The organism is Filimonas effusa, from assembly GCF_004118675.1.
Taxonomy (GTDB): Bacteria; Bacteroidota; Bacteroidia; order Chitinophagales; family Chitinophagaceae; genus Filimonas; species Filimonas effusa.
On the sequence record NZ_SDHZ01000004.1, the window covers coordinates 57,672 to 173,014 of the forward strand.

Genomic DNA, 115,343 nt, shown 5'->3' on the forward strand with positions numbered 1-115,343 from the left:
GGAAGTATTTTGTTGATAGATGATGATGCGGCTACTAATTTTATCAACGCACACTTATTGAAAAAAATCGATTGCGCCGAAGACATTACCGTCAAAGAAAATGGCCAGGAGGCTATTGACTATCTGAAACAAGCTTGTTTGGAAGGCAAGTCCACTGACCTTATCTTTCTCGATATTAATATGCCGCGTATGAATGGTTGGGAATTCCTGGAGGCCTATACCAACATAGAGCACCCGGAAGGCGAACAGACAGTGATTGTAATGTTGACCACCTCCCCTTTACTGGAAGATCAGTTGAAGGCCAATGCCATAAAAGTAGTGGCGGAGTTTCGTAACAAACCGTTGAACAAAGAAATGCTGCAAGGCGTATTGCAACGACATTTCCCTTCGCTGGCATGTGTGTAAAACAATAACTTAAAGCGCCGTTTCTATGGTGAAATAAAAACAGCTGCCTTCGCCTGTATTCGATTCTACCCATATGCGGCCGTTGTGTAAGGCTGCTATTTTGCTGCAATGGGCAAGGCCAATACCTGTACCTTCATATTTATTCCGGGAATGTAATCGCTGGAAAATGATAAAGATCTTTTCATGGTAGTCTTTCGGAATACCAATACCATTATCGCATACATAAAACTGCCAGCCCGTAGCTATCCGCTCCCATCCGATAGAGATAACAGGTGTATTGCCCGGTGGCTGAAATTTAATGCCGTTGGTAATAAGATTTTGAAAAAGCAGCTTTAATTCTACGGCATAGGCAGGTAACTGTGGCAATACTTCTACCTTTAATTCCACTTTATTTTCAGTCAGGAGAACATGGAGATCGTTGAGTGCCGACTGTAGCAATGTATTACAGTTCACTATCTCCAGTTGTTTGTTCTGGCCGATACGATTGTAATCGAGCAGGGCCGCTGTCAACTGCTGCATGCGGTTGTTGGCTTCCGACATGAAGTCCAGGTATTGTATGCCCTGTGCATCGAGCATGGGACCATACTCACTACGGAAAAGTTCAACAAGGCTGGCATTCGTACGCAGGGGCTCCTGCAAGTCATGACTGGCAACATAGGCCAGTTGCTCCAGCTCCTTGTTCTTCAGCTCTATTTCAATGATATGTTCCTGTAGTCTCGCTGCCATGGCATTATAGGCCGTTGCTACCATGCCTATTTCATCACGGGCATGTATCTTGGCACGGTGACCCCAGTCCCCTTTTGCAAAAGACTTCGCTGCATCGAGTATGCTGTGTAAGCCTATTTGTATGCGCCGGTTTACATACATCGCCAGTAGTATCCCCGATATCTCAACCGTAAGGGCTACGCCAAACAGGAGCTTCAGTACAAAATGTTCGAGCCAGCGCGAACCTTCTCCTAATGCGTAAGAAAAAGCATCTTCACGTACAGTGATGCTGCGATTGATGGGCTCTATCCGCCCCAGTAAATTCTGTATGGTGTCAGGCGAGGCATTGCCGATAGTTAGTTCCTCATGTAATCGCTCTCCGATATTGATGAGCTCCCAGAGCGAAGCTTCAGCCTCTGTCCAGGCTACTATGGCTTGATTGATATAATAATTGCTGTGAAAACGCCTGATGAGCTTTACCATGCCATCTATATCATCGGGATGAACACCACCTTCTATAAAACCCTGGCGTACCACTTCTATATTCATATCCGGTTTCGCCATCTCCTGACGCGCACGGCCATCACCCAATGGCACCTTCAGGTATTCCTTGAATTGAAGATAATCCTGCTCCTGGCGGCTTAAACCATATAAATGCAGTTGGTAAACAGCATTCTTCTGCGCCTTCGACCACAGCCCTTCTCCGCCTACAAAGCCACGGATAGCCGATAAAGTATTCAGTGAAAAAAACAGCGCAAATAGTTCTATTCCTATCAACAGCGCCATAATGCCTACCGTGAAGTAGAGCTTCTTGGCAATCGAAATATCTTTGAAACGTCGTATAATTGAAAGCATGCAGTATTATTATGCAGTTCAGTGATGCGTTTAAACACTATCAAAAAATTGCATAGAATACTGGATAATTAATAGTTCGGAATTTGCGAAGGATGGATTGGATCGGATTTGAAGAACTAATAGGATTCAAATATAGAGGATATATTTAATTTCACGTTTAATTTCATATATATATGCCGGATCAATCAAAAGCAAGATGGATGCGCCTGTTTTCCGCAGATTTGCTCGTCGCTGCCGTACTCTGCCTGTTTTCATTTTTAGTGTTCGCCTTCCTGGCCAATGAGGTGTTTGCCGGAAAAGCACCGGCTTTTGATGAAGCAGCCTTTCGCTTTTTTGATGCCTTTGAAACACCCGGCAATACCCGCCTTACCTTGATTATCACATTTTTTGGAAGCGGTTATTTCCTGTTTCCTTTCTATATAGTATTGATTATCTATCTGTTAACAAAAGGTAGAAAGAAATATGCAGCTATGATCGCTGCTATTGCGGCAGTGAGTTGGCTGCTGGGAGCCAGCCTTAAAAATATCTTCCAGCGCAGCAGGCCAGCACTACCGCACCTCGACCAGGTATCAGGTTATAGTTTCCCCAGCGGCCATTCGCTTGCAGCCTTCACCTTTTGTGGTATCATCATCACCGTCATATGGCGGCTGACCTTAGGGAAAGGCATGAAAATACTATTATCTGTATTGTTTTTCCTGTTCGCTTGCGCCATTGCCCTCAGCAGGATTTATCTGCACGTACACTATGCCAGCGATGTACTCGCGGGGTTCTCCGTTACCCTCATATGGCTTTCTGTATGTTTTATCTATTTCAGTTGGGACGGTAAGAAATGGTTGGTCTAGTATTAACCGGATGTTAAGCTACACAGTCCGCTAAAAAAATTAACTTGCAGGGTTCTGGCTAAACAGATTTAGTGGCCTTTATATTGAACGGGGATAATTTACATAACGAAGAGCTTATTTGGCGCCGCCTGGCAACGGGCGATGAAGCGGCTTTCCGTGCTTTATTCCATAGTTATAACCCTGGGCTCTACGCAGCCATCCTCAAAGTGGTTAAAACGGAAGAAATAGCAAGGGAAATGGTGCAGGATGTCTTCCTGCGCGTCTGGCAGCATCGCGAGGCGGTAGGGCTTATGGAAAAACCCGAAGGCTGGCTATTCCGCGTAGCATCCAATCTCTCCCTCAGTTACCTGCGCAGGCAGGCCGTAGAATACAAATGGCTGAATAGCGTCGCAGGGCAGGAGGGAAATACCGACGATACGCTGAACAAAGTCTCATTCCGCGAAGCGCAGCAACTCCTGCTCCAGGCCATTCATGCACTGCCCCCGAAACGACAGCTCATTTTCAGGCTTAGCCGGGAAGAACAGCTCTCTCATGCTGAAATAGCAGAAAAACTGAATATGTCTCAGAACACCGTTAAAAACCAGATTGTACTGGCCAGGCAGTCGATAGAAGACTTTTTAAAACAGCGCCTGGGTGTTTATATCCCCCTTTTTGTCCTGCTCGAATTATTTTTTTGATAAGAACGGTCCCTCTCGTTTTGTTGCGCGTTTTTATTGGTATGAGGAGTATTACCAGTGGAAAATAAGACGTACCTGAACCAATTGCTGCAAAAGTATCTGGATAACGAAGCTTCGGAAGCGGAGCTGCAGGTATTGTTTTCCGAACTGGAAGCGAATCGTAACGATGCGGAATGGGAAGAATTATTGCTGCCTGTTTTCCGGGAAAAACGCCCCGAAAGGGACTATAAACCCGGTGAATGGGAAGAAATTATAGAAGCAATTCTTCATCAGCAACCTGCACCCGCGGCTCCGGCCAGGGTGGTCCGCTTTCCGTTGCCACGTATGGTGGCGGCCGCAGCTGCCCTGCTGGCTATTGCTACAGGTGTTTTACTATGGCAAAACCACATGGCAGGCGAAAAAGCCACACAGGTTACGGCTAAACAGGATGTTGGACCTATCGGTAACAGGGCGGTACTAACCCTTGCCGATGGAACAACAGTATTATTGGATAGCGCAGCCAACGGGCTTCTTGCTCAACAGGGCGCTACTCAGATTACTAAAAATGCCGACGGCGCCGTTACTTATAACGAAGCAGCAGGCCACACTACCCGCGCAAATACCTATAACTCACTAAGTACGCCCCGTGGAGGGCAGTTTAAGCTCACCTTGCCCGATGGCACCCGTGTATGGCTCAATGCCGCTACTACACTCCGTTATCCCGTTGCTTTCAGCGGAAACGAACGTAGAGTCGAAATGACAGGCGAAGCCTATTTTGAAGTGGCATCCAATGCCAAAGCGCCTTTTGCAGTAGTTTCTGCGAACCAGGAAGTGAAAGTACTGGGAACCGCATTCAATATAAATGCCTATACCGATGAAGCACGCACCAAAACAACCCTTCTCCAGGGCAGTGTTCGCGTAGCAGCCTTACCGGCGTCTCCTGGGAGCAAATCAGCAGTTATTACCCTGCAGCCTGGTCAGCAGGCCCTGTTAAACAATAATGGGTTAGAGGTAGACAACGATCCTGATATGCAGGAGGTGCTGGCCTGGAAAAACGGACAACTGGATCTCAGGAATCTTGATGTGAAAGCGCTTATGCGGCAGCTCTCGCGATGGTACGATGTAGACGTCGTATTCCAGGGGCCTGTACCTACGGGTGCTTTCGGTGGTATTCTTGATCACAGGCTTTATTTGTCCAATATCCTGGAAGTGCTGGAAGCACGGGGTATTCACTGCAAACTGGAAGGAAAAAAGCTATACGTATCGTCGAGATAACAAGATATAAACCCTGTTTTTTGATTTTTAAACTCCCAAAGCGCATGACAAAGTAAGACTATGCGTTACCTGCAATAAAAAACCGGAAGCGCTCTGACCTGCTCCCGGTAGATTGTTGCGGCATTAACGCTAAACAAGGCATTTCGAGAAAAAAGACTGTTTAATTAAACCTCAACTAACAACAAAGCTATGAAACTGGCAGCGTTATGCAAACGCCTGTTTTGGAACGGGTATTTGTCTAGAAAAAACAATTATTCCGGGGATTCCGTACTTAGGGCCGCACAGGCAATAAACCCGGGTAAAATTTTACTGGTTATGAGAATTAGCGTGATTCTTCTTTTTGTTCTTGCCCAGCAGGTAAGCGCAAAAACCTTTTCACAAACCGTGACTTTAACGGCTAAAAGAGTGCCGTTGACGCAGGTATTTAGTACTATCAAACAACAAACAGGATACTCTTTTTTCTGGGACCAGCAATTGCTGGACAAAGCTCCTTTAATTAATATATCCGTTAAAGACGCGTCTATCGAAACCGCACTGGATAATTGCTTGAAAGGACTTAACCTTTCTTACGAGATCAAAGGCAATATCGTCCTCATCAAACAAAGAGTCGCTGCTGTAACTAAAGAAACAGTAGCTGCGCTGGCGGCGCCGCCGCAGGCTGAAAGGCATAAGATTGGTGGTGTAGTTACTGATGAGACGGGCAAACCGCTTGCAGGTGCTATTATTTTGCTGGAACCTTTCAGCTGGAAAACAGCCACCAATAACAAAGGTGAATACAGTTTTTCCGATGTGCCTAATGGCCGTTACCGTCTTGAGATCACTTATGTAGGCTATAGCGCCCGCAGCAGAACTTTGATCGTTGAAGGCGATGTGCTTAATACGAATGTGCAGATGGTGCCCGAAGTAGCAGAGCAGGAGGAAGTAGTGCTGAGCACCGGTTATCAGAAACTCAAGAAGAATACAGTTACAGGTTCTTTTTCCGTGATCAGTTCCAAAGAGATCAAGGAAACACCTTCTCCCAATATTATGGAGCGCCTGGAGGGTAAAGTACCTGGCGTTCGCTTTGATGTTCGTAACAATACGATCCAGGTTCGTGGTGTGAGTGTTTTTGGCGGCCGTTTGGCGAACCCTGTTGCTCCGCTTATCGTGATCGATGGTTTTCCTTATATTGATCAGCAGCTGACCAATATTTCTGCTACAGATCTGACAACGGGCGCCAATTCAGGGTCTGTAAACCCGCTGGATGTGATTCCTCCTTCTTATTCCGGTAATTCCATTCTCAGCTCTTTCAACCCCGACGACATTGAAAGCATTACCTTTCTGAAGGATGCGGCTGCTGCAGCGATCTGGGGTGCGAGCGCTGCGAATGGCGTAATTGTGATAGAGACCAAAAGAGGCAGGAAGAATACGCCTATGACGGTGAGCCTTAACGCTACCTATTCTACATCAAAACCTGCCAGCGTATCGAGCATCAATGCTATGAATTCTGCGCAGTATATAGACCTGGAGCAGGAATTATTCGATAAAGGTTTTTATCCCGATCCATATACAAGCTACAGGTATCCTAACAATACGGAAGCCATAGACTGGATGGTAAGGGCGAAAAGAGGGATGGTTACTGCTGCCCAGCGTGATTCTGCACTCAATGCGTTGAGCATGCTGAACAATGCAGGCCAGATGGAACAATACCTGTTGCAAAAAGTGAAGTCGCAGCAATACAGCCTCAACGTTTCCGGCGGCAGCGACAATATGACCTACAATATATCGGGAGGTTATATGAGGAACAATCCTGTGTTCAAAAGCAACCATGCCGAGAACTACTTCATCAATAGCAGTGTCAACAATGACTTTTTGAATAAGAGGCTGAGCCTGGCAACCATCGTCAATTATACCTATTCTAAAAGTAATATGAATGTTGCCGCTCTGCAGGGGCTGGGAACGGGCACTTTTGGATTGGCTCCTTACCAGATGCTGGCTGATGCGAATGGTAATCCTATCCGCAGGGCTATTCTTTTCAAGGAGAATATTGCCGACAGCCTTGAGCGTCTTGGTCATATGTCGTGGCGCTACAATCCGATCGACGAGTTAAACTATAACAATACAGTTCTCGAGAAATCTGCTATCAGGGTAAACGTAAACCTTACGGGCCGGATCACCAACTGGCTGAGTGCCCAGGTGTCGGGGCAGTTACAGCGTAATACAGAGCGCCAGGACAATATCCAGGATCTCAACAGCTATGCTACGCGTGAGTTGGTGAACATAGGATCTGTTTATTCTGCGGGCCGGATCACCAACAATTTCCCGAAGGGTGGTGTGTATAAGATGGCTAACCAGGATGGTGAAGACTATAGCCTGAGAGGCCAGCTTAACGGACAAAAAAGCTGGAATGAAGGTAAACATCAGCTGACTGCGCTTGCGGGCGCCGAGATCAGGCAAACGAAAGGGTTGGCCTACAAGCAAGCCCGTTATGGATATGATCCCACGCTTAACAGTTCTGTAGCGGTGAATCCTACGACACCTTATGCTACCATGTATGGTTATACGACTACCATTGGTTACATGGATGGTAATGTGTATAAGACACGTGTTCGCTATCTTTCTTATTATTCCAATGCCAGCTATACCTACCTGGGTAAATATTCGATTTCCGGCAGCGCCCGTTTCGACGATTATACCATGGTGGGAGTAAGACGAGACAAGCGTGCAGTGCCGCTTTGGTCGGCAGGTTTCCGCTGGGATGTTGCCAGGGAAAACTTTATGTCGGGTGTGAAGTGGATCAATAGTCTTGGTTTCAGAGGTTCATGGGGTACCGGCGGTAATATTTCAAAAAGCGCTCTTGCTTATCCTGTTGTTACCATTGGTTCTGACAGTTATACCCAGCGTCCTTTTGCGACTATCAACGGTTTTGCCAACCCTACGCTTACATGGTCTACTACAAGAACCGTTAACGCGGGAATAGACGCTGCCATGTTCAATAACAGGCTGAGTTTGCAGTTTGACATTTATGAAAAGCGTTCTACCAATATCATTGCGAGTTTCCCGTATAACCCCACCTATGGGTTCTCTACTATCGAGTATAACACGGGTACTATGTCGAACCATGGTTTAGAAGGCGTGATTTCCGGAGATGCGGTAAAAACCAAGAATTTCAAGTGGACCCCTTCCTTCAACATTTCTTATAATACCAATAAAGTAACCGACAATCGTTATCCGATCACTGAAACAACATCTGCTATTGGCAGGTCGCTTACTTCGGGATATGCTTTAGATGCGTTATGGGTGTTTCGCTGGGCAGGTCTTGATCCTACGAATGGCCAGGGCCGTATCTATGATTCGAAAGGCGCTATTATCAACAGCTGGGGATTCCCTTCGCTGTATGCCAAGGACCAGGTATATGCAGGGCGTCTTACCCCTCCTGTATTCGGTGCCATCAGCAATGATTTCGTTTATAAGAACTGGAAGCTTTCTACCCGTATTGTTTACAACGTGGGACATAAATTCCTGAAAACGGATCTTACCAGCGCCCAGTATCCATCAAGTACACAAATGAGTGGCAAACTGAGCTCTTCAAGAGTGCTGGTTAACCGCTGGCGCAAACCTGGTGATGAAGCGTTTACAAATGTGCCCGGTATCAGTACAAGTAATCCGAACACCAATTCCGTGTTCTTCTATGGCAACTCTGATATAGCGGTGAGAGATGCAAGCCATGCGCGTTTCCAGCAGCTTACGCTTGCTTACCAGTTCCCTAACGAGATGTTGCGTAAAACAGGATTCTTTAAATCTGCTGCTGCAGCGATCACAGCGAGCAACCTGGGTATTATCTGGAGAAAGAATAAAGATGGTATCGATCCCGATTATATCGTGACAGAGACTTATAACAACCTGCCTCCGGTAGTGAATTATTCATTAAACCTTCAGCTTACCTTTTAATGTTTAATAATATGAAACGTAAAATATTTATATACATAGGCATAGTACTGGCGGTGGCATCGGCCTCCTGTCGTAAATATGTTGAAATTCCTATTGAAGGAAGGCGTGTACTGGAAAATACGGAAGACTATGCGAGCCTGCTGTACAACCCGAACAACATGCTGAGAAGCTATTCTTATCCTATTTATGCGGGTGATGATGTGGGGTCTGATAACGATACCTGGCAAAACGGAATTGCGAACAACTCTAATGGCAGGGCTTATTCATGGGCATCGGAGATCATGCTCAATGCTGCCCAGGAAGACAATGACTGGACGAACCTGTATTACAGCATTTATGTGACCAACCTGGCCATTGTAAATGTAATGGACAGCAAGAATGGTACAGATGCCCAAAAACGCAAGGTGCTGGCACAGGCGCTGGTGAACAGGGCATTTTACTATCTCACACTTGTGAACATTTATGCGAAGCAATATGATGCTGCTACTGCAGCAACAGATCCGGGTGTGCCCATGCGGCTTGATGATCTTGTAACGGGCAGTCTTGACCGTAAATCTGTTCAGACGGTATATAACCAGATACTGGCCGACCTTAACCAGGCGCTGAGTATCTCTGAATTACCGAATGTGGGAGACTACACTACCGATGCGTCGAAAGCGGCTGGTTACGCGTTGCTTGCGCGTACTTACCTGAATATGCGCAATTTCACCGAGGCCAAGAAAGCGGCTGAAAGTGCATTAAGCCTTCAGTCTGGTTTACTTGATCTGAATAATTATATTTCGGGCTTCACCAACTATCCGCAGCGTCATGTAGATCCGGAAGTGATCTTGTGTAAGATTGCGGGTCCTATAGGTGCTATGCCTGTGAGTAATGCCCAGTTAACATTATTTGCCGATAGCGTTGACCTCAGGTATAAAGTGCTTATCAAGCCAGGTTCTTTTGCCGGCACTTACAACGCTTACCTGCCTTACATTTATGTGAAGGCAAATATTGCCAACCAAGGGTATATGTCAGGTCCTACTGTTCCTGAAATGTTCCTTATCAAGGCTGAGTGTGAAGCGAGAGCTAATGATGCCGGAGCTGCTGTTACTACGCTGAACACCCTGCGCAAGAAGCGTTTTACCGCTGCCGACTACCGCGATCTTACTGCGGCAAACGGAACGGCGGCGTTACAGCTGGCTTTACTTGAAAGAAGAAGAGAATTGATGGGTTCCGGTATGCGCTGGTTTGATCAGCGGCGTCTTACCAAAGATGGCTTAACACCTACCATTACCAGAGTGCTGAAGGGCACCACCTATACATTGGAACCAGGCAGCAACAGGTATACCTTCGCCATTGCTCAGAAATATATTGATCTTAACCCCGAGATCACTCAAAACCCCCGTTAAAAGAAATCCCCGTTTTATGAATAACAGCTGGAGTAGCCATTATGTGGCTACTCCCTGGCTGTTCTTTGTTTAAAATCAACGTTATGAACGAACCTATAGTAAGCGTTAAAAACCTGTCTCACCGCTACAGCGTTCAATGGGCTGTCCGTGATATAAGTTTTGAGCTCAATAAAAACGGCATTTATGGACTGCTTGGTGCCAATGGTGCGGGTAAGTCTACCATTATGAATGTGATGTGTGGTGTTATCAAACAAACGCAGGGTGATGTGTTCATCAGGGGAGTTGACCTTGGGCGCTATCCTGAGAAAGCCAAACGTTATATAGGGTTTCTGCCACAGCAGCCGCCTTTACAAAATGATCTCACCGTAGAAGAGTTTCTCACGCATGCGGCGAATCTCCGGCTTATGGATTCTTCCAAAGTAAAAAACGCCGTTACCGAAGTAATGGGCAAATGTGCCATCAGTCATTTCAGGAAGCGACTTATCCGCAATCTTTCCGGTGGTTACCAGCAGCGCGTTGGTATTGCCCAGGCCATTATACACAAGCCTGATTTCGTAGTACTCGATGAACCTACCAATGGTCTGGATCCCAACCAGATCCTTGAAGTGAGAGGTCTTATCCGTGAAATTGCGGAAGAGCGTACCGTTGTATTATCCACGCATATACTCCAGGAGGTGCAGGCGCTTTGCGACCATATTTGGATGATCAATGAAGGTTCCATGATCTTCTCCGGATCGATGGAAGAATTCGACAATTATATTGTTCCCAATACCCTTACCGTATCGCTTGTTGCCAGTCCTTCTGCGGAGGAGCTGATGAAAATTCCGGGGGTAGTAGGCGTAGAAGAACTTGGCGGGATCCGCTACAGGATCCGCTTTACCGACGCACAGGAGGCTATTGAAAGAATCGTTGAAACCAGTGTTCATAAAAACTGGAGACTCGTCGAAATAGCCGTTGAAAAGAATTCACTCGAAACGGTATTCGCTGAATTAAGCAGAAAAAAATCTAAATAATTGGGGACTGACCTTATACAATAAGACATGAAGACAATATACAAAATAGCAAAAACAGAACTACAGGTGATGTTCTATTCACCGGTGGCCTGGCTCATCCTCGTTATTTTTACTTTTCAGACCGGTATGATCTTCGCCGGCAATTTCGACGGATGGATACGACTGGGTATTATGAAAATACCTTTGAACGGCGCTACAATCCAGACTTTTGCAGGCTGGGCTGGTGTTTTCGTTAAAGTGCAATCTTATCTTTATTTGTATGTTCCCCTGTTAACCATGAGTATCATGAGCCGGGAATTGGGGAGTGGCTCCATCAAGTTATTATACTCTTCTCCTGTTACCAATAGCCAGATTATCCTGGGTAAATACCTTTCCCTGGTGATCTTTGGATTGGCTATAATTGGCATCCTGGCAGTATATGGCGTGTTTGCAATGTTCACCATTGTAAATGCCGAAATTCCTTATATTCTTACAGGTTTGCTGGGCCTCTTCCTGCTGTTCTGTGCCTATGCAGCAATTGGCTTGTTTATGTCTTCGCTTACCACCTATAATATTGTTGCCGCCCTCGGTACGCTTTGCATTTTTGCGTTACTCGCTTTTGTAAGAGGGGTAGGGCAGGATATCGCTTTTGTGCGTGATATCACTTATTGGCTGGCGATATCCGGGCGTAGCGATACATTTATTGCAGGTATGATCACCAGCGAAGATGTCATCTATTTCATTGTGGTGGTAGCGCTCTTCCTCGCTTTTACCATCATTAAATTGCAGGCCGGACGTCGTAAAACCTCAGCGCTGAAAGTAGTGGGTAGGTACGCGATCGCATTTATGGCAGCTTCATTTATTGGCTATTTTAGCTCCAAGCCTGCTTTGAAAAGCTATTACGACGCTACCCGCACCAAAGAAAATACACTTACACGCAGCAGCCAGGAGGTTATGTCTAAATTAACAGGCGGCTTTACCATTCATACCTATACCAATATGCTGGATCCTAACTATCATATTGCGCTGCCGGTGAATTATAAAGGCGATGTAGACAACTTCAAAAGATACATCCGCTTCAAACCGGATATCAAACTGGATTATACATATTACTATCAGCATGCACCTAACCCTATGCTGGAAAGAATGTATCCTAAATTAAACGATCTGCAACGTCTCGATACGTTGAAGAAACTGAATAAATGGAAATTCGATATTCAGCCTTATAGCGCTATCAATCCAAAATTGGACCTCTCAACCGAAGGTTTTCGCTTCGTAAGGGTTCTGGAACGCGACAATGGCCAGAAAACCTTCCTGCGTGTTTACAATGACATGAGGCGCTTACCCTCCGAATCGGAGATCACTGCCGCCATCAAACGACTGGTAATGAAATTGCCAGTAGTAGGCTTCGTTTCAGGTCATGGCGAACGTGAGAGCGACGGGGAACAGGATCGTGGTTATAACATGATTGCCAAGGAAAAAACTTTCCGCTATGCACTCATTAACCAGGGCTTCGACTTTACAAATGTATCACTGCAACAGCCGGTGGGCGATTCTATCCGTATCCTGGTAATAGCGGAACCTAAACTGGCTTATACGCCGCAGGAACAGGCCAATCTCGACCAGTACATTGCCAGGGGCGGTAACCTTATCATCGCCGGTGAACCCGGACGCCAGGCACAGATGAATGCGATAACGGCACAGCTGGGTGTGCAATTCCTGCCCGGACGTTTGGTAAAGCCTAACGCCAAGTTCCAGGCCGATCTTATGATTCAGAAGCCTACTGACGACGCCGTTGCCTTCTCCGATAATTTCCAGGTAATGCGTAAAAGGGAGGAAGTGATAACCATGCCCGCAACAGCAGGACTTGCCTACACGACCGATAAAGGTTTTGATGTGAAAACCCTGTTCCGCAGCGACTCCGCCGGTAGCTGGAATGAAGTGGAAACAACTGATTTCATCGACGATAGCGCCCGCCTCAATCCCGCAGCTGGAGAGGTAGAGCAATCTTATCCTACAGTACTGGCACTCTCGAGAAAGGTAAACAACAAAGAACAAAAGATCCTGGTAACAGGCGACGCCGACTGGATGAGTAATGGTGAACTGGGTATGAATAGGAACGATGTGCAGTCTGCCAATTTCACGCTGTTGGTAAGCAGCTTCTTCTGGTTATCCGATGGAGAAGTGCCTATCGATATGCGTCGCGATCCACCAACGGATACTTCATTGAGAATAGGTGAAGGTGCATGGGATTTCTGGGGTATATTTTTTAAATGGGGTTTCGCTGCCGCTCTGCTGGCAACCAGTATCATTATCTGGATCCGCAGAAGAGGTAGATAATTTTAAGAGGTATTATTATGAGTTTTTCTGTTGATAAACAAACGCTCGATGATCTGAACATCTTCACGAAGAAAGGTCGTGATTCTGTCTTCGGGTTATTTAACCGCACCAGGACACGCGGTGGTGCTGAATTGCTGGAACAAATGTTCCGTTACCCGCTTTCCGACGCCAATGCCATCAATCAGCGCATAAGCATCATCGGCAGCTTTGGCAAAGCACAACTGGCATTCCCCTTTAGGGAAGAATGGTTCGATATCATTGAGCAGTATCTCAACAACGCCGATGAGCGTAGTCAGCTGCCTCACGACGATAACAAACTGGGAAGAACCTTTAACAGTCTTATAGGCGCCGATGCCGCCTTCAAACAAATCGCCAAAGGCGTGGAAGCAGTACACCAGCTGCTCCATGCCTTTGCGGCATTTACGGCAGAGGTAAAGCACAAATTGCAGGGTACCGCTTACGCCGCTGAATTACCTGCAATAGAACTCTTGCTGCAAAGTGATGCACTTACGCAGTTCATTGCCGAAAAAGAGGCGCAGAAATTCACTTACGAGAAAACTGCATCGTACGATCGCCTGCTGCGTTTCCAGCAAAAGGAACGCCTGCATAAATTACTGTCACACGCCTACCTGATAGATGTGTACATAGCAGTAGCAGGTGTGGCAGTTGCACGCAAATTTGTATTTCCCGTTGCTGTTACAGGTGAACTGAACCTTGAACTGGAAGGTGTTTACCATCCGCTGCTTGAAAATGCAGTGGGAAATAATCTCAGGGTTACCGCCGATAATAACATGATCTTCCTTACAGGAGCGAACATGGCAGGTAAGTCTACTTTCATGAAAACGCTCGGCATTGCTATATTCCTGGCGCATGCAGGTTTTCCCGTACCTGCTGCCCGTATGCAGTTCCCGGTATTGGATGGAATGTTCTCAACCATCAACCTGCCCGATAACCTCAGCATGGGCTATAGTCATTTCTATGCCGAAGTATTGAGAGTGAAAAGAGTGGCCGAACAACTGGCAGCATCTAAAAAGCTCTTTGTCATCTTCGACGAACTGTTCCGCGGTACAAACGTAAAAGATGCCTACGAAGCTACAGTGGCATTGTCTGCCGCCTTTGCACGTAAAACCGACAGCATTTTCCTGATCTCTACACATATCATTGAAGCGGGAGAGGAACTGAAGCAGCGTTGTAACAATATTTACTTTACCTACCTGCCTACCCGTATGGAAGGTCAGAAACCGGTTTATACCTACACGCTGGAACAGGGGATCACGGAAGACCGGCATGGTATGGTCATCGTGAACAACGAAGGAATCATCGATATTTTGAAGATCAAAAACAGCAGCCGTTAACATGTCATTTGTAACAGATAAACAAACGCTTGACGACCTGAACCTGACAGGTAAATACCGGAATAACTCGGTCTTTAACCTGTTCAATCAAACGAAAACAGCAGGAGGGGAGCAGTTGCTGGAACAAATGTTCCGGCTGCCACTAACCGATGCCGCAGCGATCAACCATCGCAGTCATATTTTCCGTTACTTCCAGGGGAAAGTCTTGACATTCCCTTTTGATCTCGATAACCTGGCCGCCGCAGAAAACTACCTGAGTGGCGCAGCAGCGGCAGGTAAAGCAGGCGCTGCCGTACAGGCTTTACGCAGAAAATTCCTGTTCCTGCTCGGACTGAAACAGGAACACGACCTGGTGGCAACGGGTTTGGTAGCGGCTATTAAAGTGCTGAAGCAATTGCAGTCATTTGTAAATAGTTTACTGCAGCAGGACCCCGCCGGCCCTGTAGCCCCGGCATTGAAGAAAACACAGCAGTTCTTCGAATCCGGTAAAATGAAATGGCTACAAGCTATAGATGACAATAAGCCGTTATCCCTGGGTCAGACCATCAGTTACGATCATCTGCTACGCGCTGCTGTACGAGATGAAATAGAACAGGCGCTTCAGCTGATACACCAGCTCGATGTAAATATTGCCGTGGCAGCAGTGGCAGCAGGCAGGAGTTTCTGTTATGCCAATGCATTACCGGCAAATGAGAATAGGTTGGAAATAGAACAGGGTTTTCATCCGGCTATAGAAAAAGCTATACCTAACTCCGTATCATTGGACGCTGCCAGCAATATGATCTTTTTAACCGGTGCCAATATGGCCGGTAAATCAACCTTCATGAAATCATTTGGTATTGCCGTTTACCTGGCTCATATGGGATTCCCCGTTCCGGCAAAATCAATGATGTTTTCTGTGAAGGAGGGCTTATACACTTCCATCAATGTGCCCGATAACCTCAACATGGGGTATAGCCATTTCTACGCCGAAGTATTACGTGTAAAAAACATTGCAGAAGCAGTGAGCGCCCCAAAGAACCTCGTGGTCATCTTCGATGAATTGTTCAAAGGTACCAATGTGAAAGACGCTTACGATGCTACATTGGCCGTATCCAAAGCCTTCGGCGACCACCGCAACTGTTTCTTCATCATTTCTACACACATCGTGGAAGTGGGAGAGGAGCTCAAACAACAAACTAATAATACACAATACTGGTTGATGCCTACCGAAATGCAGGGCAGCAGGCCGGTATATACTTATAAAGCACAGCAGGGGATCAGCAGCGACCGACATGGTATGATGATCATCCGCAATGAAAAGATCCTCGAGATACTGGAATAGAAATAAATAGAAACATGCCGGAACGAGTACTTATAAATGTTTTTTTAAAAAGAAGATAACGATTATGTTCAGATCAAAAGTCGGCGCGCTGATTGGCGCATTAGCGCTTGCTGTGCTGGTGACAGCTTCCGCAGACGCGCAGAAGAAAAAGAAGACGCCACGTAATAGTAAAAAAGTAACGGTAGATACTACTGCCAGAAAATCTGCCGATTCAGCCCGCAAAAGCTCTTTGTCGCCTACCGCCATGAAGCCTTACAAAGAGGTTGTCACGGCCGACATGAAATCCGCTAAAGGTTATTTCACCGTTCATCGCAAAGACGATAAGTTCTTTTTCGAAATCCCCAAAAATATCTTCGGTAGAGATATCCTCATTGTAAGCCGTATCTCTAAAGCCTCTGCCGATATGCGTAATGGTTCTTCCGGTTATGCCGGCGACCAGATAGGTGAAACCGTTTATCGCTTCGAGAAAGGACCCGCCAATAAATTATTCCTTCGCAGGATATCTTTCTCTGAATACGCAGGTGACAGCACCACCGCTATGTTTGCCAGCGTTACCAAAAACAACGTTCAGGCAATAGCAATGTCTTTCCCCATCGCAGCAATAAGCCCCGATTCTTCGGCTGTAGTAATTGATGCCACAGACTTCCTGAACAGCGATAACGATATCCTCTACTTCGAGAATAAAAAACTCAAAGACAGGGCAGGTATGGGCGGTCAGCAAAACGACCGCAGTTATATCGATTATGTACATGCTTTCTCCGGCAATATAGAAGTACATGCGGTAAAGACATACAGTGCGGGTATGAACCCTACTGCTTCCAGCTATACTGTTGAGCTCAACTCTTCACTGGTATTGTTACCGGCGGTGCCTATGAAACCGCGGATCCAGGATTCCAGGGTAGGATACTTTGCTGTGGGCTTCAAAGATTTTGATGCAGATCCGCAGGGAGTACAGCCTACCATTTATGTGAAGCGCTGGAGGCTGGAACCTAAGCCCGAGGACATGGAGAAATACAAGCGTGGTGAATTGGTAGCGCCAAAGAAGCCTATCGTTTTCTATATCGATCCTGTAACGCCGAAGAAATGGGTTCCTTATCTTATGCAGGGTGTGAACGACTGGCAGAAAGCTTTTGAAAAGGCAGGTTTTAAGAATGCCATTTATGCCCGTGAAGCTCCAACCCGTGAAGAGGACAGTACCTGGAGCATTGATGATGCCAGTCATTCTGCAATCATCTACCGTCCTTCTGCCATCGCCAATGCTATGGGCCCCAGCGTAGCTGACCCGCGCAGTGGTGAGATTATAGAGAGCCATATTTTCTGGTATCACAATGTAATGTCTGTATTACATGACTGGTATATGATGCAGTGCGCTGCTGTTGATCCGCGTGCGCGGAAACTTGAGTTTGATGATACTTTGATGGGCAGTCTTATCCGTTTTGTATCTTCTCACGAAGTAGGGCATACCCTTGGCCTGCTTCATAACTTTGGTTCGAGCTCTACAGTGCCTGTTGAGAAACTTCGTGATAAAGCATGGGTAGAGGCACATGGTCATACGCCTTCGATCATGGACTATGCGCGTTTCAACTATGTAGCACAGCCTGAGGACCATATTAGTGAAGCCGGTTTATTTCCGCGTATCAATGATTACGACAAATGGGCGATCCAGTGGGGATATAGCCTGTATCCACAATACAAGACTCCCCAGGAAGAGAAAAGAGCACTGGCTAAAATTGTTACCGATAGTCTGAAAGCCAATCATCGCCTCTGGTTTGGTTCAGAAATGGAACCGGTTGATCCGCGTGCCCAAAACGAAGACCTTGGCGACGATGCTGTGCTTGCCGGTACTTACGGCATCAAAAACCTGAAAAGGATATTACCTCAGCTGGCTTCCTGGACAACAGTTGCAGATGGTGATTACGATAAGCTATTTCAGCATTATGCAGGTCTTTACAGCCAGTTCTCCCGCTACATTGGCCATGCGTTGAAATATGTTGGCGGTATGTACAGAACTGAAAAAGTAGGTGGTCAGCCTGGTCCTGTATTTGAGCTGGTGCCTTATACTGTTCAGAAGAAGGCGCTTGGTTTTATCAACGACCAGTTGTTTACAACGCCATTATGGTTGAAGAACGATGATATACTTTCGAAAGTAGAGCAAATGCGTATGCCAGTGATGTTTGGCGTAGAGCTGAACAAGTTGCAACAGGATGCTATCGATAACATCATTACCAGGAACAGGCTTAGCCGCATGTGGTGGAATGAGCAGGCAAATCCCGGCAAGAAAGTGTATACTGTTGCCGATTTGTTCAACGACATGAACAAAGGCATCTTTGCTGAATTATATGCGGGTAAAAGCGTTGACAGTTATCGCCGTAACCTGCAAAAGATCTATGTAGGCCGTCTTATCCAGCAGGTTTTTGTGGCTGGTGATCCTTTAAGTACTATACAGATGGGCGGCTATCATATTTCTCAAACAGATATCATGTATGTCATGAAAGATGTGATGCGTCAGCAGCAGCAGTTATGCAGGAAAGTGCTTCAAAGCGGTTCTGTTGACAAGCTAACCCGTATGCATCTGCAGGATATTATTTCCCGTATCGATGCTGGTTTTAAGATGGAGCAGCAGACGGTGAAATAGATTTTCTTTTGCGGACAATTGTTCCGGATTGCATGAGAGCGGCTGTACCTGTTAAGGTGCGGCCGCTTTGCTTTTGGTGGTTGGTCGTGAACCTTTTACGTGGGGAGCTGCGGACGTTATCAATGCCGGGGGATACAGGGCAACCTATTTGCATGCCCCCAGGGCTGCTGATAATGGAGATTATACACTTTTAATTCAATTTGCCAGAAGTTAGTTTTTGTTAGCAGTGACAAAGAAAAGCGGCTATATCGTAATGGAACAGCCGCTTTTCTTTTAGCAATAAATGTAAAGGATATTTATTCAATAATAATGCGCTGAGAGCCTTTGCCACTTGCTCCTTCTACATGAATGACATATTGTCCCTTGGGCAGGTCTGCCACACTAAAATTATATTCTTTTTCACCGGCTTTAGCCTTCCATGATTTCACCAGCGTAGTGGTGTTCATGTTATATAATTTGAAACTGATCTCTGAAGTAGCCGGCCTGGCAGTAGCGATGTTGTCCGCAGGCATTATAACACGAAGATTGCTGCTGACAGGGTTGGGGGATATGCTGAACGAAGTAGGACAAACGCCTCCCTGAATCCTTATTTTGGAGGTATAAATGCCACAGGCATTAGCTGCCTGTATATTAAATATGAACCCGTTTTTGGGAAGTGAAACAGGGCTGCCAGAAGTTATATATGTTCCGTCTTCTGCCCTATACCAGTCCAGGTATTCGAAGAAAGATGGGTTTTTAACCGATACAAGCACAGTATAGCTGTTACAGTCCCATGTATACGGATTCAGATAAATACTGGGCTTGCCAAATTGCAGGGGTCTTGTGGTTAGCGCAGTGGAAGTATTATTATCAAAATTGGCTTGTACCGATAATTCGCTGTGTCCTTTTGAGGTGGCATTGTATGCCAGATCGCAATAGGGTTCTGTTGTTGTAATGGTCGTAAGTCCGTTAGTGAAAGGTAAAAGGGCATTCTGAGATATAAATGTATAGCTGCTGGCTCCGCATACGGGAGTGGCGTTGTATCTTGTTTGTCCTGCCGAGCAAATTGTAATTTGAAAATCGGTAAATGCAGGTGCTGCAGGCATTGGGCGTGAAATACTTTTTGTTACCTGCATGCTATAACCACAATCCAGGGTTACGATTGCTGTGAGGTTTCCGCCTGTATATTTGTCTGGTATTACAACAATATTTTTATTGTTGTTTGTGCTGCTTTGTATGCTCCATCCGGCGGGGAGCTGCCACGAAACCGTATAAGGTACTCTTGGTGCTTCTGTTTTTATGCCTGCTACCACTTCGTTGAATTCCCGTGTATTAAGGTTTATGGGAGTAGTACAGCCATAAAACGCCTGGTTCTGAATATCTATACCTACTCCTACGCTATTACAGTTTACAGTGATCTCATTTGTTTTTCTTGTAACCGTAGCGCCACTGCTATTGGTGGTTATATAATTACAATAAACTGTATTTGCCCGACCTTCGTTTTGCATAGGCCAGGAAAAAGCAGTTTGATTAGCATTATAATTTGTTTCAACACGTGTATTGTTGTAATACCATTCTCTTTTTAAGAATGTTTCATTAGAAATAGGAACAAAAGGGCATTCAAAAAGTACTCTGTCGCAGGCCGACCAGTCACCCATGTGATAGGTGGTTGTTACCGGCTCATTGTTGCGATTTATGCCATACAAGGTTGGCGTTTGGGCCAGAACCATACTAACATGAAGGGATAGAATAAAGGTGTAAATGATCCTTTTCATTTTTATAGGTGTTTAATGGTGAAATGTTCATAGCTGAAGGAGGCAAACTGGAAGGCCTAAAAGGTGTTTACTCATTGATAGTGTTTTGAAAGCGGGATTTAAAAGCAAAGTATCGGTGTTTCAGTTTTGACCTGTGCAATATAATAAAAAAAGATCATTTGATTTGGGGAGTGATACTCCTTTATCAAATGATCATCAAACGGTAATGGAAGGCCTTTTGGTGGCCTTCCGTATATGGGGGCTGCTCTAATTATATATAATGTTTCCGTTGGCTCTCATGATTCTTTGAATTGCTTCGTGACGGTTTACGCCGCGTTCGGTAGCATAAGCCATTAAGAGCTGTGTGGTAATGCGTAAAAGGCATGAAAACAGGCTGCCGCGGTTTAAATCGAAGCCGGGGCAGGCTTTCCAGATCTCGACAAAGCTGTTTTTCAGTATACCTTCCGCCACCTGGCGGTCGTCTACAACACGGGTAATATAACCATATAAAGCGCCTGAATACCTACTGTATAAGTATTCAAAGCCGGCCTGGTTACGGGTCTGAAATAATTGTATCAATTGGTGGTTCTGCATTATTCCCTAATTCTGCTAAAATAATGCCCCGATCGGACATTTTTTTATTTGAACCTGTTTTTACTGTTTCTTAATAATGTTTCATATTGAAAACAAGCAGTTTTTAATAGAAATCTAATAAACTGTGGAAATTATGCCCCGCTTACTTTCGTCCCAATTGTTTCAGATTGGGAAGCATGTCTCTCTGTGGGAATGATAAAGCGTTAAATTGCATTTATGACATATCAACCTTCTAACGATCGCTACCAGCATATGCAATATCGCCGTTGCGGTAACAGCGGCCTTAAACTATCAGCCTTTTCTCTTGGTTTGTGGCATAACTTCGGTTATACCGACCTGTTTGAAAACAGCAGGGCCATTATTCATACGGCATTTGACCATGGCATTACTCATTTTGACCTGGCGAATAACTATGGGCCTCCACCGGGTGCTGCGGAGGAGCATTTTGGAAAAATCCTCAGCAATGATCTTGCTGCGTACCGTGATGAACTTATTATTTCCACCAAGGCGGGGTATACGATGTGGGAGGGGCCTTATGGCGACTGGGGATCAAAGAAATACCTGGTTGCAAGTCTCAACCAAAGTCTTGAGCGGCTGGGGCTGGAATATGTAGATATCTTTTATCATCACCGTCCTGACCCGGAAACGCCCCTTGAGGAAACGATGCAGGCACTGGATTTAATTGTGCGTCAGGGGAAAGCCTTATATGCTGGGATCTCCAATTACCGGCCGGAGCAGGCTGCCAAAGCCATTCAAATTCTGAGGGAACTAGGCACTCCCTGCGTGATACATCAGCCGAAATACTCCATGTTTGAAAGGTGGGTGGAGGATGGATTGCTGGACCTGCTTGGTAAGGAAGGCGTGGGATGCATTCCGTTTTCTCCGCTGGCACAGGGGCTGCTGACCGATAAATATCTTGATGGAATACCTACGGATTCAAGAGTTGCGCGCAGTGGTGTTTTTTTGAAGGAAAGCCATATTACCCCGGAAAAAGTAGCGAAAGTACGGCAGCTGAACGAGCTGGCGCAACGAAGAGGGCAGCGTCTGTCGCATATGGCGCTGGCATGGATCTTAAGAGACAGCCGGGTGACCTCTGTGTTAATCGGAGCCAGCAAACCTGCGCAGGTAACCGATTCCATAGCTGCTTTACAGCATACCTCCTTTACAGACGAAGAATTAGCGGCGATCAACCGCATCCTGGCCGGGTAGTTTACCCGGCTTCGTTTTCTTTTTTGTTTTGCCCAGGAAGGGCTGGAAATAAGAAGGCATTAACTGGCGTGCTTTAACAGTGCGTCTGTTAGTTAAAGGCTGCTGGAATTCGGTATAGTAGATACGTAGTAATAGCAGGAACCATGATATAAGCAGGGGGCCGAATATAAGTCCTGTAATACCGAAATATTTAAGTCCCATGATCACCCCAAGTACAGTGATGATGGGGTGAACATCGGCCATCCATCGTGCCAGCAGGAAGCGTACGACGTTGTCGGAAATACCAATCACGAGCACACCGTAGGCTACTACGAAGGCGCATTGCCAGTTATGGCCTGTTGCCAGGAGGTAGACCCCTATAGGAAACCATATAGCGGCGGCGCCCACGATAGGTATAATGGAGGCTGCGCCGGTAACCACACCCCAGAAACCCGGTTCCGGAACGCCTGTGATAATATAACAGAAGTAACCGAGGAAGCCCTGCACCACACATATCAGCGGTATACCTACTGAATTGCTGAAAGTTTGCGACACCAGTTCCTTTCCGAATAATTCGATTTTTGATCGTGGAAATGGCAGGTAAAAAATGATGGCGGCTTCCATGCGGTTGATGTTCTGCATCATAAAATAGAGCAGGAAATACATCATGAGGATCATTGAAAACATATTGATGCCCTGTCCTACGGCTGCTGTAAGGATACCGGTGGCGGAAGCCTGCATTTTTTCGAGCCGCTGGTCGGTGAACAGGCTTACATGAAAACGGCTTTGAATACTATTATCAAATCTTTTAAAAGCGTCGAGCAGGGGTTGAGGATTTTCGACCACACCGCTTACCTTGTTATATAAAAGTGTGGTAAGCAGTCCTATGGGTAATAAAATAATAAAAAACGATATTAATATAAGCAGGAGGGAAGCCACTGGTTTTCGCCAGTGGCGGCCTTTGATAAGCTTTTCCAGCGCGGGTTTGCTTAATACATAAATAATAACAGCCCCCAGGAAAGCTGAAAAGAACTGGATGAGGCTAGCAAACAGAAAAGCGCCAAAAATCAATATGATAGCCAGCAGGAAGTAGCGGTTAACTTTCATCGTCGGGTTGTTTTCCATGGTCCATTTTTCAACTGTGGTACAATGCTTGTACCAGTTTGGGAAAACATCTATTAATCACCTGTAAATCTAAGCACTATGACAAGCAATCAAAAATTACTTGCCGGCGTTATTATCGGAGCTGCAGCCGGCGTTCTGGCAACCCTTTTCCTGAAAAGTGAAAAAGGTCAGGAGTTGCTGGCCGATGCAAAAGACTTTGCTGACGACACGGCAGATAGCATTAAATCGAAAGTTGATAGCCTTGATGCTGAAGTAAAAGAACTGGTAAAGAAGGGAAAGAAATTTGTTCAGGACATGGGCGGACAGGTTAACGAAGCTATCTAAAAAATCACCATATGGAAAAAACACAAGAGACGTTCTTCAAGGACTCCGGCGACAGGATCGAGGCTTATGTAAAAGACCGGCTATTATTAATGAAACTACAAGGCGCCAGAAAATTATCGAAACTGGCAGCTATGATGTTTGCCGTGTTGGTTGTGGCGGTTCTTGTGTTTTTCATTATGTTGTTCCTGAGTGTGATGCTCGGCTATTATTTTGCAGAACTCACCGGCAGTCTTTACCTGGGATTTGGTATTTTGTCTGCTATTTATATCATCCTTGTTATAGTACTTATTAAACTCAGGTCGACCGTACTGGAAAAAATGGTTGCCAATACTGTGATCAGTATTTTATTTGATCCTAAGGATGATGAAGACGATAACGACGATGAAAGCGCTAACCTTTTAAATACAGGCAAATGATCAACCAACCACCACCTTCCCGTATCCGTACGCTGAATGAACTGGAGCGTGAAATAAAACTGGTAAAGCTGCGGCTTAAGGTGCATGAAGCCGACATGAAAGACAGATGGAAGCGTTTACCTGAAGAATCCATCAAAGCTACACTCGGTGCTGTGATCCCTTTTTTCCTTCGCCAGAAAGTTGCTTCCAATACCTGGTCGTTTATAAAAGTCATCTCCAATATGTTCTTCAGCAGTTCTAAAACTGCTACTGTAGCAGGTGGCGGATGGAAAGATATTCTGCTGGGCAATGCAAAAAAATGGGGCATTCTTGCAGGCGTTCAGGGGGTTCTGAAGATGATCAAAAACCGTAAAAAAGAAAATTAAACCGTATGAGGAGCATATTATACCTGATAGCCGTGATCCTTATCATTGGCTGGCTGCTGGGGTTTTTCGTGTACTCGGCAGGTAAACTGATACACATTTTACTTGTATTAGCCATCATTTCTCTTCTGTTACAATTGATACGCGGGCGTGAATGAAAAAAATCGTTCTTAAACTCTTAAAGATCTTAGCCTGGCTGGTAGGGAGTATTGTTATACTTCTGATACTGGTATTGATTTTAATCCAGGTGCCTGCTGTTCAGCAATTCGCCAAAAAGAAAATTGTGGTCTTCCTGGAAAAGAAGCTTCAGACGAAGGTTGCTATTGGAAGGCTGGACATCAATTTTCCGAAACGCATTGTGCTCGAAAATATTTATTTCGAAGACCAGCGTAAAGATACCCTGCTCTACGGCGATACTATCCGCGTAGATATTGCTTTATTAAAATTATTGAAGAACGAAGTAGAGCTAAACCATCTTGAGTTAAACGGTATCAGGGCCAACATTTATCGTTTGAGTCCCGATACCGTTTTTAATTTCGACTACATAGTCAAAGCTTTCGGTTCGGAGCAAAAAACGGAAAAGGTGTCGACTGATACCTCTTCCATGAAATTCAGCATTGGCGATATTGTTCTTAAGAATATAGGCGGCCGTTTTCATGATGATGTATCGGGTAACGACGCCCGTTTTCATCTTGCTTCGTTTCAAACCAGGATAAAAGAATTTGATCCGGCGCATATGGTGTTTTCGATTCCGGATATACAACTCCATGGCATTAACGCCAGTGTGAGGCAATACAAGCCACTCGTTATTTTAAATCCGCTGCCCGTAGTTTCGCCCGACACGGCGGCATCTTCTCCCATTTTTCTTACGCTGGGCAAAATAGATCTCAGTAAAATCGTCTTTGATTACGACAACGAGGTAAATGCATTATCGGCAGATCTCAATCTCGGCAACCTGGCGCTGGTTTCTGAGCGCATTGACCTTCAGAAGATGTGGATGCGTTTGCGGCAGTTTGAGCTCAATAATACCACGGCTTCGGTTCATATGGGTAAAGCAGCTCCTGTGATCAAAGGCAAACAAGCGCTTCAGCAACCGGGCGAAAAAGATACTGCGCAGGCGCTTCCCTGGCGTGTAGAGCTTGAGGAGCTTAGTCTTGCCAACAACAATATAAAATTCGATGACGATAATAGTGCTGCTATCAAAAAGGGGATGGACTATAGTCACCTTGCCATAGACCAGCTGAATATCAGTGCTAACCAGCTTTTGCTTTCATCCGATGCCTACCAGGGTAATATCCGCCAGGTATCGCTGCGGGAGAAAAGCGGTTTTGTTTTAAAGGAGCTTAAAGCGGCTTTTGCCTATAATGATAAAAAGGCCGAGATTAAAAATCTTGTGCTGAAGACAGAAGCTTCTGAAATCAACAATAACCTGCTGGCTACTTATGACAGCATTACCCAGTTCTCGAAACAGCCGGGTGAGGTGGAGATAAAACTGGACCTTCCCAATACACATATTGCAGTATCGGATGTAGTAACCCTGGTGCCTGCACTGGAACCACAGCTGCGCAGTTATAATGGCAGTGCGTTGAACCTGGATGCTGCCGCCGGCGGCCGACTGAACAACATTACCATTGCAAAGCTTAATGCGAGCGGTCTTGGTAAAACCGTTCTCCAGGCATCGGGAAATATCAAAGGGCTTCCTGATGCTGAGAAAGCCTTTTATGATCTTCGTTTGCAGCGTTTTGCTACTACTGCCCGTGACATTAATGCAGTTGCGCCACGTAATACCCTGCCTTCGAACATCCGGATTCCTGAAGCTATTGAGCTGAAAGGCGCCTTCAAGGGTACGATGAGCAACTTTAATGCAGCCCTCAATGGGAAGACCACCCGGGGCGGTATGAATGTTATGGCGGTGCTTAAAGGAAAGGGTAAGGCTTACGATATAAAGGCAGCTCTCGATAAAGTTGACCTTGGTTATATTCTGAAGCAGGAGAAGAATGTAGGCAGGATAAGCATTACGGCCGATGCTGCCGGTTCGGGGTTTGATTATAAGACCATGTCGGCAAATGCGAATGTGAAACTTGCAGAAGGCAATGTAAAGGGATATACCTACCGCAATCTTATACTTAATGCACAGGCGGAAAGAGGGTCCATGACCCTCAAGTCGTTTATGGAAGATCCTAATCTTTCGTTCCGCCTTGATGCTACCGCTGATGTGAAACCACAATATCCTGCGGTGCAACTGATGCTGCAGCTGGATACATTAGACCTTCACGCGCTTAAGCTCATGAAAGATACGTTGCAGGCGCATGGTATCATCAATGCTGATTTTGCAAGTACCCATCCTGATAGCCTTATTGGCAAGCTGGACATTTATGATCTTGCTGCAACGCATAATAAGCAACGTTATAAGTCGGACACCCTTTCTTTAAAAGCTGAGCAGCAGAATGGCACAGGCACCCTGGCGCTGAATTCTGAAATGGCCGACGTAAAACTCGAAGGCCGTTATAAGCTTACAGAAATGGCAACTGCCTTACAGCATACGATCAATAACTACTATAAGCTTCCATCTTATAAGGATACTGCATTTACGCCCCAGCAGTGGAGCCTTGACGTGCTGCTGCGGCCATCGCCATTAGTATTGCAGTTTGTTCCTGCGCTGAAAGGAACCGATACCGTTGGTGCGCGTATGACGTTTAACAGCGAGGCGAATGACCTGCAGCTGGCTCTGAATGCGCCCACAGTTAAATATGGTACCCAGGCTGTTACTGGTTTGAAACTGGCGGCCAATACCGAAGCGGAACAACTGAGGTATAGTGTAGGCGCCAAAAATGTGAATCTTGGATCTATGCAGCTGTACTCTCCATCGGTAAACGGTAAGCTGGCTGATAATAAACTGGCGGCTACGGTATTACTCAAAGATGTGCAGCAAAAAGATTTTTACCGCATAGGGGCTGTAGTGGAGCAGCTGCCGGACGGTATCAAGGCGAACCTGATGCCTGACAGCCTGCTGCTCAATTACCAGAAATGGGATGTTACGGCCGATAACTTTGTGCAATACGATTCTTCCGGCGTTATGGTCAACAACCTGCGCATTAGCAGGAACAACCAGTCGCTGTATGTGAACAGCACACAGCAAACGCCCAATGCACCTATTGAAGCGACTTTTGAAAACTTCCGTATTAAAACACTTACCGACTTTGTAAAAACAGATTCACTGGCCCTGGATGGCACTATCAATGGTAAGGCAGTGGCCCGTGATGTGACGACAAACCCGGTTTTCACTTCCGATATAGCCATACAGAACTTTACTTATAACAGGGATACGGTAGGCAATATCATTGTTAAGGTAGACAACGAAACCGCAAATGCTTTTAATGCGAATGTAAAAATTGAAGGAAACGGAAACGATGTGCAGTTGCAGGGTAAATACTTTACGGGTGAGAGCCGTATGGATCTGAAGCTGGATGTCAACAACCTGAACCTTGCTTCTATACGTCCGCTTACAGCCGGGCAATTGCTCGATGCCAAGGGCAGCCTGGTGGGTAATGCTACGGTATCGGGCACTATCGATCAACCTTCTGTCAATGGTGAATTGCGTTTCAGGCAGGCTGAGCTTACACCTGCTATCACCGGCGAACCGATACGTCTTAATAACGAAGTGATCTCACTTTCTAACCAGGGCATCAGGTTCAACAACTTTACTATCATAGATTCCGCGAATAACAAGGCCACTATTAACGGGGACATTCTCACGCAGAATTTCAAGGATTATAAGTTCCAGGTTGATTTGCGTGCCAATGATTTCAGGGTTGTAAATGCACCGCAGGCGCCGGACCGCCTGTTCTATGGCAAGCTGAACATCGATACCGATGTTGAACTGCGTGGCGATATGAATGCTCCTGTAGTAAACGGAAGCGTACGCGTTAACAAGGAAACAAACTTTTCGCTGGTATTGCCAACAGCAGATCCTGAAGTAGAAGACAGGCTGGGAGTGGTAAACTTCATAGATAAAGACCATCCGACCGACACCCTAGTAACTGCGTCGGCACTTGATTCATTATCGGATCAAACGCCTTTCCGCGGCATGGACGTGAACATGAATATTGAAACAGACAGCGCTGCGGTGTTTACAATGGTGGTGGATGAAAGGAACGGTGACGCCTTAACAGTACAAGGCCGCGCCGATTTAGCCGCCAGTATCGATCAGAGCGGTAAGATAAGTCTTACCGGTAATTATGAACTGGAGCGTGGTGCTTACCAGCTTTCGTTGAGCGTATTGAAACGTAAGTTTGAGATAGAGAAGGGGAGCACTATTACGTGGACCGGCGATCCTACTTCAGCCCAGGTTAATATCACGGCTGTTTATATTTCGAACACACCTTCTATTGACCTGGTTGCGCCGCAGCTGGTAGGCCGTGAGCCTGTAGAGGTGAACCGGTTTAAAGAGAAGCTGCCTTTCCGTATTCTGCTCATGATGAAAGGCGAGCTGTTGAAACCGGAGATCTCTTTCGATATACAGTTGCCACAGGAGGAGCTTTCGCAATGGCCTGAAGTGGAATCGAGGCTGCAGCAGGTGCGTAATGACGCTTCCGAGTTAAACAAGCAGGTGTTTGCTGTATTGCTGCTGAACCGCTTTGTACAGGAAGATCCGCTGAAGAGCGATGCAGCGGGGACCAATATTGGGCTCATGGCAAAACAAAGTGCCGGCAAGATCCTTTCCGACCAGCTGAACCAGATCACGAACAATCTTGTGAAGGGAGTAGAGCTTAATTTCGATCTCAACTCCGAACAAGATTTCACCACCGGGACGCAGCAGGAACGTACGGAGTTGAATGTTGGCGTTTCGAAGAAACTGCTTAACGACCGCCTGCGTGTAAATGTTGGCAGCAACTTTGAGCTGGAGAATACCGATCCCAATACCAACAGGGAGACCACGAATATTGCCGGCGACGTTTCGGTAGACTACCAGCTGAGTAAAGACGGCAGGTACATGCTCCGTGCTTACCGTACCAATAAGTATGAGGCTGTAGTGGAAGGCCAGGTAATAGAAACCGGTTTGAGCTTTATACTTACCTACGACTATAACCGGTTCAAGGAGTTATTCAAAGGCAAGCGCACGCGCGATGGCCGTCGCAGGGCTCCACGCAAGAACACAGCGCCGCGTAACGAAGGCAACAATAATAACAACCAGGCGCCGGCTAATAAACAGGCTGCCGATAGTACTTCCGGTAATAAACCTTCGGCTACGCCTGCCGACAGTACTTCCGGTAACAATAAGCCTTCTGCCGTGAACTTCGCTCCAATAACGGATAAGCCTGTTGCGGAGGATAAGGCAGCTTTCATGAATGATGCAGCCAAGAACGATACACCCGCATTAAATAACGAACCCGCTGCTATAAGTGCAGCCCCAACAAACGTTAAGGATGAAAAGAACAGGTAGACTTATATATACTATACTGGTGTTAGCCTGCCTGGCTGCATGTAACAATACCAAATACCTGACTGGTAACCAGCAGCTTTATAATGGCGCTAACGTATCTGTTGAATCGGAAGAAAAGGTAAAGAACAAAAAGGAGCTTGAGAGTGAGCTGGAAAGCCTGCTTCGTCCCAAGCCCAATGCCAAGATACTTGGGCTGAAAGTAAAGCTCTGGTTCTATAATATTGCCGGCACCCCTACCGGTAAAGGCTTGCGTTATTTTATCAAGAACAAGCTTGGGGAGCCCCCGGTTCTTGTATCTTATAATGCCATAGAAAAGAACAGGGCGGTATTGCAGAACCGTCTTGAAAACCGGGGTTATTTTCATGATACGGTATCTTTTGATACTTCGGTGAAAAACAAAAAAGTATTTGTTACTTATAAGGCACAGGTTGGGCCGCAGTATACGATCCGCAACATCACCTTTCCCAAAGACTCTACAGCGCTGGGCAGGGCCATAGATAGCGCTACCCGCCGCTCGAGATTACGGAAGGGAACAGCCTACGACCTGGACCGTATCAAAGAGGAGCGTGTGCGTATCGACGACCGTTTGAAGAAAAAAGGTTTTTATTTCTTCAATGATGAATTTCTTATTGCCAATGTGGACTCTACTGTTGGCGAGCACCAGGTAGATATGGATATAAAGCTGAAGAAGGAAACTCCTTCTAAGGCCAAAAAAGTTTATCGCATCAACGAGGTGATCGTTTATGCAGATTACAGCGCCCGCGACTCTGTTTACCGAGTTCGTGATACCACCCATGCAGTAGGAGGGTACACGATCATAGATCGCCGGAAACGTTTTAACCCGGCTATCTACGACCGCACCCTTATTTTCAAACCGGGTGATATATATAACCGCGACGATCATAACCTTTCGCTCAACAGGCTGACCACTTTGGGGGTATTTAAATATGTGAAGGCGCGTTTCCAGGAAGTTGACAGTACAAAAGATCCGAGGCTCAATGCATTTTACTATCTAACGCCTACAGAGCGAAAGTCGATCCGTTTCGAGGCTTCAGCGTTAACCAAATCGAACAATGCCAATGGTGGAGAGTTGTCGGTAAGCTGGCGTCACAGGAGCCTGTTTAAAGGCGCCGAGCTATTTAATCTGAGTGTGTTTGGCGGTGTGGAGCAGCAGCTTTCGGGCCAGGGGAATATAGGTACCCGCAGACTTGGCGCCAACGCAAGCATCACTGTTCCGAGGATTGTGGGGCCCATACAGTTCAATACCAACAGTGGTTTTGTGCCTAAAACGAGAGCGGAGCTTGGTTACGAGATCTATAGCCGCAGTGACCAATATACACTTACCTCCTCCAAGGCAAGCATAGGTTATATCTGGAAAGAATCGGCCAATAAGGAGCATACGCTGAACTTTGTATCTGTCAACTATGTGCAGCCTACCAATATCACAGATTCGTTTCAGAAAATGCTTAATAATAACCTTACGCTTGCACGCAGTATAGAAAAGCAATTCATCATTGGCTCGAACTATAACTTCAATTATAATACCCAGCTTACTCCCAACCGCAAGCTGCATAATTTCTATTTTAACGGGTTGATCGATCTTTCCGGTAATGTGCTTGGTCTTGCCACCAATGCCAGTGTGCGCAAAGGCAGGGAGAAAGAGGTTTTTGGAACGCCTTTCGCCCAGTTCACCAAACTTGAGGCTGATTTCCGGCATTATCTGCGCCTGGGGCGTTTTAGTCAGCTTGCCAGCCGTATTACCGGTGGGGTAGGATTTGCTTATGGCAACAGTACGGTTATGCCTTTTGTGAAGCAGTTTTTTGCGGGTGGTGTTAACGATATCAGGGCTTTCCGGTCGCGTTCTCTTGGTCCCGGGACTTATCATGCCGGCAATGCGTGGGATACCACTTTTCTTCCCGATCAGCCGGGAGATGTGAAACTGGAAATGAACACGGAATACCGTATGAAACTGTTCTCGGTATTACGTGGAGCGTTCTTCCTCGATGCCGGCAACGTATGGACGCGGGGTACCGATACCAGTCGTCCCGGATCCAGGTTCTCGAAAGATTTCATCAAGCAGATAGCTGTGGGGGCGGGTGTGGGGCTTAGAGTTGACATCAGCATTCTCATTCTTCGTTTCGATGTGGCGTTCCCGCTTCGTAAGCCCTGGCAGCCTGAGGGCAGTCAATGGGTGATTGACAAGCTCCGGCTGTTTGACAAGGATTGGGTGTATAACCTGGCGATAGGGTATCCGTTCTAATAAGAATACTTTCAATATACCTGTTCTATTCTGTATGGAGGGAAAGCGGCTTTAAGTCGGCTTGTAAACGGCTATTTAAAGCGTACTTTTTAGCAGATGGCGGGTTGAAAGGTGGGTGCGAAGGTTTGGGGAGAAGAGGGCCTAATATAAGATGTTTTTTTATATGTCATCCTGTAGTATTCCCTTGGATTCCTGACTTTTATCATTTGTTTTACCCCTATCTCCACCGTTGGCAGAAAAATCTCCTCCTTTTTAATTTAAAAAGGTCCCATTCCCATACCTTTGCGGCCAAATCGGAAAACGATTGCTTTCCGAAAAGAAGCTAAATTTTCTAAACCTACATAGTATATGGCTAATACAGGTAAAATTAAACAGGTTATCGGTGCCGTGGTAGACGTTCAGTTCGATGGCACTCTTCCCGACATTTATAACGCATTGGAACTCACACGTGAAAACGGTGACAAGCTGGTTCTTGAAGTACAGCAGCACCTTGGTGAGGATAGTGTTCGCGCTATCGCGATGGATGGTACCGAAGGCCTTATCCGCGGAACGGCTGTTGCCGATACCGGTAAAGCTATTACCATGCCTGTTGGTGAAGGTATCAACGGACGCCTGTTTAATGTAACCGGTGACGCTATCGATGGTCTTCCCCAGGTTGCTAAAACCGGTGGTCGCGCTATCCACGCTTTACCTCCCAAATTTGAGGACCTCAGTACAGCTACTGAAGTGCTTTATACTGGTATTAAAGTAATCGATCTTATCGAGCCTTATGCTAAAGGTGGTAAAATTGGTTTGTTTGGTGGTGCCGGTGTAGGTAAAACCGTATTGATCCAGGAGCTTATCAACAATATCGCGAAAGGCCACGGTGGTCTCTCTGTATTTGCCGGTGTGGGTGAAAGAACCCGTGAAGGTAATGACCTGCTTCGTGAGATGATCGAGGCTGGTATCATGAAATACGGTGACAAATTCAAGCATTCTATGGAAGAAGGTGGCTGGGATCTCAGTTCCGTTGACATGGAAGGTTTGAAAGATTCTAAAGCAACTTTCGTATTTGGTCAGATGAACGAGCCTCCGGGAGCGCGTGCAAGGGTGGCATTGAGCGGTCTTACCATTGCTGAATACTTCCGTGATGGGGATGGTACCGGTAAAGGACGTGATATCCTGTTCTTCGTTGATAATATCTTCCGTTTCACCCAGGCAGGTTCTGAAGTATCGGCCCTGTTGGGTCGTATGCCTTCTGCGGTGGGTTACCAGCCTACGCTGGCTACTGAAATGGGTTTGATGCAGGAAAGGATCACTTCTACCAAAAACGGTTCTATCACTTCGGTACAGGCGGTTTACGTACCTGCGGATGACTTGACTGACCCGGCTCCTGCAACTACCTTTGCTCACCTTGATGCTACTACGGTATTAAGCCGTAAGATCGCTGACTTAGGTATTTATCCTGCGGTTGACCCTCTTGACTCTACTTCCCGTATCCTTACTCCTGCTATCGTTGGTGAAAAGCACTACGATTGCGCTAACCGCGTGAAGCTTATCCTTCAGCGTTATAAGGAGTTACAGGATATCATCGCCATCCTTGGTATGGATGAACTGAGCGAAGAAGATAAACAAACAGTTGCCCGTGCCCGTAAGGTACAGCGTTTCCTTAGCCAGCCTTTCCACGTGGCTGAGCAGTTCACTGGTTTGAAAGGTGTATTTGTTAGCATCGATGATACTATCCGCGCATTCAATGCCATCATGGACGGTGAAGTTGATGAGTACCCCGAAGCAGCATTTAACCTGGTAGGTACACTCGAAGACGCAGTAGAGAAAGGTAAAAAACTGCTGGCTCAGGCTCAAGGTTAATTTGTTAATAACACTGCCCAGGCAGAACTTAACTGATACAAATGACTTTAGAAATATTAACGCCCGAGAAAAAACTCTATCATGGCGAAGTGTACGGTGTACAACTGCCGGGTATTGAAGGGCTTTTCGAAATACTTGATAAGCATGCTCCGCTGGTAGCCGCTCTCGGTAAGGGTAAAGTGAAAGTGCTGAAAGATAAAAACAGTACTGAATTTTTCTCTATCAACGGAGGCTTTGTAGAGATGCTGAACAACAAAGCTACCGTGCTTGTAGAAGGCGCTGTTGCTCTGGACTAAGATTCGGACGATCTGATTTAAAGAGACTGTATCAAACGTTTTTGATACAGTCTCTTTTTTATTCCGGGTACCTGACCGAAATGTGTAATGGGTGCCCTATATATTGTGTTACAAAAAGCTTTTGGGGTGATTTTAACACCAACTGTCAACGGATCCTTAAAACCGGCGGTTGTATGTAACTTCTGGCTTCGTTTTCGTTCTAATTATATTATTAAACAGAACGAGTTATGCGAAGATTCATTGCCCTATTGAGTGTTGTGACCGGGTTGTCGGCAGTGGCGACAAGCTGTGTCAAAGATCCTGTGGATCATTTATCTCCTGAAGAGTCACGTATTTATATCACCAACTTCGACTCTACCGCCAATTTTTCCACCTTTAAAACTTATAGTATATCCGATTCGGTTGCAGTAATAGCCGATAATGGTTCAGCTAAATCTGCGTCGGAAACTGATAAGGCTTATATCGCGGCCGTTAAAAAATACATGGCGGAAAGAGGGTATACATTGGTAACAAGAGAGGCGGTGCCCGACCTGGGTGTGAACGTAAACCGTATTTATAATACGCGGACAGGTGTAATAAGTTATCCTGATTACTGGGGTTATTATGGCGGGTACTGGGATCCTTATTACTGGGGATACGGCGGCTATAATTACTATGTGCCTTATAGCTATGCCACGTACCAGATAACAGAAGGAGCGCTTTCTGTTGATATACTTGATCTGAAAAATGCCGCATCACATAATTCTATCAACGTTATATGGACAGGGTTGGTACGTGGTTCAGGCATCTTCAACACAAGTGTTGCAGATAGCCAGGTAAAAGCCTTGTTTGATCAGTCTTCTTATTTGAAAGCCAATTAAAACATGAAAAAGATGAAGCGGAATATATTAATGCTGATGGCCGGAATACTGGCTGTAGCAATAACAGGAGGGGAAGTGAAGGCGCAGAGCGGAACTGTAAAACTCAACCTCTATTACAATTATGGACTTCCTACCGGGAGCTTTAAATCGGATGTTATTTCTAATGGTTCGCCCCGTGGCGGTGGCGCCGATATCCTATACAATATAGATCCCACCTGGGCTGCAGGTTTAAGTGTGGCCTTCCAGGATTTCTACCAGAAATACCCCAGGGCTGTATATAACACCGGAAAGAACGAACAGATATCGGCAGTATTGTCGAATTCTGTTCAATCAACGCCTATCCTGGCCAAAGTGGTATTTAATCCCCTGGGTCGCCAGCGCAGTGTGGTACAGCCTTATGTTTCTGCGGGTGTTGGTTTTAGTATGATCAGCGATAAGCAATACCTTGGCCAGTTTGAAAGCAGCGATGCATCCGTAGCCTTTGCCAGCCAGATAGGGGCGGGTGTGCAGGTGCCTTTTGGTAAACTAAGTAACTCAGGATTGCTGCTGGGCGCCAATTATAACCTGGTTCCTTATAGTAAGAATGATCTTTCTAATCTTAACTCCATAGATTTCCGTGTGGGTGTTTATCTGCCCCTGAGATAATGAATGAAACAATTATAAAGCAATACAAACAACCAGTCACAGAAAAAAAGCCGGAGAACAATTTCTCCGGCTTCCTTATTTATAACCGGTATTGCACCGATAAATTTCTATTCCTGTTAATTCAGTTGCGGATCGATCGGGTAATGAACCAGTTGCTCATATTCTCCACCCATTTGTTGTAAGGCGAATGGCCATATTTGCTGAGGATCTTCTTTGAAGACGAGCTCCTGGCTGCCATGGGTGATCAGCCAGCTTTTTTCCTTAAGTTCGGCATCGAGCTGTCCTTTTGACCAGCCGCTATAACCCAGGTAAAAGCGGACTTCGTTGTTATTGATCTGTTCCAGGTGTATTGCACTGATGAGTGCGTCAAAATCGCCACCCCAGTAAATGCCGTCTGTTACTTCCACGCCGCCGAGTAAGTCGGGGCGATGGTGCAGAAAATGAAGCGTATCCATTTGTACGGGGCCGCCAAAGTAAACGGGCCATTCGCATCCTTCAAGGTTATTGAGAAGACTGCCTACGGCCTGGTTATAAGGGCGGTTCAATACGAAGCCAAAGCTGCCTTCTTCCTGGTGGTCGCATATAAAAACCACCGACCTCATAAAATTGGGGTCTTTCAGAAACGGATCTGCCACTAATGCTATTCCAGGTATAAGTTCATCCATAGTGGTTAAGTTACAATATTCACTACAAAACTGAAAATTTAATGCCGATCTCTATTATTTGTTAATGGATTTAACCATTGCTTGCTAATTAAACTGATTCCTGTAGGTTTGTAGTTCGATGAAAAAGGTCTTTCCGGCTATTGCCGTATTAATAACACTGTCCCTTGCAGGGATCATCTTCTTCCAGATCTCCTGGTTACAGAACCTTTTACAGGTGCAGGAGCAGAAGGTTTTCTATAAAGTAGACAAAGCAGCAGTATCTGTTACACAGGAATTTAATAAGCAGGCCTCTTCGGGGCCGAGCATGCACCTGCGCAACCGTGGTGCAAGGGCTCCTATGGAGCTGTTCAGGTTAAAACTTGCGCAACCCAATACCATCTCGCAGCTATATAGTGCCGATGAAGTATATGAAAAGCTGCGAAGGGCATTTGATTCTGAAGACCTTCATAATCTGCGTTTCGAATTCGCGATCACATCCGATTCAGATGACTTTATAGTAGAGCTGCAATCACGTAATTTCATCGAAGAATCGCTCGATACTTTACATAACAGAAGGCGTTTCATTCCCATCATTCCCGAAAGCGGCAGTGATATGGAAGGATTGATCGCTTTTGAAAACCTGGTGATAATTATCCCCGATTTCAAATCGCAGGTGTGGGAATCGCTTACCTGGATGATCATTCTTTCCGCCATTTTTACGCTTATACTGGTGACAGCTTTTTATGTTACCCTGAAGACCCTGATAGATCAAAAGAAACTCAGTGAAATCAAGAGTGATTTCATCAACAATATGACGCATGAGTTTAAAACGCCGCTTGCAACCATTTCGCTGGCGGTGGATGCGCTCCGTAACCAGAAGGTCCAGAACAATGCTGAAAAGATGCAGTATTTCAGTGGTATCATCAAGGAGGAGAACATGCGTATGAACAAACATGTAGAAACCATACTGCAGGCAGCGCTTATGGAAAAGCAGGAATTGAAGCTGAACCTGAAGCCGCTTTCTGTTCATGAGATCATCAGGGAGGTGATGGATAATTTTGAGCTGGTGCTGCAGGAGAAAAATGCTTCTTCACAACTGTTGCTGAACGCACAGGCCGATACGGCTATGGTGGATGAAGTGCATTTCACCAATCTCATCTCCAACCTTGTTGACAACGCGGTTAAATACTCCAAGGAAGACCTGCTGATAAAAGTAACTACACATAGCACCAATAAGTTCCTCGTCATCCGTATTGAAGACAATGGTATTGGTATGAGTAAGGAAACTGTAAAAAGGATCTTCGAGAAATTCTATCGTGCGCATACCGGCAACCTTCATAATGTAAAAGGTTTTGGTTTGGGAATGAGCTATGTAAAAACGGTGATCGATGCGCACAAGGGCAGGGTTAAGGTAGAAAGTACACAAGGCAAAGGCAGCACCTTTACTGTTGAAATTCCTTTGGCGCCTGCGAATGCGTAGTGGCTTGGCAGGAGCGTTGCAATGTGGTGGCTGATGCGCAGGCATGACCAGCTGCCGTTGCCTGTTAACTTATAGCTGTTGGCTTATTTGTTACTATTCCACAACAGGCTGCCGTCGCCGTAGCTTAGGAACCTGAAATCATGCGTCATTGCATAATCATAAACCTTGCGCCAGTCCATTCCTATAATGGCCGCTACCAGCAATAGTAAAGTAGATTGTGGCTGGTGGAAATTGGTGATCAGCGCCTGAGCAATTCTCAACTGGTACCCGGGGGCTATCATGATTTGTGTACGTGCTGTTAAGACAGGCAAGTCGTGTGCCTGCATCCATAGCAGCAGCTCATTTAATGCAGTAGCAGCATCGATGTCCCGGGGGAGTTCATAAGCATCCCATTGATGCACTTCAAGATGCTGTACACTTATATTGGTAAAAGATAGTTGTTTGTCGCGGGCAGCTTTCACCTTTACGCCCATCCAGTAAAGACTTTCCAATGTACGCAATGAGGTTGTGCCCACTGTAATAACGGGGGCGGGCAACTGCTTTATTATCGTTTCAATAAACGCGGCATTCACTTCAATAAATTCGGAGTGCATATCATGTGCGTCCATTGTATCGGCTTTCACCGGTTTAAAGGTGCCGGCGCTTACGTGCAGGGTAACAAACGCGGTAGAAACCTGCTTTGCTGCGAGTTTTTCGAGTAATGCGGGGGTAAAATGCAAGCCTGCTGTAGGTGCTGCTACTGATCCGTCGTGGCGTGCATAAATCGTTTGGTAACGTTCCTGGTCTGCCGCTTCTGCTTTACGGTTCAGGTAGGGTGGCAGCGGCATAACGCCGGCGGCATGTAATACGTCTGCGAAGTTTAAGGAAGCGGCATCCCATTGGAACCGCACAATGAAGTAGTCGTTTATTTTCTCTTCTTTATGTACAGTGAGCTGGAAGGGCTGTCCGTTATTGCCGATAGTTTTAACGAGCGGTTCTTCTTTCCATTTTTTGGCACCGCCTACGAGGCATTTCCAGCGTACTTCTCCGGTGGTTGTCATGGCGGTGGTAATATCGGTAGCTTCTGCCGGTTCCAGGCAAAACAGTTCAATGACGCCGCCGGTAGCTTTCTGAAACAGCAGGCGTGCTTCTACCACCTTTGTATTATTGAAGACAAGCAGGGAGCCTGCGGGTATATGTTCATCCAGCGTCCGGTAACGGTGTTCCGTGATCTCCCCGTTGCGATAGACCAGCAGTTTGCTTTCGTCCCTTGTGGGTAACGGGTAACGGGCGATGCGGTCTTCGGGTAAATGATAAGTAAAGTCCTGGATCGTCAAATGCTTCGGGTGCGTCATAAGGCGCAAAGCTAAGCATAAACAATTTTGATACTGGTTTAAGTCGTAATTCACCTCTTATGCACATAGAGTGCAGGGTTATGCACAGGTTATTCACCTGCTTTTTGATAGTGTTTACCGAAAAGCCCTGCCATAGGGGCTTTAGCCATTGAAACCAATGTGGAAAAAATCCCCGCTCCAATATTTGGCATAAAAGTGGGAAAAAGTGTTATTTTGTGGTAATAAATGGAATTTAAGCGCTAAAATCCTGAAAATGACTGGTTTCCTCGGTGAATATGAAGCAACGCTCGATGCAAAAGGGCGGTTCCTGCTTCCGGCCGGCTTTAAAAAGCAGCTGCCGGAAGGGGAAAACAGCTTTGTCATTACCCGTGGTCTCGAGAAATGCCTCAGTTTATATCCCGTAAAAAGTTGGGAACCCATTTACAACAAGATTAGTCAGTTAAACGATTTCGATCCCAAGGTACGGCAATTCCGCCGTCAGTTTTTGGGAGGGGCAACGGAAATAGAGCTGGATAGTGCCAGCCGTTTGCTGTTACCGCCAACATTGAAAGAATATGCCGGTCTCTCTAAAGATATTATCCTCGTTGCAGCGACTGATAAGATCGAAATATGGGATGCCGCCAAGTATAAGCAGCTCTTTGAAGATTTCTCTCCCGAAGCATTCAGCAACCTGGCGCAGGAAGTGATGGCAAAGGATAATGTGAACGATAAACAATAGGTGATGAGTAGTGCCTATCATATGCCCGTGTTGTACCAGGAAACGTTGAATGGCCTGGATATTAAACCAGATGGTGTTTATGTTGACTGCACTTTTGGTGGTGGGGGGCATAGTCGCGGTATTCTTGAGCGGCTTGGTGCCGATGGCAAACTCATCGTCTTTGACCAGGATGCCGACGCGCAACAAAATGTGCCTGACGATAACCGCATCACTTTTGTGCCGCAGAATTTCAGACATCTTCAACGGTTCCTGAAATTGTACAAACACAACCAGGTTGATGGCATTCTTGCCGATCTTGGCGTGAGCAGCCACCAGTTTGATGAAGGGGATCGTGGATTTTCGATCCGCTTTGACGGGCCGCTGGATATGCGTATGGATCAGCGCCAGGAGCTTACGGCTGCCGACCTTCTGAAAACCTATTCGCAACAACAACTGCATAAGCTGTTCGAGCAATACGGTGAGGTTAGCAACTCAAAAACGCTGGCGGCGCATATTGTGCAGGCGAGGCAGAAAACGGCTTTAACCGGTATAGATTCATTTAGAGCGATGCTGCACCCGGTGGTAAAAGGCAACCCCAACAAATACCTCGCACAGGTATTTCAGGCGTTGCGGATGGAGGTTAATGATGAGATGGGCGCGCTGAAGGATATGCTGCAACAGGCAGCAGCGGTGCTGAAACCCGGTGGGCGATTGGCCATCATTACTTTTCATTCCATTGAAGACAGGATTGTAAAGAACTTTTTTAAACAGGGCAGTTTCGAAGAAGAGGAAGATCATCCTTTCCTTTCGGTGAAGAAAGAAGAAGTGTTCAGGATCATCACTAAAAAGCCGGTAACGGCAACGGATGAAGAACTAAAAAGGAATTCAAGATCGCGCAGTGCGAAATTGAGAGTAGCAGAAAGACAATGAGTGAACAACAGGCAAATACAGGAACAGGGAAGCGTTCTTTTAAACGGTTGATCGGTTATCAATGGATAGTTGATAATACCGGTTTCTTTTTATTCCTGGCTTTACTGGCAGTGCTTTATATCGCCAACGGGCATATGGCCGATAAAACCATACGCGACGCCAATCAAACGGTAAAGGAGATTAAGGAGCTGCAATTCGAATATAAGACTTTGAAGAGTGAGATCATGTCGAGAAGCAGGGAGTCGGAAATAAACAAGGCTGCAGCGCCCTTAGGGCTCAAAGCAATAGCGGAGCCTCCGGTGCGCATAGTATTGGAGCGGCCGCAACAACAATAACAGTAAGCGATTTTTTAATAACAGTCTTTGAAAAAAGGTCAGGAAACAGTGGAAGTAAAACGCGACATTCTGTGGCGCGTGTACCTGGGCTTTATAGCCGTGGCGATAGTGTGTGTACTGATCCTTGGTAAAGCATTTTATATCCAGCAGGTAGAAGGCGCTCACTGGCGTAGTATGAGTGATAGTCTTCACCAGCGGATCGAAGAAACGGAGGCTGAGCGCGGAACTATTTATAGCGAAGACGGGCAAATGCTCAGTACCAGTATGCCGCAGTTTGATATCTATATTGATTTTGCTGCAGACGGGCTTCGTGAAAAGAGTGGTGTTCGTTTCCGTAACAACCTTGATTCGCTGAGTTACTGCCTTTCGAAGTTGTTCAAGGATAAAACCCAGGATGAATATAAAAAGCTCCTGGATAACGGCTATAAAAAGAAAGACCGCTATTTCCTGTTGAAGCGTAAGATAGGATTCAGGGAATACCAGCAGCTCAGGAGTTTCCCGCTGGTGCGACTTGGAAAGAACAAAAGCGGGTTTATTGCTGAAACAAGAAGCATCAGGCTCAATCCTTACCAGATGCTGGCATTCAGAACGATAGGGCTGGCGCGGGATTCTTTTAAAGTGGGATTGGAGATGACCTATGATAGTGTGTTGAAAGGTGTTACAGGAAAAAGGCTGGTTCGATATATAGGTGGAGGTGTAAGTGTACCGGTTGACGAAGACGAATACCAGATGGAAGCGGAGAACGGAAAGGATGTGGTGACCACGCTGGATATTCATATCCAGGATATCGTGGAAAGCTCTCTGATGAAGATGATGAGTGCCAACGAAGCGCAGCATGGCTGCGCCATGGTGATGGAAGTAAGCACCGGGAAGATCAAAGCCATTGCGAACCTGGGACGCAGAAGTGATGGTACGTATTGGGAAGATCTGAACTATGCGCTCCGGACTACAGAACCTGGTTCAACAATTAAGCTTGCCACCCTGCTTTCGGCATTAAGCGAAGGCGGTGTAAAGCTGAGCGATCAGGTGGAAATAGGCACGACAGGCAGCGCGAGCGTAGGAGGAGTAAGGGAAGTGACCGATGCGGAAAGAGCGCCTAAACCTGTTATGACGGTAAAAGAATGTTTTGCTCATAGTTCCAATATCGGCATGGGCAAAATTGCCTATAAAACTTTTGCCGCCAATCCGGCGAAGTTTTTACGCTACCTGCACCAGCTGAGACTTGATACCGTTACAGGTATAGATCTGCTGGGTGAAGAAAGACCCCGGCTGCCACGCATGAAGCGAAACAACGAAGGGTTGCATGCCATGATAACAATGAGTTTTGGATATGCCATACAGGTAAGTCCATTGCAAACCCTCACCCTGTACAACGCCATAGCCAATAATGGCAGAATGATGAAACCATACCTGGTTAACAGCATTCAGAACAACGGCGTTGTGGAGAAAGAATACAACCCGGTAACACTTGTAGAAAACATCTGCACCCCACAGGTAGTAAAGGCTGCACAGGAATGTATGCGTGCCGTTACAACCGAGGGTACCGCCAAGACCCTGTTCCTGAATTCGCCCTACCCGGTAGCTGGCAAAACAGGAACTGCTCACGTTGCCGACGGTCGATACGGTTATAACGACGGTGTTTACCAGGCTTCATTTGCAGGCTACTTCCCGGCCGACAAGCCGCAGTACACCTGCATAGTGGTGATAAAAACAAAACCCAACGCTGTGGCTCACTTTGGTGGACAGCTTGCAGCGCCGGTGTTTAAAGAGATCTCTGACAGATTGTATACACTTTATGTGAAAAAAAGCAGCGACAACTTAAAGGTTGCTGTAAACACAAAGCCCGACAGCAGCGGCTTCAGGTACACAGGTATGAAGGAAGAGATGAAACAGTTGCTGGGTTCGCTGGGCGTTCGTTATGCCGATACAGGCACCGATAACAGCGATTGGGTAAATGTTTCGGGCGTGAATGATAGACCCATGCTGGCGGCCCTGCAGGTAAACAACAAGCAAATGCCTGCATTGAATGGAATGGGATTAAAAGATGCAGTATACCTGTGTGAGAATATGGGATTGAAAGTGAATATACGCGGCAAGGGAAGGGTAGCATCGCAATCATTGACAGCAGGGCAGCCTGTTGCAAAAGGACAGACAATTAGTATTGAATTAAAATAATAACTGAGGTGGCAATACTACAAGACATATTATACAAAGTGCCTTTGCTATCGGTAAATGGTAATACCAGCATACCCGTTACAGGCGTACAGATCGATTCCCGTAAGGTGGTTGATGGTAATGTGTTCGTTGCCATTCCCGGTGAACATGCCAATGGCAGCCAGTTCATAGGTAAGGCAATTGCTGCCGGCGCGGTAGCTATTGTCTGCGAATTATTTCCCGATCAAATGGAGCCGGGGATCACTTACCTGCAGGTTTCCAATGCACACGAAGCTGTAGCATATATGGCGCACCAGTTCTATGGCGAACCTTCAAAAAAAGTAAAGCTGATTGGTGTAACCGGTACCAACGGTAAAACCACTATAGCAACCTTATTATATAAGCTGTTTTCGGAACTGGGTCATACCTGTGGCCTGCTGAGCACGGTTCAGAATCATATTGGTAAAGAGGTTTTGCCTGCTACCCATACTACACCCGATGCTGTAAGTCTTAACGCCCTGCTGGCCAGGATGGTTGAAGAAGGCTGTACACACGTGTTCATGGAATGCAGCAGCCATGCTATTCACCAGCACAGGATCACAGGCCTGCATTTTACAGGGGCGCTGTTCAGTAATATCACTCATGACCACCTCGACTATCATAAAACGTTCGACGAGTATATCAGGGTAAAAAAGAGCTTCTTCGACAACCTGCCTTCCGATGCATTCGCGATCTCGAACCTCGACGAAAAGCGCGGAACGGTGATGTTGCAGAATACTGTTGCCAGGAAGTACTACTACAGTCTCAAGAATGTAGCAGACTTCAAAGGCAAAATACTTGAGAATGCACTGAGTGGCCTGGTCATGATCGTAAATGACAAGGAAGTGCACTTCAGGCTTATTGGTGAATTCAATGCCTATAACCTCATGGCCGTTTATGGCGCCGCCATTTGTGCAGGAGAAGATAATGACGAGGTATTGCGCGTTATGAGTATGCTTACCGGTGCTGAAGGCCGTTTCGATTATATCGTAAGCAACGATAAGATCATTGGCATCATTGACTACGCACATACTCCGGATGCATTGGAGAACGTGCTGGAAACCATCAAGAAACTGAGGAAAGGGCATGAACAGGTGATAACGGTGGTAGGTTGCGGAGGCGACAGGGATAAAACCAAACGCCCGGTGATGGCGCGGGTGTCGGCAGAGCTGAGCACCAAACTCATCCTTACCAGTGATAACCCGAGAACGGAAGATCCGCAGCAGATACTGAGGGATATGGAAGAGGGGCTGGATAGTGCCGGCAAAAGAAAGTCGATAACCATATCCGACCGGCGTGAAGCAATTAAAACAGCAGTGGCGCTGGCGAATAAAGAAGATATCATATTGATAGCAGGGAAAGGGCATGAGAAGTACCAGGATATCAATGGCGTGAAGCACGATTTTGACGATAAGGCAGTGCTGCTTGAAATGTTTGCATTGCTCAATAAATAATGACCATTTAACCAACTATGTTATACTATTTATTTACATGGCTGAAACAGCAATTTAACCTGAGTGGGGCTGGAGTTTTCCAGTTCATCACGTTCAGGGCGGCAATGGCAATACTGTTATCGCTGTTTATTGCAACAGTTTACGGCAAGCGGATCATCAATATGCTCAAAAGAAAGCAGATAGGTGAAACCGTTCGTGACCTGGGGCTGGCCGGAGAACAGCAGAAAAAAGGTACGCCTACCATGGGGGGGCTCATCATTCTGCTTGCGATCCTGATACCTACGCTGTTATTCGCCGACCTCAATAAGGTATACATAAGGCTGATGGTTTTGTGTACGGTTTGGCTGGGTGTGATTGGTTTCCTTGATGATTATTTCAAACTCAAAGCCCGCAAACAGGCGCAGCAACGCGGTGAAAAATATAAGAAAAGCGACAGCGACGGGTTAGCGGGTCTTACCAAGATCATTGGGCAGGTAGGTTTGGGTATTATCATCGGCGCCACGCTTTATTTCAATGATTCGGTAGTTGTAGAGCGTGAACTGGTGAATGGTACAGTTGCCACCGCCGGCATTCAACCGGGCGATAAAAAGCTGAATGAAGTGACAAGGGTGATAGATGGAGAACAGCGGCGGTTTGCAAGGGTAAAAACACCTATTACAACCATTCCCTTTGTTAAGAACCATGAATTCAATTATAGCAAGCTGGTGACCTGGATGGGTGACTGGGCAGAACAATATACCTGGGTTATTTACATCCTCATTGTCACCTTTATTGTTACGGCCGTTTCCAATGGTGCGAATATAACGGATGGACTCGATGGGCTGGCTGCCGGGGTGAGCGCCATAATAGGTGCAGCCATCGGTGTGTTCGCTTATGTGAGCGGTAACTACAAATTTGCTGAATACCTGAACGTAATGTACATCCCCAACCTCTCGGAACTATCCATTTTTATGGGAGCGTTTGTGGGGGCTTGTATCGGCTTCCTCTGGTATAATGCGTATCCGGCCCAGGTATTTATGGGCGACACAGGTAGTCTTGCTTTGGGAGGCATCATAGCATCACTGGCTATTATTGTGAGAAAGGAATTACTGATCCCCATTTTCTGTGGTGTATTCCTGATTGAATTGCTGAGTGTGATGATACAGGTGAGTTATTTCAAATATACCAAACGGAAATATGGAGAGGGGCGGCGCGTCTTTTTGATGAGTCCGTTGCATCATCACTACCAGAAAAAGGGCTTTCATGAGAGTAAGATCGCTGTTCGCTTCTGGATTGTAACCGTATTGTGTGTGGTGTTATCCATCATTACTTTAAAAATCCGATAACCGGCTCATGGCTAAGAAACTGGTGATATTAGGCGGCGGAGAAAGTGGTGTAGGCGCAGCGATCCTGGGCAAACAGCAGGGTTATGAAGTTTTTGTAAGTGATGCCGGTGCCATAAAAGAACAATACAAAAGCGACCTGCAGGTGCACCAGGTCGCGTTTGAAGAAAAGCAGCATACCGAAGCGCGTATACTTGCAGCAGATGAAGTGATGAAAAGCCCGGGCATCCCTGATAAGAACCCGTTGGTGAAGAAAATAAGAGCGGCAGGCATACCGGTGATCAGTGAAATAGAACTGGCTTACAGGTTTAAAGGTAACAGCAAGATCATTGCCATTACCGGCAGTAACGGTAAAAGTACTACCACTTCGCTTATCTGGCATATCTGCCGGCATGCGGGATGGGATTGCGCCCTTGTTGGAAATATAGGCTATTCATTTGCAAGGCAGGTGGCTGAAGCGCCTAAAGAGCTGTACGTTGCCGAAATAAGTTCTTTCCAGCTGGATGATATTAAAACATTCAGGCCCGATATAGCGGTGTTGCTCAATATAACGGAAGACCACCTGGACAGGTATGATTACAAATTTGAAAATTATATCGCCAGCAAGTTCAGGATTATTGAGAACCAGGTAGCAGGTGATTCTTTTATTTATTGTGCCGACGATGAAGTGATCGTCAACTATCTAAAAAACATTACCCCCATAACTAACCCATTGCCATTTTCTATGAAACAGGAAATTAAAAAAGGCGGAAACATTAAAGGCGATCAAATGATGATACGCGTACAGGAAGAAAGAGTTAGCATGAGCATCTATGATTTTGCTCTTAAAGGCAAACACAACCAGTATAACACAATGGCAGCAGGAATCGCAGCGGCAACGATCGGTATCCGCAAGGAAAAGATCAGGGAAGCCGTTAAAACTTTTGAGAGCCTGGAACATAGAATGGAGTATGTGGCAACCGTGCGCGGGGTTGAGTTCATTAACGATAGCAAGGCTACCAATGTAAACAGCACCTGGTATGCTTTGGAAAGCATCGAGAAGCCTACTATCCTCATTCTTGGTGGCGTTGACAAGGGCAATGATTACACCCTCATCGAAGACCTCGTAAAGGAAAAGGTGAAAGCGATCATTTGCATGGGTACCGACAACTCCAAGATCCTGGAAGCGTTTTCTGCTATTGTGCCTAAAATGGTGGAGGTAGAAAGTGCGGAAGAAGCGGTACAGTCTGCTTTCTCCCTGGCGGCAAAAGGCGACGTGGTATTACTGAGCCCTGCTTGTGCCAGCTTTGATTTATTCAAGAACTATGAAGATCGTGGCGACCAGTTCAAACAGGCCGTCAAAGATCTCTGAAGGATATTATAAGTATACTGAATGACAGAAACCACAGATAAATTATTCAGCCAGTTTGCCTCTGTTGAAGATGCGAAGGGCAACCTCATGAGTAAAACCAGGGGGGATAAATTTATCTGGGGTATCGTTATACTGCTGGCGCTTATTTCACTGCTCGTGGTTTACAGCGCTACAGGCTCACTTGCTTATAAAATGTATAAAGGGAATACAGAGGTTTACCTGTTCAAGCAGCTTTCGTTTATCATTCTGGGAATACTGCTGATCTATTTCCTGCACCGCGTGAACTATACTGTTTACTCGAGGGTGGCAACCATTTTATTTATGATATCGGTGCCGCTCCTGATCTATACATTGTTCTTCGGTGCAAAGATCAACGATGGCAGCCGGTGGATAAAACTGCCTGTTATTAATATGACAATACAAACGAGCGACCTGGCCAAGCTGGCGCTGTTTATGTATCTGTCGAGGCAACTGAGTAAGAAGCAGGAGGTGATCAAGGATTTCAGGAAAGGATTTCTTCCATTGATAACCCCTGTAGCCATTACCTGTATACTCATTATGCCGGCGAACCTGTCGAATGCATTGCTAACAGGAGCTATTTCGCTGTTGTTGCTTTTCATAGGCAGGGTGAGTGTGAAACATATTTTATTAGTAGTTGGGCTGGCTGCAATACCTATAGCACTGCTGATAGGTGTTGCTGTTTCGACCTACGACGGTGGAGCCAGGGAAGGAGTAAGGCCTACCGTTAAAACCGCTACGGTGGAAACCGGCGGAGTACTGATTCGTTTTAAAACCTGGGTCAAACGTGTCCAGGATTTTATATATGCGAAAGATGAAGAAGTGCCTTACCAGGTACAACAGGCCAAGATGGCGATAGCCAACGGGGGAGTGGTGTTTGGCCTGGGACCCGGTAACAGCCGGCAGCGGAACTACCTGCCGCAGGCTTATAACGACTTTATTTATTCGATCATCATTGAAGAGTATGGATTGCTGGGGGGAGCATTTATAGTGTTCATTTACCTGCTGTTCCTCTTCCGGTGTATCAGGATCTTCCGCCGATGTCCTTATGCCTTTGGGGCTTTCCTGGCATTAGGACTAAGCTTTACGCTGGTGATACAGGCGTTGGCGAATATGGCGGTAAACGTAAATATTGTTCCGGTAACGGGGGTAACCCTGCCGCTGGTGAGTATGGGGGGCAGTTCTTTCCTCTTTACCTGTGCAGCTATCGGAATTATTTTGAGTGTAGCCAGAAACCTGGAACAGATGGAGGGTAAAGAAGAACCTCTGCCTGTGACTGCCGATACGGCTGCTAAAACAGCAGTAGTAACGGCATAAATAATAAATGTATGAGTAACAGAATTATCATAGCAGGAGGTGGTACAGGCGGGCACATATTCCCGGCTATCGCCATTGCCAATGCTATCAGGCAGCAGCAGCCCGATACGCAGTTCCTGTTTGTAGGCGCCAAAGGCAAAATGGAAATGGAGCGCGTACCACAAGCCGGCTATGATATAAAAGGAATTGATATTGCAGGTTTTAACCGCAGTTCGCTGTTTAAAAACCTTTCTCTTCCATTTAAGCTCATCAAAAGTTTCTTCCAGGTACGCAGCATTATCAGTGGCTTTAAACCGGATGCGGTGATAGGAGTAGGAGGGTATTCCAGCTTTCCGGTATTAAGGGTGGCGCAGCAAAGAAATATTCCTACGTTCATTCATGAGAGTAATTCTTTTGCCGGGAAGAGTAATATCCTGTTAGGTAAGAAAGCTGTGCGGGTATTTGTTGCCAGCGAAGGAATGGAAAAATTCTTTCCTGCCGGCAAACTGCAGATCACGGGTAACCCTGTTCGCAAGTCGATTGCCGGAGCGGATATCAGCCGTGCCGAAGCGCTTGCCTTCTTTGGCCTGGCGGAAAACAAAAAAACAATACTCGTGGTAGGTGGAAGCCTGGGTGCGCGCAGTATCAATGAAGCCATTTCAAGTCATGTGCGTGACCTGGCGACCCTTAACCTGCAGCTGATATGGCAAACAGGGAAAACAGGAGCCCAGGCCTATAAACACAGGGGTGATGCTATTTCTAACATATGGGTGAACGATTTCATCGTGGAAATGGAGAAGGGGTATGCAGCTGCCGATGTTGTGATTTCACGCGCGGGCGCTATGGCGGTAAGCGAATTGTGTGTAGTGAAAAAGCCAACAGTCTTTGTGCCTTATCCGTTTGCTGCCGAAGATCATCAGACTATGAATGCAAAATACCTGGTTGATAAGGAAGCGGCGCTGATGGTAAAAGACGATGAAGTGAAGGCGAAACTTTTTCCCGCCATCACGCAGTTGGCCATGGATGAAGCAAAGCAGGAAAAATTGAGGAACAATATTGCCCGGCTGGCCGTCACGAATGCAGATGATGTGATTGCCACTGAGGTATTAGCATATATAAAAAAGAACACAGCCTCGTAAATGACAAAGCTGGAGCAGATAAAGAAAATTTATTTTATAGGTATCGGCGGCATTGGAATGAGCGCCCTGGCAAGGTATTTTATGTTCCGCGGCGCAAGGGTAAGTGGTTACGACCGCACGGAGACCCCGCTCACCAAGGCATTGGTAGTTGAAGGTATTCCCGTACACTATACTGCCGATATGGAAGCTTTGCCAAAGGATGTTGATGTGGTAGTATATACGCCCGCTATTCCTGCGAGCCAGGAAGAACTGGTGTATTATCGCGAACACGGCTATGAAGTGGTAAAGCGCAGCGATGTATTGCAATGGATCACTGAAAGTTCTTTTAATATCTGTGTTGGCGGAACGCACGGCAAAACAACCATCAGCACCATGGTAGCGCATTTGTTGCGCCACAGTGAATTCGGTTGTAATGCTTTCCTGGGTGGTATCTCTGCTAATTACCAGACTAATTTCTGGAGCAGTGAAAAGAATACCGCAGTTATTGAAGCCGATGAATACGATCGCAGCTTTCTGAAACTGGTGCCCGATATTGCGGTGATCACAGCAATGGATCCCGACCACCTGGATATTTATGGAACACCTGAAGAAGTTGAAAATGCTTTTATACAATTTGCCGGGAAAATAAAACCAGGTGGCTGTTTGATCAGTAAATATGGATTGTCGAGAGGTGAGGAGCTGAAGGCGCCAAGCCATATCACGTATAGCTTCGACAACAACAACGCCGATGTTTATGTAACATCCCTTCGCGTAGAAGAAGGTGCTTATATCTATAATATAAAAGCCCGCGGCTGGCAGCTTGAAAATATAAAGTTGCTTATGGGTGGGTTACATAATGTAGAAAACAGTATTGCTGCTATAACAGTTGCGAAACAACTGGGTATAAGTGATGATAAGATCAAAGCAGCAGTAGCTGCTTTCAGAGGGGTTAAGCGCAGATTTGAATATTATCTTCCGGAAATGCATCAAACGGCACCGGTATTGATAGATGATTATGCACACCATCCCGAAGAATTGAAGGCATTGATCACAGGTGTGAGAAGTTTATATGGTTCCCAAAAATGTACTGTAGTATTTCAGCCGCATCTGTTCAGCAGAACAAAGGATCTCGCAAGAGAATTTGCAGAGAGTCTTGATCTTGCTGATGAAGTAATACTATTACCAATTTATCCCGCACGCGAATTACCGGTGGAAGGTGTTACAAGTAACCTCATCGCAGGATACATGCAACGTGCAGATAAAAAGTTATTGGCTAAGGAAGAAATGCTCACTTACCTGGCAGAACATAAACCAGGGCTGGTGGTCATGGCAGGTGCAGGAGATATTGATGCGCTGGTATTACCGGTGAAGCAGGTACTAATGCAAACAGCTGTTGAATAAATGAGCTGGAGGAAGAAAATACAAACCATTGCCTGGTGTTTACTGGCGGTAGGCATTATTGTACTGCTGGTAGCAGCGGCACAAAAAAAGGACAGTCTTCATTGCGCCGATATCCATATCGAGATCGAAGGCGCCGAGGAGCATGTGTTTGTAGATGAAAAACAGGTATTGCAACTGCTTAATAAGGCAGGCGCTGTAAAAGGAAGGGCAATAGCATCTATTCCGCTGCGAAGCCTGGAACGTACAGTAAGAGCAGATACCTGGATTAAAGAAGCGGAATTGTTCTTTGATAATAACCAGGTGCTGCAGGTAAAGATAACAGAGCGTGAGCCGCTGGCAAGGGTGTTTACGCTTCAGGGGCAATCGTTTTACATCGACAGCAGTGGAACCAGGCTTCCTTTAAGCGACAGGCTTACGGCACGGGTTCCGGTGTTCACCTCCTTTCCAGGTAACAAGGGAAGGCTGTCTGCTCCTGATAGCGCCGTGTTAAAGGATATCAAGCTGCTGGCGACGACGATAGCAGCGCATCCTTTCTGGATGGAGCTGATATCACAGGTAGACATAACGCCGCAACGCACCTATCAGCTGATACCGCAACTGGGTAACCAGGTGATAGAACTGGGGCCGGCAACGGATGTAGAAACAAAATTGAATAAGCTCTATAGTTTTTATAAACAGGTATGGGCAAAAAATGGATTTGAAAAATATGAAAAGGTAGATGTACAATACGAGGGGCAGATAGTTGCCGTAAGAAAGGGGGAGGGTAAACCGGTGATAGACTCGGCAACGGCGATGCAGGAATTAACGAACAGTATCATTATGGCAGGAGGAATACCTGCAGCAGATACAATGAAAAAACCGGCAGTAGTAACAACGCCGCCTCCGGCGCCTAAAACGGCTCAGCAGCCGAAACCAGGCACGGCGGTGAACAGGCAGACACCTAAACCCAAACCGGCAGCGCCACCCCAAAAAGGTGGCAAGCCTAAAAAACAACCAAGGGCAGTAATGCCTGCGAGACATTAAAAAGGAGACAACAACTATTTCTTGATAAACAACAACAAACAACTAAAACACGTATCTATGAACCCGAATGAAGCGCCTATCATAGTGGGACTGGACATAGGCACAACTAAGATTGCTGCTATTGCCGGGCGAAAAAATGAATATGGCAAGCTCGAGATATTGGGCTTTGGCCGCGCCAACAGCAGTGGCGTACAACATGGCCAGGTACTCAATATCGACCAGACGATCAAAGCTATTCAACAGGCTTTGACAAACTGTTATGAGAGCAACCCCGACCTGGAGATCAACGAGGTGTACGTGGGTATTGCCGGACATCATATTAAAAGCCTGCAAACGCGCGGAGATATTGTTCGCCAGGACTCTGAAACAGAGATCGAACGTTGGGAAATTGATCAGCTGATCGATAACCAGCGCAAAACTTTTATTCCTGCCGGTGATCAGATCATTGATGTGATCCCACAGGATTTTCATGTCGACAACTTTCAGAACATTAAACACCCGGTAGGTTATAACGGTGTGAAGGTGGGAGCTAACTTCCATATCATCACCGGCGACAGGAACGCCATCCGTAATATCAACCGGTCTGTGGAAAGAAGTGGTCTTAAAACAAAAGACCTGGTGCTGCAGCCCCTCGCTTCAGCTTCTGCAGTTATGAGCGAAGTTGATATGGAGGCAGGTGTAGCCATCCTCGACATTGGAGGCGGAACCTCTGATCTGGCTGTTTTTTACGAAGGCATCCTGAAACATACAGCGGTGATCCCTTTTGGTGGTGAGAACATCACCAACGATATCCGCATGGGACTGGGTGTGCTGAAGAGCCAGGCAGAAGCCATGAAAGTACAGTTCGGCAGCGCCTTGTCTGATGAAGCAAAAGCAAATGCATTCATCACCATTCCCGGGTTAAAAGGCATGCCGGCTAAAGAGATAAGCGTTAAAAACCTGGCTAATATTATCCAGGCCAGAATGAGCGAAATACTGGACTTTGTTACCTATCACCTGAAGCAGGTAGGATTGGACAGTCGTTCTTTAAACGGTGGTATCATTTTAACAGGTGGTGGCTCCCAGCTGAAGCATCTCATCCAGTTAACAGAATATGTTACCGGGCTGAATGCGCGCATGGGCTTACCAAATGAGCATCTTGCAGTGAACCACATCGATGAACTCAAGAAACCCATGTATGCTACCTGTATCGGTCTTATCCTTAAAGGATACAGCGATTACGAGCATAAGAAAAAAGAATTTGACAACCGCTTTAAAAAAGTGGATGTACCCGAAAGCCTGAAAAAAGAAGAAGTGGCAGAAACTATTGCTGTAGCTGCCGCTGCTGAAACTGTTGACATGAAGAAACGCAGGGGACTTAACTTCTGGGATAAATTCAAAGATGGTATCATCGATTTGTTTAAAGAAGAGGGGGACCATGAAATCCGATAATCATTCTGAACGTTTAATACTTACTAATCCAAATACAAAATTCCGACTATGATACACTTTGATCTGCCAAAGCAAAAGTCGTCCATCATCAAAGTACTTGGTGTTGGCGGCGGAGGAAGTAATGCCGTGAACTACATGTTCGCGCAGGACATCGAGGGTGTTGATTTCATTATCTGTAATACAGATGCCAAGGCACTCGAACAAAGCGCAATTCCAAATAAAATCCAGCTCGGGCCCCATCTTACACAGGGGCTTGGTGCAGGTGCCAACCCTGAAGTGGGCAAGCAGGCGACTGAAGAATCGCTGGAAGAAATAAAACGCATCCTGGAGGTGAATACCAAAATGGCATTCATTTGCGCAGGTATGGGTGGCGGTACCGGTACCGGTGGTGCACCTATCATTGCACAGATCTGCCGCGAGCTGGGTATCCTTACGGTTGGTATTGTTACCACACCTTTCGGATTCGAAGGCCCCCGCAGGCAGCAACAGGCCGAATTGGGTATCAAACAGCTGGAACCATATGTAGATACATTGCTGGTGATCAGCAATGATAAACTGAGGATGCAGTACGGCAACCTGAAAATGAAAGAAGCATTTGGCAAGGCTGATAACGTATTGGCCACAGCTGCCAAATGTATCACTGATATCATCAATAGCCGTGGTCATATCATCGTTGACTTCGCCGACGTTTGCACGGTAATGAAGAATGGTGGTGTTGCCATCCTGGGTAGTGCCTTCGTAGAAGGTGAAGACAGGGCGCAGCGTGCTATTGAAGAAGCGCTAAGCTCTCCATTGCTAAATGATAATGATATCAGGGGCGCCAAATGGATCCTCATCAATATCAACAGCGCCGAAGGTGAACATGAGTGTACCATGGACGAGCTTGAAGTGATCAATACCCATCTGCGTATGCAGGCCGGTGAGAACACCGACGTGATTGTAGGTATGGGCTATGATAATGACCTGGACCGCAAAATAGGTATCACACTTATTGCTACAGGTTTCGAACATAAAGATCCTTTTGAAAGGAGGCCTGCTGTTGCACAACAGGTTGCCCCAAAAGAAGAGAAGATCATTATGACGCTGGATATTGACGGTGCAGAGAAAAAGCCAACCGCTCAATCACAGCAGTCACTTCCTTTTGAAGAAAAAGATCCTTTTGCTCCCCGCCTGGCCGATACCACTATGCCGCCGGTGATTGTAGAACAAAAGCCCGAAGAGATCGCGCCCCTGCCACAACCATCGGCAGATGGCGTATACCGCTTTGAGCTGTCTACCGACATTACTGCCGAAGTAAAGCCACTTCCGCAGGCGCCGGCACAGCCTGAAGAGCCGACGATGCAATACGTGGAAAAACCCGTAAGCAATGTCTTTACCGGCTTTCTGAGCAAACCTGCCAATATTTACTCCGAGCAGCAACGTGCCGCCCAGCAGCCGCCCGTACAGCAACAACAGCCTGTACAGCAGCAACCGGTAGCGCCGCAGCCAGTACAGCAGCCTTATCAGCCTGTAATGCCTCAGGCGCCTGCGCCACAGCAACCGGTTCAGCAGCAGCCAATGCCACACCAGCATACGTCGCCGCAGCCTCCCGCACAGCAACCGCCGGTGCAGCAGCCTTTTGCCCAGCAACAGCCTGCCCAGCCCGATCCGCACGCCGAAGAAGGTAATGAATTTCAGCTGGTGATCAAAGAAGACAGTGCGCCTGTACAGCCAACAGCGGCTATCACCACCTTCGACATTCATGACGATGAAGAAGACCAGAAAAGAAGAGCAGCAGAGCGTATTCAAAAGCTCCGCCAGCTTTCTTTCAATATGAATACTTCTGATCCGAACAATGAGTTTGAATCTGTTCCTGCCTATATCAGGCGGAACATGGACCTGTTCGGCAATACACTTACTTCAGTAGAAAACTTTTATAGTAAATACACTGTAAAAACCGATGATAATAACGAAACGAAAATATCATCACTGAATACGTTTCTGGACGGAAAAAAACCAGATTAATCAGTACCCTTGAGATCGTGTTTTTTAGTTGTTGTTCCCTCCCGTTTTGCCGGGAGGGATTTTTTTTATAACATTACCCCCAATCATTTGTTGTAATGGAAAAGCTAAGTATGCCTACTGTATTAATTACAGGCGGAACGGGCACTGTTGGTAAGAGATTAACGACCATGCTCGTTGCCAAAGGTTACCAGGTAATTGTTCTTACCCGTAACGTCGCAGCACAAAAACCCCGCACGGGCGTTTCCTATAAAGAATGGAACCTGGAAACAGGTTATATAGATCCTTCTGCCGTAGCAGAAGCCGATCATATCATTCACCTCGCAGGTGCGGGTGTGGCAGACAGCAAGTGGACCGAAAAGCGTAAAGCTGAAATTGTAAAAAGCCGTACAGAAAGCAGCGCCTTGTTGGTAAAAGCAGCCCGCCAATCTTCATCCCGTCTCAAAACGGTGGTCAGCGCTTCCGCCATTGGCTGGTATGCTGCCGACAAGCAACGCGTTCAAACAGAAGGATTTGAAGAAAACCTTCCCCCCGCACCGGGCTTCCTGGGCGAAACCTGTAAACTATGGGAAGAAAGTGTAGCGCCTTTTGCCGAAATGGGAAAACGACTGGTAATACTTCGTACCGGCCTGGTGCTTAGCAACGATGGTGGTGTAATTGCTGAATTTAAAAAGCCGCTGAAGTTTGGAATCGCTACCATTATGGGTTCAGGAGAACAGGTGATGAGCTGGATCCATATCGGGGACCTTTGCCGCATGTACATCTATGCGTTGGAGAACGAACAGTTGGCTGGTCCTTATAACGCCGTAGCGCCATCTCCTGCTAGCAGTAAAGCAGTGGTGCTGGCCCTGGCGAAACAATTAAGAAATAAAAGCTTCATAGCAGTACACGTTCCGGCCTTTGTTCTGAAAGCGATGCTGGGAGAAATGAGTATTGAAGTGCTCAAAAGCGCCACCATCAGCGCCGCGAAAATAAAAGCAGCAGGCTTTCTCTTTCTATACCCCTCGCTGGTGCCTGCATTGGAAGAGCTGGATAGCGAAGAATAAAAAAGCCGGAGAAAAAATAACTCCGGCTTTTTTATATTCTATAGGTCCACTGTTTCGAATCGCTTTTTTACAACAAACACATACAGTGCGAGGTATATAAATGCTGCAATCAGTAGATACAAAGTGTCCTGGTATTTGAACATCTGGCTTGTAATAACTTTTAAGAATGGAAATGGTATCAGGTTGCTCACCGACCGCAGTGGCAGGAAGTCCCCTGCATCGGGCAAGCCAGTTTTGATGAAGAGCCATTGCACTAAACGTTCCAGTACAGAGATGTACAGGAACAATATGCCGATAGTGATACCCGACCGTTTGAATAATACCGACATCAGCAATGCAACACTGCCATAGCTAAGTGCCTGGATGAAAAAATACAACAGGTATTCGGCCTTGTCGAAGCTGAAGGAGGCATTGCCTTCTGCAAAGCCAAATATCAAGACGGTAATAGCTACGATAATAGTGCTGGCCAGCGCTATTACAACCACATCGGCGATCTTTGCTATCACAAACTCGGTGCGGCTTAAACCGTCGATGACATTCTGACGATGGGTCTTGAAATTGAATTCATTGGTTGTTAATATCACAATGAGTAAACAAGGAATAAACAACATAAAGCCGCTTAGCCACGAAACGGTATGCCATACATCGGGAAAGCGGAAGGGAGGAGCGCCCAGTAACATGGCAGCAGCAGCATCCATGCCTTTAGTACCTGGTTTTGCGACTTGAAATTCATGCACAATAGAATTAAGTCCCACAACACTTATCACAAATAACCCGGCAAGTATCCAGAAGGTGCGGTAATTCTTTACTTTAAGCCATTCTATTTTTAACAGTTGCCACATATGATCAGGAGTTGGTAAGTTCAAAGAATTTGGTTTCCAGGCTTTTCCTCTTTAGCTGGAGCTGGTTTAAAACCACCCCCTGTGAAAAGCAATGTTGGTTAATAGCTTCCAGGTTGGCAGTGCCAATAGGATAGAGCAGCTGTAATGTACCATCCTGCTGTTTTATGTTGTATCCACCTGGTAACAGCCTCAATGCGGCTTCCAGCGCGGAAAGGTTCGAAGCGCCTGTTACTACGATGTCTTCGTTTACGAGTACTTCGTTAACATGCCCCGCAGTTAACAGCTTTCCTTTTTTCAGGATGGCCACATGGGTACATACTTTTTCCACTTCATCGAGCAGGTGACTGGCCATGATAATGGTTTTGCCTCCGCCTGCCAGCTGCATAATGAGTTGGCGGATCTCGGCAATACCTACCGGGTCAAGTCCATTGGTAGGCTCGTCAAGAACAAGTATTTCAGGATCGCCAAGTAAGGCCGCGCCAATAGCCAGCCGCTGTTTCATTCCCAATGAAAAGGTGCTGAATTTGCTGTTCCTGCGTTCATACAGGCCTACCTGCTGAAGTACCGCGTCTATGCGGTCATATCCCGCTCCTTTTATTTCAGCAGCAATGCGCAGGTTGTGTACTGCCGATAAATAATGATAGAAGTTGGGCGTTTCCAACAATGTACCTATCTGTTTGCGTACCGCTGACGAAGATGTTTGCCCCAGGAAACTATAAGTACCTGAAGATGCTTTCAGTACATCTGTTACAATACCCAGTAAGGTTGTCTTGCCGCTTCCGTTAGGGCCCAGGATGCCAAAAACACTGCCGCCGGGGACAGTGAATGAAACATCGTTCAGCGCCTGCACAGAACCATAAAATTTGGTGATGCCTTGTAAGGCGAGAATATCAGCCATAAGTTGATTTGCCGGTTTTAAACGTATTATGGCTAACAATATACAATACAATGAGGGTAATTACCAGAATGAAAAAGGACCAACGGCATTTATGACTGCCTGTTGGTCCCAAATATTTTGAAGCCTATGCAAAACAGGGTAACCCCAAACGCATTACAAAGCGATCTGTCTCTCCGTCATCATCCGCCGCAGATTTATCAAACCGTAGCGCATACGTCCCAATGCAGTGTTGATACTACAATTGGTAGTTGCTGCAATTTCCTTGAAACTCATGTCTCCAAAATGGCGTAATACAATTACTTCTCTCTGTTCTTCCGGTAACTCCTGCAGCATCCGGTGCACACGATCATGGCTTTGCTGCCTGATGATCTTTTGCTCCTGGTTATCATCCGAAACCAACAGCCATTCAAATACATCATTGTTGTCGCTGTCTACAATAGCAGGTAAACGCCTGATCTTGCGGAAATAGTCCACACACAGGTTATGCGCTATCCGCATAGCCCATGGAAGAAACTTTCCTTCCTCGTTATAACGTTTGCCGCGTATGGTATCGATGATGCGGATAAATGTTTCCTGGAAAAGATCTTCTGCCAGGTATTTGTCCTTTACCAGGTACAAAATCGAACTGAACAGTTTATCTTTATAACGTGTGATCAATGCTTCAAAAGCATATTTATCACCTTCATGAAAAGCATGAATAAGTTGCGTGTCAGTATATTGATTGAACCTTCTCATAACGGGGGCCTTTTGGGTTATGACCTGCGTTTTTTAATAATATAAAAAATATCGTGCCTGAGTAAAGGTTCTATCTATACGCAAATGAGGTTTAATTGTGAATGCAATGTGAATTTACAATATACACACAAGTTAGCTGCATGGAAAATGTAAAAGATTTGTGAAGAAATTTGAACAAAAAGGCATTGTTTTGGTGGCAGTTTATATAAATAGTTTAAATAAACGGAATGGAAGCGAATCGTACAGCGGCAGAAAAAAAGAAAAAACAACAAAAAACAACAGATAATACACCAGCTCCACAGGATGCAATTCTGGTAAAAGGCGCTCGTATTCATAATCTTAAGGATGTAACGGTTTCTTTCCCGAGGAACCGTTTTATTGTGGTAACGGGCGTATCGGGCAGCGGTAAGTCTTCTCTTACCATCGATACCCTGTTTGCCGAAGGGCAGCGTAGGTATGCAGAAAGCCTTAGCGCCTACGCCCGTCAGTTCATGTCGCGCATGGCAAAACCCGACGTGGATTATATCAAAGGGCTTTGTCCGGCCATCGCCATTGAACAAAAGGTGATCACCCGTACCCCCAGGAGTACGGTGGGCAGTATGACCGAAATTTATGACTACCTGCGCCTGCTTTTTGCACGTGTTGGTAAAACCATTTCCCCGGTATCGGGTCGCGAAGTGAAGAAAGACGATGTTACCGATGTGGTAAATGCTATCGTTAACCTTCCCGAAGGCTACCGCGTGGTTATCCTGGTTTCGTTTAAACAGCATGCCAACCGCGATGTGCGCGAAGAACTGAATATTCTTTTGCAGAAAGGTTTTAGCCGTATGTACCTGCGCCATCCCGGTGAAGCCGGCGAGCCGCTGCGTATCGAAGACCTGCTGGAGATGGATGAAAAAGAACTGATGGCAAAACTGGCAGGTGCAAAAGCGCCAAAAGGAAAAACTGCGAAGGCAAAGAATACAGCATTGCCCCTGTACCTGCTTATCGACAGGATTGTCATTAAACCTTTCGAAGAAGACGATCAGCACCGTTTATCCGATTCCATCAATACCGCCTTCTATGAAGGGGAGGGTGAAGTATATGTTGAGGTGAACGGCACCGAAATGGTACACTTCAGCAACAAGTTTGAGCTGGATGATATGACCTTTGAAGAGCCGGTACCCAATCTCTTTTCTTTTAATAACCCTTATGGCGCCTGCCCTACCTGTGAAGGTTTTGGACAGGTATTGGGGATCGATGAAGAACTGGTGATCCCCGACAGAAGATTAAGTGTATACGAAGGCGCCGTAGCTCCATGGAAGGGAGAAAAGTTAGGCTGGTGGCGCGACCAGTTTGTTAAAGGTGCCAGGCTGATCGATTTTCCTATTCATAAACCCATTGCAGATCTTTCGGCAGAACAGTATAAGCTGTTATGGTCGGGTAAAAGCAATGTTTATGGTATCCGCGACTTCTTTAAAGAAGTAGAGCAAAACCTTTATAAAGTACAATACAGGGTATTGTTGAGCCGTTACCGCGGACGCACTTCGTGCCCGGACTGCGAAGGCTCGAGACTTCGCAAAGAAGCGCTTTATATTAAGGTTGGAGGAAAGCATATAGGAGAGCTCTGTAACTGGCAGGTACGTGATCTTAAAGCGTGGTTTGCAGCGCTTGACCTGACAGAGCACGAACAGCAGATCGCAAAAAGAATACTGCTCGAAGTAAACCAGCGCTTACAAACGCTTATCGATGTTGGCCTGGGTTATCTTACGCTAAGCCGTCTCGCCAACTCACTCAGCGGGGGAGAAAGCCAGCGTATACAGTTAACGCGCAGCCTGGGCAGTAACCTTACAAATTCGTTATATATTCTCGATGAGCCGTCAATAGGTTTGCATTCAAGAGATACCGAACGCCTGATCGCTGTGTTGAAGCAATTGCGCGAATTAGGCAATACCGTGGTGGTAGTGGAACATGACGACATGATGATGCGCCAGGCAGATCATATCATTGATATGGGACCCCTGGCTTCGCACCTGGGCGGCGAAGTTGTAGCTGTAGGTAATTACGACGAGCTTACCGCAAACCCTAAAAGTTTAACAGGAAGATATCTGAAAGGAGAACTGAAAATAGAACCACCTAAATCTGTACGCAAATGGAAGCAAAGTATTGTGGTGGAAGGCGCGCGTCAGAATAACCTGAAAGATATCACGGTTGAATTCCCGCTGAATGTATTATGCGTGGTAACCGGTGTAAGCGGAAGCGGCAAAACAACGTTGGTAAAACAGATCCTTTATCCCGCATTGAAAAAGATGAAGGGCGAGCCCGCAGATAAAGTAGGTTTCCATAAAGCTATCACCGGCGCTACCGATACTATCAGCCAGATAGAATTGGTAGATCAGAACCCCATTGGTAAATCGTCCAGAAGTAACCCTGTAACCTATATCAAAGCCTACGATGATATCCGTGAGTTATATGCCAAACAACCAATGTCTAAAGTGCGTGGCTTCCAGCCGAAACACTTTTCATTTAACGTAGATGGCGGACGTTGCGATGCCTGTAAAGGGGAAGGCGAACAAGTGGTAGAAATGCAGTTTCTTGCCGATGTGCATCTTACCTGTGAAGTATGCGGTGGCAAAAAATTCAAAGAGGAAGTACTCGAAGTCACTTATAAAGACAAGAGCATTTACGATGTGCTTGAAATGAGTGTAGATGAATCGTTGGAATTCTTCAAAGACGAGAAGTCTATCAGCAAAGCCATCCAGCCATTGCAGGATGTAGGTTTGGGCTACATTAAACTGGGCCAGAGCAGTGATACGCTTAGTGGCGGTGAAGCGCAAAGGGTAAAACTTGCCAGTTTTCTTGGTAAGGGGAAAGCACAGGGGCAAATACTTTTCATCTTCGATGAGCCTACTACCGGTCTTCATTTCCATGATATCAAGAAACTGCTGGCTTCCTTCCAGGCGCTTATTGAACAGGGACATTCGCTGCTTGTAATAGAACACAATACCGATGTTATAAAATGTGCCGACTGGCTGATAGATCTTGGCCCCGAAGCCGGTGATGCCGGTGGTACACTTGTATTTGCCGGTGTTCCGCAGGAATTGAAAAAAGTAAAGGCCAGCCATACAGGAAAATTTCTGTAGAGCAGCCGTACATAATAAAACGAAGAGGTTGTATTTGTGATACAACCTCTTTCTTCAGGCAAAGCCTTTCCCGTTTTCCTCAAACATCAATCAAACATCATGGGCTTGCTTAAGCTGCCTGGTCACGTAGTGCCTTGATCCTGTCATGGGAGGCACGTAAAGTTTGTTGCTGGCTGGCGAGTTCTGTCTTTAATGCACCTGAAATATCGTCCGATTCCAGGGCTGTTCTGTATGCTTTTTGTGCTGCGTCTTCGCCGCCTTCGCAACTGGCCAGAACGGCATGGCGCGTATGACCTGTAAAAAAGGCTTTAACGTCCATCCATGCCCGGTAAATTTTACCGCTGGCTGTGGTATCGGTATCTATACTACCGCCTGCAGACTGAACATTTGAGATCAGTGAGGCCTTTATACTTTCACTTTCGCTGATAAGATCAGCAAACAGGGGCTTTAAATCTGAATCTTCAGGTTTAAGTTCTTCGATGGCTTTGGTGTAACCTGTAATACGATCGTTATGGATCTGGATCAGGTCGTTTAAGACTTCAATAGTAAAATCATTAACTACTGTTGTTGATGTGTTCATAGTATACATTTTTAGTAAGGAATAATGGATGCTGCATTGCTGTTCATCCATTTTTATCTTCTACTGCTATTCCTTAAAATTCCATGCCATTCATCTTCCGCCTGCCCACTATGCCTGCCGGCTGCCGCCACGGAAAAATCTTCCGCATTTTGGGAAAAAAATAAGCCATGCAATTTGCATGGCCTGGTATCTTGGTTCAAAAGATCTGTTTATACGCCTACCTCAGCCTATCCACACTCCTGATCAGTTTATCATCCCTGTAAATACCCCTGATAGCAAGTACCAGGAACAGCGGAACAATAAAAGTAAATACAGCGGTAAGTGCAAAGTTGCCCCCTGGTTTGAACAAAGCAACTTCCTTAAAGTACAGTACAATATTGGCAACGGCAAGAACTGTTGTAGCAACAGTAAGCCATAACTGGCGCTTCCTGTCTTTGTAAAAAAAGATCATGAGCAGGGAAGCAATTCCAACTGCTACAGTAAGAATAGTGAGCAACAGGTTATCGCGACCTGTAAGTGCAACATAGGCTTCTCCCGTTTCTGTTACTTTCACGCCACTATAGAAAGAGAATTTCAACGAAAGAAAAGCACAGGCCGAAGCTACCAGCAGCCAGATTGTTTGTATGCGTTGTATCATAGTTTACTTACGGTTTATAATCCAGGAACAGCTGCCCATATTATATTGTTCGCAATAAATGCAGGCAGTTGTTCCTATAGTATAATAAAAAATAAAAAAGCACTATTCTTCTGCCATCAATGCTATCCCATTTCAGGATACAGCTCAAACTGACCCATAAACGAATTCACTTCAGCTTTCACCTTCGCGATCAATGCAGCGTCATCAGCATTCATCAGTACATTGTCGATAGCGTTAACAACAAACTGCATATGCTCTTCTTTCATACCACGGGTAGTGATAGCGGCTACGCCGAAACGGATACCACTGGTAACGAAAGCACTTTTGTCGTCATAAGGCACCATGTTCTTGTTGGCAGTGATATCGGCCTGAACCAGCACCTGTTCCGCTTTTTTACCGCTGATGTTCTTGTTACGGAGGTCAATCAGCATCAGGTGGTTATCAGTACCGCCGCTTACAATCTCGTAACCTTTGTCGGTAAACGCTTTAGACATTGCCTGTGCGTTTTTCACGATCTGCTGTGCGTACTGTGTGTACTCGTCGCTGAGGATTTCGCCGAAAGCGATAGCCTTAGCGGCAATCACATGTTCCAGCGGACCGCCCTGGATACCCGGGAATACCGCCAGGTCGAGCAGGTTGCTCATCATGCGGATATTGCCTTTGTTGTCGGTTAATCCAAAAGGATTTTCAAAATCCTTACGCATCATGATAATACCACCACGAGGGCCGCGAAGCGTTTTGTGGGTAGTAGAAGTTACGATATGACAATGATCGAAAGGATCTTTCAATATTTTTTTGGCGATCAGGCCGGCCGGGTGGGCAATATCAGCCATCACCAGGGCGCCAACCTCATCGGCAACCTTGCGGATCCGGGCATAATCCCAGTCGCGGCTATAGGCGCTCGCGCCGCAGATGATGAGTTTGGGTTTTATTTCGCGGGCTTTCGCTTCCAGCATTTCATAGTCAACCAGCCCATCTTCACGCTTAACGCCGTAGAAATGAGGATTATATAATTTACCGCTATAGTTAACGGCCGATCCATGGGTGAGGTGACCGCCCATGCTCAGGTCGAGGCCTAAAATATTATCGCCGGGTTGTAAAATGGCCAGGGCAACAGCAGCATTAGCCTGCGCTCCACTATGAGGCTGTACGTTCGCGTACGCTATATCGAAGATCTGTTTCAGGCGGTCTATTGCCAGTTGTTCCGTCTGGTCTACAATTTCGCATCCGCCATAATAACGGCGGCCGGGATAACCTTCCGCATATTTATTGGTCATAACATTTCCCATGGCCTGCATTACCTGCAAACTGGTAAAGTTTTCGGAGGCAATAAGTTCAATACCATGACGCTGGCGTTCCAGCTCTTTACGGATCAGATCGAAGACTAGGGTATCCCTTTGCATGTGAAGCTAATTTTGGCGCAAAAATAGACTGAATTTCCACAAAACTTGGCGGGAATCAGGATTTTCCTATTTTCACGCCTTCTTAACGAGCAAGAGATAGATCATTCATGAAAGCAATAATCCCTGTAGCAGGTGCAGGGGCCAAATTACGCCCCCACACTTATACTCAGCCTAAAGCGTTGATTCCTATAGCAGGAAAAACAATTCTGAGCTTCATCGTAGACCAGCTTCACGACGCTGGCATCAATGAATTTATCTTTATTATAGGCTACCTCGGCGATAAAATCCAGGAATATGTACAACAAACATATCCTCATCTCCAATGTCATTTCGTTCAGCAGAACGAAAGACAGGGTACCGGGCACGCCGTGGAACTTACCCGTAACATTGTTGGCGAAGATGAAGTTTTTGTAGCACTCGGTGATACTATCTGCGAATACGACGTTAAAGAGGTCATAGAAAGCCCCTACAGCATGCTGGGCGTTAAAAAAGTGGACGACCCCCGCAGTTTTGGCGTAGCCGAAATTGACCCGGAAGGTTTTATCGAGCATGTGGTAGAAAAACCCGCCATCCCCAAAAGCAATATGGCCCTGGTAGGCCTCTATAAGATCAGGGAAACACAGTTCCTGTACGATTGCCTGCATCACCTGTTTGCACAGGATATCCGCAGTTACGGCGAGTATAACTTAACCGATGCACTTGACTGCATGATTAAAAGAGGGGCAAAATTCCGCTCCTTTAAAGTGAAGAACTGGTTCGACTGCGGTAAAAAAGAAACCTTGCTGGAAAGTAATGCCACCTTACTTAAAAAATTCGGCGGCCAGGTGCACGAGTCAGTACTGTCAGAAAATTCTATTATTATCCCTCCCGTAAGTATAGGTCCAGGTACAGTACTTAAAAACGCGATCATTGGCCCCCATGTTGCCATAGGAGCCAATACTACCGTTCAGTATTCTATTGTCCGCGACAGCATCATTGGTTCTTACACCAATTTGTTCGAGGTAGTGGTCGACAATTCCCTGCTGGGAAGCGATGCCAGCGTAAAAGGCCTGAGCCGAAGCCTGAACATTGGAGACAATACTGAAATAGACTTCGGTTAAACTTTCTTGAAACCCCATTTGAGCATCTCGGCCCAGGTGATCTTTTTGCCGTACATAAGTATGCCCGTACGGTAAATTTTACCGGCCAGCCAGGTGGTGAACAAAAATCCAACTACCAGCGACAGCATACTTAACGCCAGTTGCCAGTAAGGCACCGTTCCCGGAACACCGTAGGCAATCCTTGCCATCATAACAATAGGGGAACTGAAGGGAATAATGCTGGCCCATACCGCTACAGGGCTATCCGGTGAATTGATCGCCGTGGTCATGATAATGAACGAAAATATGATGGGCATGGTAATGGGCATGGTTAAACTCTGCGAGTTTTGTATATCTTCTACTGCGCTGCCTGCTGCAGCAAACAGGGCAGCATAAAATAAATAACCACCCAGGAAGTAAAACACAAAGCAACCAATCACCAGCGGCCAGTTCACAATGCCGAATACATGTTGAATGTTATAGATCTTTTCCGCCATGGCGCTGGTTTGTCCACCCATAGCCATCCCGCCATTCTGTTGCATGGCCTGCACCTGCTGCATGGTTTCCGGGGCAATCAGGTATTGCGCCCCGCTATATAAAATGATAATAAGCACTACCCATAACAAGAACTGTGTAAGCCCTACGGCCCCAATACCAATTATTTTTCCCATCATCAGCTGAAAAGGCCGCACACTGCTGATAACCACTTCGGCAATCCTGTTGGTTTTTTCTTCCATCACCCCACGCATCAGCATTACACCATAAATGAACATGGTAAGATAAATGAGGAAACCGCTTGCATAACCTATAATATAGGCCAGTTGCCCGCTGCTCTCAGAAGCACTGGAACCTTTTTCCTGGTACGACTTTAACGCCGCAAACCGCGATTCTTTATGTATCGAGTCCAAAGCTGCCCGGTGAACGCCTGCCAGCTCCAGCATATGATCTTCTATCGCGCCATTGATCTTATCCTCTATCGCTCCTTCAGCCGCTATGCCAATACTCTTTTTGGAACGCAGGATATAGTTTGATTTGGAGGTGCCTTCAAACTTTGGTATCATAAGTATGGCCGAGTAACCACGTGCCAGGTAATTACTGGTATCAACACCCTGCGGAAATTCGAATGTGAGCTTACTGCTGTTCGTCAGATGATCCTTAAAGAAACCATTGCTATCAGACACAGCGATCCGCTGGTTTTCCTGGCCTTTCATCGAAAGAAAGACCGAACCCCCAATAAGCAATACAAATAGCAAAGGTGTTAGTATGGTAGTAAGTAAAAAGGTCTTGTTCTTTACCCTGCTCAGGTATTCTCTCTGTATAATTAAAAGCGTCTTATTCATAAAGGCTGAAATTGGAGGATTAGGATGCTACATTTTGAAAGGCACGCGTAATGGCGTCATGGGTTTGTTCTACTTCCCTGATGAAGATCTCATTCAAACTTGGCAGTATTTCGTGAAACGATTCAATAACTACACCCCGCTCTATAAAATATTGTAACACCTGGTTGCTGTTATATCCTTCATGGATACGAACAGTAAGCGTATTGTTTTTCTTGCCTGTCTGCTGGCCGGCCAACACTTCAAAAGCCGTGCTTTCAATAACAGCAGGCTTTTGTTGCAATTGTAAGCTGAAGAGATTTTCCTTATAGTCCTGCTTTATCTGCTGTACAGTGCCATCGAGTATTTTCCTGCCTTTATTTACCAGCACAATATGATCGCAGATCTCTTCCACCTGTTCCATCCGGTGTGTGCTGAAAATAATAGTGCATCCCTTTTGGGCCAGCATAAAGATCTCATCCTTGATAAGATTGGCGTTTACAGGGTCAAGTCCGCTGAAAGGTTCATCCAGTATAATGAGGCTGGGTTCATGTAATACGGTAGTAACAAACTGCAGCTTTTGGCTCATGCCTTTACTCAGATCCTCTACCTTTTTGTTCCACCAGCTTTGCATATCCAGCCGTGTGAACCAGTATTTGATCCTTTCCATGGCTTCAGCCTTACTTAATCCCTTCAGCTGTGCCAGGTAAAGCGCCTGTTCGCCTATCTTCATTTTCTTATACAGCCCCCGTTCTTCGGGCATATAACCTATACGGCGAATGTCTTTCAAAGCATCGAAAGGCCTGCCCTCGAATATAATGCTACCCTCATCAGGATAAAAAATGCCTGTTACCATCCGCAGTAAAGTAGTTTTCCCTGCGCCATTAGGTCCAAGCAACCCGAAAATGCTTCCTTTTTCTATTGTAAAGCTGATATCATCCACTGCCTTCTGCGTAGAATAATACTTTTTCAGGTTTTGTAATACAAGAAGAGACATAGTAGCGATTTTGCTACAAATTAATGAAATCTACCCCATGATATGGCATATTATGCCCATATCCGTTCTTTCCATATCCTGCGGTGGTAATAAATGATAAATGGTAAAAAGGAACGCCCCGGCCCCGAAAAGAAGATAGTAATAGCGTAATGAGAATAAGATATGCCATAGATATACTGTAGAGCTACTCTAACCGCACTTGCATCGCACAAGCATCGCACTTGTATCGCACTTGCATCGCCTTTGCCCGGGGCCAGCCCCCCGTGCAAAGGCAAATACGGACGCCGGCGAAACTGTTCTCGGCTTAATAACTAACTCCTGTAAGCTTTAAGGCGATCACAGCCGCCACCTTCTCCCCATCCATAGCGGCGCTTACAATACCACCCGCATAACCTGCTCCCTCTGCACAAGGATACAGTCCGCCTATCTGCGGATGCTCCAGTGTGTCCGCATCTCTTGGTATCTTCACCGGCGAAGAAGTCCGGCTTTCTGTAGCTACAATATTGGCCTCATTGGTATAGTAGCCCCTTAAACGTTTGCCGAATGCCTTGAAGCCTTCCTGTAATCCCCGGGCTATAAATGCCGGAAGTACGGCACGCATATCGGCGCTGGTAACGCCCGGCGTATAACTGCAGTCTGGCAGGTCTGCCGAGATCTTATTACTGCAGAAATCGGCCATCCGCTGCGCCGGCGCTACAAAGCGGCCGCCGCCAATATCAAAAGCCTTCCGCTCTACCGATTGCTGAAAATGCATCATCAGCAGCGGATCTTTTTCGTCATACTTAATACCGCTCTTCTTCATGCTTTGCATGGCATCGGCTATCTCTACCTGCACCACCATGCCGCTATTGGCATAAGGATTATTACGCTTGCTCGGACTCCATCCATTCACCACCAGCTCGCCATCATCGGTAGAAGCTGGCGCTATAATGCCACCCGGACACATACAAAAACTAAATACCCCGCGGCCGTCTACCTGTTCTACCAGGCTGTAAGACGCAGGAGGCAAATGCTCCGGCCGGTTACTGGCTCCCCCGAACAGGGGAACAGAACAGTGGTATTGTATGCCGTCGATCAAAGCCTGCGGATGTTCCACGCGTACTCCCAATGCAAACGGTTTTGCTTCAATGATGATCTTCTTCTCTGCAAGCAAACGGAAAATGTCACGGGCCGAATGCCCCGTAGCAAGTATTACCGCGGCGCCTTCAAAGCTTGCCCCCTGGGCTGTATGCACGCCTTTGATACTATCCTTGTCTATAATGAAGCCGGTAACCTTCTGCTCGAAATGAAATTGTCCCCCATATCGAAGAATGGCTTCCCGCATGGCAGTGATAATATGCGGCAGCTTATTGGTGCCTATATGCGGATGCGCTTCATATATGATACGTTCATCTGCTCCAAATTGGGTGAACAACTGCAGTATCCTGTCTATATCCCCGCGCTTATTGCTGCGTGTATATAATTTGCCGTCACTGTAGGTGCCTGCACCGCCTTCACCAAAACAATAATTACTGTCGGGGTTAACGATCCCTTCTTTATTAAGTAGTGCCAGGTCACGCCTGCGTGCGCGAACATCCTTTCCGCGTTCCAGCACAATAGGTTGTATGCCTGCTTCTATTAAGCGTAAAGCAGCAAACAAACCCGCCGGTCCGGCCCCTACGATAACCACCCGGTGATCAGCTTTTGTTACATCCTTATAAATAATGGGAACGGTTGCGCGTTCTGTAAAAGGCTCATTGATGAAGACCAGCACTGTAAGGTTAATCCAGATCTGCTGGCGACTGCGTGCATCTATCGACTGCTTTAAACGGTGAAACCCGGTAATATCCAGGAATGGATGTCCCGTTTCTCTTGCTATGGCCTGCTGTACCAAATGATCATCTGCCGCTTCGGCAGGAAGTAACCTTAACGCTATTTTTTGCTGCATACAGTTAGGTATTTATCCTAAAATGTGAAATAAGAAAAGGGACCAGTTAATAACTGATCCCTTTTGCAAAGATAATATTTTGTATCCGTTATCTCAGGCGATAACCTACAGTAAAAGTAGCTGCATTGTTCCTGGCAGATCCTACTTCGCCTACCTCGGTGATACCAAACTGGTATCTGCCAGAGATGTTAAACGGTGTATGGGGGAATTCAAATTCAACACCCGCAACACCTGCAAAGTCAGTGCTTTTATAGTTGTCTTTATTAGAATACGCTATATCGGACCGTTTGCTTTTAGCGCTTAATAAGAAACCAATCTGGGGGCCAGCATATAAACTGAAACCAGAATTGGCAAGCGTGTATTTTGCCAGAACAGGTAGTGTCAGGTAATTAAGCAATTGCTTTTCTTTATAATGCATGCCTACAAGCGTGCCTTCAAATTTTGCACCTAACGTAGACCAGGCCAGCTCGGGCTGAATACCAAATTGTTCGCTTACATGAAAATTAGCGAACACACCTGCATTTAAACCAACTAAGGAACTTCTATCACTAAGAGGATTGTTTGACGATCCTACCATGGTATTGATGTTAATACCAGCTTTCAGGCCAAAGCTGATGGGGGTTGTTTTAACAGTAGATACCGTTTGTGCAGAAGAATGAATACTGATAAATGCAATTACTGCAAGCAGTAAAAACGATTTTTTCATGGTTTTTTGTTTAATTGAGCGCAAAGGAAATAAAATATATTGTAATGTGTTCCCCCGTTTTTTCACGGGTAACAAACAATTGTATTAACGGTGTCTAACAAATATTGGCGGTAGCCGGCAAATTAAAAAGGCAGATCGTCAACTACATTTTGCTCCGATGAAAAATCACTGTACGATGTATTGTCAGGCGCAGATTGCTGTGTTAATTTTACACTTTCCATTCTCCATGCATCAAGATTGGTGATATAATTCTCTCTGCCATCTTTCACCCATTTTGTTCCTTTGATATTGAACTGAACTTTTACCTCTTCTCCCATAGCATATTTATCGGGCATCGCTGTTTTATCCTGTACACATTGGAATTTAATGTAATTGGTAATAGCTCGTCCATTAACATCCTCCGTCTTCTCAATCACAAATTCGCGCGTTTTAAATGTCTCGGTCCGCTGAACAATATCAAATTTGGCAACGAGTTTGCCTGTTACTTCGTACGACATAACTTACTTTGGTTTGCGCCAAAAATAGGTCTAATTTTTTCTGTGTAACCCCAAAAAAAATTGAACCCGCCCAATTCAAAAATATGTACCTTCAAATCACTCCGTCATCTGTATGAATAAGACACGCTTCATAACAGCCATCGCTGCCATTGGTATTGTAGCTACCGCTTGCGGTACGCCTAAAAACAACACAATTAAGCTTGCTTACAAAGACTATGATATCGGTAAGACTTATGTGCCCGATACAGGTATTCAGTCGTTGTTAATACCCTATCGCGATAGTGTAGATAAGGCCATGGGAAAGATCATTGGTCAGGTTACAGCACCATTGAAGAAGAAAGCCCCCGAATCGGAACTAGGTAACTTTATGGCAGATGTCATGCGTTATATGGCAGCTAAAAAGTTTGGTAAGACTGTCGATGTGGCGGTTGTTAACTATGATGGCATAAGGGCCGATCTGCCCCAGGGGCAAATAACGCTGCGTAATATATATGAGTTGATGCCCTTTGACAATATTATAGTACTGCAGGAAGTAAAGGGCGCTGTACTCAAAACATTCCTGGATCATATTGCCGCACGCGGCGGATGGCCACTCTCAGGAGCCTCCATGCAAATACAGAACCATAAAGCTGTGAATATTCTCGTTAATGGTAAACCTATTGACGAAAATGTTGTCTATATAGTAGCGAATTCCGATTACGTTGCCAATGGTGGAGATAATTGCGATATGCTTCGTCCCCTGCCTCAGCAGAATACAGGTTACCTCTATAGAGATGCCCTTATCCAATACGTAGAAGAACTGACTGCCCAGCATAAACCCATCCAATCAGCTATTGAAAATCGTGTTACCAATGTTAAGTGATAGAAGAAAGTTCATCAGGCAATCTGTATTGGCAGGAGGAGCGGTATTTGCTTCAGGTCTGCTGCCGGGTATTGCCAGGGCTGCACCTGCCGGTAATAATATTACCATCCTCCATACCAACGATGTGCATAGCAGGCTCGATCCCTTCCCCATGGATGGAGGCAAATACCAGGGATTGGGTGGTGTAGCCAACAGGGCAACACTCATCAGCCAGATACGAAAGGAGGAGGAACATGTATTATTATTAGATGCAGGCGATATTTTTCAGGGCACCCCCTATTTTAATGTATACAAGGGTGAACCCGAAATAAAAGCGATGAGCCGTATGCAATACGATGCCGTTACCATGGGTAATCACGACTTCGATGGCGGTATCGAAAATTTTGCAACACAACTTCAGCACGCTTCTTTCCCTGTTCTTGTATGTAATTATGACTTTACAGGCACCGCTATGGAAGGAAAATCGCTCCCATACAAGGTTTTTGAAAAAGCTGGCCTGAAAATAGGTGTATTGGGAGTTGGTATAGAACTGCAGGGACTGGTGCCGGAAAACCTGTACGGCAAAACTGTTTATAGCGACCCTATAACCGCTGCTAATACCAATGCGAACATTTTACGACGTAAAGAAGGCTGCGACATGGTCATTTGTTTATCGCATCTTGGGGATAAATATGACGATGGAAAAATAAGTGATGAAATTCTCGCAAAAGAATCGTATGATATAGACCTCATCATTGGGGGCCATACACATCGTTTTTTTGCACAGCCGCGTAGCTATAAAAATCGTTCTAATGCCGATGTAATAGTGAATCAGGTAGGTTGGGCAGGCATACAATTGGGGCGATTGGATTTTAATCTTGACAGAGGAAAAAAGAAAAATTTGGTGAAAGCTAATACTGTTGTTATTGGGGAAAAAGCAAGGGACTAAAAAATTTTTTTTTCAACACTAAAGATTCGATATTCGCCCTCTGTCTCAAAAATTTTTTCAACATAAGTGAAGAAGTTTTTTTGGACCATTTTCCGAAGCCCTATTAAAGAAATCTTGATAAATCTTTTACTAATTATATGGCAAAGACCGCTGAAACAGTTTGGATCAATTGCTTAAAGATAATTAAGGACATTGTAGAATGGCAACATTTTAAAACCTGGTTCGAGCCTATAAAACCTGTAGAGCTGAAGGAATCTGTATTGATGATACAGGTGCCCAGCCAGTTCTTCTTTGAATATCTGGAAGAACATTACGTTAACCTCCTGGCAAAAACACTGAAACGTGAATTAGGTAAAGAAGCGCGCCTCGAATACCGCATCATGGTCGATAGCGGTAATAATGGTCGTAATGGTTCCATGGATATTCCTGCCAGCACGGCAAGGACATATACTAACAATGAAATGGACTTTCCGCTGGTGATCAACAATCCGGTTAAGAATCCCTTTGTGATTCCAGGATTGAAGAAAATGCAGATCGATCCGCAATTGAATCCTATTTATACCTTCGATGCCTTTATCGAAGGCGATTGTAACCGTGTGGCCCGCAGGGCAGGTAAAACTGTTGCGGAAAAACCCGGAGCCAACTCTTTCAATCCATTAGTAATATATGGTGGGGTAGGACTTGGCAAAACACACCTGGCGCAAAGTATCGGTAATGAAGTAAAAAGGCTGCACCCTAATAAAGTGGTATTATATGTAAGCAGCGAAAAATTCATCAACCAGTTCCAGGATCATAGCCGTAACAACGCTATCAACGACTTTATTCACTTCTATCAGCTGATAGATGTATTGATGATCGATGACGTGCAGTTCTTTGCACGCGCCGAAAAGTCACAGGATGCATTCTTTGCTATCTTCAACCACCTGCATCAGAGTGGCAAGCAACTGATCTTAACATCCGATAAAGCGCCTAAAGACCTCGACGGCATGCAGGAGCGCCTGCTTAGCCGCTTCCGCTGGGGATTAAGCGCCGATCTTCAGCTTCCCGACTACGACACCCGTATCGAGATCCTGGAGAAGAAAATGAAGAACGATGGCCTCGATATGCCCAAAGAGGTAGTGAAGTATGTGGCTTATAATATCAGTACCAACGTTCGCGAACTCGAAGGCGCATTGATCTCCTTATTGGCCCAGTCTTCTCTCAACAAAAGAGAGATTGATCTCGAACTGGCTAAAAAGGTGCTGCGCAACTTCGTTAAAACCAGCAGTAAGGAAATTACCATCGAAGCCATTCAAAAAATGGTATGTGAATACTTCGACGTATCGTATGATAAGCTGTTGCAGAAAACACGTAAACGTGAAATAGTACAGGCACGCCAGATAACAATGTACCTGGCTAAAGCATTCACCAAAAATTCCCTGAAAACAATCGGAGAACATTTCGGTGGCCGCGATCATACTACAGTGATCCATAGCTGTCAAACAGTAAAAGACCTGATGGATACCGACAGCCTGTTCCGTGAAAACGTGATGGAGTTAACACAAAAAGTACAACTGGCTGCGATGTAAAAAGAGGCAGTAAAATGATTTTCAATTTTTTGGCCTTCAAATTTTGAAATATCACTTTTACGCTTATCTTTGCAGCCCTTGAATTTAGATATTCAACGGTGAGGTGGATGAGTGGCTGAAATCAGTAGTTTGCTAAACTGCCGTACGGGTTAAACTGTACCAAGGGTTCGAATCCCTTCCTCACCGCAAGCTTTAAGCCTCCGAATCGAAAGATCCGGGGGCTTTTATATTAATGCAGCTTCCCAGGTTTCTCGCGCTGAAAAGAAAAATCAACGGGGATATTTAGCATCCCCCAAATTTTCAACTTGATCCAAATCAACCTGGTTCGCTTGATCCCGGATAACGGAAGGGCTTAAACGCAAAATTGCCCAACTGGTGGGCAATTTGCTGAAAAGACAACCCTGCTAAAAAAATTGATAAGTCTATTGCATGCTGGACAGGTATTGAATAGTGCCTGCCGGCTCATTTCATTTATTCAGTATTCTATTTACATTCGCTTCCGCTATCTTCAATTCAATCTTGGCGTCAATGACGTTGTTATAGGCCTGCAGCCATATTGTTTGTGCTTCCAGTACATCTCTGCCGGTAATGGTACCTGCTTTAAGCCGGTCATTACTGAGTTTCAAATTCTCTCCCGCCTGTTGTAACGATAAGCTGGTTAAGCTGATTCTCTGGTGACACTGGTCTAGCTGTAGATATGCCTGCTTCAATTCTATATTGATTTGCTCGGTGCGATCTTTCAGTTGTAATGACTGTGCATTGATTCTATGATCTTGTTCCCGCACCCTGCGTTTTCTGACCCCCCAGTCGAAAATGGGTACATTCACATTGAGCATACCATAATAGCTTGCCAGGAAATTACTATTGTTCGATGGGTTAACGCCCTGTTTCCCCATAGACATGATACCATTCGCTCCCAGCCTCACGGAAGGCAATGACTCCGCTTTCAGTAGCTGACGCTGAATTTCTGCCGATTCAAGTGACTTTTTAAGGATGCCTATTTCTGCGTTGTCTGCTTGTGTAGTTATACCGCCTGCATTCACGAAAAGCGCTTCTCCCGTACTGATGGAAGTATCTGCTATAATAACGTATGCCGAATCGCTTATGCCAATTATTTGCTTCAGGTTATCTTCTGCAATAAGTAAAGCATCCTTCGCACGCCGGAGCGCAAGCTCACTTTCTGTTAACTGAACCTTGGCCCTGAGTACGTCATTTTTGTAGATGATGCCCGCCTGGTACTGCGTGTTGAAATCGTTATATAAAGTTTCCAACTGCTTTATACTCTGCCGGGCAAGCTTTACCTGTTCATGGCTGGCAACAAACTGCCAGTAGGCCCTGGTTGTATTATACTGCACGTCCGATGTCGTGAGTAGCTTGCGTGTTTCCTCAATTTCAAGGCTCTTTGCCGCCGCAGATCGCGATAGTTTGGTTCTTCCGCCGCTATAAATATCCTGCCCCACGCTTACGCCGGGATTGACCGCATATTCAGGTAATAAACTGTTGAGTGGCCTTCCAAAGTAAAAGCCCATGACAGAACCATCCAAGGTTGGTTTGCCGGCAATATCCCTTTGCTGTTTAGCTTCTTTCGCCGCTTCCACATTTTCCTGCGCAGCACGGATATTATTATTGTTGGCTTTGGCCATTTTTAAACAGTCTTCCAGTTGTAACACTTGTTGTGCGCGCGCACTGCCCAGCGTCGCTAATCCAATTATCAGCGTGAACAGTAAATGGCTCACATTTTTATCTAAACTGTAATTCATCGTTTTCCTGTTTCTGTCATTGTTATAAGTGAGAAGGCTTGTATTGAATAGGATCATGATAATCCGGTTGAGGCAAATCCTGCACGGAAGGAGCCGGCTTAATAAAGCGATAGTAAAGCACAGGCACAATAAATAGGGTCATGACCATTGATGCCAGAAGTCCTACCGCCAGTACACTGCCGAGAGGAGCCCATAAAGGCGACTTCCCGAGAATCATAGGAACTACCCCTATTGCTGCTGCCGAAGATGTAAGAAAGATCGGCCGCATCCTTCGCTTCGCAGATGCCAGCGCTGCTGCTTTTGTTGTATAACCATGTTCCCGTACCAGCTCATCTGCATAATCCACAAGAATAATCCCATTGCGAACCACAATTCCCATAAGACTGATAACTCCCATAAAGGCTGTAAAACCAAAAGGATTTCCTGTAACGATCAATCCAAGCATAGCACCTAATATGCTAAGCGGGAAAGTGGCCAGTACAATCAATACTTTACCAATATTCTTAAATTGAAACAACAAGGTCAGAAATATCAGTACTATACTTATCATAAGCGATTTTGCCATATTGGGGCCGCTTTCTCCGGCAGATTCTTCCTCACCTCCATAACTGATTGATATGCCGGAGGGGAGCTTTAAGCGCGCTATTTCGGGCTTTATCTGCTGCATGATTACAGAAGCTTTAATACCCAGTTGCGCTTCCGAAAGCACCGTTAATGTACGTAACCCGTTGCGGTGAGCAATCACGCCGGTATGCCAGCTAGGCTCTATGTCCGCTACTGCTTTTAAAGGAACTTTGGTATTGTACCTGCTGGTAATATAAATATGTTGTAAATCATCAAAGCTGCTGCGGTTGGCAGTATCCAGGCGTAACAATATATCTATTGGCTTATCTCCTTCCCAAAGTGTAGAAACCGGGTAGCCCTTTACTTCCGCTCCAAGCGCTTGTGTAATAACACTATTGCTCACTCCCAGTCGCGCCGCTTCATCCTCTTTGATAACGGCCCTGGCTCCAAAATAATCGTCCTGGTAATCGGTCCTTATCCAGTTGGTTCCCCTGGCCTGGCGTAAAATCCGGGCTACCGCTTCGGCAACACGTTTTTGATCGTTTAAATTGTCGCCGGAGATCCTTACCTCCACAGGAGCTGGTGTTTGCTTCAGCGACAGTTGCCGGATGCGCACATAACCGTTGGGCAAAAAATCATGAAATTTTACAAGGTACTCGTGTACCATATCTTCAGTGGCTTCATTACTGATAGTATTAATAAAAATCTGGGCGTAGTTCTCGCGCGGAGTTTCCGGTGCGTAGTTGCTATGAAAACGGGGAGAGCTGGTGCCAACAAAGCTGGCTACTCTTACTATCCGCTTATCATCTTTAATGGCTGCTTCTACTTTCTTAACCGCCTTATCCGTTTCTTTGATATCAGTTCCGTTCTCCATCCATAACTCGATATTGAACTGGCTTCGTTCAGCCGTAGGAAATAATTCCTGATCTACCCTGGTGCCCAGGAAAAAGCCGGCAAACACTGCCAGTACCCCGGCTGTTAACGTACTCTTAGGCCAGCGAAAACAAAATTCTACTGCACGGTTATACCAGTCCTGCATCCGGTCAAGCATGTTTTTGCGCACAGGCCTGTCGCTGATTTTATGCTTAAGCCCCTTCTTAAGAAACAGGTAGCACAAATAAGGAGTTAACAGTATCGCTACCAGGAATGAAGCAAATAAAGCTACTGATACGGCAACGGGTAGTGCCTGGATAAATTCTTTGGTGAGCCCGTTAAGTACAAAGGCTAAAGGCAGAAATGCAAAAATAATCGCTGCGGTAGCGGTAAATACCGGGATCATAAGCTGCGTGGCACTTTGCCAGGCTGCCGTCCAGTTGGGGATACCTTCATCGAGTTTCTCAATGTAGTTGTCTACAATTACAATGGCATCGTCAACCACCATGCCCAATACAATGATCATAGCTGCCAGTGTTACCTGGTGAATTTCAATACCTATGATATTCAGCACGGCGAAAGTCACTGCTATCGATACCGGGGCGGCTATTGCAGAAATAGAAGCTATTCTCAAAGGTAAAAGCAGCATCACTACTATAATAACCGATGCAATGGCCATCGCAAACTCAAACATGAAATGACTGACACGCTCACGCACCACCTCGGGCTGGTCTACGATCACATTCACCGATACATCGGAAGGCAGCATTTGCTTTACCTGTCCAATCTTTGCTTCCAACTGCTTGCCCAGGTCCACGATGTTCCGTCCGGGCTGCATTTGTACCGTAAGCATCATTACATTCCGGTCGCCAACTTTGATATAACTGCTCAACTCTTCATAACGCCGCTCAATACGCGCTATATCTTTCAGGCGTATAACCCTGCCTTCAGGCGTGCTGTAAACAATTTGCGCTGCAATGGAATTCTCATCCTTGAACCGGCTATCTGCAAAGATGGGGACATTATTGGCCGCCAATGTAATGTTACCCGTTGCATTGGTTACATTTTGTACTTGCAGTACAGAAGCGATAGTTGAAAAATCAATACCAAGGCCTCGTAACTTTTCATCGTCGACTGTTACATAAATCTGCTGCCGCTGGCCGCCATAACGATTGATCTTCGATACCGCGGGAAGCGTTTTAATACCATCCTCCAGCTTGTCTACATATTGCTCCAGTTCTGCGTAACTGCGGCCGGCAGCGCTAACCGTAATCATTTGCGCCACAACATCGCCGAAATCACTATTCACCACGGGGCCTAAAACTCCCTGCGGTAACGACTGCCGCAAACTGGTATTAAGCCCATGCTGCAATGTGCTCCAGAACTTTTTAGGATCTTTTACATCTTCATTAAGTTCTACAGTGATAACTGCCTGGCCGTTCTTGGTTTCTGAATGTGTTTTCTCCTTACGCACTTCCTCGAAGCTGAACAGGTATTGCTCTATTTTATTGGTGACCTGCTTTTCAACCTGCAGCTCGTCTGCCCCTGGATATTGAGCGTATACAAGCCCCTGCCTGACTGTAATCCTGGGATCTTCACTACGGGGCATAGTAAGTAAGGCAATGATTCCTACTATCACCAGTACAGCGGTTATCACCAGTGTTATCTGGTGATATTTCATCGACGCCTCAATAATATTTAACCTTCGCTTTTGCATGATTGCCAGACTCTTTAAAATGTTTATAAACGGTTTATCAGTGTTACCTGCTGCCCGTCATGTAATTTGTTCTGCCCCTCTGTTACAACCAGGTCTTTATCCTGTATTCCACCTAGTAGCATTACCTCATTCGATAACAACTTTCCCGTTCTTACCCTTTTGCGGATAGCCCGGTTGTTTTTATCAACTATATACACATAGGGAATATCATCCGCATCTCTTATAATAGCTTGCGCCGGAACAGAAAGCTGCGAGATGGTATGACGGGTCGATACATTAATGGTACTAAGCATGCCGGGAAGTATTTTTCCGGTGCTGTTGCCTAGCCGCACTTTTACAATAAAAGTCCGGCTTGCATTATCTGCCTCAGGATTGATGATGGAAATTTTCCCCCGCAGCGAATCTTTTAAGGCAGGAATAGTGACGGTAACTTCATCTCCAATGCCAATTCTGGCAATATCTTCTTCGGTAATGGATGCCTGGGCATATACCTGGTCTGTTTTAACGATGCTGAATGCATTTACGCCTGGGCCTGCCGCTGCTCCTTTTTCGATTTGTTTGGAAGAGATAATGCCACTGAATGGCGCAAATATTTTAGTATCATTCAACCGCTTTAACGCGAGATTTCTGTTGATTTCAGCCTGCGCCAGCGCTACCTTCGCTGCAATAAAATCACGCTCAGGTAAACTCCCGCTTTGATGCAGGAGATTCAATCGCGCAAAATTATCTTTCGATTGTTCAAGGCCTGCCTCGGTGAGCAGCATGTTGTTCCTGTATTCTGTTGGTTCAAGAGCTGCCAGTAATTGTCCGGAATTTATATGCTGCCCTTCTTGCACATAAACCCCGGATACCTGCCCCGGAACCAGGAAGCTGAGTGTTACCTGGTTATCTGCTGCAATGCTGCCGCTGTACGAAAGTGTTTCGGCCTTGTCTTTTAACATAACGGCAGTGGCTTGCACCTTCACCACTTCTTCATTTAATTTGATCTCTTTGTTTCCATGTCCACACCCTGCGATTACAAAAGCCGATACGGCAACGGGGAAGATGGAGTAATATTTATTTTTCATTTGATTCAACCTGTTTTGTTTATTATCAATCACCCGGCTATACTTCGCTCATTGCCCGATAGCGCATTCTGCCGAAAAGAGATATGTGAAGTGGTCTGTTGCTGCGCTGGAAAATTTCCGGCAGCCCGGCAGATTATTGAATGAAGAGCAGGTGTTGCTTATCAAATCAAAACAGCCTACATCTTCCGGTTATAGCAACACGCTGCTCTTTCATTCGTTTCAGTCAAAGGGGGGCGTTTATTGTGCCTGCTGAGAGGTTTCCAGCCATTCTTTCCACGTGTCCATTCTTTGTTCAATAACAGGTGCTATCAGGGGCCAGGCAAAAGCCCCCAGTAGCAAACGTGATGGTGGGTTTGCTGCTTCTATTACTTTTAAAATGGCTGAGCTGGTGGCCGAAGGATTGCCTGGCTTATAACCTTCGGCCATCTTCATCAGGTGATCTCTTACCGGCTGATACGCTGCAATAGGATTGCTGTGTGAAGAAGATACGGTTTGCCAGTCGGTAGCATAACCTGCCGGTTCAATAAGGGTTACTTTTACGCCAAATATTCCCACTTCGTGACCCAATGCTTCGCAAAGCCCTTCAATTGCCCATTTTGAAGCATTGTAGATCCCCAGGCTCGGAAATGCAGTGATTCCGCCTATGCTCGAAACCTGCAGTATATGGCCCGACTGCTGCTCCCTCATAATAGGCACTACTGCCTGAATAATCCAGAGTGAACCAAATACGTTTGTTTCGAATTGCTTTCTGGCTTCCTCTTCCGTGAGCTCTTCTATAAATCCGAAATGACCATAACCGGCATTGGAAATTAATATGTCAATACGATGAAAGTGTTCAACTGCTGCTGCCACCGCTTCATGACATTGGCTTCGGTTGGTTACATCAAGCTGTAAAGGCAACACATTCTCTGCATATTTCTCTGTCAGATCATTAAGGTCAGACAGCTTCCTCGCTGTTGCAACTACAGCATAGCCTTGCTGCAATAAAGCTTCAGCCCAATGTCTGCCAAATCCTTTAGATGCCCCTGTGATAAAAACTACCTTTTTCATTTTTGATAATTTATTTATTATTATCAAAAATAGCTTGGGTACTATGTTTTCATCTTATACAAATCAACGTATTCTGTATACGATTTCAGGTAATTAATGTGGCGTGTATAATGGTGTGCGCCGGCAGTAAGAATTAATGGAAGGGGCGATTAATTTAAGTTCCGGAACTGCTGGGGGGTACAGCCTGTTTTTTGTTTAAATAACCTGCTGAAATATTGGGGATATTCAAATCCCAGTAAATAAGCGATTTCACTGATGCTTTTGTCTGTATTCCTTAAAATGTTCTTTGCCTCTTCAATCACATAATAATGAATATGATCCTGGCCATTTCTTCCCGTTTCCTTCTTTAGTAAATCGCTCAGGTAGTTGGGTGACAAATTAACTTTCTCTGCCAGGTAAGATACCGTTGGTAGTCCTTTTTCTTTTAAAATATCTGAATCGAAATACTGCTGTATTACCTTCTCTACTTGTGAAATTACATCCCGGTTGCTATTTTTTCTTGTTATAAACTGCCTGCCATAATACCGGGAACAATAGTTTAATAGTACCTCTATGTTCGAGACAATCAGGTTCTGGCTATAGGTATCAATATTCTCCTCCAGTTCGCTCTGTATTTTCAGTACACAGTCAAGTAGTGTTTGTTTTTCCTTTTCCGATAAATGCAGTGCTTCCGAAGTTTCATAAGAAAAAAATGTATAATCTTTCATCTTGGAACCCAGCGTGGTACCCCTTACCAGGTCTGGATGAAAAAAAAGCCCCCACCCAACCATATCATCTTTCTTTTCTATATCGCTGTCCATAGTCATCACCTGCCTGGGGGCAATACAAATCAAACTTCCTTCCTGGAAATCATATAACTTTCTTCCATAGCGGATTTTGTTGGCGCAATAATTCTTGAACATGATAGCGTAAAAATTGCAGCTAACCCTTATATCCTCATGGATGTGTTCATCTATTTTACTGAAATCAATAACTGCTGCGAGAGGGTGTTTCGTTACACCTTGTACAAAATTATTGATCTCAGATATGCTATGCAATTGCATAATAGGTTTCATATAAATCAGTTTTAGTGCCGGCTCTATAGCTATTGCATGATCTTTGGCTTACTTATAACGATGAAAACTTGCCGTTTTTCCCAGTAGGGAAACGCCCATATAACCACGCAAAAACATTTTACCATCCTTGATCCATGCTTTACAATTGTAGTAGTCGCCACTTGGAGCATTATAAATTTTACCATCTACATATTCTTCTCCATTCCAGTTAAGCCCGGTAAGGCTTACGATTCCAATCAGGTTCCTGGAACGCAGCTTGGTGTCGGGGTTTTTAACATCCTTCTTGGAGGTGACGCCATCGCTCTCTACAATCTGCGCTCCCCATAAATATTTACCCAGATATTTACCATTTTCTTTGTAGATCTCCATCCTTACGTCTTTTTTGTCCGACTCCCAGATGCCTACAATCGCACTCTCTCCTGTTTGGGCAAATGATTTGGAAAATAATGCCAGTACTAGGAAAAACAGAATTCTGATTGATTTCATTTTTTTAGTTTTTTTTGTTTTAAGATTACATTTGGCTCATAACTATTCTATCAAACATATTATCTCCAAGGTAAGTACGCATCCAAACCATTGGTTTGGCAAACTTGCCGACACGGTAACGTGTTTTGGGCTTGCTGCTATTTACTATTTTAATAATAGTATTGGAAATGACTTCTGGCTTTGAAGAGCCGTTTCCTTCGGCGGATTTTTTTGTACCCTCGATAATTTTTTCCATCATGTTCCTGTAAGCGCTATCCTTCCTGATTTTAGCAAAACCGTCCAGCAATACAGAGCCAAATTCAGTAGCAATAAATCCTGGTTCAAGTACAACAACATTGATGTTGAATGGCTTCAGTTCAAGTCGTAAACAGTCGCTTAGTCCCTCTACTGCATGCTTACTGGCATGATACCAGGCTCCCATAGGGAAATACATTTTGCCGCCCATTGAAGAAGTGTTAATGATTGTGCCGCTTTTGGCTTTCCGCATATGAGGAACAACCTTTTGCGTCATTGCTGCCATACCAAAAACATTCACCTCCATTTGTCTCCTGGCTTCTTCCAGCGGAACATCTTCCACTGAACCATAAAGGCCAAATCCTGCGTTATTCCATAGTATGTCTATCCTGCCTTGTTCTTTGATAATTGTATCTACAACATCCTGTATCTCATTTTCCCTGGTTACATCCATTTTGATGGGATGTCCTCCCAGTTTTTTGAGATCTTCCATCTGGTCAATCCTGCGGGCTACAGTGTATACGGTGTGTCCTTCTTGTATAAGCTTTTGGGCTGTTTCTTTACCCATCCCTGAACTTGCACCTGTAATTAGTATTACCTTTTTCATTTTTTTCTATTAAATTAATAAATCAAAGATCATTTATAAATGTTCCTTGCTGCTAATACTAATTACTGGTAATTGTATACTTTTCTCAGATGTGGAAAAAAGGTGCTGAAATGAGCCCGGTTAGGCAACATAATTTTTTGAAATCAATCTGTTATATGGTAGTTGGGGGCCGGTTATTCGAACGATCCTTGTGCGTGGGCAACCTGGTTGCCCCAGGTGGTGATGGCGTTTAAGACGGGAACAAAGCTGTATCCCAAGTCAGTTAAACTATAAATTGTTTTTAGCGGAGGTTTTTGACCCAATACTTTTTTCGAAACCAGGCCGTCTTTCTCCAGTTGTTTCAGTTGTATGCTCAAAGTCATTTCCGTTACGGCCGGCATTTCTTTGCGAAGTTCGTTGTATCTTTTTTCGCCGTCTTTCAGATGGTAAAGTATTACTGCCTTCCATTTACCACCTACCAGGTCCATGGTTAAGCTTACCGTACAGGGGTAAGTTTTTCCATTAAGTTTTACAGAATCTCCAATACACTCTGGTTTCATTTTAAACTTTTTTAGACCTATCCAATTAGATAGTTATTGTTAATGAAGGTACCCGGAAATAGCTTTGTACTATAAATATGATAGTATCAGATATAAAGATAAGATTATGGCACTAATTATTCTGGCGCATCCCGATATCGATAAGTCATTTGCGAACAAAACCATTATGGAAGCACTCCGGGAAAAGGCTCCGGGTATTGAAATAAGGAACATTGCTAATTTGTATCCTGATTATAAAATCGTTGCCCAGGCGGAGCAGGAGGCTTTGCTCAGGCATCACACGATAATCTTTCAGTACCCTTTTTACTGGTATAATATGCCTGCCATTTTAAAGCATTGGTTCGATGTGGTGTTTGAATACCAGTTTGCCTATGGCTCAAGAGGTGACAAGCTTAAAGGCAAAAATTTTGTACCGAGTTTTACTGTGGGAGCACCTGAAAAAGAGTATTACACACTAGGCGAACATCATTTCCACGTAAATGAATTTTGTAAAAACCTGGAGCAGACTGCCTATTACGCACAAATGAATTACATCAGCCCCGTTTACTTTCATGGCACTTCTCTGGCTGCCGGTTATACAGAAAACGACATAAAATGCAAGGCAAAAGAGCATGCAGCCAAACTTATGGCGCTGATCGAAACGTTGAAATGACGTTGTGTCAATGCCGGCACGACTTGCGCTACCTGGTTTCTGCCGTCTATTCATTAAAAAAGCTCAAATTTGCGGATATGGAACATTTAGTTATTCGCCCGCTAAATAATGAAGACGCTTCAAAAGCGGTGGAGTTGATACTTCCCATCCAGCAAATTGAATTTAATGTTCCCGTAACCATCGATGATCAGCCCGATCTGCTCGATATTGAAGCCTGTTATCATAGAACAGGCGGCTGTTTCTGGGGGGCATTCAGCGGCGGACAACTGGTAGGTACTATTGCTCTTATTGTAACTCCGGACAACAACGGTGTCATCAGGAAGATGTTTGTAAAAAAGGAATACCGGGGGAAGGAAGCGGGGATAGCGCAACGGCTGTTAAATACGCTGATAAAATACAGTGAGCATAATGGAGTCATTCACCTGTACCTGGGAACTGTAGAGGCGTTGAAAGCCGCCCAGCGATTTTATGAACGTAATGGTTTTGAAAGCATACCTAAGGGTAACTTGCCGAAAAGCTTTCCTTTAATGGCTGTTGATACCTTATTCTATTCCCGGAAGTTATGATCACTCACGTTCAAACAGGCGTAGTTGTCCGGTAAGCTCAAACTCAACAGCATATCTCTCTCGTGATCCTTCAAACGAACGCGGATACCAAAGCAGGCCTTTGCGGGTATTGACCAGGTAAATATGAGTTACATCCGCTGCTCCCTCTATTTCCTGTTTCTTTTTCCTGAAGGTTTTTGCGATACGCGATACTGCACGGAACGCTATCTTGTCAAGCGAAAATAGCCGCTCCTGCCACGGATCTTTGATTGAAGTGACTACTGGCTTGGGTTGTTGCCACTCGCCTTTTTCATAATAATATTCGTCAAGATGTTCTGCATTATGCGGATCCTGGATTTCCAAACGGATGCGGCCATCGTCATAAAAATGAATATCCTCCAATACCCGGATAGCCTCTTTAGGGACTCCCAGTCGCTTTATAAGCGCATATTCGGCACTATCCAGGGTAGCTTCGTTGGTCCAGTCAAAGCTAAAAGCCGGCTGATCCTGTAATGGCACAGCGCTGGTGTTGTTTCCGGCAACACCAGCTTTATCTGCCAGGGTGTCTTCAATTGTATCCTGGAAATTGGTTTTAAACAGCATACCTGCAATAGCCGTACAGATAACGGCCGCCAGCGTTATACGTAAGAGGGCAGATCGCTTCATGATATATTTGTATTGGCAATTAACACTTCTTCTAATTCCACGTGCTGCGGATGGGCAGGAAGATAAAAGATAGGAATCTCTTTAAGCTCCGCAAATTGCCCCATTTCCAATGGCGATACAAGTTTTTTGGTGCTCACCTGGTGCCTATTTCCACGCTCGTCGTTGAAACGCAGCTCTAAACGGATCATATGCGAATCATTGACCGTAGTGCCTGTTTGTTTTAGTGACAATACTTCTGCTATCGTCCTTCTGCCCTTATAGAGCAGGTAGGGGTTTTTACGTATGTTCAATAGCTTGATAAAAACAAAGTAAAGTATAAGTGCCACAAAAAGGGCAATGAGTGGGATCAGCAACAGCGGGTGCGAAGCCGATAAAAAACGCCAGCCATAGCCCCTATTTTCCTGTTGATAGGCATAGCAATAATAACCCACTATGCCAGCGGCAGGCGCCAGTACAATAATCGTCCTTATCAGCACATTTATGACGCTTATCTTATAATCCGAATCCTGTAAAATGCAATAGGGAGTCCGGCGCAACTCCTCGTCTACGAGAAGTTGCGCGTTTGCTCCCCGGGCAAATCTATTACGTTCCGGATACCGGTCTTTCAGTACCAGGCTATCTTCAATCATGGTGCCTGCAAAATTCTTCAGCTTAAAGCTGATAGATAAAACAGGCCATTGACCATCTTTTATTTTCCTTACATTGTTAATGACTATAGGTATCGATCTGCCGTATAGCTGCAGGTAGCGTATGCTCCTTATTTTGGAAAACAAAGAAAATACGCCGGCATAGGCCAATGACACCCAACAAAGCGACCATAGGAAAACAGAAAGGAAGAGATATAATATGGCCCTGTATGGCGAGCTATTTGCCAGCTGATAAGGGCTCTTTAATCCCGTACCATAGTAAATGATACACGGATGTACAAAGATGAAGTAGGCGATAAACAGCCCCCAGAAAATAATGAATCCGTATTTTTTCAAAGCGTATAATTAAGAGCAGCTCCTATTCTGCACCTTTCAGCGTAAAACAAACTCCTGAATACTTTTGTTTATCGCTGCCGATATACGAAGCATCGTAGTTTTTCTTTTCCGGCTCTCCTAATTGTTCCTTCAGGAGTGAGTAGTTCACTTTTTCTACACGACTTTCCCACTCATTGTCAGAGGAGGGTTTTATAGGTTCGAGGTTTTTCATTTCAAATACAACATGCAGTGGCGTGGTCTGTTTGGAGCGCCTTACAAACAGGGTATCTCCTTCTATTTTCTGTATCAGGATCCAGCCTTCAGGCAATCCATCGACACTGTTACCGTCCTTGTCGGTAAAAAACACGACGCCATAACGCTGTCCCTCTTTTACTTGCATTAACTGTGCTTTCATATGTGATTGCTGGTTGCCCAGCTCGTTCATCTTTGCCTTGTTTTTAAAGTGCATAAACACAGCCACAACGGCTATCGCTACGACAGCATAGAGCATGCCTTTCCAAAGCTGAAAATAGGGGATGGTAAATGTTTGCTTAAAGCGATTGATCTCTTGCTTAAGCTCCTCTGAATAATGTTTTGAGCGTACCTTCTGACCGTTTTTGTTGTAAACGCGGGCCACCTTCATGAAGCCGCCACCAAAGGGCAGCCCTATAAACGTTCGGGCAGGAACTACTATTTTAATCTGGTACTGCGAGGGGGTGGGTTCATTGGTAAGTTGGGTTTCTATCCACTTCTCTCCTAAAACATAATCGTAAAGACCGTAAACTAAAAACATATGTTAACAAAATTGGTGTACTTCAATGAATGCTATTCCGATCTTCCCTTTCATTCATACCTTATCTAAGGGACTGCAAAGCCGAACAGGATAGCTTATATTTTGTCATCGGTATACTAATCAATATTTGTTCCATATAAAAAAGTATAAAAAAAGATAGGGCGAAATCAGAGTTTTTTTTATTGCCATCATCTTCCGCCACTATTTATCATTCTGTCTCTGTTGTTATTCTCCTATTGGCTTGTTGGTGCTTATGGCCAGTCTGTTCCAGGTATTGATGGTGGCAATGGACAGCAGTATCTGGGCGATTTGGTTGTCGGTAAATAATTGTTTGGCTTTTGCATATGTTTCGTCACTCAGGCCATGTTGATGGACTAAAGTAACTTCTTCCGTCATCTGGAGAATGACGCGTTCTTCTTCGGTATAAAGTGTTGTTTCCCGCCATGCGTTCAGTAGAAAGATCCGTTGCTGGGTTTCTCCATACTTCAGTGCGTCTTTGGTGTGCATGTCCAGGCAAAATGCACATCCGTTGATCTGTGATGCGCGAATTTTTATCAGCTCTTTCTGGATTTTGGTGAGCGAAGAATGCTGAAGCGTAACTTCCAGGGCATACATCGCTTTATAGGCAGCAGGCTCCAAGGCTGTGATGTCGATACGGTTATTCATAAAATATGTTTTTGCTATGAATGTTAATGTTGTTTATGTTCTTGTGATCACGGGTACAAAGCTAGCAGCCACCTGCAGCAACATTCTTAAGCTGGTTTAAGAAATGCCGTTTATGACGTAAATTGTAAGCCTTGAAAAACTATTCCCATGCCCATACATGTAGCTATCACCCGGAAGGTGCTTCCCGGAAAGGAAGAAGAATTTGAAGTGGCCCTTCGCGACTTTCTGGGACAATCTTTTGCACATGAAGGTGTGCACGGCGCCATGATGATCACCGCCTTAAAAGAAGATGGTAAAAACGAAATAGGGATTCTCAGAACCTTTGCCGATGAAAGGGAGCGTGATGCGTTTTATAATTCAAAACTTTTCAAGGATTGGGATGCTTATGCTTCCACATTAACCGAAGATCCGGTGTATCGTCATCTGACAGGACTTGAGGCATGGTTTCGTACGCCAACACCCCCACCCAGGTGGAAGATGGCTGTAGCTACTTTATGTGGTGTTTTTCCTACCAGCTTATTCCTTTCGTTTACGGTGGGGCCATTGATACAAAAGTTACCGCCGCCGCTGCGTTTGCTGATCATCGCTGGCTGCATGGTGGCGCTATTGACCTGGGTGGTAATGCCGGTAGTTACCAAAGTATTGAGGAGATGGCTGAAACCTGTAAAACCTTAGATCGGATGATATCACCCGCCTTTTATTTGCAGAATCAGGCGGGTAACTATAAAGCAGCTTCGGCGGCGCCTCTCAGGTAAGGCTGCTGCCGAAGCCAGGTGCTTAGTACTTGCGCGCAAACTCTTTTGCAAAGTCTTCGAGCTTTGTCTTTCCGTTTGCCGGGGAGCCTGTTTGCTGAAAGTCGGCCAATATGATACCGTTACGGATGCCTGTACCCATTTCGGTATATAAGCCTGCGATTTCTTCCGGTACACCTGCCTGCGTCATACCTGCTAAAGCCTGCGCGTCGGTAAATTCCACCCAGGGAAGCGTTGGCAATCCTATCGCTTTGCCTAATTCCGCAGCCACTTCTGCCGGCTGACGCATATCGCTTACAATATAACGCACAGTTTTTCCTTCGGGTGATTGCCGGAGTGCATCAGCTGCTGCAGTTGCAATATCTTCCGGATGTGCTAGTGCTAAAGGAGTGGTTGCGGGGAAATTGGCACCCATAATACCCGCGCCTTTGATCAATGGAACATCATTATAGAAATTGGTAAAGAAGTAGCCTGCTCTGAGGAAGGTGACTGATACATTTTCCAGCTCACTATATAATTTTTCAATACGATGGAGTCCTGTGATAGGTCCGGTGCCACCAGGAGCATCTGCGCCAATGCTGCTCAGCATTACTACATGTTTTACGCCGGTTTCGGCAATAGCTGTGGCAAAGGCCCTGCCTGCATCTACTGTGTTGTTAATGATATTGCTGCCGCCCATATTGGGAGGTGTCATCGCAAATACTGCTGCTGCATCATTAAGGGCCTGTTTCAGGAAGCTGGCGTTGCTAACCGAGCCAATGGCCGCCCTGGCGCCCAAAGCCTCAATATCTGCTTTCCTGTCTGAGTTGCTGCTGATCACCGTTACGGTATGTCCTGCAGCTACCAGCTGCTTTGTCAAGGGGCGGCCTATGTTTCCTAAAGAACCTGAAATTGTAATATTCATCGTGTTTGTTTTTATTTCGGAAACAAAGCTACCTTTGTACTTACTTTTATACAAGTACCTACCCCAAAGTAAGTGTCATGGCAGCTATAAAACAGTCATCAACGATACAGGAAAACAAGCAGTACGCGCTTGATCTATGTCCCGTTACCTATGTAATGGAAAAAATAGGCGGCTATTGGAAGCCCATTATTCTCTACCATCTGTCAACCGGCGACAAGCGTTACAGTGAATTGAAAAAAGCCATCCCCGCGATCACGGAGAAAATGCTGATCCAGCATCTGAAGCAGCTGGAGGCTGATAGTCTCGTTATTCGGGAAGCAAAGCCGGTGGTGCCTCCTTTTGTAACATACCGGCTTAGTAAAGCAGGGCAGGGGCTTTCGCCTGTAATTGAAGCGATGGCTAACTGGGCATTCCGCGACAGGGAAGGGGCTTTCAGCGGGGGCGGCTAAAATCAGTTTGCAGTATAGCGGAAAGATGTATTATTGTAAGTGTTCAAACGACAATTATCATGAAGACGCAAAAGCAAAGGATGTTCGATGGAGAGCCTTACGATGCTCATTCCAAAGAAATGGTAGACATCAGGAGGCAAACAAAGAAACTCCTGCACAGGCTGAATGTAACCGAGTACTATTCCGAAAACTCCCAGGCCATATTAAACGAGTTATGTCCTAACTCGGCTAAAAATATTCATTTCGAACCTCCGTTCCATTGTGATTATGGGGATCATATTTATGCCGGCGATAAAGTGTTCATCAATTTCGGAGCAGTCATTCTTGATGGCGCCAAGGTAACTATCGGCGCCCGCACCATGCTGGCTCCCGGTGTACATATTTATACTGCGCAGCACCCGCTTGATGCCGATGAGCGTGACAAGTGGGAAGACTGCAAGCCTGTGACAATAGGTGAGCGTTGCTGGATAGGTGGCCATGTTACTATATGTCCTGGTGTTACAATAGGCGATCGTTGTGTTATTGGCGCCGGTTCGGTAGTAACGAGAGATATACCAGCGGATTCCCTTGCTGTGGGTAATCCTGCACGCGTTATCAGGAAGTTGAACGGTACGAAATAGGGAGCTTTCGAAACTTTTTTCGCAAAAGTTAAAGTAAAGCTTGGCTTGTATCATACAAACTCCTACTTTTGCACCCCATCCACTACAAATGGATGGCGAGGCTCGGGAGGTAGTTCAGCCCGGTAGAATACCTGGTTTGGGACCAGGGGGTCGCAGGTTCGAATCCTGTCCTCCCGACGAAAGAGGCTTCATTTTGAAATAAGATGTAGTCACAAAAAGTCGGAAACCCCGCAAACATTGAGTTTGCGGGGTTTTTTCATTTTAGCCCCACATCAATTTATATCATAGTATTTCAATCTGGCGGTGAGTAATTGTGTGAGTAAAAAAACTCGGTAATTTTTACTCATGAAAATTCATTCAAACTTTTGAAGCTCAACTTGTTAGGGCTCTTTATTTTGTTGCGTCCTGACAGGATTTGAACTCGCTTCCTTACGTGGAAAGAGGTGAAAGAATTGGAAAATATTTCAAAACATTTCAATTCAAGTGGTATGAGAACAGACAAGAGTTTTTCTATTGACTTCATTATCCGAAAAGACAAAAAGGATAAAACGGAAGGCTATCTATTTGCCCGTGTGACCGTAGACGGGGAGAACACAGAGATTTCATTGAAAGAGAAAATTAAGGTTGCCGATTGGGATTCTAAAAGCGAAACGGTAAAAGGAAGAGGCCGTGAAGCAAAAAGTATCAACGATTGGATAGACGATGTGCGGTTTAAGCTGAAGGAAAGCAGGAAGGCATTAGAGGTAGGCAGATTCCGTGTTACCTGCAATTGTGTGAAAGATCATTACGAGGGTAAGCATATCAGCCAGAAGCCGCCGGAATCAGGACATACAATGAAAGAGTTGTTTAGGTTTCACGAAAAAATAGAGGGCAATGTGAAAGGCGACGATATGGTGAATAAAATTGGGGAAACTGATGAAGAGGAAATACAGGGTGAGCAAAGGGCAAAATTGAAGGGCGGCACTTTAAAGAATTATGTTACTACTGAAAAGTACGTAGACAATTTTTTACAACACAAATATAAAAAGAAAGATATTGACCTTTTTGAGTTTGATTATCAGGCTGCGTTAGAGTTAGAAAGCTACATTAGGAAATACCCTTTAAAAAAACATGACCCCTGTCTAGGAAACGGGGTTTATAAACACATGGAAAGGGTGATTAAAATGTTTGGGATGGCTGCGGATATGCACTGGATAAAATTCAATCCTTTTGATGCGTATGTGGTAAAAAAGAAAAAGATTGTACGACAGCGTTTAACTGTTGAGTATTTTGTTTTCATTGAGAATAGCACATTTCATATTGACAGACTAAATTTCGTACGGGATTTATTCATTTTTGACTGCTATTTGGGCGTAAGCTACGTAGACCTTATGGCTTTATCCGACTATCACTTTGAAGAGATAGAAGGTTATCTTTTCTGTACCATATATAGGCAAAAAAGTGTGGAGTTGGCAGGGATACCGGTGCCACAGATGGCAAAAAAGATTATGGAGAAATATAGGAATACTTCTGCTGCAAAAGAGCGGGGTAAAATATTTCCATATATAAGCAATAAAGATTTCAACAATAGCTTAAAAATAATCGGTGGTATATTGAATTTGCCACTTGAACTTGATACCCGAAAGGCACGGGCGTTTTTTGCGCGGGAGGTCAATTTGAAAAATGGCGTTCCTTTGGAAACTGTGAGTAAGATGATGGGGCATACAAAAATCAGTACAACGAAAAACATTTATGCAGATGTCGATGAAGAAAAAATTATAGAGGACACCGCTCACGTACAAGATAGGTTTAACAGGAAAAAAGAGAAGTATTTAAAAGTCGTATAAAAGAACATTAATATTTAAGGGCGAATGCCTTTTTTTATCAGACATTAATAGCGGTTTTCAGGAGCTACACTGTAGCTTCGTTTCAAATACATTATATTGCGTAAGTCAGACTTGAGTTAAAATCTCAATGTATTGACATACCCTTAACTTCATTTTTATGGACTTCTTCAATATAACTCCGACAAGTATAATGTCAAATCTAATTAAGGGCATTATTACTGGAGGAAAAATAGTCAAGAGATTTGCTATTGCGGCAGGAGTGTTAGCATTAGCATCTGCAATTATAGCTTATTGTGTAGACAAAAAGGTTCTTCCATATAATTCAATCGTTGTAATCTGGATTCTTGGAGGTGCATCGGCATTGATACTAATTGGTATTTCAAGCTATCAAATGTTAATTGATCAGGAAGAGGCTGCTGTAGAAATTAAGAAAGTCGAAGATAAAATTAAGGAAAGTCCTACGAAGTCATGGGAGCTAGGAAGAATGAAATTAGAAAGTTACCTTAATCGTAATCTTAAACAAGTGCAATCCATTTTCGTATGGACTGTTATTGTGATGTTGTTTGGTTTTGCGGTAATATGGTATGGAATCATAAAGCTGTACCAAGGTGGTGGCTCGGTGGATGCAGCTATGCTTACAACGGTTTCAGGGCTCATTATAGAAGTTATTGGCGGGTCGTTTCTTTTGATTTACAAGTCCACCATGAAACAGGCGAAAGAATATGTTACCGTACTAGAGCGGATTAATGCAGTAGGAATGTCGGTTCAAATATTAGATAGCATTAGTCAAAATGAGTCAAAGCTTCAAGATCAAGCTAGAGCAGAAATAGCGAAGCAGTTGTTAGAGTTGTACGGTGGAATTAAAAAGTAAATTATCATGTCCGATAAAGAATTTAATATAAAGTCCAGCACTATAGAAAAGGGGTTGGAGCTTGCAAAAGACTTTGTAGGAAAATTAATTGGGCCCACTATAGAAGAATTAGGGCTTTTTGTTTCTGATAATATAAAGTATCTAAGATTTAAAAACCAAGTAAAAATACTTTTGAAAGCCAAAAAGTATGTAGAGGACAATAAAATATCAATTAAAGAGGTGCCGATTAAAATTCTCGTGCCTTTACTTGAGAAGGCATCATTAGAAGAAAGTGAAGAGCTACAAGACAAATGGGCAAGTATGCTTGCCAATATGGTAAATTCAGAAAAGAACTTCCAGAATCAAATTTTTCCTTCAATCTTAAGTCAATTATCAATTGAAGAATTTAATGAATTGAATGAGTTATTGAATGCTGAAAAAGATTTCAGGGGCATGGTTGCCAAGTATAACAGGGTAAGAAGGGAGTATAATCTTTCTACTGTCAAACAAATTGAAGAATTAAAAGAAAAAATTTCAGATTTAGAAAGAACAGGGATGTATCTAAACCTTGAAGAATTTGAATGCGCGAATTTGGTGCGCTTAGGATTAATAAAAAAGGTGCCTCCGTCGATTTATATTCCTGAATTTAGGACAGGAGGTCACTATGATTCAGGCGAGCAATGGCACGCCCTAAATGCGGAATATGATGCTGATAATAATGGGTATCGGCTTACAGAATTGGGTGAAAAATTTTTAGAAATGTGTCAACTAAAAACTGCATAATTGATAGTGTCGGGTTTGGTAAATAAGAATACCCTTAACATTTAATGCTGTTGGTTTCTATGCAGTTATCTTCAGGTTTCAAAATCTGGATTTTATACACTACAACATTGCATAACATTCTAGCCAAACCTACTGAGATAATCTGAAAAGCTATCGAATAGGCTGCTAAAACAACATCCCCATTAATAGCATAAAGACCAAGATATTCTGTTGCAATGATTACAACGTGTATCAAAAGCGTTATCCATACACATTTCGGTTTTATTTTCTTAGCTCGCTTATAAACCTTAATAATCAAGAAACCTATTGACAGTACAAATATAAATACAGTAGTTAGCAAGGCTGTTAAAGGAAATATCAGCTTTAGAGGTGGATTGTACAAATGGAAGTAGGCCACTGAAAATAGCCACAATACTAGCCAGCAAAGCGGAAATACAGCACAACCGGTAAAAAGTAATCTTTTACTGCCTATCGTTAGTCTTAAATGCCTCAAAGCTCCCTTATCTAAATATACATCAAGTAACATGGAGTACGATTTGAAGTGATCAAATTTCTAATTGGTTAAGTATGCTGTCAGTAGAAACTGACAGCATACTTAACCAATTATCACGTGTTGGAAGTGGTGCATTGGGTGTTTTGCAATATTTTGCTAAGTTTCAAAAAGTAATCTGTTCCGCCGGTAATCAGGAGGCTTTTCAATGCTGCATAAGTATGGTGGCAAAGCTTTTCAACTCGCCGTTTACAGCTACAGGTAACATAAAGTTGATTGCTGGAAACTTCAATTCCCAAAATATATGTCAGTGTGCCGTAAGTGTTGTAATATTCAGCCCTTTTACCCACCGTGCAAAGCGGAGCCAATACATTTATATGCCACTGTTTGAAATTTAACGTGTATGTATCAATGTGCTTCTTTAGTGAATCGGGATGTAGTTGGCCGTCTCTACCGAGTGGTATGACATAAGCATCATTGGTATTCCGCAAATCGTCTTTGTGAATCTTCATAAATTTTTGATTAGTACAGATTAAAAACTATATCGGGTTTTACTAATTGGCCTTAGAAATGATCAGGCAGTTTTCTTCAATGGATATAGAAATTGTATCGCCAGTGTTGAAACCGGCATTTTGTAACCAGACGCCCGATAGGTTAATCCACGGAACATTTTTATAATAACTGCATCCAATAAATTTGGATGATCTAAAAATGCTTTTAGATGTGACCTTTAAAAACCTGCTGTTGTTGTTGAATGGTATTACTTTGGCAGTCATAAGTAGCGTTTGTTTTTTGGTGAGCAAGCTGATTAAATAGAAGGGCCACTTTTCCTTATTCCTTCGTTAGAAGAGGAAAGGTTATAGGAGCGCTTAAAACAAAAGTCTGTAAGCGGGTTTCATAAATTACTTGTGCAATTTCCATTAGTGTTTTAACACGGCGCATTAATACGTCCACCTTTTCCTGTGGAACTGTAAAATCCTCTTTGTACCGTGAATCAGAATAGCTGTTTTTAAGAATAGTAAATAATTCTCTTTCTTCTGCGGTGTTGCATGGGAATATGCTGGAAGGTTCAGGCGAAAAGTTTTTTATCAACTCCAACAAACGCGATAGGTTATGAGTAGCTGACCTATACCCTGTAAAAGCTCGTAATAGGGCCATGCAGGTGTGTTGCGTGGCTTGATGTAAGCTAAGCATTACCCCACTTGTCCAGCCGCGTTTTAAATTATCTTCTGCTGAATTGTAAAAGCCTTTGGCACCGGTAAAATAATAAGACCAATGTTGTTGAATAGCGTGAATAAGCCCGCGTATCTCTGGCGGGCCTTGCGGCACATAAATAACGCTTGGATTACTGTCATAAAGCATTGCGCCTCTATAATAGGCTGTGGTAAAGAAACGCCAACCATCACTAAGTGATTTGTCGAATGCTGATTCCTTTAAAATCACACTTGTTACGTTCAACTTATACGCGGGAGCTTGTTGTTCAATGGCCTGTATTATTTCGTGATCGGGCCTGTTCTCTTTGTTTTGGGTAACTACAATTAGATCATAAGATACGGTAGAACTGTGCGATACGCTAGTATCGTCAAAGTTGAAAGTTGTCCATTCGTAAGTATTGGAATGGCGTGTACCATAGCACAGAACCTGTACAGGAGCGATTGTTTGGACTATCTTTCCGGTAAACTCCTTTAGCAAGCTTAATTGTTGTTGAGATAGATGCTTGAGTTTTGACATAATGTACGTGTGTTTTTATTTATTAGAAATAGGTCGTATCGGAATTTTGATCATGAAGGTGGTTAACTCGTTTGCACTTTTAGCAGTAATAGTGCCTCCCATAGCCTCGATGTATGTTTTGCTTATATGTAGCCCTAAGCCGTTGCCAGCGTGTCCATTTGTAAGCATAAAATAGGGGGTAAAAAGTTTTGACAGTTGCTCTGCCGGGATAGTATGACCTTTGTTGCTGGTCTGGATAATTACATATTTACCATCCCCATTACATTTAATATTGATGCTGGTATTTCTATAGGCATGCTTCTGTGCATTAATAAGTAGATTCAATAAGATTTGCCCTAATTTAACTTTATCTGCCGTTATTATTAACCCATCTAGCCCTATACAGCAATCTGCTTCAATTCTTGTTGGGAACAAAGGATTGGCCTGAAAGGGCAAAAGGAATGCTGGTAGCCAGTTTACAAAACAGAACGGTTCATTTTGAAGGGTAATGTTTAGAGTGCCTGCGTTCACTTTTACAGTTGAAAGCATATTTTCGATTAAACGGTAAGCATCGTCTATCCCTTCTCTGACAATATTGGCATATAAGGTTTGCTTGTCTGGCCTATCTAAAAATTTACATGCAGAGTGTATAGCGCCAATTTGGTTTTTTACTTCATGAGTAAAAGAGGCTACAAATAATTCCAGTATACGCAGTTTTTCTGTTGCGGACTGTTCAGAAGTGTTCTGCAAGGCGTGTTTGGTAGACGCGTGTGTGGCTTGCATAGAAGTAAATTGATGGTGGCTAATACAATTGTCCGTTAGTGACAAATACAGTAACTGATGCGCGGCAAAAAATGAAAGAGTTGAAAGCAGTAATCACCGCAAAATTGCAGCAATGATTGGCAAAAAAATAGCGTGGGTTAGTTCTTATCCTTTAGAAGGGCTACGACACCCATGCGGAAATAAGAACGCCCACGCGTTTACGTGAGCGATTTACCTTATTCCAGCCGCTGTGAAAGTGTCGTAGTTTTCTAAAGCAGGAATTAAAGCAAACACGCTTTGCAATATTTTATGCGCGCAATTTATTGTTTTATGATGTATTGTCCATAGTTGAATAACTGATTTTAAAGCAATCTAAAGCTTTTTGTGTAACAATACAAATCAAATGTGGCATAGAAAGCTACAAATGTTTCATAAAACGACACATAAGCAACTGTTTATCAACTAATTAAGAATTTTGTCTTTTCTTTATACAGGAAAGAGAATATATGGCTAGAAGGAAAGTTGAAAGAACTGAAATAGCGATAAACAGAATAAAAGGTGCATTAGCAGATAGTGGGAAAACTATAGGCGAATTAGAAAGGCATTTTGGTGTTGCTCGTTCAACTGTATCGCATTGGGTTAATAATAAAGTTCAGCCTGATGTATATACTTTTTATGCCATCGCAGAATGGTTGGATATTGATATAAAGGACTTATTTCACTCCACTAAAGACAAAAAAAAGTAGAGCTACAAAGAAGGCTTTACCTCCCATGTAGCCCTAAAAATTACTTCCTCGTAATAATAAATTCGTTCAATTCTGGTGTATTAACCAGCCTCTCCATTTCGCTTTCCCTTATTAATTTCCCGTCTTTTTTGATTTGTAAGAAGGTGTCCAGGATAATGGCGGAAGAAATATTCTTTTTCGGTAGCTGCTGGTAGTCTGCTTTTTTAATTCTGCCGCTATCGAGTGTAAAGTTTGAATGGAACATCTTTAGATCAATTCTCTGATCGGGATTGTCTGCCACAACTCCGACGAACTCCCCCGCTGATAAAGTGGATATTACCGACTGAGGTATTGCATAATCAAGCTGTTTTGACCGTGTAATTGATGTATCACTGCTATTGATCGCAAGGCTCTCACGGTCTTGCATGATTTTGCCAAAGCGTTCTGATAGGTCTTTTGCTCCTTGCCCGGCAACCTGACCGGAAATGATGTTTCCGACAATGTTTAATATCACATCTGCCTGCTGCTTGCCGTATGCTGCTACGAGCTGGCTTGAATCCTGTATCACCATTGTTACTGAAACCAGATAAGACCTGCACACTGCCAAAAATTTGTCCAAATACGGCCATGAAATATTAGCGAACTCCTCTAACATGATCGCACAGGGTTGGTCTTCCTGTTCTTTCAGGAGTTTTTGCAGGTTGTTTAAGTACAGAGAAATAATAGGGCTATATATAGATGCCTTCTGCGGATTATTGGCGATGCAAACAATTTTCGGCGCTTTCGGGTCATTAATGGTCATTGCAAAATCATCACCAGACAGAACATAATAAAGATTCGGGGTTGCCAGTTTGGATAGACCGATAAGCGCCCCCGATACCTGCCCCACAAGCTGCTTGCCTGCATCTTCTTTCATAGCCTGTGTAAACGGTTTAACCATTGCCTGTAGCTGGGGTTCGGCTGAAAGAATAGAAAACAGTACATCGAAATCGGTCTGGGCCATTTCAATACTATGTGGCAGTGTACAATACTTACCGCCTTTATAGAGGCGGAGAAACCAGATAATACAGGTAAAAAGGTTGATGGAAGATTCTGCCCAAAAATCAGTTTTTTCCTGCCACTCTGGATTTAATGCTAACAAAATCGTTCTGGATGCTGAGGCGGCATCTGTAATATCCCGCATGGATTCTTTCATTAAAGGATTACACCGCTGCTGTATTTCATCAAAGTTCAATACATGAAATTCAGGTTCTACTTTATACAGGTGTTTGTATTGCAGGTAATAGTTGTAGGCAAAAGCTGTAAGGTCAGGAGCTTTAAAATCATGGATACATAGCCCGTATCCTTTGTAAATGGCTTGGCGTATTATTTCCATAACCACCCATAGTGTTTTGCCAGATCCGGGCAGGCCCTCTAATAAAATATTACGGAAGGGATTAACAATGGAAACGTGGCTTTGCCGCTGCTTTCCTTTTAAGTTGTACTGCGCTGGAAAATTAAAGCTGTATTTGTTTTCCAAAAGCCGCTCTTCCTGTGGGAAACTTTGGTTGTCTTTATTAAAAATATCCCCTTTCAGTTTTTGCTTTATAATCCGTGTTAGCAAGGTGCCGCCTGTTAAAATGAGTATATAGCCAGCGGCGGTAACGGACATATAAAGTATGCCCGCAATCACAGCATAGCCTGTAATTAATAGGGCTAACGCACTAATAAAATACAGTAGTGTGCCAGTAATCAGGAAGGCAAGTGCTGTTTGGTAATTGATCTTTTCTGATTTGCGGCCTTGCGCGCCCAGCAATGAAAGTAGCAGGAAAGCCAAAGATGCAAACTTTGACTTATGGAAGCTGCTGAATAAACCCGCCTTACTTATGTTGTCTAATATGCGATCCGACAAGCTGGCTGTAAGGTGCCATTCCTTAAATGCGCCGTAGCAGTAAAAGTAAAAATGTATTAGCAGTACAATTATGCTTATTGCTCTTGTCAGCTCAATGATTTTCTTTAATCCTATGTCGTTGGTATTATTTTTCATAACAAATGTTTTAACGTTCCAATGATTGATCCCTGCGCTTTCTATGGTGTTCTTCGTCTTTTTTCAGGTTAATATCCATTGCCTCAGCTCCTGACTGCTGACCTGACAGCTCCTGCATTAAGTTGCCGTTCTTATGCAATTCTTCCGGTCGGATGGTTTCCTTTTCATGTGCAGCTATAGCAGTTTTTTGCGAATTGGAAGAAGAAGGCATAGGGCTGTTTGATTTGCTTTTATCCGGTGACTGCGCGGCCTGCTGTTTGGCGGGTGAATTTTCCTTATCCTGATCTTTACCTTTAGTCTGCGCTTGTTCTTTGTTGTTTTCTTTCGCCAGCGGTTTTTCCTGCTCAACGCCCAGCCGTTCCAAAATGCTTTTGGCTGAATAGCCTGTGCCTAAATCACTACCATTAAACACTGCCTTTTTATCATGGCTGATAAAGGTGAGGCCATATACAAAACCGGCTTCGGTGCGGCGTACTTCCATCGTTATGCTTTGCTTTTTCAAAGCATCTTTCAACCCTTGTAAGCTGCCCTGCTTCTGTTTAATATGCCAGTCGATTGCCGTGGTGAAATGCTTTTTATCCTGCGCCCGCGCCAGTTTATTCTCTTTAAACCGCTTTTCTAAATATTCTAAGGTTGGTTTGCTGTATATGTCGCTCGCTTTAATTTGCTTTCCCTGTTTATGGCCGTTTTCATCCAGCACCCTGTAATAAAGCCCCTTGTTTCTATAGACGCGGGAACCCTCTGCCCCCCGATCAGCCATTACATTGTAACTTTTCAGTAACGCATTTAATTCATGGAGTGACGTGTATTTGTATTTATCAATTACATCGTCAAGTACATTAGTGATACTACGGAGGGTTTCCGATTTTCCGTACTTAACCCTTTCTGAACTTACACGTAATGCCTCTGTACGTTCAATAGCATTTTCTTTTTTATCTGCTTTGATCAGCCCGTATTTTTCTTCCATTTCCTTACGCACTGGCTCTGAAATTTCTTTCGCCTGATTGTGCGTATTTATACGGGTGCCATCATCCCGGATGAGTGTAGATACTATGTGTACATGCGGGTGGCCTGCATCAAAGTGCTGGTAAACTAGAAACGGCTGATTGCCAAAACCCAGCTTTTCCATGTACTCCTGACTGAGTGTTTTTAAAAATTCCGGTGTCAGTTTTTCTTTTTCTGATGGATGAAAATTGAGTGATAAATGAATCAGCTTTGTATCGGCTTCGCTTAAATCCATTAATTTCTGGAAGCGGTTTAGCTTGTCATGTATATTCAATTCATGCGGTCTTTTTAAAAAATTGACCGCATCCAGCAATACAGCTTTGCCGCTTTGCACCTTTTTTTCATTATAGTTCAACGCCCGTTTTAAGCTGCCGGGGTATTTTATTTGCGGTCGCATGATTCGTAGATTTGTATAAGTCTCAGGCGTATATCTTCAACCTTCTGCATGAGTATTTTTTTTGTAGCCTCATTCATCACTACCCATGTTTTTATCTGCGGCACTGTATCTAGTGTATGCAGCTTATGTACTGACTGATTGAAGTTGTTGCCGATGGCACTCAACTCTGTTTTAATCAGATTAAGGACAGTTAGTAATTGATCGGTGGACTGATTCCGGTAGTTAATAGTAACCGGTTTGTTTAACAAAACCCTCCGTGCATATTCGCTAAGCTTTCGATGCACAGAGGATTTACAGGCAGCTTCTACCTGCTGAAATTCTTCCGGTTTGAACCGGATAGTAACGCGGCGCGTGTACTTACTTTTTTCAATCTGCTTCATAGTCTCTCTTCACTTTTTAATAGTACATACTGCGGCAATGCCGCTGTTTTATTGGCAGCACGCAGTGACTGCTTTTCCCCCGCCGACTTCGGAGGCATCAGGGGGCGAGGTCGATTGGAGGACTTGTCCGACAATTGTACACCTCGCCCGTTGCAATTCTGGCAACGTGGCACTGGCGCACAGGTGTTGATGGTGCGGTCTCCACTGCCAGGCTATGCACTACTGCCTGCTGCTGACTATCGCCCTGCATGGCGATAGTTGCCACTGCTGCTGTTGTGATCTGTAGTAGGAAACTTATGGGAGGGCATCCGATGATTCGCTTTGCCAATTGTCCCGTATTTAAATGCCTGCCCAACTAAAGAAGCCATCCCCGTAAGCCGGGTGATAGCCCTCTGCCGATCTGTGTAATAGGGGTGGCCTTATATGGGTACTGATTAGCTGCCAGCGGCCCTTTTGCGGCTGCGTGTCAGCCCCTTTTTTTCCTCCGGAAAAAAAGGGGCTGGATAGTTTTCTGAATAACATACGCTTCATTTTCTGTTTCACAATTCAGTTGAAAGAAGTATTAAAAGTACCCAGCAAAAGAATGTCAGACAAGATGTGTGTAATAGGGACAGCTTATCAGAGTACTGATAAAATAGCCCGATAAAAGCATAACTTTATACAAAGCAAACACAATGGTTTTTCAAATAATAACAGTTGCTATAATCATCCTTTTGTTTTGGCTGCACGAAAAGCAGAAAAAGAAAAGCGCCCTAAAATCGAATTTACGCTTTATATAGCCCTGTAGGTTTTGTGTCTGGCGACGTTACTGAAAGAGTATTTATAGCAAGAAATAAAAAGGATGCAATCTTTTTTATATGAGTTTTTTGAGCGAAACAAGGAAGGGATAGTAGTACTAACCTGCTTGGTTTAAAAAGGAAGATATGGCAGAGAATTTAGAAAGTAATGAATCTTTATCATCTCAGATTAAGAAGAGTATCATTGAAAAGAACTTAGATACTGGGTTGGATTATGCTGAATTAGGGCTGGATAGTTTTATTGCAGATGGCGTTTTGAAAGAAATACCTATTGTGAAAACCATTATGGGATTTGCCGGAACCGGACTAAAAATTAAGGAGGCTTTTTTTGCAAAAAAGATACTTACGTTTCTCTCAACTTTCCATGCAGGAAAATTGAGTGATGAAAAAATGGTTGATTTTCGGATAAGGATGGAAGATGACCAAAAGTACAGAGAGGAGGTGCTGGAAATTGTAATGGTCTACATAGACCGATTTATGGAGGTAAAGCAGGCTGAGATATTTGCAAATTTGTTCCAAGCACATCTGAATGGACGAATCGAATGGGATTTTTTACGTACGTTACTTTTTTCTCTTCAACAACTCAATGTTGGGGCCTTGCCCGAGTTGGTTAAGATTTCTGAGCAGGCAGCAAAATCAGCTAATACAAGAGGTTTTGTAATCGAAATGCACGCCCCAAATACATATATATCGGCATTAGTTGCCGCTGGATTGGGGCAGCAGGTTGGGAATTACGTTAAAGGGAATAGGGCTGCATTCTTTCTATACAGATATGGCATACTTGCGGATATAAATTACGAGCTTACGGTAGATCAGGCTAAGAATATGAATTGATATGAACAGCTACCATAATTTTATATTACAATTCAGGGAAGAGTTAATCAGGGTGCTGGCGCTTGCTGATGGGAATTATGAACTTTCTTTTTGGGACTGTGGTAAGCAAATAATTTGCTGTTCGCATGATGATGAACAGGCGGAGTATTGGTGTTTTCTGGATGAAAGCGATAGTGAAACAGCGGCAGAAATAGGCAACCTTATAATCGCCAACTTTGATAAATTGAATGAAGGGTATAAAGAGCCGGTTATTTATTGTAGAACATATCCCAGTCGGATGAATAGCCGTCGTATTTTCTGCGAGACAATGCCGGTACGAGTGTAGTTAGGCTTATTTCTAGTTGCTTTGTATCACTATGTATTAAATTTAATTTTGATAAATCTTGCCAGCCATTTGCATGTGGAATAATCACGGAGGCTATACATTCATACTTGTTTTCTTTAAGATTCATAGGGATATTAACTAAGAAGCTTTGAAATTCGACTGGTTTTCGGAAGAAGCTAACTCCTTTAGGCACGCGTTTCAAATCTTCTTCTGAATCAAAGATTAAAAAAGGAATTTTAGAGAATGGATATTCTACCTCATCCCGCCATACCTTTCTTATCATTTCGCCGGTATTGGAGTATATGAACTCATAACCCCATTGATTAAAACATGCCAAGTATGCAGCTTTCAGAAAAGCTTTCGTCACATTTTTTTGATCAATTTTGGGGATAGTCAGTTGAACTTCCCAATCTTCACGTTTATCTAATGTATCTAACCACTCGTCAAGAAATGGAATTTTACTTTTGTCGTTTGGCTTGAAGTTTATTCTTAATTCACCACTTTCGTCTATTATGATGTGCGATTTGTATTTGCCCTTAACGCCCTTAATTTCCGACTTTGTTTTTAATGTGGAGTTTGGTATTTTTCTGTGGAAGCCTGCAAAATGCAAAAAATCCTCCGTGATGAAATCAAAAAGTCCACCAGCATTATTGTTGCAGGTTTTGCAAACTAATCCCTTCAAATCTCCTCCCACATTTTTAGGGGGGAAGTGATCTAGGCTAAACTCGGCAGTACATGACCAACCTTCTTTGAAAAAAATCATGTGGTTTTCCACACAAATGGGGCAGATATAGCAGAAGTAGTCAGGGATGACTCCGGGTGTACGAAAAAATCGGCTTTCGTACTTGTATGAAAAATGCTTAAGTGAACCGGAGAACATTTTTATGTATGTTCCAATCATTTCTTTTGAAACTCCAAGCCTCATGTTATTTTTTTTGCAGCTTAACTAAGTTACGACTACTTTGATTGATCGATGAAAAAAAGCGGCCGAACGAATCGTGGCGCTTTAGTCTACATTGTATGGGAGCTGATAGCCGCATCGCACCATGCTATTATTTCCGGTGCAATTTCAAAATTATAGTCATGGCTAAAAAGCGCCTGATTGTATTCTTCGACCTCATTCCTATTATCCCGCGTAGGGTTGTCTAATATCCAAGTATCTTCTAAGATGCGCAGATAAAACTGGATTGTTCCCTGTTCGGGGTGCGGCATAGTTACTATGTAGCGGCTGGTAAAATTCAGTTTGTCATTATAGATTACAGCTTCGGGGCAGAAGGCAGCATAGTAAATGTTGCCGTCCTTCTCGTATGGCTTAATGAATGCCTGACAGGCATAATCAAATGTATTTTCGCTTACCAGTTTTATGACTTCAGCCATATCGTAATTTTTAAAAAATTTGTTTTAATAAGGGTCGGCAGTGCCTAATGCCGGTTCATTCCATTCAAATAAAGCGCTTTTACCTAGTCCGTCCGAAGGGGCTTTGTACCCCTGATGGTGTAAACCGATCTGTAGGCAAGTTCGTCAGATGGCATTTCATAATTCAATAGCTCTTGGTACTTGTCTAACAACAATTCATCATTTAACCATTGCTGTGATTGCTCGAACGGCAGAAATAAAGGCATGCGCCATTTGTTGTCCTCCACTGTTATGGATTTGCTTCATTAAGGAATTAGCCCCCTCCGTGTTATCAGGCCAAATGTCTTATGCGTAGTAATCAGGCCGGTTTCAGTGTCTGCCACATCTGCTACTGAGTACAGGCCCGGCAGAAAGAATGGCTGTTGATTACAAGGACATACCAAATATGGTATTGATAGGCTATTTCTAGTATGGCATTGTGAAGTTGAACTAACGGTTTTAATATTTATGGGGTGTTTTTAAGGGCCTTTTAAAAAAGCTCAAAAGCGAATGTTCTTCCTTTGCATACAGATAGCTATCCCAAAAAATTACATTCCATTTTCAAAAAATTATTGCATGAAAACATTAGTATTAATTGCAGGTATGTTACTTGGTTCCGCAGTTGGCAGCACCATTAAGGCTCAAAAAACAGGATTATGTACCGGGATGAATGAAAATGCCGCAGCTGGTAAAACTGTTGAAAAATCAACAGGTGGTTTTAATCCTGACAAAATGGATAGATTGAAAACAGACGGTTTTCGAGAAAGTATTTGTAAGAGTAGAGAGCCAAAGGAAAGGCCGTCAACTGAAAGAGAGGCACCTGTACGTGAACCGCGGGAAAGACCGGAGCGTGGTAGAATGAATTAAGATTCAGTTTGCCCTATGTAAATAAGAAGAGTCTCAACTGAGGCTCTTCTTTGTAGTGTCGTTGCTATTGCTTTATAATGATTATCCTTTTAGAACCTTACTGTTGTTGCGTGCTGTAATCTGTTCGCTGCCATACTTGGCTTTAATTTCATCAAGGCTTTTATTAGTCCCCCTTTTCTTGTATTCGTCCGGACTGTAGTACCATACTTTCTTTTTACCGTGATAGGTTAATTCCGCTGTGCTCAATTCTTTGCGTACGGGGTAAGTGTTACCACTTATCCACAGCCAACGGCCTACCAGTTCAATGACGATACCGGGGAGGTTGATAATGGCTTCTATAATCTGGCGGTATTCTTCTGATAGTCTTATTTCTTCGTCTGCCTCTGCATCTGACATGCTCGCACCTTTAGCAATGACTGCACAGGCATACGCGTATTCTGTATTAATTGCCTGCATGGTAGCTGTATCACCTCCCGCGTCCGGGTGATTCTCTTTGGCTAATTTTTTATAAAGTGCTTTTACTTCTTCTAAGGTTTGACATTCATTAAAGTATTTCATAGTATATTATTTTAGTTATGATGAAAGTGTGATAGTGCAGGTGTGTTATTTTTTAAACAGGGTAAGGCTTTGAGGATTTGCCATGTGTTGCCTGTTTCTATGTTTCTTTACAAGGCGGAACACGACTATATCTTCATTGAGATAAATAGCCCATGCGGATAAAAGGGAACGGGAGCGGTTATACTTTTTACTGCGTTGTAGTTCCCAAGAAAGTGACATTACGGTGTTAAGAATCTGATTTGCCATGACGCTAACTTTTAGGTGTTTTAATAATTGTGAATCATTCGGCTACGCCTCATTCACATACCGATAGCGACTAGCAAATAGCCTGTGCAGGGATACGTCAAGGATTTTGTAAAAAAAATACTATTGCGCTACGCATAGATGCCGCGCAGCGGCTTTAATGGCATTGGAGATTTTTTTTCAAAACTTGCCAGCGGAGGCTTGCCGTAGCGCAGTCCTTGACTATACCTGCACAGGCTAATTATCTTTGCGGCCACGGTTTGCGAATGAGAAGCCAACCGCAGGTTACCATCTGGCATAAATAGAAAAGACGAGCAAAACGGAAGGCGTACAAGGGAGTGACACAACCAAAGCAGCACAAAGAGAAAAAGCCCCTATATCCAACTGTATTTTTATCCCTTTGATGGTTGAAACTTGTTATATTGGGATAGCCTGTTTTAAAAGGGCATGATATTTAAGGTGTGTATGGTCATTTTATTTTAATCTAAAATCGGCTTATCATGAAAGAGTTTGATTTGCATTTGCATGTAAAGACAATGGAAGGCGATAAGCTGTTATTGTTATTGCATGAATTGACCGGGATTAAAGAGACTGTACAAACGAGGTCTGCATGTATTGAGAAAGAGGACTTGTTAGCAGGAACAGATTGCGACCCGGATTATCTTGTTATTACACAGAGCGAAGAAGATTGGTATTGTATCAGGCATAATACATTTAAGAAGCTGTATCATTGGGGGCAACTATTATCTAGGGCTTTAGATACGTTATTTCTGCAAGTGGCTTATCGTAGCACCGATTCCTATAGTTATTTCTTGGCGTATAAGCGTGGCGTTCGGATAAGGGAAATTGAGGCCAACCGGCTTTCTGAAATACCGCTGCTAAATGAGGGGATTTTGTTTCCTTTTGAAGACCCGCATGCTGACGGTGTGAGTGGGTTTGATATACGCATGTTTGACCGGGATTCTTTGGAGGATTATTGCATAGAGTGTGGAGTAGATTTGCACAGTCTTCAACTATCATATGATTCACAGGTAATAAAGCGTGAAAACTAACTGGTTCAGCTTTTTGCGGGGTTATAGGGTAATTTCTCGCAAAACCATGCAATAGTCCGCCAGTATTGTTGCCAAATGCTTCGGCGGTTGCAGGTTTTATTAAATGTGATTATTCACGCTTCTATGTCCGTTAAAAAACGGGTATGTTAATTTGTTCATAACGTCTTTTTGACGCAATAAAAATATTAGTATATTCATTTATATATAGTTGTATTACCGTTTTGTCCCCCCGGTTTGAAAGAAGCTTTAAAGAATGGATGAACGAATACCTCTGTGCTATGACCATAACATCAACGACCCGTGGGCAGTTAAACTTTGTATCTGCCGTGCCCGAACGACTTGGCTACCTTAAAATTCCCGGCAGTCAGATGCTGCATGCGGAAGAATCCTTTGCTAACATATTCTATCAGAAGTACCAGACTGCCGACTATTCATTCTGGCTGAGTGCTTATACAGCCAAAGAAGATCATGTGATGTATATTCACCGCGATGGCCCTATGATCGGCTTTAAGGTAATGCTGAAGCAGAATATGCGCTATACCTGTGAAACCGGAGAAATTTACTTTAAGCAGGGCCAGTTTCTCTTTGCGCAGGTTCCTTACATAGATAGCTTGTTTTCATTAAAACAAGGCCGGGAGTATTTTGTATTTGATATGGCGCTGACAGTGGACTTTCTCAGACGCCTGAATTTGCAGGTTAAGTCTTTAGATAGATTTCTGGATAGTACACAGGATGGAAAAATGCGCTTTCTGTTAAATAACACAATGAATAGCAGTATTGTGCTGCTGGATTCTATAGAGTATCTGCGCCATCATCCGGCAGACAGACAGGCCGCAGCAAAGGTTGTCGAAGCGCTTTTCAGTACAGTAACGGAGGGTAAATCGCAGGACTTGCCGGAGTACAAAATAGAGCGGATGTATGAGGCCAGAGAGATAATAAGATTTGATATAACACGCCATATTACAATCCCCAATCTGGCCCATATGGTAGGTACAAACTCCCGTGATCTAAAAACAGACTTTGTAAAGGTGTTTTCTATACCACCCGGACAATACCTGCAATATGAGCGTATGAAGGCTGCTAAACAACTTCTACTTAATGAACCGGATTTAACCGTGAATGAGATAGCGGTAAGGGTAGGTTTTAAAAATTCCGCAGCTTTTGACCCCGCCTTTAAAGATAATGTTGGGACAACTCCTTCTGAGTTTCGTAGGAGTAATGGCGCTTAGTTTAAAAATTCACCATTCGCTGAATATCCTTGCACCATAATCGCACTGCTTGTTGCTGTATTAGCACCATCTTTGATAATTCTCAGGCGAACTAATTTGTGAAACTCAAAAGTGTGTGATTATGGAAAGTGTAAAACGCCCTTTTTTGAACAGCTCCATAGCGATCTAACCAGTGAATTGGCTACTATTCAGCAGGAAGAACATTATGTCTTAAAAGTTCACGACCGCAGCATTAAAGCTGTACGCAATGCTATGGAGCTATTACGGACAAACATCATTGAAAACCCATTTACAAACGATCAGGAGGAAATCGTCTTTTTCAAAGAAGTAAAACCCCTTTTTTGCAGCCAGATGATGTACCATGTAAAACGCTACCGTATGGAAAGCCGGAAGCCCGCCGGTAGTGTGGAGGCTAAGTTAAAGTTTCTCCAAGCGGAGTTGCAGGAGATAGACGCGTTCTTTGCCGGTCACATTAATTTTTTTGAGTACCACCGCAGCGCTTCTACTGCTATGGATGAGAAGTATTTTATACGTGGGCGGCAGGATGAACATTTTTCGATTGAAGTGCAGTATCTGTGTAGTGACCTCTCTTTTAGTACGGGGTACGATTTGCTGCTATCCAGGATGCTGGCAAATGAAATGCTTACACAGGAAATAAATGAATCAATCTATGAGCTGCAACACAATCCCCATGCAGAAGGCAAAGGGGGAAGCTTTGTGAAGACAGTGTTAGAGAAGGGGAAAGGATTTGTACAGACTTCATATCGCGGTTCTGAATTATATGTTTTCCTGCGTTCGCTGGTAGATGCTGAGGGGGTCATCAATCATACCTACAAAAGCTTTTTTGAACTTATCGTGCCCGGTATTGCTAATAAACAGTCCCGCACATTTACTCCCTCCAGTTTATTAAAATACAGTGATAAAGTAGATATGGAAACGCGCGATAACGTAAAACGTCTGTTACAAAAAATGATACGAAATGTAGATTCTTACTAAGAATGTAATATGAGTTGTTTTATACATGCAGTAGTATAATCTAGGATTACGTCTAAATCTGTCTTTTTTACATTGTCGTTATGTTTAACGTTTTCGTTTTGATACTTAGAATAACTATCAATAGTTGTCCATAGAAGGTTCGCGATCTGCGGCGATAAATCTTTTGTTTTGAAAAATTCAGAAAGGGCTGGCCGCTGGTTTTCTAATGATTTGGTATTTCCTAATACCTTTTTAAGTACTTCTTCAAGACTTAGCCGCAGATCGTCTAAAGCATTACGGTCGTAAATGCCATTTTTTATTTTTTCTAAAGCACTGTTATATAGTTTTTCGGCGCTGGGGTATTTTGTCAAAAGTCCTTTTGCTTCATTTACCTGCTCAGCACTGATGTTTAAGGCAGATTTGCTACGCAGGGTGGCATATTGTGTAACCAATTTTATTTTCAATTCTGCAACTCCTTCTACACCTTCATATGTGTTACATAATTCTTCTAGGATTTCAAACTGCTGCTCCGGGTTGAAGGCTTGCAGGTTTTTCAGAGCACCTGTACGCTTGTTTGGTAATTCGTATGTGCTAATGTTTGTGTCTGTATATGGTATGTCTACGTTGTATTCGATACTTTTTGCAACAAAGTATTTGACGATTTTACTCCATGAAAAGGTTGAGTTCTGTGCTGCTAATATGTCTGTTGCATGAACTAAAAATGTGGGTTTGATCATGTTGCTTTGAATTTTAGTGATATGAAAATTTCGGTATGTTGCAATAGGATATGGGTACAGTAAGCTTTTGTTTTATGAAGGTTAAAAGCAGTTTTTCATCCGGTGTGCATGCGTGTTCCCCAGCTATAACCAATTCTATTGTCTGCTTTTTATAGTGCTGTGATGCCTGAAAAGCATAGGATAATAACTGTCCAATCCCTTCCTTAAAACAGTCTTCTACCCACCCTTTTTTCTTTACTTCGTAGATTATTACTTTGTCTTCCAGCTCTACAGTGATATCAGCCCAATCTTTTTCTATACTCACACATTTATTGCTGTATTTGTTACAGAGCTTTTCATATAATTCCAGTTGAAGCTCATTGTGTATGTTGTCTACAGTAGTAGCGCCCACTGCACTTCTGGAATGCTGCCCAGTCCTTTTGGTGGTGCTTGCCTTCCTTTTCCTGTTCCTTCTTCTTTCTCCCGGTGCTTTTTCCTCTTTAATCTTGTTTTCAATAAACAACCTCCTCATAAACTCCACAGGAGTTTCACCTACCTTTTTTAATGGAATAAGAAACTGCTGCATTTCATAGTATGTTGTAGTTCTTTTTATACTCATCCCTAAGTTGCCGACAATCTGTCGAAGATTCAGGAGGCTAAAGACTGGTATTAACCTATTATCCGAATACAAAAAGGCTACTTTCCATTTAAATAATGAAGGCAATTCTACATCTTCTATTTTTTCAAATTGCCCCTGAATAGCATAAGAGGCCGTTTCCTGCACTTCTGCTAATACCCTTTTATAAGCCGCTTGTTCGTCTAGGTTTTCATTATTGTATTTAGCAGCCCAAGTATATTCACTATTGGAAATCGCCTTTTGAGGTCGGGCTTTTAGATTCTTTCTCTTATAAATGCCAAATTTCAGAGAATTATGACCGTTGATGCTGCCAAGCGGTTTTGTGAATGTCTCTACATATTGGCAGAATGTTTCTTTGTTGCCTACGGATACGTATTCATTTAGAGTCATTTTTTTAAGTTTCTCAAATGGCCATTCCGATAGGAACTTGCTTAGTAAGTATTCATGTAGACGCCTGTTTTGGATTTTCAAGGGTGTCATTTTTGCGTTATTCCTTTCAAATATAAGCCTAACTGCTCCTGTTTTGTGTAGATAATTCTATTTCACTTCCACTTTCTTTCCATCGGATTTCTTGATTCCTCACCTTTTAATTCTACTCAGATGGGGATTTCATGTTTCTGCTACTTCACGCTTCCACTTTACTTCTATCTCAGCTCCACTAAACAGCCTTTTACGCATTCTATTTTGCATGTGTATTTAATCAGTAAAAAAAAAGTATGTATGATTAGTGTTACATGGAAAACCTACCTGATAGCTTCCTTTATCTTATTGGGTATTTACTACGCAACAGTAGTGTTGCTTTATGCTAAGAAAGCCGGACAGCCATTATTGAGGAGAAAGAATATACAGCCTCCCCGCAAGTCTGTGGAGAAAGGCAATGAAGTTGTAACTGGCGTACCGGATTACCCACAGGAACAACATCATGACGAAATAGAGCAACTGCCTTTAGATGGTGCGACTGCAATGGCCATACAGAATCTTGTGGATGAATTACAGGCGTTTGCTGCCGCTGCTGGTAAAAATAATATGACCAAAGAAGAATTGATGGCAGGTGTTCAGTCAATATTGGACAAATATCCCGGTATAGCTGGTACTGATATGCAGGACGGCATCAGTTCGCTGATTGTAGTTACTCTGGAAAATAATTGCGCTGTTCATCTGGATGATAGTGAGGTAAGTGAATTGTGGCGAGGATAACAGCGTGATAGCTTCGCCTGCTGTGAAGTGTGCAGGAAAAACAAGTGCGTGTGATAGTAGCAGCGGCGAAGCCTTTTTATCTCTTCTTTAATCTCTCTCTATAACAATTTCCATTAACAAAAAAGAAAAGTGAACATGAAAGTGTGCGTTGTGAATTGCTTTGAAAAAAGCAAAAGGGCGATGCTATGCGCATCCATCACTGCGGTATTAGCAGTAAGTAGTCTGGCAGTGTATGCACAGGATGGCATTAAAGGCATTGAGGAAGCAAACGGGAAAGTACGTGGCTACTTCGGTGTAGGCTGCGACCTGATGTATGCAGTAGGTGGTGTTTTGGGCCTGATCGGTGCTGTTCGGGTTTATCAGAAGTGGAGCAATGGAGCGCCTGAAACGGGTTCTATTGCCGCTGCATGGTTTGGTAGCTGTGTGTTTCTCGTTATCGTGGCTACTGTATTGAAATCCTTTTTCGGCATCCAGTAAAACGTAGAAGTATGGCAAACAGTGTCTATGTAATTAACAAGGGTGTCAATAAGAGTATTGAGTTCAAAGGTCTTCGTGCGCAATATATCTGGTATCTCGGCGGTGGCATTGTGGCATTACTGGTGCTGTTCGCCATACTCTACATTATCGGCGTTCCCTCCTTTATCTGTATTGGCATTGCAGTGGTAACTGGCGCTTTCCTCTTCATGCAGGTGTATAAGCTAAGTAATAAATATGGTGAGCATGGCATGATGAAACAGGTTGCCAAAAGAAGTATTCCCACACTGATAAAATGCAATGATAGAAAGGTATTCAAGAAGCCGCCGGTGAACAGCTAACCTGATTCGTGAACAAGCAAAATCTGAAAGATGGAAAAGTGGTTGAAAGATGTATTACCCATTATGGACGTAGAACATGATTGCATTGTGTCTAAACAAGGAGATATTACAGTAGCCTTTCATTGTAGCCTCCCTGAAATATTCTCCCTCTCTAATGAAGATTATGAAACGCTGCATCAGGGAATTATTAAGGCTATTAAGGTGCTGCCTAAGTTTACAGTTTTCCAGAAGCAGGATTGGTTTGTACAGTCTAAGTATAAGGCCGACTTTACTAAAGAGGATACCAGTTTTTTAAGCCGTAGTAGTGAATCCTATTTCAACGAACGGCCTTACCTCGATCATACCTGTTATATCCTGCTTACGAAAAAGCCAGACGGAAGGAAAGTTGGGAGTTCTCTTTTTTCCAACCTGTTGCGTCCCTCACTGGCACCTGAACAGACTATTAGCGCAGTTATGCTGCAAGACTTTCTGGACAGCGTTGGTCAGTTTAAACGGATACTGGAAGATACCGGCTTTATTAAGTTACAGCGTTTGTGTAATGGTGATTTGTTGAGCCAAGAACGAAAAATTGGCCTGATTGAAAAGTATTGCTTCTTGTCGGAAAGGGATGATTCTTTTTTGGTAAAGGATATAGAGTTAAAGAACGGTCTGCGTGTGGGCGATCAGCATGCGCAGCTTTATACGCTATCCGCCGGGGAAGATTTGCCTGCTATGTGTGGTTCCCGTATTAATTACGATAAGTATTCAACAGACAAGACCAAGTTTTCAATAGGCTTTGTATCTACGTTGGGGCAGCTCCTTCCGTGTAATCATATCTATAG

104 protein-coding genes and 2 tRNA genes (2 of these 106 cut by a window edge) are annotated in these 115,343 nt (G+C 44.5%); 62 read left to right on the plus strand and 44 right to left on the minus strand.

From position 1 onward, the window contains the following. On the plus strand, positions 1-405 hold the 3' portion of the coding sequence (locus tag ESB13_RS19830) for a response regulator (RefSeq protein WP_129005442.1). The gene continues 15 nt to the left of window position 1, outside the view; only the last 405 of its 420 coding nucleotides appear in the window; the start codon falls outside the window, past its left edge; its stop codon occupies positions 403-405. Positions 406-414: 9 nt separating this feature from the next. On the opposite strand, the gene ESB13_RS19835 is transcribed toward ESB13_RS19830, so the two are convergent. Beyond that, positions 415-1,965, minus strand: a complete 1,551-nt coding sequence (locus ESB13_RS19835; protein ID WP_129005443.1) for a sensor histidine kinase — start codon at positions 1,963-1,965, stop codon at positions 415-417. 173 nt (positions 1,966-2,138) lie between these two features. Between ESB13_RS19835 and ESB13_RS19840 the strand changes: the two genes are divergently transcribed. The 10 genes from ESB13_RS19840 (at position 2,139) to ESB13_RS19885 (ending at position 18,702) form a co-directional block, all read left to right on the plus strand. Next, positions 2,139-2,807, plus strand: coding sequence for a phosphatase PAP2 family protein (locus ESB13_RS19840; RefSeq protein WP_129005444.1), 669 nt, complete (start codon positions 2,139-2,141; stop codon positions 2,805-2,807). Positions 2,808-2,878: 71 nt separating this feature from the next. Continuing rightward, positions 2,879-3,484, plus strand: coding sequence for an RNA polymerase sigma-70 factor (locus ESB13_RS19845; RefSeq protein ID WP_129005445.1), 606 nt, complete (start codon positions 2,879-2,881; stop codon positions 3,482-3,484). Positions 3,485-3,541: 57 nt separating this feature from the next. Further along, a complete protein-coding gene (locus tag ESB13_RS19850; RefSeq protein ID WP_129005446.1) occupies positions 3,542-4,738 on the plus strand; it encodes a FecR family protein in 1,197 nt (398 codons plus the stop codon). A gap of 315 nt (positions 4,739-5,053) precedes the next feature. Further along, a complete protein-coding gene (locus tag ESB13_RS19855) occupies positions 5,054-8,668 on the plus strand; it encodes a SusC/RagA family TonB-linked outer membrane protein (protein WP_164974287.1) in 3,615 nt (1,204 codons plus the stop codon). Positions 8,669-8,679: 11 nt separating this feature from the next. Next, positions 8,680-10,056, plus strand: a complete 1,377-nt coding sequence (locus tag ESB13_RS19860; protein ID WP_129005448.1) for a RagB/SusD family nutrient uptake outer membrane protein — start codon at positions 8,680-8,682, stop codon at positions 10,054-10,056. 83 nt (positions 10,057-10,139) lie between these two features. Further along, the gene (locus ESB13_RS19865; RefSeq protein WP_129005449.1) at positions 10,140-11,069 is read left to right on the plus strand and encodes an ABC transporter ATP-binding protein; all 930 of its coding nucleotides are present in this window, start codon (positions 10,140-10,142) and stop codon (positions 11,067-11,069) included. A 27-nt stretch (positions 11,070-11,096) separates the two neighbouring features. Beyond that, positions 11,097-13,388: a Gldg family protein gene (locus ESB13_RS19870; RefSeq protein ID WP_129005450.1), complete on the plus strand. Its 2,292-nt coding sequence runs from the start codon at positions 11,097-11,099 to the stop codon at positions 13,386-13,388. Between the two features lie 17 nt (positions 13,389-13,405). Then, positions 13,406-14,743 (plus strand): MutS-related protein, encoded by a 1,338-nt coding sequence (locus ESB13_RS19875; RefSeq protein ID WP_129005451.1) that lies wholly within the window; start codon positions 13,406-13,408, stop codon positions 14,741-14,743. Between the two features lies 1 nt (position 14,744). Further along, entirely contained in the window at positions 14,745-16,067 is a 1,323-nt protein-coding gene (locus tag ESB13_RS19880; RefSeq protein ID WP_129005452.1) for a MutS-related protein, read from the plus strand. 64 nt (positions 16,068-16,131) lie between these two features. Then, positions 16,132-18,702 (plus strand): zinc-dependent metalloprotease, encoded by a 2,571-nt coding sequence (locus ESB13_RS19885; protein ID WP_129005453.1) that lies wholly within the window; start codon positions 16,132-16,134, stop codon positions 18,700-18,702. A 296-nt stretch (positions 18,703-18,998) separates the two neighbouring features. Here ESB13_RS19885 and ESB13_RS19890 read toward each other — a convergent pair whose 3' ends face one another. Beyond that, the gene (locus ESB13_RS19890; RefSeq protein ID WP_129005454.1) at positions 18,999-20,456 is read right to left on the minus strand and encodes a T9SS type A sorting domain-containing protein; all 1,458 of its coding nucleotides are present in this window, start codon (positions 20,454-20,456) and stop codon (positions 18,999-19,001) included. Between the two features lie 246 nt (positions 20,457-20,702). Further along, the gene (locus ESB13_RS19895) at positions 20,703-21,029 is read right to left on the minus strand and encodes an RNA polymerase sigma factor (protein ID WP_129005455.1); all 327 of its coding nucleotides are present in this window, start codon (positions 21,027-21,029) and stop codon (positions 20,703-20,705) included. A 216-nt stretch (positions 21,030-21,245) separates the two neighbouring features. Here ESB13_RS19895 and mgrA point away from each other — a divergent pair, with 216 nt between their 5' ends. Next, the gene (gene mgrA / locus ESB13_RS19900; protein ID WP_129005456.1) at positions 21,246-22,238 is read left to right on the plus strand and encodes an L-glyceraldehyde 3-phosphate reductase; all 993 of its coding nucleotides are present in this window, start codon (positions 21,246-21,248) and stop codon (positions 22,236-22,238) included. Here the strand turns inward: mgrA and ESB13_RS19905 are convergent. Further along, entirely contained in the window at positions 22,206-23,324 is a 1,119-nt protein-coding gene (locus ESB13_RS19905) for an AI-2E family transporter (RefSeq protein ID WP_164974288.1), read from the minus strand. The genes mgrA and ESB13_RS19905 overlap by 33 nt on opposite strands. A 96-nt stretch (positions 23,325-23,420) precedes the next feature. On the opposite strand from ESB13_RS19905, the gene ESB13_RS19910 reads away from it, so the two are divergent. From ESB13_RS19910 to ESB13_RS19955, 10 genes are all read left to right on the plus strand, one after another. Then, positions 23,421-23,666, plus strand: coding sequence for a YtxH domain-containing protein (locus ESB13_RS19910; protein ID WP_129005458.1), 246 nt, complete (start codon positions 23,421-23,423; stop codon positions 23,664-23,666). A gap of 11 nt (positions 23,667-23,677) precedes the next feature. After that, a complete protein-coding gene (locus ESB13_RS19915; protein ID WP_129005459.1) occupies positions 23,678-24,082 on the plus strand; it encodes a hypothetical protein in 405 nt (134 codons plus the stop codon). Continuing rightward, positions 24,079-24,447, plus strand: a complete 369-nt coding sequence (locus tag ESB13_RS19920; protein WP_129005460.1) for a hypothetical protein — start codon at positions 24,079-24,081, stop codon at positions 24,445-24,447. The genes ESB13_RS19915 and ESB13_RS19920 overlap by 4 nt, the downstream gene beginning before the upstream one ends. Positions 24,448-24,452: 5 nt before the next feature. Beyond that, positions 24,453-24,602, plus strand: coding sequence for a lmo0937 family membrane protein (locus ESB13_RS19925; RefSeq protein ID WP_129005461.1), 150 nt, complete (start codon positions 24,453-24,455; stop codon positions 24,600-24,602). Further along, the gene (locus ESB13_RS19930) at positions 24,599-29,887 is read left to right on the plus strand and encodes a translocation/assembly module TamB domain-containing protein (RefSeq protein ID WP_129005462.1); all 5,289 of its coding nucleotides are present in this window, start codon (positions 24,599-24,601) and stop codon (positions 29,885-29,887) included. The genes ESB13_RS19925 and ESB13_RS19930 overlap by 4 nt, the downstream gene beginning before the upstream one ends. Continuing rightward, positions 29,871-32,147: a translocation and assembly module lipoprotein TamL gene (tamL, locus tag ESB13_RS19935; RefSeq protein WP_129005463.1), complete on the plus strand. Its 2,277-nt coding sequence runs from the start codon at positions 29,871-29,873 to the stop codon at positions 32,145-32,147. Before ESB13_RS19930 ends, tamL begins: the two co-directional genes overlap by 17 nt. Before the next feature lie 348 nt (positions 32,148-32,495). Continuing rightward, positions 32,496-33,995: a F0F1 ATP synthase subunit beta gene (atpD, locus tag ESB13_RS19940; RefSeq protein WP_129005464.1), complete on the plus strand. Its 1,500-nt coding sequence runs from the start codon at positions 32,496-32,498 to the stop codon at positions 33,993-33,995. 41 nt (positions 33,996-34,036) lie between these two features. Beyond that, positions 34,037-34,291, plus strand: a complete 255-nt coding sequence (gene atpC / locus ESB13_RS19945) for an ATP synthase F1 subunit epsilon (RefSeq protein WP_129005465.1) — start codon at positions 34,037-34,039, stop codon at positions 34,289-34,291. Positions 34,292-34,518: 227 nt separating this feature from the next. Continuing rightward, on the plus strand, positions 34,519-35,151 hold the full coding sequence (locus tag ESB13_RS19950; RefSeq protein ID WP_129005466.1) for a DUF4136 domain-containing protein: 633 nt from the start codon (positions 34,519-34,521) through the stop codon (positions 35,149-35,151). A 12-nt stretch (positions 35,152-35,163) separates the two neighbouring features. After that, on the plus strand, positions 35,164-35,796 hold the full coding sequence (locus ESB13_RS19955; protein WP_164974289.1) for an outer membrane beta-barrel protein: 633 nt from the start codon (positions 35,164-35,166) through the stop codon (positions 35,794-35,796). Between the two features lie 116 nt (positions 35,797-35,912). Here ESB13_RS19955 and ESB13_RS19960 read toward each other — a convergent pair whose 3' ends face one another. Beyond that, positions 35,913-36,461, minus strand: coding sequence for a YqgE/AlgH family protein (locus ESB13_RS19960; RefSeq protein WP_129005468.1), 549 nt, complete (start codon positions 36,459-36,461; stop codon positions 35,913-35,915). Between the two features lie 118 nt (positions 36,462-36,579). On the opposite strand from ESB13_RS19960, the gene ESB13_RS19965 reads away from it, so the two are divergent. Then, positions 36,580-37,920 carry a sensor histidine kinase gene (locus ESB13_RS19965; protein WP_129005469.1) on the plus strand — a complete coding sequence of 447 codons (1,341 nt, stop codon included), beginning with the start codon at positions 36,580-36,582 and terminating at the stop codon, positions 37,918-37,920. An 83-nt stretch (positions 37,921-38,003) separates the two neighbouring features. Here ESB13_RS19965 and ESB13_RS19970 read toward each other — a convergent pair whose 3' ends face one another. Then, positions 38,004-39,254 (minus strand): S-adenosylmethionine:tRNA ribosyltransferase-isomerase, encoded by a 1,251-nt coding sequence (locus ESB13_RS19970; protein ID WP_129005470.1) that lies wholly within the window; start codon positions 39,252-39,254, stop codon positions 38,004-38,006. 253 nt (positions 39,255-39,507) lie between these two features. On the opposite strand from ESB13_RS19970, the gene mraZ reads away from it, so the two are divergent. The 14 genes from mraZ to ESB13_RS20040 all read left to right on the plus strand — a co-directional run bounded on the left by mraZ (position 39,508) and on the right by ESB13_RS20040 (position 56,870). Beyond that, positions 39,508-39,972, plus strand: a complete 465-nt coding sequence (mraZ, locus tag ESB13_RS19975) for a division/cell wall cluster transcriptional repressor MraZ (protein WP_129005471.1) — start codon at positions 39,508-39,510, stop codon at positions 39,970-39,972. Positions 39,973-39,975: 3 nt separating this feature from the next. Then, on the plus strand, positions 39,976-40,881 hold the full coding sequence (gene rsmH / locus ESB13_RS19980) for a 16S rRNA (cytosine(1402)-N(4))-methyltransferase RsmH (protein ID WP_129005472.1): 906 nt from the start codon (positions 39,976-39,978) through the stop codon (positions 40,879-40,881). Beyond that, positions 40,878-41,216, plus strand: a complete 339-nt coding sequence (locus tag ESB13_RS19985) for an FtsL-like putative cell division protein (protein ID WP_129005473.1) — start codon at positions 40,878-40,880, stop codon at positions 41,214-41,216. Before rsmH ends, ESB13_RS19985 begins: the two co-directional genes overlap by 4 nt. A gap of 27 nt (positions 41,217-41,243) precedes the next feature. Beyond that, a complete protein-coding gene (locus ESB13_RS19990; protein ID WP_246022637.1) occupies positions 41,244-43,391 on the plus strand; it encodes a penicillin-binding protein in 2,148 nt (715 codons plus the stop codon). 8 nt (positions 43,392-43,399) lie between these two features. Next, positions 43,400-44,863, plus strand: coding sequence for a UDP-N-acetylmuramoyl-L-alanyl-D-glutamate--2,6-diaminopimelate ligase (locus tag ESB13_RS19995; RefSeq protein WP_129005474.1), 1,464 nt, complete (start codon positions 43,400-43,402; stop codon positions 44,861-44,863). Positions 44,864-44,880: 17 nt separating this feature from the next. Next, on the plus strand, positions 44,881-46,188 hold the full coding sequence (gene mraY, locus ESB13_RS20000; RefSeq protein ID WP_129005475.1) for a phospho-N-acetylmuramoyl-pentapeptide-transferase: 1,308 nt from the start codon (positions 44,881-44,883) through the stop codon (positions 46,186-46,188). A gap of 7 nt (positions 46,189-46,195) precedes the next feature. Further along, positions 46,196-47,536 (plus strand): UDP-N-acetylmuramoyl-L-alanine--D-glutamate ligase, encoded by a 1,341-nt coding sequence (gene murD / locus ESB13_RS20005; RefSeq protein WP_129005476.1) that lies wholly within the window; start codon positions 46,196-46,198, stop codon positions 47,534-47,536. A 21-nt stretch (positions 47,537-47,557) separates the two neighbouring features. Next, entirely contained in the window at positions 47,558-48,871 is a 1,314-nt protein-coding gene (locus tag ESB13_RS20010) for an FtsW/RodA/SpoVE family cell cycle protein (protein WP_129005477.1), read from the plus strand. A gap of 11 nt (positions 48,872-48,882) precedes the next feature. Continuing rightward, on the plus strand, positions 48,883-49,989 hold the full coding sequence (gene murG / locus ESB13_RS20015) for an undecaprenyldiphospho-muramoylpentapeptide beta-N-acetylglucosaminyltransferase (protein ID WP_129005478.1): 1,107 nt from the start codon (positions 48,883-48,885) through the stop codon (positions 49,987-49,989). Next, the gene (gene murC / locus ESB13_RS20020) at positions 49,990-51,369 is read left to right on the plus strand and encodes a UDP-N-acetylmuramate--L-alanine ligase (protein WP_129005479.1); all 1,380 of its coding nucleotides are present in this window, start codon (positions 49,990-49,992) and stop codon (positions 51,367-51,369) included. After that, positions 51,370-52,392: a cell division protein FtsQ/DivIB gene (locus ESB13_RS20025; RefSeq protein ID WP_129005480.1), complete on the plus strand. Its 1,023-nt coding sequence runs from the start codon at positions 51,370-51,372 to the stop codon at positions 52,390-52,392. A gap of 57 nt (positions 52,393-52,449) precedes the next feature. Next, positions 52,450-53,823, plus strand: a complete 1,374-nt coding sequence (ftsA, locus tag ESB13_RS20030) for a cell division protein FtsA (RefSeq protein WP_129005481.1) — start codon at positions 52,450-52,452, stop codon at positions 53,821-53,823. Between the two features lie 48 nt (positions 53,824-53,871). Next, a complete protein-coding gene (gene ftsZ / locus ESB13_RS20035; protein WP_129005482.1) occupies positions 53,872-55,827 on the plus strand; it encodes a cell division protein FtsZ in 1,956 nt (651 codons plus the stop codon). A 95-nt stretch (positions 55,828-55,922) separates the two neighbouring features. Beyond that, on the plus strand, positions 55,923-56,870 hold the full coding sequence (locus tag ESB13_RS20040) for a TIGR01777 family oxidoreductase (RefSeq protein WP_246022638.1): 948 nt from the start codon (positions 55,923-55,925) through the stop codon (positions 56,868-56,870). A 38-nt stretch (positions 56,871-56,908) separates the two neighbouring features. Here ESB13_RS20040 and ESB13_RS20045 read toward each other — a convergent pair whose 3' ends face one another. From ESB13_RS20045 to ESB13_RS20055, 3 genes are all read right to left on the minus strand, one after another. Beyond that, on the minus strand, positions 56,909-57,712 hold the full coding sequence (locus ESB13_RS20045; protein WP_129005483.1) for an ABC transporter permease: 804 nt from the start codon (positions 57,710-57,712) through the stop codon (positions 56,909-56,911). Between the two features lie 4 nt (positions 57,713-57,716). Then, positions 57,717-58,610, minus strand: coding sequence for an ABC transporter ATP-binding protein (locus tag ESB13_RS20050; RefSeq protein WP_129005484.1), 894 nt, complete (start codon positions 58,608-58,610; stop codon positions 57,717-57,719). 153 nt (positions 58,611-58,763) lie between these two features. Then, positions 58,764-59,345: an RNA polymerase sigma factor gene (locus tag ESB13_RS20055; protein WP_129005485.1), complete on the minus strand. Its 582-nt coding sequence runs from the start codon at positions 59,343-59,345 to the stop codon at positions 58,764-58,766. A 227-nt stretch (positions 59,346-59,572) separates the two neighbouring features. On the opposite strand from ESB13_RS20055, the gene uvrA reads away from it, so the two are divergent. Further along, positions 59,573-62,467, plus strand: coding sequence for an excinuclease ABC subunit UvrA (uvrA, locus tag ESB13_RS20060; RefSeq protein WP_129005486.1), 2,895 nt, complete (start codon positions 59,573-59,575; stop codon positions 62,465-62,467). Positions 62,468-62,576: 109 nt separating this feature from the next. On the opposite strand, the gene ESB13_RS20065 is transcribed toward uvrA, so the two are convergent. The 3 genes from ESB13_RS20065 to ESB13_RS20075 all read right to left on the minus strand — a co-directional run bounded on the left by ESB13_RS20065 (position 62,577) and on the right by ESB13_RS20075 (position 65,087). Continuing rightward, positions 62,577-63,047, minus strand: a complete 471-nt coding sequence (locus tag ESB13_RS20065; protein WP_129005487.1) for a PA2169 family four-helix-bundle protein — start codon at positions 63,045-63,047, stop codon at positions 62,577-62,579. Between the two features lie 217 nt (positions 63,048-63,264). After that, entirely contained in the window at positions 63,265-63,684 is a 420-nt protein-coding gene (locus ESB13_RS20070; RefSeq protein ID WP_129005488.1) for a DUF4293 domain-containing protein, read from the minus strand. A gap of 122 nt (positions 63,685-63,806) precedes the next feature. Continuing rightward, positions 63,807-65,087, minus strand: coding sequence for a serine hydroxymethyltransferase (locus ESB13_RS20075; protein WP_129005489.1), 1,281 nt, complete (start codon positions 65,085-65,087; stop codon positions 63,807-63,809). Positions 65,088-65,194: 107 nt separating this feature from the next. Here ESB13_RS20075 and ESB13_RS20080 point away from each other — a divergent pair, with 107 nt between their 5' ends. Further along, positions 65,195-66,187, plus strand: a complete 993-nt coding sequence (locus ESB13_RS20080) for a sugar phosphate nucleotidyltransferase (RefSeq protein WP_129005490.1) — start codon at positions 65,195-65,197, stop codon at positions 66,185-66,187. Here the strand turns inward: ESB13_RS20080 and ESB13_RS20085 are convergent. From ESB13_RS20085 to ESB13_RS20105, 5 genes are all read right to left on the minus strand, one after another. Continuing rightward, positions 66,184-67,506: an ABC transporter permease gene (locus tag ESB13_RS20085; protein ID WP_129005491.1), complete on the minus strand. Its 1,323-nt coding sequence runs from the start codon at positions 67,504-67,506 to the stop codon at positions 66,184-66,186. The genes ESB13_RS20080 and ESB13_RS20085 overlap by 4 nt on opposite strands. 19 nt (positions 67,507-67,525) lie before the next feature. After that, positions 67,526-68,479 (minus strand): ABC transporter ATP-binding protein, encoded by a 954-nt coding sequence (locus ESB13_RS20090; protein WP_129005492.1) that lies wholly within the window; start codon positions 68,477-68,479, stop codon positions 67,526-67,528. 304 nt (positions 68,480-68,783) lie between these two features. Continuing rightward, entirely contained in the window at positions 68,784-70,406 is a 1,623-nt protein-coding gene (locus ESB13_RS20095) for an NAD(P)/FAD-dependent oxidoreductase (RefSeq protein ID WP_129005493.1), read from the minus strand. Positions 70,407-70,494: 88 nt separating this feature from the next. Further along, positions 70,495-71,112 carry a porin family protein gene (locus ESB13_RS20100; protein WP_129005494.1) on the minus strand — a complete coding sequence of 206 codons (618 nt, stop codon included), beginning with the start codon at positions 71,110-71,112 and terminating at the stop codon, positions 70,495-70,497. Positions 71,113-71,234: 122 nt separating this feature from the next. Then, positions 71,235-71,609 carry a DUF3127 domain-containing protein gene (locus ESB13_RS20105; protein WP_129005495.1) on the minus strand — a complete coding sequence of 125 codons (375 nt, stop codon included), beginning with the start codon at positions 71,607-71,609 and terminating at the stop codon, positions 71,235-71,237. A gap of 112 nt (positions 71,610-71,721) precedes the next feature. Here ESB13_RS20105 and ESB13_RS20110 point away from each other — a divergent pair, with 112 nt between their 5' ends. From ESB13_RS20110 to ESB13_RS20125, 4 genes are all read left to right on the plus strand, one after another. Further along, positions 71,722-72,471 (plus strand): 5'-nucleotidase C-terminal domain-containing protein, encoded by a 750-nt coding sequence (locus ESB13_RS20110; protein WP_129005496.1) that lies wholly within the window; start codon positions 71,722-71,724, stop codon positions 72,469-72,471. Beyond that, positions 72,461-73,399, plus strand: a complete 939-nt coding sequence (locus ESB13_RS20115) for a bifunctional metallophosphatase/5'-nucleotidase (RefSeq protein ID WP_129005497.1) — start codon at positions 72,461-72,463, stop codon at positions 73,397-73,399. Before ESB13_RS20110 ends, ESB13_RS20115 begins: the two co-directional genes overlap by 11 nt. 137 nt (positions 73,400-73,536) lie before the next feature. Further along, positions 73,537-74,967 carry a chromosomal replication initiator protein DnaA gene (gene dnaA, locus ESB13_RS20120; RefSeq protein WP_129005498.1) on the plus strand — a complete coding sequence of 477 codons (1,431 nt, stop codon included), beginning with the start codon at positions 73,537-73,539 and terminating at the stop codon, positions 74,965-74,967. Positions 74,968-75,064: 97 nt separating this feature from the next. Continuing rightward, a tRNA-Ser gene (locus tag ESB13_RS20125) sits at positions 75,065-75,153 on the plus strand. Positions 75,154-75,434: 281 nt separating this feature from the next. Here ESB13_RS20125 and ESB13_RS20130 read toward each other — a convergent pair. The 8 genes from ESB13_RS20130 to ESB13_RS20165 all read right to left on the minus strand — a co-directional run bounded on the left by ESB13_RS20130 (position 75,435) and on the right by ESB13_RS20165 (position 84,919). Next, positions 75,435-76,727, minus strand: a complete 1,293-nt coding sequence (locus ESB13_RS20130) for a TolC family protein (RefSeq protein WP_164974290.1) — start codon at positions 76,725-76,727, stop codon at positions 75,435-75,437. Positions 76,728-76,749: 22 nt separating this feature from the next. Continuing rightward, entirely contained in the window at positions 76,750-79,881 is a 3,132-nt protein-coding gene (locus ESB13_RS20135; protein ID WP_181955315.1) for an efflux RND transporter permease subunit, read from the minus strand. Between the two features lie 23 nt (positions 79,882-79,904). Then, positions 79,905-80,948, minus strand: a complete 1,044-nt coding sequence (locus tag ESB13_RS20140; RefSeq protein WP_129005500.1) for an efflux RND transporter periplasmic adaptor subunit — start codon at positions 80,946-80,948, stop codon at positions 79,905-79,907. Positions 80,949-81,185: 237 nt separating this feature from the next. Further along, positions 81,186-81,998: an SDR family NAD(P)-dependent oxidoreductase gene (locus tag ESB13_RS20145; protein WP_129005501.1), complete on the minus strand. Its 813-nt coding sequence runs from the start codon at positions 81,996-81,998 to the stop codon at positions 81,186-81,188. Positions 81,999-82,147: 149 nt separating this feature from the next. Further along, positions 82,148-83,053, minus strand: a complete 906-nt coding sequence (locus ESB13_RS20150) for a helix-turn-helix domain-containing protein (RefSeq protein ID WP_129005502.1) — start codon at positions 83,051-83,053, stop codon at positions 82,148-82,150. A 48-nt stretch (positions 83,054-83,101) separates the two neighbouring features. Beyond that, positions 83,102-83,539, minus strand: a complete 438-nt coding sequence (locus ESB13_RS20155) for a DUF2147 domain-containing protein (protein ID WP_129005503.1) — start codon at positions 83,537-83,539, stop codon at positions 83,102-83,104. Positions 83,540-83,564: 25 nt separating this feature from the next. Continuing rightward, a complete protein-coding gene (locus ESB13_RS20160) occupies positions 83,565-84,380 on the minus strand; it encodes an oxidoreductase (protein ID WP_129005504.1) in 816 nt (271 codons plus the stop codon). Positions 84,381-84,553: 173 nt separating this feature from the next. Further along, entirely contained in the window at positions 84,554-84,919 is a 366-nt protein-coding gene (locus tag ESB13_RS20165) for a winged helix-turn-helix transcriptional regulator (protein ID WP_129005505.1), read from the minus strand. A 106-nt stretch (positions 84,920-85,025) separates the two neighbouring features. On the opposite strand from ESB13_RS20165, the gene ESB13_RS20170 reads away from it, so the two are divergent. Further along, the gene (locus tag ESB13_RS20170; RefSeq protein WP_129005506.1) at positions 85,026-85,571 is read left to right on the plus strand and encodes an NAD(P)H-dependent oxidoreductase; all 546 of its coding nucleotides are present in this window, start codon (positions 85,026-85,028) and stop codon (positions 85,569-85,571) included. 77 nt (positions 85,572-85,648) lie between these two features. Then, positions 85,649-86,137: a GNAT family N-acetyltransferase gene (locus ESB13_RS20175; protein ID WP_129005507.1), complete on the plus strand. Its 489-nt coding sequence runs from the start codon at positions 85,649-85,651 to the stop codon at positions 86,135-86,137. Here the strand turns inward: ESB13_RS20175 and ESB13_RS20180 are convergent, their stop codons facing one another. From ESB13_RS20180 to ESB13_RS20195, 4 genes are all read right to left on the minus strand, one after another. Further along, a complete protein-coding gene (locus ESB13_RS20180; protein WP_129005508.1) occupies positions 86,138-86,782 on the minus strand; it encodes a hypothetical protein in 645 nt (214 codons plus the stop codon). Next, positions 86,779-87,765 carry a hypothetical protein gene (locus ESB13_RS20185; RefSeq protein WP_129005509.1) on the minus strand — a complete coding sequence of 329 codons (987 nt, stop codon included), beginning with the start codon at positions 87,763-87,765 and terminating at the stop codon, positions 86,779-86,781. Before ESB13_RS20185 ends, ESB13_RS20180 begins: the two co-directional genes overlap by 4 nt. A gap of 22 nt (positions 87,766-87,787) precedes the next feature. Beyond that, positions 87,788-88,537 (minus strand): hypothetical protein, encoded by a 750-nt coding sequence (locus tag ESB13_RS20190; protein WP_129005510.1) that lies wholly within the window; start codon positions 88,535-88,537, stop codon positions 87,788-87,790. A gap of 225 nt (positions 88,538-88,762) precedes the next feature. Next, positions 88,763-89,203, minus strand: coding sequence for a carboxymuconolactone decarboxylase family protein (locus ESB13_RS20195; RefSeq protein ID WP_129005511.1), 441 nt, complete (start codon positions 89,201-89,203; stop codon positions 88,763-88,765). Positions 89,204-89,350: 147 nt separating this feature from the next. Between ESB13_RS20195 and ESB13_RS20200 the strand changes: the two genes are divergently transcribed. After that, positions 89,351-89,878 (plus strand): antibiotic biosynthesis monooxygenase, encoded by a 528-nt coding sequence (locus tag ESB13_RS20200; RefSeq protein WP_129005512.1) that lies wholly within the window; start codon positions 89,351-89,353, stop codon positions 89,876-89,878. A gap of 102 nt (positions 89,879-89,980) precedes the next feature. On the opposite strand, the gene ESB13_RS20205 is transcribed toward ESB13_RS20200, so the two are convergent. Beyond that, positions 89,981-90,859 (minus strand): NAD(P)H-binding protein, encoded by an 879-nt coding sequence (locus tag ESB13_RS20205; RefSeq protein ID WP_129005513.1) that lies wholly within the window; start codon positions 90,857-90,859, stop codon positions 89,981-89,983. A gap of 77 nt (positions 90,860-90,936) precedes the next feature. Here ESB13_RS20205 and ESB13_RS20210 point away from each other — a divergent pair, with 77 nt between their 5' ends. The 6 genes from ESB13_RS20210 to ESB13_RS20235 all read left to right on the plus strand — a co-directional run bounded on the left by ESB13_RS20210 (position 90,937) and on the right by ESB13_RS20235 (position 95,387). After that, positions 90,937-91,308: a winged helix-turn-helix transcriptional regulator gene (locus ESB13_RS20210; protein ID WP_129005514.1), complete on the plus strand. Its 372-nt coding sequence runs from the start codon at positions 90,937-90,939 to the stop codon at positions 91,306-91,308. A 59-nt stretch (positions 91,309-91,367) separates the two neighbouring features. Beyond that, a complete protein-coding gene (locus tag ESB13_RS24215; RefSeq protein ID WP_129005515.1) occupies positions 91,368-91,928 on the plus strand; it encodes a sugar O-acetyltransferase in 561 nt (186 codons plus the stop codon). 103 nt (positions 91,929-92,031) lie between these two features. Continuing rightward, positions 92,032-92,105: transfer RNA gene (locus ESB13_RS20220), tRNA-Pro, on the plus strand. Between the two features lie 311 nt (positions 92,106-92,416). After that, complete coding sequence (locus ESB13_RS20225; protein WP_129005516.1) at positions 92,417-93,754, plus strand: site-specific integrase; 1,338 nt, start codon at positions 92,417-92,419, stop codon at positions 93,752-93,754. 157 nt (positions 93,755-93,911) lie between these two features. After that, on the plus strand, positions 93,912-94,625 hold the full coding sequence (locus ESB13_RS20230; RefSeq protein ID WP_129005517.1) for a TRADD-N-associated membrane domain-containing protein: 714 nt from the start codon (positions 93,912-93,914) through the stop codon (positions 94,623-94,625). Between the two features lie 6 nt (positions 94,626-94,631). Continuing rightward, positions 94,632-95,387 (plus strand): Abi-alpha family protein, encoded by a 756-nt coding sequence (locus ESB13_RS20235; RefSeq protein ID WP_129005518.1) that lies wholly within the window; start codon positions 94,632-94,634, stop codon positions 95,385-95,387. A gap of 34 nt (positions 95,388-95,421) precedes the next feature. Here ESB13_RS20235 and ESB13_RS20240 read toward each other — a convergent pair whose 3' ends face one another. The 5 genes from ESB13_RS20240 to ESB13_RS20260 form a co-directional block, all read right to left on the minus strand. Next, positions 95,422-95,913, minus strand: a complete 492-nt coding sequence (locus ESB13_RS20240; RefSeq protein WP_129005519.1) for a hypothetical protein — start codon at positions 95,911-95,913, stop codon at positions 95,422-95,424. 80 nt (positions 95,914-95,993) lie between these two features. Further along, positions 95,994-96,389 (minus strand): hypothetical protein, encoded by a 396-nt coding sequence (locus tag ESB13_RS20245; RefSeq protein ID WP_129005520.1) that lies wholly within the window; start codon positions 96,387-96,389, stop codon positions 95,994-95,996. 42 nt (positions 96,390-96,431) lie between these two features. Beyond that, positions 96,432-96,653 (minus strand): SymE family type I addiction module toxin, encoded by a 222-nt coding sequence (locus ESB13_RS24325; protein ID WP_129005521.1) that lies wholly within the window; start codon positions 96,651-96,653, stop codon positions 96,432-96,434. 55 nt (positions 96,654-96,708) lie between these two features. Then, positions 96,709-97,608 carry a HEPN domain-containing protein gene (locus tag ESB13_RS20255; RefSeq protein ID WP_129005522.1) on the minus strand — a complete coding sequence of 300 codons (900 nt, stop codon included), beginning with the start codon at positions 97,606-97,608 and terminating at the stop codon, positions 96,709-96,711. A 15-nt stretch (positions 97,609-97,623) separates the two neighbouring features. Beyond that, a complete protein-coding gene (locus ESB13_RS20260; protein ID WP_129005523.1) occupies positions 97,624-98,370 on the minus strand; it encodes a sensor histidine kinase in 747 nt (248 codons plus the stop codon). 485 nt (positions 98,371-98,855) lie between these two features. Between ESB13_RS20260 and ESB13_RS20265 the strand changes: the two genes are divergently transcribed. Then, a complete protein-coding gene (locus ESB13_RS20265; protein WP_129005524.1) occupies positions 98,856-99,095 on the plus strand; it encodes a helix-turn-helix transcriptional regulator in 240 nt (79 codons plus the stop codon). A 40-nt stretch (positions 99,096-99,135) separates the two neighbouring features. On the opposite strand, the gene ESB13_RS20270 is transcribed toward ESB13_RS20265, so the two are convergent. The 4 genes from ESB13_RS20270 to ESB13_RS20285 all read right to left on the minus strand — a co-directional run bounded on the left by ESB13_RS20270 (position 99,136) and on the right by ESB13_RS20285 (position 103,210). Beyond that, complete coding sequence (locus ESB13_RS20270; protein WP_129005525.1) at positions 99,136-101,100, minus strand: YWFCY domain-containing protein; 1,965 nt, start codon at positions 101,098-101,100, stop codon at positions 99,136-99,138. Between the two features lie 10 nt (positions 101,101-101,110). Then, positions 101,111-102,460, minus strand: a complete 1,350-nt coding sequence (locus ESB13_RS20275) for a relaxase/mobilization nuclease domain-containing protein (RefSeq protein WP_164974291.1) — start codon at positions 102,458-102,460, stop codon at positions 101,111-101,113. A 26-nt stretch (positions 102,461-102,486) separates the two neighbouring features. Further along, positions 102,487-102,882: a plasmid mobilization protein gene (locus ESB13_RS20280; protein ID WP_129005527.1), complete on the minus strand. Its 396-nt coding sequence runs from the start codon at positions 102,880-102,882 to the stop codon at positions 102,487-102,489. A 97-nt stretch (positions 102,883-102,979) separates the two neighbouring features. Beyond that, positions 102,980-103,210, minus strand: a complete 231-nt coding sequence (locus ESB13_RS20285) for a hypothetical protein (protein ID WP_129005528.1) — start codon at positions 103,208-103,210, stop codon at positions 102,980-102,982. A gap of 595 nt (positions 103,211-103,805) precedes the next feature. Here ESB13_RS20285 and ESB13_RS20290 point away from each other — a divergent pair. Beyond that, complete coding sequence (locus ESB13_RS20290; protein WP_129005529.1) at positions 103,806-104,513, plus strand: hypothetical protein; 708 nt, start codon at positions 103,806-103,808, stop codon at positions 104,511-104,513. Between the two features lie 248 nt (positions 104,514-104,761). Here ESB13_RS20290 and ESB13_RS20295 read toward each other — a convergent pair whose 3' ends face one another. Together ESB13_RS20295 and ESB13_RS20300 are read right to left on the minus strand one after the other, a co-directional pair. Then, positions 104,762-105,763: a hypothetical protein gene (locus ESB13_RS20295; protein ID WP_129005530.1), complete on the minus strand. Its 1,002-nt coding sequence runs from the start codon at positions 105,761-105,763 to the stop codon at positions 104,762-104,764. A gap of 86 nt (positions 105,764-105,849) precedes the next feature. Continuing rightward, a complete protein-coding gene (locus ESB13_RS20300; protein ID WP_129005531.1) occupies positions 105,850-106,215 on the minus strand; it encodes a hypothetical protein in 366 nt (121 codons plus the stop codon). Between the two features lie 594 nt (positions 106,216-106,809). Between ESB13_RS20300 and ESB13_RS20305 the strand changes: the two genes are divergently transcribed. Continuing rightward, positions 106,810-107,100: a hypothetical protein gene (locus ESB13_RS20305; RefSeq protein WP_129005532.1), complete on the plus strand. Its 291-nt coding sequence runs from the start codon at positions 106,810-106,812 to the stop codon at positions 107,098-107,100. Between the two features lie 81 nt (positions 107,101-107,181). On the opposite strand, the gene ESB13_RS20310 is transcribed toward ESB13_RS20305, so the two are convergent. Beyond that, positions 107,182-107,658 (minus strand): J domain-containing protein, encoded by a 477-nt coding sequence (locus tag ESB13_RS20310; RefSeq protein WP_129005533.1) that lies wholly within the window; start codon positions 107,656-107,658, stop codon positions 107,182-107,184. 743 nt (positions 107,659-108,401) lie between these two features. On the opposite strand from ESB13_RS20310, the gene ESB13_RS20315 reads away from it, so the two are divergent. From ESB13_RS20315 to ESB13_RS20325, 3 genes are all read left to right on the plus strand, one after another. After that, the gene (locus tag ESB13_RS20315; protein WP_129005534.1) at positions 108,402-108,953 is read left to right on the plus strand and encodes a hypothetical protein; all 552 of its coding nucleotides are present in this window, start codon (positions 108,402-108,404) and stop codon (positions 108,951-108,953) included. A gap of 278 nt (positions 108,954-109,231) precedes the next feature. After that, complete coding sequence (locus ESB13_RS20320) at positions 109,232-110,182, plus strand: AraC family transcriptional regulator (protein ID WP_164974292.1); 951 nt, start codon at positions 109,232-109,234, stop codon at positions 110,180-110,182. A gap of 177 nt (positions 110,183-110,359) precedes the next feature. Then, positions 110,360-111,178, plus strand: coding sequence for an RteC domain-containing protein (locus tag ESB13_RS20325; protein WP_129005536.1), 819 nt, complete (start codon positions 110,360-110,362; stop codon positions 111,176-111,178). Here ESB13_RS20325 and ESB13_RS20330 read toward each other — a convergent pair. Together ESB13_RS20330 and ESB13_RS20335 are read right to left on the minus strand one after the other, a co-directional pair. Continuing rightward, on the minus strand, positions 111,175-111,894 hold the full coding sequence (locus ESB13_RS20330) for a hypothetical protein (protein ID WP_129005537.1): 720 nt from the start codon (positions 111,892-111,894) through the stop codon (positions 111,175-111,177). The genes ESB13_RS20325 and ESB13_RS20330 overlap by 4 nt on opposite strands. Before the next feature lie 13 nt (positions 111,895-111,907). Further along, positions 111,908-112,981 carry a hypothetical protein gene (locus tag ESB13_RS20335; RefSeq protein ID WP_164974293.1) on the minus strand — a complete coding sequence of 358 codons (1,074 nt, stop codon included), beginning with the start codon at positions 112,979-112,981 and terminating at the stop codon, positions 111,908-111,910. 249 nt (positions 112,982-113,230) lie between these two features. Here ESB13_RS20335 and ESB13_RS20340 point away from each other — a divergent pair, with 249 nt between their 5' ends. The 4 genes from ESB13_RS20340 to ESB13_RS20355 form a co-directional block, all read left to right on the plus strand. Next, positions 113,231-113,707 (plus strand): hypothetical protein, encoded by a 477-nt coding sequence (locus ESB13_RS20340; protein ID WP_129005539.1) that lies wholly within the window; start codon positions 113,231-113,233, stop codon positions 113,705-113,707. Positions 113,708-113,842: 135 nt separating this feature from the next. Then, positions 113,843-114,184, plus strand: a complete 342-nt coding sequence (locus tag ESB13_RS20345; RefSeq protein ID WP_129005540.1) for a DUF4134 domain-containing protein — start codon at positions 113,843-113,845, stop codon at positions 114,182-114,184. Positions 114,185-114,195: 11 nt separating this feature from the next. After that, a complete protein-coding gene (locus ESB13_RS20350; RefSeq protein WP_129005541.1) occupies positions 114,196-114,522 on the plus strand; it encodes a DUF4133 domain-containing protein in 327 nt (108 codons plus the stop codon). A gap of 30 nt (positions 114,523-114,552) precedes the next feature. Next, positions 114,553-115,343 carry the beginning of a TraG family conjugative transposon ATPase gene (locus tag ESB13_RS20355; RefSeq protein ID WP_129005542.1) on the plus strand. The gene runs 1,675 nt beyond the window's last position, so the window shows 791 of its 2,466 coding nt (coding positions 1-791); its start codon is at positions 114,553-114,555; the stop codon falls past the right edge of the window.

Coding starts and splice junctions, on each gene's coding strand:
- ESB13_RS20165 (WP_129005505.1), bottom strand. CDS start 84,919: ATGAAACCAGAGTGTATTGGAGATTCTGTAAAACTTAATGGAAAAACT.
- ESB13_RS20235 (WP_129005518.1), top strand. CDS start 94,632: ATGTCCGATAAAGAATTTAATATAAAGTCCAGCACTATAGAAAAGGGG.
- atpC (WP_129005465.1), top strand. CDS start 34,037: ATGACTTTAGAAATATTAACGCCCGAGAAAAAACTCTATCATGGCGAA.
- ESB13_RS19960 (WP_129005468.1), bottom strand. CDS start 36,461: ATGGATGAACTTATACCTGGAATAGCATTAGTGGCAGATCCGTTTCTG.
- mraZ (WP_129005471.1), top strand. CDS start 39,508: ATGACTGGTTTCCTCGGTGAATATGAAGCAACGCTCGATGCAAAAGGG.
- ESB13_RS19840 (WP_129005444.1), top strand. CDS start 2,139: ATGCCGGATCAATCAAAAGCAAGATGGATGCGCCTGTTTTCCGCAGAT.
- ESB13_RS20180 (WP_129005508.1), bottom strand. CDS start 86,782: ATGAAGCGATCTGCCCTCTTACGTATAACGCTGGCGGCCGTTATCTGT.
- ESB13_RS20230 (WP_129005517.1), top strand. CDS start 93,912: ATGGACTTCTTCAATATAACTCCGACAAGTATAATGTCAAATCTAATT.
- ESB13_RS20310 (WP_129005533.1), bottom strand. CDS start 107,658: ATGAAATACTTTAATGAATGTCAAACCTTAGAAGAAGTAAAAGCACTT.
- ESB13_RS20245 (WP_129005520.1), bottom strand. CDS start 96,389: ATGAAGATTCACAAAGACGATTTGCGGAATACCAATGATGCTTATGTC.
- ESB13_RS19880 (WP_129005452.1), top strand. CDS start 14,745: ATGTCATTTGTAACAGATAAACAAACGCTTGACGACCTGAACCTGACA.
- ESB13_RS20305 (WP_129005532.1), top strand. CDS start 106,810: ATGAAAACATTAGTATTAATTGCAGGTATGTTACTTGGTTCCGCAGTT.
- dnaA (WP_129005498.1), top strand. CDS start 73,537: ATGGCAAAGACCGCTGAAACAGTTTGGATCAATTGCTTAAAGATAATT.
- ESB13_RS20085 (WP_129005491.1), bottom strand. CDS start 67,506: ATGAATAAGACGCTTTTAATTATACAGAGAGAATACCTGAGCAGGGTA.
- ESB13_RS19855 (WP_164974287.1), top strand. CDS start 5,054: ATGAGAATTAGCGTGATTCTTCTTTTTGTTCTTGCCCAGCAGGTAAGC.
- ESB13_RS20350 (WP_129005541.1), top strand. CDS start 114,196: ATGGCAAACAGTGTCTATGTAATTAACAAGGGTGTCAATAAGAGTATT.
- ESB13_RS19865 (WP_129005449.1), top strand. CDS start 10,140: ATGAACGAACCTATAGTAAGCGTTAAAAACCTGTCTCACCGCTACAGC.
- ESB13_RS20140 (WP_129005500.1), bottom strand. CDS start 80,948: ATGAAAAATAAATATTACTCCATCTTCCCCGTTGCCGTATCGGCTTTT.
- ESB13_RS19930 (WP_129005462.1), top strand. CDS start 24,599: ATGAAAAAAATCGTTCTTAAACTCTTAAAGATCTTAGCCTGGCTGGTA.
- murC (WP_129005479.1), top strand. CDS start 49,990: ATGACAAAGCTGGAGCAGATAAAGAAAATTTATTTTATAGGTATCGGC.
- ftsZ (WP_129005482.1), top strand. CDS start 53,872: ATGATACACTTTGATCTGCCAAAGCAAAAGTCGTCCATCATCAAAGTA.
- ESB13_RS20080 (WP_129005490.1), top strand. CDS start 65,195: ATGAAAGCAATAATCCCTGTAGCAGGTGCAGGGGCCAAATTACGCCCC.
- ESB13_RS19910 (WP_129005458.1), top strand. CDS start 23,421: ATGACAAGCAATCAAAAATTACTTGCCGGCGTTATTATCGGAGCTGCA.
- ESB13_RS20320 (WP_164974292.1), top strand. CDS start 109,232: ATGACCATAACATCAACGACCCGTGGGCAGTTAAACTTTGTATCTGCC.
- tamL (WP_129005463.1), top strand. CDS start 29,871: ATGAAAAGAACAGGTAGACTTATATATACTATACTGGTGTTAGCCTGC.
- ESB13_RS19860 (WP_129005448.1), top strand. CDS start 8,680: ATGAAACGTAAAATATTTATATACATAGGCATAGTACTGGCGGTGGCA.
- ESB13_RS20050 (WP_129005484.1), bottom strand. CDS start 58,610: ATGGCTGATATTCTCGCCTTACAAGGCATCACCAAATTTTATGGTTCT.
- uvrA (WP_129005486.1), top strand. CDS start 59,573: ATGGAAGCGAATCGTACAGCGGCAGAAAAAAAGAAAAAACAACAAAAA.
- ESB13_RS19985 (WP_129005473.1), top strand. CDS start 40,878: ATGAGTGAACAACAGGCAAATACAGGAACAGGGAAGCGTTCTTTTAAA.
- murD (WP_129005476.1), top strand. CDS start 46,196: ATGGCTAAGAAACTGGTGATATTAGGCGGCGGAGAAAGTGGTGTAGGC.
- ESB13_RS19970 (WP_129005470.1), bottom strand. CDS start 39,254: ATGACGCACCCGAAGCATTTGACGATCCAGGACTTTACTTATCATTTA.
- ESB13_RS19920 (WP_129005460.1), top strand. CDS start 24,079: ATGATCAACCAACCACCACCTTCCCGTATCCGTACGCTGAATGAACTG.
- ESB13_RS20175 (WP_129005507.1), top strand. CDS start 85,649: ATGGAACATTTAGTTATTCGCCCGCTAAATAATGAAGACGCTTCAAAA.
- ESB13_RS19890 (WP_129005454.1), bottom strand. CDS start 20,456: ATGAAAAGGATCATTTACACCTTTATTCTATCCCTTCATGTTAGTATG.
- ESB13_RS20155 (WP_129005503.1), bottom strand. CDS start 83,539: ATGAAATCAATCAGAATTCTGTTTTTCCTAGTACTGGCATTATTTTCC.
- ESB13_RS20135 (WP_181955315.1), bottom strand. CDS start 79,881: ATGCAAAAGCGAAGGTTAAATATTATTGAGGCGTCGATGAAATATCAC.
- ESB13_RS19885 (WP_129005453.1), top strand. CDS start 16,132: ATGTTCAGATCAAAAGTCGGCGCGCTGATTGGCGCATTAGCGCTTGCT.
- ESB13_RS20205 (WP_129005513.1), bottom strand. CDS start 90,859: ATGAATATTACAATTTCAGGTTCTTTAGGAAACATAGGCCGCCCCTTG.
- ESB13_RS20090 (WP_129005492.1), bottom strand. CDS start 68,479: ATGTCTCTTCTTGTATTACAAAACCTGAAAAAGTATTATTCTACGCAG.
- ESB13_RS20280 (WP_129005527.1), bottom strand. CDS start 102,882: ATGAAGCAGATTGAAAAAAGTAAGTACACGCGCCGCGTTACTATCCGG.
- ESB13_RS20260 (WP_129005523.1), bottom strand. CDS start 98,370: ATGCAAGCCACACACGCGTCTACCAAACACGCCTTGCAGAACACTTCT.
- ESB13_RS20330 (WP_129005537.1), bottom strand. CDS start 111,894: ATGATCAAACCCACATTTTTAGTTCATGCAACAGACATATTAGCAGCA.
- ESB13_RS20105 (WP_129005495.1), bottom strand. CDS start 71,609: ATGTCGTACGAAGTAACAGGCAAACTCGTTGCCAAATTTGATATTGTT.
- ESB13_RS24215 (WP_129005515.1), top strand. CDS start 91,368: ATGAAGACGCAAAAGCAAAGGATGTTCGATGGAGAGCCTTACGATGCT.
- ESB13_RS19965 (WP_129005469.1), top strand. CDS start 36,580: ATGAAAAAGGTCTTTCCGGCTATTGCCGTATTAATAACACTGTCCCTT.
- ESB13_RS20290 (WP_129005529.1), top strand. CDS start 103,806: ATGGCAGAGAATTTAGAAAGTAATGAATCTTTATCATCTCAGATTAAG.
- murG (WP_129005478.1), top strand. CDS start 48,883: ATGAGTAACAGAATTATCATAGCAGGAGGTGGTACAGGCGGGCACATA.
- ESB13_RS20065 (WP_129005487.1), bottom strand. CDS start 63,047: ATGAACACATCAACAACAGTAGTTAATGATTTTACTATTGAAGTCTTA.
- ESB13_RS19875 (WP_129005451.1), top strand. CDS start 13,406: ATGAGTTTTTCTGTTGATAAACAAACGCTCGATGATCTGAACATCTTC.
- mgrA (WP_129005456.1), top strand. CDS start 21,246: ATGACATATCAACCTTCTAACGATCGCTACCAGCATATGCAATATCGC.
- ESB13_RS19905 (WP_164974288.1), bottom strand. CDS start 23,324: ATGAAAGTTAACCGCTACTTCCTGCTGGCTATCATATTGATTTTTGGC.
- ESB13_RS20345 (WP_129005540.1), top strand. CDS start 113,843: ATGAAAGTGTGCGTTGTGAATTGCTTTGAAAAAAGCAAAAGGGCGATG.
- ESB13_RS20040 (WP_246022638.1), top strand. CDS start 55,923: ATGGAAAAGCTAAGTATGCCTACTGTATTAATTACAGGCGGAACGGGC.
- ESB13_RS20150 (WP_129005502.1), bottom strand. CDS start 83,053: ATGAAACCTATTATGCAATTGCATAGCATATCTGAGATCAATAATTTT.
- ESB13_RS20195 (WP_129005511.1), bottom strand. CDS start 89,203: ATGAATAACCGTATCGACATCACAGCCTTGGAGCCTGCTGCCTATAAA.
- ESB13_RS19915 (WP_129005459.1), top strand. CDS start 23,678: ATGGAAAAAACACAAGAGACGTTCTTCAAGGACTCCGGCGACAGGATC.
- ESB13_RS20295 (WP_129005530.1), bottom strand. CDS start 105,763: ATGAGGCTTGGAGTTTCAAAAGAAATGATTGGAACATACATAAAAATG.
- ESB13_RS20115 (WP_129005497.1), top strand. CDS start 72,461: ATGTTAAGTGATAGAAGAAAGTTCATCAGGCAATCTGTATTGGCAGGA.
- ESB13_RS20055 (WP_129005485.1), bottom strand. CDS start 59,345: ATGAGAAGGTTCAATCAATATACTGACACGCAACTTATTCATGCTTTT.
- ESB13_RS20315 (WP_129005534.1), top strand. CDS start 108,402: ATGAAAGAGTTTGATTTGCATTTGCATGTAAAGACAATGGAAGGCGAT.
- ESB13_RS20025 (WP_129005480.1), top strand. CDS start 51,370: ATGAGCTGGAGGAAGAAAATACAAACCATTGCCTGGTGTTTACTGGCG.
- ESB13_RS20190 (WP_129005510.1), bottom strand. CDS start 88,537: ATGTTTTTAGTTTACGGTCTTTACGATTATGTTTTAGGAGAGAAGTGG.
- ESB13_RS20340 (WP_129005539.1), top strand. CDS start 113,231: ATGATTAGTGTTACATGGAAAACCTACCTGATAGCTTCCTTTATCTTA.
- ESB13_RS20240 (WP_129005519.1), bottom strand. CDS start 95,913: ATGTTACTTGATGTATATTTAGATAAGGGAGCTTTGAGGCATTTAAGA.
- ESB13_RS19870 (WP_129005450.1), top strand. CDS start 11,097: ATGAAGACAATATACAAAATAGCAAAAACAGAACTACAGGTGATGTTC.
- ESB13_RS20095 (WP_129005493.1), bottom strand. CDS start 70,406: ATGCAGCAAAAAATAGCGTTAAGGTTACTTCCTGCCGAAGCGGCAGAT.
- ESB13_RS20270 (WP_129005525.1), bottom strand. CDS start 101,100: ATGAAAAATAATACCAACGACATAGGATTAAAGAAAATCATTGAGCTG.
- ESB13_RS20225 (WP_129005516.1), top strand. CDS start 92,417: ATGAGAACAGACAAGAGTTTTTCTATTGACTTCATTATCCGAAAAGAC.
- ESB13_RS20010 (WP_129005477.1), top strand. CDS start 47,558: ATGACAGAAACCACAGATAAATTATTCAGCCAGTTTGCCTCTGTTGAA.
- ESB13_RS20070 (WP_129005488.1), bottom strand. CDS start 63,684: ATGATACAACGCATACAAACAATCTGGCTGCTGGTAGCTTCGGCCTGT.
- ESB13_RS20265 (WP_129005524.1), top strand. CDS start 98,856: ATGGCTAGAAGGAAAGTTGAAAGAACTGAAATAGCGATAAACAGAATA.
- ESB13_RS20145 (WP_129005501.1), bottom strand. CDS start 81,998: ATGAAAAAGGTAGTTTTTATCACAGGGGCATCTAAAGGATTTGGCAGA.
- ESB13_RS20045 (WP_129005483.1), bottom strand. CDS start 57,712: ATGTGGCAACTGTTAAAAATAGAATGGCTTAAAGTAAAGAATTACCGC.
- ESB13_RS19950 (WP_129005466.1), top strand. CDS start 34,519: ATGCGAAGATTCATTGCCCTATTGAGTGTTGTGACCGGGTTGTCGGCA.
- ESB13_RS24325 (WP_129005521.1), bottom strand. CDS start 96,653: ATGACTGCCAAAGTAATACCATTCAACAACAACAGCAGGTTTTTAAAG.
- ESB13_RS20100 (WP_129005494.1), bottom strand. CDS start 71,112: ATGAAAAAATCGTTTTTACTGCTTGCAGTAATTGCATTTATCAGTATT.
- ESB13_RS20170 (WP_129005506.1), top strand. CDS start 85,026: ATGGCACTAATTATTCTGGCGCATCCCGATATCGATAAGTCATTTGCG.
- ESB13_RS20130 (WP_164974290.1), bottom strand. CDS start 76,727: ATGAATTACAGTTTAGATAAAAATGTGAGCCATTTACTGTTCACGCTG.
- ESB13_RS20255 (WP_129005522.1), bottom strand. CDS start 97,608: ATGTCAAAACTCAAGCATCTATCTCAACAACAATTAAGCTTGCTAAAG.
- ESB13_RS20300 (WP_129005531.1), bottom strand. CDS start 106,215: ATGGCTGAAGTCATAAAACTGGTAAGCGAAAATACATTTGATTATGCC.
- mraY (WP_129005475.1), top strand. CDS start 44,881: ATGTTATACTATTTATTTACATGGCTGAAACAGCAATTTAACCTGAGT.
- ftsA (WP_129005481.1), top strand. CDS start 52,450: ATGAACCCGAATGAAGCGCCTATCATAGTGGGACTGGACATAGGCACA.
- ESB13_RS19955 (WP_164974289.1), top strand. CDS start 35,164: ATGAAGCGGAATATATTAATGCTGATGGCCGGAATACTGGCTGTAGCA.
- ESB13_RS19895 (WP_129005455.1), bottom strand. CDS start 21,029: ATGCAGAACCACCAATTGATACAATTATTTCAGACCCGTAACCAGGCC.
- ESB13_RS20110 (WP_129005496.1), top strand. CDS start 71,722: ATGAATAAGACACGCTTCATAACAGCCATCGCTGCCATTGGTATTGTA.
- ESB13_RS20075 (WP_129005489.1), bottom strand. CDS start 65,087: ATGCAAAGGGATACCCTAGTCTTCGATCTGATCCGTAAAGAGCTGGAA.
- ESB13_RS19925 (WP_129005461.1), top strand. CDS start 24,453: ATGAGGAGCATATTATACCTGATAGCCGTGATCCTTATCATTGGCTGG.
- atpD (WP_129005464.1), top strand. CDS start 32,496: ATGGCTAATACAGGTAAAATTAAACAGGTTATCGGTGCCGTGGTAGAC.
- ESB13_RS19835 (WP_129005443.1), bottom strand. CDS start 1,965: ATGCTTTCAATTATACGACGTTTCAAAGATATTTCGATTGCCAAGAAG.
- rsmH (WP_129005472.1), top strand. CDS start 39,976: ATGAGTAGTGCCTATCATATGCCCGTGTTGTACCAGGAAACGTTGAAT.
- ESB13_RS20210 (WP_129005514.1), top strand. CDS start 90,937: ATGGCAGCTATAAAACAGTCATCAACGATACAGGAAAACAAGCAGTAC.
- ESB13_RS20160 (WP_129005504.1), bottom strand. CDS start 84,380: ATGAAAAAGGTAATACTAATTACAGGTGCAAGTTCAGGGATGGGTAAA.
- ESB13_RS20200 (WP_129005512.1), top strand. CDS start 89,351: ATGCCCATACATGTAGCTATCACCCGGAAGGTGCTTCCCGGAAAGGAA.